This window comes from Arthrobacter sp. SPG23 (assembly GCF_000876655.1).
In the GTDB taxonomy this organism is placed as follows: domain Bacteria; phylum Actinomycetota; class Actinomycetes; order Actinomycetales; family Micrococcaceae; genus Arthrobacter.
On sequence record NZ_JYCN01000004.1, the window covers coordinates 1 to 113721 of the forward strand.

General features: G+C 65.2%; 106 protein-coding genes, 3 tRNA genes and 1 pseudogene (1 of these 110 only partly in view). 63 read left to right on the forward strand and 47 right to left on the reverse strand.

Features of this window, described 5'->3' with window-relative positions; all coding sequences use genetic code 11:
• Positions 1-970: hypothetical protein (locus tag TV39_RS01690; protein ID WP_043477474.1), on the reverse strand; the 970-nt coding region annotated here is incomplete at its 3' end.
• Positions 971-1368: 398 nt separating this feature from the next.
• Here TV39_RS01690 and TV39_RS21275 point away from each other — a divergent pair.
• Complete coding sequence (locus TV39_RS21275) at positions 1369-2931, forward strand: S-layer homology domain-containing protein (protein WP_235347255.1); 1563 nt, start codon at positions 1369-1371, stop codon at positions 2929-2931.
• A 19-nt stretch (positions 2932-2950) separates the two neighbouring features.
• On the opposite strand, the gene TV39_RS01700 is transcribed toward TV39_RS21275, so the two are convergent.
• Genes TV39_RS01700 through TV39_RS01710 form a run of 3 tightly spaced genes read right to left on the reverse strand, consistent with a single transcriptional unit; the run spans position 2951 to position 5334 of the window.
• On the reverse strand, positions 2951-3883 hold the full coding sequence (locus TV39_RS01700; RefSeq protein WP_043477477.1) for a cation diffusion facilitator family transporter: 933 nt from the start codon (positions 3881-3883) through the stop codon (positions 2951-2953).
• Positions 3884-3897: 14 nt separating this feature from the next.
• Complete coding sequence (locus TV39_RS01705; RefSeq protein ID WP_043477480.1) at positions 3898-4326, reverse strand: metallopeptidase family protein; 429 nt, start codon at positions 4324-4326, stop codon at positions 3898-3900.
• Positions 4327-4335: 9 nt separating this feature from the next.
• The gene (locus TV39_RS01710) at positions 4336-5334 is read right to left on the reverse strand and encodes a DMT family transporter (RefSeq protein WP_144406276.1); all 999 of its coding nucleotides are present in this window, start codon (positions 5332-5334) and stop codon (positions 4336-4338) included.
• A gap of 184 nt (positions 5335-5518) precedes the next feature.
• Here TV39_RS01710 and TV39_RS01715 point away from each other — a divergent pair, with 184 nt between their 5' ends.
• Positions 5519-5866: a VOC family protein gene (locus TV39_RS01715; RefSeq protein ID WP_043477483.1), complete on the forward strand. Its 348-nt coding sequence runs from the start codon at positions 5519-5521 to the stop codon at positions 5864-5866.
• Between the two features lie 40 nt (positions 5867-5906).
• On the opposite strand, the gene TV39_RS01720 is transcribed toward TV39_RS01715, so the two are convergent.
• Complete coding sequence (locus tag TV39_RS01720) at positions 5907-6788, reverse strand: ArgP/LysG family DNA-binding transcriptional regulator (protein WP_043477486.1); 882 nt, start codon at positions 6786-6788, stop codon at positions 5907-5909.
• A 69-nt stretch (positions 6789-6857) separates the two neighbouring features.
• On the opposite strand from TV39_RS01720, the gene TV39_RS01725 reads away from it, so the two are divergent.
• Both TV39_RS01725 and TV39_RS01730 read left to right on the forward strand, forming a co-directional pair.
• Complete coding sequence (locus TV39_RS01725) at positions 6858-7460, forward strand: LysE/ArgO family amino acid transporter (protein WP_043477911.1); 603 nt, start codon at positions 6858-6860, stop codon at positions 7458-7460.
• Between the two features lie 59 nt (positions 7461-7519).
• Positions 7520-8149, forward strand: coding sequence for an FMN-binding negative transcriptional regulator (locus tag TV39_RS01730; RefSeq protein ID WP_043477489.1), 630 nt, complete (start codon positions 7520-7522; stop codon positions 8147-8149).
• Positions 8150-8196: 47 nt separating this feature from the next.
• On the opposite strand, the gene TV39_RS01735 is transcribed toward TV39_RS01730, so the two are convergent.
• The gene (locus TV39_RS01735; protein WP_043477492.1) at positions 8197-9219 is read right to left on the reverse strand and encodes a PHP domain-containing protein; all 1023 of its coding nucleotides are present in this window, start codon (positions 9217-9219) and stop codon (positions 8197-8199) included.
• A 150-nt stretch (positions 9220-9369) separates the two neighbouring features.
• Here TV39_RS01735 and TV39_RS01740 point away from each other — a divergent pair.
• The 19 genes from TV39_RS01740 to TV39_RS01830 all read left to right on the forward strand — a co-directional run bounded on the left by TV39_RS01740 (position 9370) and on the right by TV39_RS01830 (position 28409).
• Positions 9370-9442 (forward strand) — tRNA-Glu (locus TV39_RS01740).
• A gap of 95 nt (positions 9443-9537) precedes the next feature.
• Positions 9538-9611, forward strand: a tRNA-Asp gene (locus TV39_RS01745).
• 48 nt (positions 9612-9659) lie between these two features.
• A tRNA-Phe gene (locus TV39_RS01750) sits at positions 9660-9735 on the forward strand.
• Between the two features lie 130 nt (positions 9736-9865).
• A complete protein-coding gene (locus TV39_RS01755; protein ID WP_043477495.1) occupies positions 9866-10333 on the forward strand; it encodes a universal stress protein in 468 nt (155 codons plus the stop codon).
• Positions 10334-10792: 459 nt separating this feature from the next.
• Complete coding sequence (locus TV39_RS01760) at positions 10793-11809, forward strand: LacI family DNA-binding transcriptional regulator (protein ID WP_144406286.1); 1017 nt, start codon at positions 10793-10795, stop codon at positions 11807-11809.
• Positions 11810-11887: 78 nt separating this feature from the next.
• A complete protein-coding gene (locus TV39_RS01765; RefSeq protein WP_043477501.1) occupies positions 11888-13567 on the forward strand; it encodes an ABC transporter substrate-binding protein in 1680 nt (559 codons plus the stop codon).
• Between the two features lie 178 nt (positions 13568-13745).
• Positions 13746-14723 (forward strand): ABC transporter permease, encoded by a 978-nt coding sequence (locus TV39_RS01770; RefSeq protein ID WP_043477504.1) that lies wholly within the window; start codon positions 13746-13748, stop codon positions 14721-14723.
• Positions 14724-14735: 12 nt separating this feature from the next.
• On the forward strand, positions 14736-15764 hold the full coding sequence (locus tag TV39_RS01775; RefSeq protein ID WP_144406277.1) for an ABC transporter permease: 1029 nt from the start codon (positions 14736-14738) through the stop codon (positions 15762-15764).
• Positions 15761-16696, forward strand: a complete 936-nt coding sequence (locus TV39_RS01780; RefSeq protein WP_043477507.1) for an ABC transporter ATP-binding protein — start codon at positions 15761-15763, stop codon at positions 16694-16696. The genes TV39_RS01775 and TV39_RS01780 overlap by 4 nt, the downstream gene beginning before the upstream one ends.
• Positions 16693-17829, forward strand: a complete 1137-nt coding sequence (locus tag TV39_RS01785) for an ATP-binding cassette domain-containing protein (protein ID WP_082049406.1) — start codon at positions 16693-16695, stop codon at positions 17827-17829. The genes TV39_RS01780 and TV39_RS01785 overlap by 4 nt, the downstream gene beginning before the upstream one ends.
• The gene (locus TV39_RS01790; protein WP_043477510.1) at positions 17826-19418 is read left to right on the forward strand and encodes a glycoside hydrolase family 32 protein; all 1593 of its coding nucleotides are present in this window, start codon (positions 17826-17828) and stop codon (positions 19416-19418) included. The genes TV39_RS01785 and TV39_RS01790 overlap by 4 nt, the downstream gene beginning before the upstream one ends.
• A gap of 109 nt (positions 19419-19527) precedes the next feature.
• The gene (locus TV39_RS01795) at positions 19528-23310 is read left to right on the forward strand and encodes a glycoside hydrolase family 32 protein (RefSeq protein WP_043477513.1); all 3783 of its coding nucleotides are present in this window, start codon (positions 19528-19530) and stop codon (positions 23308-23310) included.
• A 397-nt stretch (positions 23311-23707) separates the two neighbouring features.
• Positions 23708-25303, forward strand: a complete 1596-nt coding sequence (locus TV39_RS01800; protein ID WP_043477515.1) for a glycoside hydrolase family 68 protein — start codon at positions 23708-23710, stop codon at positions 25301-25303.
• A gap of 253 nt (positions 25304-25556) precedes the next feature.
• The gene (locus TV39_RS01805; RefSeq protein WP_043477518.1) at positions 25557-26006 is read left to right on the forward strand and encodes a hypothetical protein; all 450 of its coding nucleotides are present in this window, start codon (positions 25557-25559) and stop codon (positions 26004-26006) included.
• Between the two features lie 88 nt (positions 26007-26094).
• Entirely contained in the window at positions 26095-26556 is a 462-nt protein-coding gene (locus TV39_RS01810) for an Asp23/Gls24 family envelope stress response protein (protein WP_043477521.1), read from the forward strand.
• The gene (locus TV39_RS01815) at positions 26553-26744 is read left to right on the forward strand and encodes a DUF2273 domain-containing protein (protein WP_043477524.1); all 192 of its coding nucleotides are present in this window, start codon (positions 26553-26555) and stop codon (positions 26742-26744) included. The genes TV39_RS01810 and TV39_RS01815 overlap by 4 nt, the downstream gene beginning before the upstream one ends.
• Positions 26741-27124: a hypothetical protein gene (locus TV39_RS01820; protein ID WP_043477527.1), complete on the forward strand. Its 384-nt coding sequence runs from the start codon at positions 26741-26743 to the stop codon at positions 27122-27124. The genes TV39_RS01815 and TV39_RS01820 overlap by 4 nt, the downstream gene beginning before the upstream one ends.
• Positions 27121-27801, forward strand: a complete 681-nt coding sequence (locus TV39_RS01825) for a DUF6286 domain-containing protein (protein ID WP_043477530.1) — start codon at positions 27121-27123, stop codon at positions 27799-27801. The genes TV39_RS01820 and TV39_RS01825 overlap by 4 nt, the downstream gene beginning before the upstream one ends.
• Positions 27798-28409, forward strand: a complete 612-nt coding sequence (locus tag TV39_RS01830; RefSeq protein ID WP_043477533.1) for a hypothetical protein — start codon at positions 27798-27800, stop codon at positions 28407-28409. Before TV39_RS01825 ends, TV39_RS01830 begins: the two co-directional genes overlap by 4 nt.
• A gap of 11 nt (positions 28410-28420) precedes the next feature.
• Here TV39_RS01830 and TV39_RS01835 read toward each other — a convergent pair whose 3' ends face one another.
• A complete protein-coding gene (locus TV39_RS01835; RefSeq protein WP_043477536.1) occupies positions 28421-30301 on the reverse strand; it encodes a glycoside hydrolase family 13 protein in 1881 nt (626 codons plus the stop codon).
• A 109-nt stretch (positions 30302-30410) separates the two neighbouring features.
• Here TV39_RS01835 and TV39_RS01840 point away from each other — a divergent pair, with 109 nt between their 5' ends.
• The 5 genes from TV39_RS01840 (at position 30411) to TV39_RS01860 (ending at position 35068) form a co-directional block, all read left to right on the forward strand.
• A complete protein-coding gene (locus TV39_RS01840; RefSeq protein ID WP_043477539.1) occupies positions 30411-31697 on the forward strand; it encodes an ABC transporter substrate-binding protein in 1287 nt (428 codons plus the stop codon).
• A 6-nt stretch (positions 31698-31703) separates the two neighbouring features.
• A complete protein-coding gene (locus TV39_RS01845; RefSeq protein ID WP_043477543.1) occupies positions 31704-32744 on the forward strand; it encodes a carbohydrate ABC transporter permease in 1041 nt (346 codons plus the stop codon).
• On the forward strand, positions 32741-33637 hold the full coding sequence (locus TV39_RS01850) for a carbohydrate ABC transporter permease (RefSeq protein WP_043477545.1): 897 nt from the start codon (positions 32741-32743) through the stop codon (positions 33635-33637). The genes TV39_RS01845 and TV39_RS01850 overlap by 4 nt, the downstream gene beginning before the upstream one ends.
• Positions 33634-33903 (forward strand): hypothetical protein, encoded by a 270-nt coding sequence (locus TV39_RS01855; protein WP_043477548.1) that lies wholly within the window; start codon positions 33634-33636, stop codon positions 33901-33903. Before TV39_RS01850 ends, TV39_RS01855 begins: the two co-directional genes overlap by 4 nt.
• Before the next feature lie 100 nt (positions 33904-34003).
• Entirely contained in the window at positions 34004-35068 is a 1065-nt protein-coding gene (locus TV39_RS01860; RefSeq protein ID WP_043477552.1) for a LacI family DNA-binding transcriptional regulator, read from the forward strand.
• Positions 35069-35105: 37 nt separating this feature from the next.
• Here TV39_RS01860 and TV39_RS01865 read toward each other — a convergent pair whose 3' ends face one another.
• Positions 35106-36059: a hypothetical protein gene (locus TV39_RS01865; protein ID WP_043477554.1), complete on the reverse strand. Its 954-nt coding sequence runs from the start codon at positions 36057-36059 to the stop codon at positions 35106-35108.
• A gap of 10 nt (positions 36060-36069) precedes the next feature.
• The gene (locus TV39_RS01870) at positions 36070-36876 is read right to left on the reverse strand and encodes an exodeoxyribonuclease III (protein WP_043477558.1); all 807 of its coding nucleotides are present in this window, start codon (positions 36874-36876) and stop codon (positions 36070-36072) included.
• 282 nt (positions 36877-37158) lie between these two features.
• Between TV39_RS01870 and TV39_RS01875 the strand changes: the two genes are divergently transcribed.
• From TV39_RS01875 to TV39_RS01890, 4 genes are read left to right on the forward strand one after another with little or no spacing between them, the layout of a single operon-like run.
• Positions 37159-38658, forward strand: a complete 1500-nt coding sequence (locus TV39_RS01875) for a CoA-acylating methylmalonate-semialdehyde dehydrogenase (RefSeq protein WP_043477561.1) — start codon at positions 37159-37161, stop codon at positions 38656-38658.
• A complete protein-coding gene (locus TV39_RS01880; RefSeq protein WP_043477563.1) occupies positions 38658-39749 on the forward strand; it encodes an enoyl-CoA hydratase/isomerase family protein in 1092 nt (363 codons plus the stop codon). The genes TV39_RS01875 and TV39_RS01880 overlap by 1 nt, the downstream gene beginning before the upstream one ends.
• Positions 39742-40674 carry a 3-hydroxyisobutyrate dehydrogenase gene (mmsB, locus tag TV39_RS01885; protein ID WP_043477566.1) on the forward strand — a complete coding sequence of 311 codons (933 nt, stop codon included), beginning with the start codon at positions 39742-39744 and terminating at the stop codon, positions 40672-40674. Before TV39_RS01880 ends, mmsB begins: the two co-directional genes overlap by 8 nt.
• Positions 40675-40724: 50 nt before the next feature.
• Complete coding sequence (locus TV39_RS01890; RefSeq protein ID WP_043477569.1) at positions 40725-41504, forward strand: enoyl-CoA hydratase; 780 nt, start codon at positions 40725-40727, stop codon at positions 41502-41504.
• Here TV39_RS01890 and TV39_RS21515 read toward each other — a convergent pair.
• The 10 genes from TV39_RS21515 to TV39_RS01940 form a co-directional block, all read right to left on the reverse strand.
• Positions 41501-42049 (reverse strand): hypothetical protein, encoded by a 549-nt coding sequence (locus TV39_RS21515; protein WP_200890928.1) that lies wholly within the window; start codon positions 42047-42049, stop codon positions 41501-41503. The genes TV39_RS01890 and TV39_RS21515 overlap by 4 nt on opposite strands.
• 79 nt (positions 42050-42128) lie before the next feature.
• A complete protein-coding gene (locus tag TV39_RS01900; protein ID WP_043477570.1) occupies positions 42129-43622 on the reverse strand; it encodes a glycoside hydrolase family 32 protein in 1494 nt (497 codons plus the stop codon).
• 110 nt (positions 43623-43732) lie between these two features.
• Positions 43733-45343 carry an ABC transporter substrate-binding protein gene (locus tag TV39_RS01905; RefSeq protein ID WP_043477573.1) on the reverse strand — a complete coding sequence of 537 codons (1611 nt, stop codon included), beginning with the start codon at positions 45341-45343 and terminating at the stop codon, positions 43733-43735.
• A gap of 91 nt (positions 45344-45434) precedes the next feature.
• Positions 45435-46400 (reverse strand): carbohydrate ABC transporter permease, encoded by a 966-nt coding sequence (locus TV39_RS01910; protein ID WP_082049409.1) that lies wholly within the window; start codon positions 46398-46400, stop codon positions 45435-45437.
• A 7-nt stretch (positions 46401-46407) separates the two neighbouring features.
• A complete protein-coding gene (locus TV39_RS01915) occupies positions 46408-47217 on the reverse strand; it encodes an ABC transporter permease (RefSeq protein WP_235347241.1) in 810 nt (269 codons plus the stop codon).
• A gap of 167 nt (positions 47218-47384) precedes the next feature.
• The gene (locus TV39_RS01920) at positions 47385-48428 is read right to left on the reverse strand and encodes a LacI family DNA-binding transcriptional regulator (RefSeq protein ID WP_235347242.1); all 1044 of its coding nucleotides are present in this window, start codon (positions 48426-48428) and stop codon (positions 47385-47387) included.
• Positions 48429-48557: 129 nt separating this feature from the next.
• Positions 48558-49190: an SAM-dependent methyltransferase gene (locus TV39_RS01925; RefSeq protein ID WP_043477579.1), complete on the reverse strand. Its 633-nt coding sequence runs from the start codon at positions 49188-49190 to the stop codon at positions 48558-48560.
• 143 nt (positions 49191-49333) lie between these two features.
• On the reverse strand, positions 49334-49762 hold the full coding sequence (locus TV39_RS01930) for a DUF1761 domain-containing protein (RefSeq protein ID WP_043477582.1): 429 nt from the start codon (positions 49760-49762) through the stop codon (positions 49334-49336).
• Between the two features lie 10 nt (positions 49763-49772).
• The gene (locus TV39_RS01935; RefSeq protein ID WP_043477584.1) at positions 49773-50279 is read right to left on the reverse strand and encodes a MarR family winged helix-turn-helix transcriptional regulator; all 507 of its coding nucleotides are present in this window, start codon (positions 50277-50279) and stop codon (positions 49773-49775) included.
• A 30-nt stretch (positions 50280-50309) separates the two neighbouring features.
• Positions 50310-52058 (reverse strand): AMP-binding protein, encoded by a 1749-nt coding sequence (locus TV39_RS01940; RefSeq protein WP_043477586.1) that lies wholly within the window; start codon positions 52056-52058, stop codon positions 50310-50312.
• 160 nt (positions 52059-52218) lie between these two features.
• Between TV39_RS01940 and TV39_RS01945 the strand changes: the two genes are divergently transcribed.
• Positions 52219-53352, forward strand: coding sequence for an acyl-CoA dehydrogenase family protein (locus TV39_RS01945; protein ID WP_235347257.1), 1134 nt, complete (start codon positions 52219-52221; stop codon positions 53350-53352).
• Between the two features lie 24 nt (positions 53353-53376).
• On the opposite strand, the gene TV39_RS01950 is transcribed toward TV39_RS01945, so the two are convergent.
• Genes TV39_RS01950 through TV39_RS22775 form a run of 3 tightly spaced genes read right to left on the reverse strand, consistent with a single transcriptional unit; the run spans position 53377 to position 54563 of the window.
• Entirely contained in the window at positions 53377-53964 is a 588-nt protein-coding gene (locus TV39_RS01950) for a dihydrofolate reductase family protein (RefSeq protein WP_043477595.1), read from the reverse strand.
• 57 nt (positions 53965-54021) lie between these two features.
• Positions 54022-54342, reverse strand: a complete 321-nt coding sequence (locus TV39_RS22770) for a GNAT family N-acetyltransferase (protein ID WP_326941292.1) — start codon at positions 54340-54342, stop codon at positions 54022-54024.
• Positions 54339-54563 carry a hypothetical protein gene (locus TV39_RS22775; RefSeq protein ID WP_326941294.1) on the reverse strand — a complete coding sequence of 75 codons (225 nt, stop codon included), beginning with the start codon at positions 54561-54563 and terminating at the stop codon, positions 54339-54341. The genes TV39_RS22770 and TV39_RS22775 overlap by 4 nt, the downstream gene beginning before the upstream one ends.
• Positions 54564-54721: 158 nt before the next feature.
• On the opposite strand from TV39_RS22775, the gene TV39_RS01960 reads away from it, so the two are divergent.
• From TV39_RS01960 to TV39_RS01980, 5 genes are all read left to right on the forward strand, one after another.
• On the forward strand, positions 54722-55123 hold the full coding sequence (locus tag TV39_RS01960; RefSeq protein ID WP_043477598.1) for a cytochrome c oxidase subunit 4: 402 nt from the start codon (positions 54722-54724) through the stop codon (positions 55121-55123).
• Positions 55124-55483: 360 nt separating this feature from the next.
• Entirely contained in the window at positions 55484-55777 is a 294-nt protein-coding gene (locus TV39_RS01965; protein ID WP_144406278.1) for a hypothetical protein, read from the forward strand.
• A 155-nt stretch (positions 55778-55932) separates the two neighbouring features.
• Complete coding sequence (locus TV39_RS01970; RefSeq protein WP_043477604.1) at positions 55933-56652, forward strand: TetR/AcrR family transcriptional regulator; 720 nt, start codon at positions 55933-55935, stop codon at positions 56650-56652.
• A 24-nt stretch (positions 56653-56676) separates the two neighbouring features.
• Entirely contained in the window at positions 56677-57183 is a 507-nt protein-coding gene (locus TV39_RS01975) for a hypothetical protein (protein ID WP_043477607.1), read from the forward strand.
• A 233-nt stretch (positions 57184-57416) separates the two neighbouring features.
• Positions 57417-57707, forward strand: coding sequence for a hypothetical protein (locus TV39_RS01980; protein ID WP_082049415.1), 291 nt, complete (start codon positions 57417-57419; stop codon positions 57705-57707).
• 3 nt (positions 57708-57710) lie between these two features.
• Here the strand turns inward: TV39_RS01980 and TV39_RS01985 are convergent, their stop codons facing one another.
• A complete protein-coding gene (locus TV39_RS01985; protein WP_043477610.1) occupies positions 57711-58748 on the reverse strand; it encodes a helix-turn-helix transcriptional regulator in 1038 nt (345 codons plus the stop codon).
• A gap of 121 nt (positions 58749-58869) precedes the next feature.
• On the opposite strand from TV39_RS01985, the gene TV39_RS01990 reads away from it, so the two are divergent.
• The 4 genes from TV39_RS01990 to TV39_RS02005 all read left to right on the forward strand — a co-directional run bounded on the left by TV39_RS01990 (position 58870) and on the right by TV39_RS02005 (position 64287).
• Positions 58870-59268, forward strand: a complete 399-nt coding sequence (locus TV39_RS01990; protein WP_043477613.1) for a DUF1304 domain-containing protein — start codon at positions 58870-58872, stop codon at positions 59266-59268.
• Positions 59269-59474: 206 nt separating this feature from the next.
• Entirely contained in the window at positions 59475-61244 is a 1770-nt protein-coding gene (locus TV39_RS21285; RefSeq protein WP_052500461.1) for an alpha/beta fold hydrolase, read from the forward strand.
• A gap of 154 nt (positions 61245-61398) precedes the next feature.
• Entirely contained in the window at positions 61399-63588 is a 2190-nt protein-coding gene (gene helR, locus TV39_RS02000; protein ID WP_043477616.1) for an RNA polymerase recycling motor ATPase HelR, read from the forward strand.
• Between the two features lie 117 nt (positions 63589-63705).
• On the forward strand, positions 63706-64287 hold the full coding sequence (locus tag TV39_RS02005; protein ID WP_052500462.1) for a hypothetical protein: 582 nt from the start codon (positions 63706-63708) through the stop codon (positions 64285-64287).
• A 31-nt stretch (positions 64288-64318) separates the two neighbouring features.
• Here TV39_RS02005 and TV39_RS02010 read toward each other — a convergent pair whose 3' ends face one another.
• On the reverse strand, positions 64319-64942 hold the full coding sequence (locus tag TV39_RS02010) for a dihydrofolate reductase family protein (RefSeq protein WP_043477619.1): 624 nt from the start codon (positions 64940-64942) through the stop codon (positions 64319-64321).
• 143 nt (positions 64943-65085) lie between these two features.
• Entirely contained in the window at positions 65086-65550 is a 465-nt protein-coding gene (locus tag TV39_RS02015) for a hypothetical protein (protein ID WP_043477622.1), read from the reverse strand.
• A 113-nt stretch (positions 65551-65663) separates the two neighbouring features.
• Between TV39_RS02015 and TV39_RS02020 the strand changes: the two genes are divergently transcribed.
• Positions 65664-66737 (forward strand): DNA polymerase IV, encoded by a 1074-nt coding sequence (locus TV39_RS02020; RefSeq protein WP_442853477.1) that lies wholly within the window; start codon positions 65664-65666, stop codon positions 66735-66737.
• Positions 66738-66891: 154 nt separating this feature from the next.
• Here TV39_RS02020 and TV39_RS02025 read toward each other — a convergent pair whose 3' ends face one another.
• Entirely contained in the window at positions 66892-67614 is a 723-nt protein-coding gene (locus TV39_RS02025) for a patatin-like phospholipase family protein (RefSeq protein WP_043477628.1), read from the reverse strand.
• 68 nt (positions 67615-67682) lie between these two features.
• The gene (locus TV39_RS02030; RefSeq protein ID WP_043477631.1) at positions 67683-68021 is read right to left on the reverse strand and encodes a YciI family protein; all 339 of its coding nucleotides are present in this window, start codon (positions 68019-68021) and stop codon (positions 67683-67685) included.
• 263 nt (positions 68022-68284) lie between these two features.
• Here TV39_RS02030 and TV39_RS02035 point away from each other — a divergent pair, with 263 nt between their 5' ends.
• On the forward strand, positions 68285-68725 hold the full coding sequence (locus TV39_RS02035; RefSeq protein WP_043477937.1) for a VOC family protein: 441 nt from the start codon (positions 68285-68287) through the stop codon (positions 68723-68725).
• A gap of 335 nt (positions 68726-69060) precedes the next feature.
• Here TV39_RS02035 and TV39_RS02040 read toward each other — a convergent pair whose 3' ends face one another.
• The gene (locus TV39_RS02040) at positions 69061-69501 is read right to left on the reverse strand and encodes an SRPBCC family protein (protein WP_043477635.1); all 441 of its coding nucleotides are present in this window, start codon (positions 69499-69501) and stop codon (positions 69061-69063) included.
• Positions 69502-69871: 370 nt separating this feature from the next.
• Here TV39_RS02040 and TV39_RS02045 point away from each other — a divergent pair, with 370 nt between their 5' ends.
• Positions 69872-70435, forward strand: a complete 564-nt coding sequence (locus tag TV39_RS02045; protein ID WP_043477638.1) for a dihydrofolate reductase family protein — start codon at positions 69872-69874, stop codon at positions 70433-70435.
• A 412-nt stretch (positions 70436-70847) separates the two neighbouring features.
• Here TV39_RS02045 and TV39_RS02050 read toward each other — a convergent pair whose 3' ends face one another.
• The 3 genes from TV39_RS02050 to TV39_RS02060 form a co-directional block, all read right to left on the reverse strand.
• Entirely contained in the window at positions 70848-71633 is a 786-nt protein-coding gene (locus TV39_RS02050) for an alpha/beta fold hydrolase (RefSeq protein WP_043477641.1), read from the reverse strand.
• Between the two features lie 117 nt (positions 71634-71750).
• Entirely contained in the window at positions 71751-72209 is a 459-nt protein-coding gene (locus tag TV39_RS21910) for a hypothetical protein (RefSeq protein WP_144406279.1), read from the reverse strand.
• Positions 72210-72324: 115 nt separating this feature from the next.
• A complete protein-coding gene (locus tag TV39_RS02060; RefSeq protein WP_043477940.1) occupies positions 72325-72558 on the reverse strand; it encodes a hypothetical protein in 234 nt (77 codons plus the stop codon).
• A 2008-nt stretch (positions 72559-74566) separates the two neighbouring features.
• Between TV39_RS02060 and TV39_RS02070 the strand changes: the two genes are divergently transcribed.
• Complete coding sequence (locus TV39_RS02070; protein WP_043477650.1) at positions 74567-74824, forward strand: hypothetical protein; 258 nt, start codon at positions 74567-74569, stop codon at positions 74822-74824.
• 671 nt (positions 74825-75495) lie between these two features.
• Here the strand turns inward: TV39_RS02070 and TV39_RS02075 are convergent.
• Positions 75496-76071, reverse strand: a complete 576-nt coding sequence (locus tag TV39_RS02075; RefSeq protein ID WP_043477653.1) for a hypothetical protein — start codon at positions 76069-76071, stop codon at positions 75496-75498.
• A 491-nt stretch (positions 76072-76562) separates the two neighbouring features.
• Between TV39_RS02075 and TV39_RS02080 the strand changes: the two genes are divergently transcribed.
• Together TV39_RS02080 and TV39_RS02085 are read left to right on the forward strand one after the other, a co-directional pair.
• On the forward strand, positions 76563-76880 hold the full coding sequence (locus TV39_RS02080; protein ID WP_043477656.1) for a hypothetical protein: 318 nt from the start codon (positions 76563-76565) through the stop codon (positions 76878-76880).
• Positions 76881-77459: 579 nt separating this feature from the next.
• Entirely contained in the window at positions 77460-78221 is a 762-nt protein-coding gene (locus tag TV39_RS02085) for a hypothetical protein (RefSeq protein WP_144406280.1), read from the forward strand.
• 193 nt (positions 78222-78414) lie between these two features.
• Here TV39_RS02085 and TV39_RS02090 read toward each other — a convergent pair whose 3' ends face one another.
• Both TV39_RS02090 and TV39_RS21915 read right to left on the reverse strand, forming a co-directional pair.
• On the reverse strand, positions 78415-79026 hold the full coding sequence (locus TV39_RS02090; RefSeq protein ID WP_144406281.1) for a hypothetical protein: 612 nt from the start codon (positions 79024-79026) through the stop codon (positions 78415-78417).
• Between the two features lie 208 nt (positions 79027-79234).
• Positions 79235-79423: a hypothetical protein gene (locus TV39_RS21915; RefSeq protein ID WP_144406282.1), complete on the reverse strand. Its 189-nt coding sequence runs from the start codon at positions 79421-79423 to the stop codon at positions 79235-79237.
• Positions 79424-79876: 453 nt separating this feature from the next.
• On the opposite strand from TV39_RS21915, the gene TV39_RS02095 reads away from it, so the two are divergent.
• On the forward strand, positions 79877-80470 hold the full coding sequence (locus TV39_RS02095) for a recombinase family protein (protein ID WP_043477665.1): 594 nt from the start codon (positions 79877-79879) through the stop codon (positions 80468-80470).
• A 103-nt stretch (positions 80471-80573) separates the two neighbouring features.
• Here the strand turns inward: TV39_RS02095 and TV39_RS02100 are convergent, their stop codons facing one another.
• The 7 genes from TV39_RS02100 to TV39_RS02130 all read right to left on the reverse strand — a co-directional run bounded on the left by TV39_RS02100 (position 80574) and on the right by TV39_RS02130 (position 88139).
• Positions 80574-80777 (reverse strand): cold-shock protein, encoded by a 204-nt coding sequence (locus tag TV39_RS02100; protein WP_013599688.1) that lies wholly within the window; start codon positions 80775-80777, stop codon positions 80574-80576.
• A 144-nt stretch (positions 80778-80921) separates the two neighbouring features.
• Complete coding sequence (locus tag TV39_RS02105) at positions 80922-81845, reverse strand: alpha/beta fold hydrolase (protein WP_043477668.1); 924 nt, start codon at positions 81843-81845, stop codon at positions 80922-80924.
• Positions 81846-81890: 45 nt separating this feature from the next.
• Complete coding sequence (locus tag TV39_RS02110) at positions 81891-84650, reverse strand: PEP/pyruvate-binding domain-containing protein (protein WP_043477671.1); 2760 nt, start codon at positions 84648-84650, stop codon at positions 81891-81893.
• Positions 84651-84659: 9 nt separating this feature from the next.
• Positions 84660-84977: a hypothetical protein gene (locus TV39_RS02115; RefSeq protein WP_043477675.1), complete on the reverse strand. Its 318-nt coding sequence runs from the start codon at positions 84975-84977 to the stop codon at positions 84660-84662.
• A 107-nt stretch (positions 84978-85084) separates the two neighbouring features.
• Positions 85085-86236 carry a GGDEF domain-containing protein gene (locus tag TV39_RS02120; protein ID WP_043477678.1) on the reverse strand — a complete coding sequence of 384 codons (1152 nt, stop codon included), beginning with the start codon at positions 86234-86236 and terminating at the stop codon, positions 85085-85087.
• A gap of 168 nt (positions 86237-86404) precedes the next feature.
• Entirely contained in the window at positions 86405-87460 is a 1056-nt protein-coding gene (locus TV39_RS02125) for a zinc-dependent alcohol dehydrogenase family protein (protein WP_043477681.1), read from the reverse strand.
• A gap of 67 nt (positions 87461-87527) precedes the next feature.
• Positions 87528-88139, reverse strand: a complete 612-nt coding sequence (locus TV39_RS02130; RefSeq protein ID WP_235347244.1) for a response regulator — start codon at positions 88137-88139, stop codon at positions 87528-87530.
• A gap of 276 nt (positions 88140-88415) precedes the next feature.
• Here TV39_RS02130 and TV39_RS02135 point away from each other — a divergent pair, with 276 nt between their 5' ends.
• The 6 genes from TV39_RS02135 (at position 88416) to TV39_RS02160 (ending at position 97150) form a co-directional block, all read left to right on the forward strand.
• Complete coding sequence (locus TV39_RS02135) at positions 88416-88922, forward strand: ankyrin repeat domain-containing protein (RefSeq protein WP_082049447.1); 507 nt, start codon at positions 88416-88418, stop codon at positions 88920-88922.
• 307 nt (positions 88923-89229) lie between these two features.
• Entirely contained in the window at positions 89230-91158 is a 1929-nt protein-coding gene (locus TV39_RS02140) for a hydantoinase/oxoprolinase family protein (protein ID WP_043477684.1), read from the forward strand.
• Positions 91159-91207: 49 nt separating this feature from the next.
• A complete protein-coding gene (locus TV39_RS02145; protein ID WP_235347246.1) occupies positions 91208-91648 on the forward strand; it encodes an acetone carboxylase subunit gamma in 441 nt (146 codons plus the stop codon).
• Between the two features lie 27 nt (positions 91649-91675).
• On the forward strand, positions 91676-93802 hold the full coding sequence (locus tag TV39_RS02150) for a hydantoinase/oxoprolinase family protein (RefSeq protein WP_043477690.1): 2127 nt from the start codon (positions 91676-91678) through the stop codon (positions 93800-93802).
• 62 nt (positions 93803-93864) lie between these two features.
• Complete coding sequence (locus tag TV39_RS02155; protein ID WP_043477692.1) at positions 93865-96204, forward strand: hydantoinase B/oxoprolinase family protein; 2340 nt, start codon at positions 93865-93867, stop codon at positions 96202-96204.
• A gap of 124 nt (positions 96205-96328) precedes the next feature.
• The gene (locus TV39_RS02160; protein ID WP_043477694.1) at positions 96329-97150 is read left to right on the forward strand and encodes a hypothetical protein; all 822 of its coding nucleotides are present in this window, start codon (positions 96329-96331) and stop codon (positions 97148-97150) included.
• An 11-nt stretch (positions 97151-97161) separates the two neighbouring features.
• Here the strand turns inward: TV39_RS02160 and TV39_RS02165 are convergent, their stop codons facing one another.
• The 4 genes and pseudogenes from TV39_RS02165 to TV39_RS02180 all read right to left on the reverse strand — a co-directional run bounded on the left by TV39_RS02165 (position 97162) and on the right by TV39_RS02180 (position 102783).
• On the reverse strand, positions 97162-99966 hold the full coding sequence (locus TV39_RS02165; RefSeq protein ID WP_043477696.1) for a LuxR C-terminal-related transcriptional regulator: 2805 nt from the start codon (positions 99964-99966) through the stop codon (positions 97162-97164).
• Positions 99967-100105: 139 nt separating this feature from the next.
• Positions 100106-101292: pseudogene (locus tag TV39_RS02170) on the reverse strand (acetyl-CoA acetyltransferase).
• Positions 101289-101978: a CoA transferase subunit B gene (locus tag TV39_RS02175; RefSeq protein WP_043477698.1), complete on the reverse strand. Its 690-nt coding sequence runs from the start codon at positions 101976-101978 to the stop codon at positions 101289-101291. Before TV39_RS02175 ends, TV39_RS02170 begins: the two are co-directional and overlap by 4 nt.
• Positions 101979-102063: 85 nt before the next feature.
• Entirely contained in the window at positions 102064-102783 is a 720-nt protein-coding gene (locus tag TV39_RS02180) for a CoA transferase subunit A (protein WP_043477700.1), read from the reverse strand.
• Between the two features lie 199 nt (positions 102784-102982).
• Between TV39_RS02180 and TV39_RS02185 the strand changes: the two genes are divergently transcribed.
• Positions 102983-103768, forward strand: coding sequence for an IclR family transcriptional regulator (locus tag TV39_RS02185; protein WP_043477702.1), 786 nt, complete (start codon positions 102983-102985; stop codon positions 103766-103768).
• Between the two features lie 315 nt (positions 103769-104083).
• Entirely contained in the window at positions 104084-105040 is a 957-nt protein-coding gene (locus TV39_RS02190) for a plastocyanin/azurin family copper-binding protein (protein WP_043477704.1), read from the forward strand.
• 131 nt (positions 105041-105171) lie between these two features.
• Here the strand turns inward: TV39_RS02190 and nadE are convergent, their stop codons facing one another.
• Together nadE and TV39_RS02200 are read right to left on the reverse strand one after the other, a co-directional pair.
• A complete protein-coding gene (nadE, locus tag TV39_RS02195) occupies positions 105172-105993 on the reverse strand; it encodes an ammonia-dependent NAD(+) synthetase (protein ID WP_043477706.1) in 822 nt (273 codons plus the stop codon).
• 63 nt (positions 105994-106056) lie between these two features.
• Positions 106057-107109, reverse strand: coding sequence for a LacI family DNA-binding transcriptional regulator (locus TV39_RS02200; RefSeq protein ID WP_082049421.1), 1053 nt, complete (start codon positions 107107-107109; stop codon positions 106057-106059).
• A gap of 207 nt (positions 107110-107316) precedes the next feature.
• Between TV39_RS02200 and TV39_RS02205 the strand changes: the two genes are divergently transcribed.
• The 6 genes from TV39_RS02205 to TV39_RS02230 all read left to right on the forward strand — a co-directional run.
• Positions 107317-108165: a sugar phosphate isomerase/epimerase family protein gene (locus TV39_RS02205; RefSeq protein ID WP_043477711.1), complete on the forward strand. Its 849-nt coding sequence runs from the start codon at positions 107317-107319 to the stop codon at positions 108163-108165.
• Positions 108162-109172: a Gfo/Idh/MocA family protein gene (locus TV39_RS02210; RefSeq protein ID WP_043477714.1), complete on the forward strand. Its 1011-nt coding sequence runs from the start codon at positions 108162-108164 to the stop codon at positions 109170-109172. Before TV39_RS02205 ends, TV39_RS02210 begins: the two co-directional genes overlap by 4 nt.
• A gap of 207 nt (positions 109173-109379) precedes the next feature.
• On the forward strand, positions 109380-110906 hold the full coding sequence (locus tag TV39_RS02215; protein ID WP_043477717.1) for an ABC transporter substrate-binding protein: 1527 nt from the start codon (positions 109380-109382) through the stop codon (positions 110904-110906).
• A 6-nt stretch (positions 110907-110912) separates the two neighbouring features.
• Positions 110913-111854, forward strand: coding sequence for an ABC transporter permease (locus TV39_RS02220; protein ID WP_043477720.1), 942 nt, complete (start codon positions 110913-110915; stop codon positions 111852-111854).
• Positions 111851-113572, forward strand: a complete 1722-nt coding sequence (locus TV39_RS02225; protein WP_082049425.1) for a dipeptide/oligopeptide/nickel ABC transporter permease/ATP-binding protein — start codon at positions 111851-111853, stop codon at positions 113570-113572. The genes TV39_RS02220 and TV39_RS02225 overlap by 4 nt, the downstream gene beginning before the upstream one ends.
• Positions 113569-113721, forward strand: the start of a protein-coding gene (locus TV39_RS02230) for an ATP-binding cassette domain-containing protein (RefSeq protein ID WP_043477723.1). It continues 732 nt past the right edge of the window; the window shows 153 of its 885 coding nt (coding positions 1-153); its start codon is at positions 113569-113571; its stop codon lies off the right edge, out of view. Before TV39_RS02225 ends, TV39_RS02230 begins: the two co-directional genes overlap by 4 nt.

Sequence of the window (113721 nt, forward strand, 5' to 3'; positions counted from 1 at the left end):
CAGGCGGGGCGGGAGCGGGCGGTGCCGGACTCACAGGTGACGGGGCAGGGGCGGCTGGCGCCGGACCGGCGGGGGCTGCAGGTGCGGCCGGGGCCGGAGCAGCGGGCCTGTTCTGTGCAGCGGCGCCGCCCTGGGCCGTTCCCTGGGAAGCCGCGGCCGCGGTAACGGCCGCCAAGCGTTCCTGGGCGCGTTGGCGGTCCAACGCGTCAACCCTGGCGGATTCCAGCGCCACCGTAGTGTTCTTGAGGTTTGCCAACTGGTCCACCAGCACCGTCCGTTGGGACTTCGCCTCGGACACCGCCTTCGCCTGGGCAGCGTTGGCGCGCTCGGCCTCAGCCTTGCGGTCTTCGGCCGACCGGGCCGCGTCATCGGCGGCGCGGTTGGCGTCCTCCGCGGCGGCGGTCAGGGACTTAGCGGCAGAGGCGGCGTTCTCGGCTGCCTCAAAGGCCCGGCCGCGGCTCGCGGAAATGGCTTCGAGGGTGGCAGCCTGTTTCAGCACTTCGCCGTTTCCACTGACAAATGTGCTCAGTGCGGGGTTGAGGCCGCCATTGCGGTACAGGTCCCCGGCCAGTTGCCCTACCTGCTTGCGGGTCTTCGCTTGTTCAGCCTCGGCGGATGCGGCCTTGGCCGAGGCGAGCGTGGCCGCATCCCGCCGGATATCGAGCGTGACCAGGGCGTCGCCGTAGGCGTTGTTGGCCTGCATGGCGGCGGCAAAGCTTGCTTCCTGTGCGGCAGACGCGTCCGCCAGGATGCGGTCGATCCGGGCGACCTGGTCCGCCGTCGCGCTTTCACTGGCTTTGGCTGCTGCGATCTCTTCGGGGGAGGGGATCTCCGGTGACGCCGGAACGCTCACGGCGGGCACTGCGGCCCGCGGAAGCGGCGCGGCCCCGGCGGGCAGGGCAAGGGATCCGAGGAGTACGACGGCGGTGCTCAGCACAGCCGCTTTGCGGCCGGATCCGGTGAAACCCATCAAGTAACCTCGCAAGAGTTGGGCTGGAAAGAGCGAGGACATTCGATTTCACAGGTGATTGTCACAGGTGAATACCCCGCTGCGGAGACCCAGCACACACGAGGCTACGTGGCCAGTTGCAACTTTGGCAACACTGGTCACATCAATAACATAAACAACAATCATGTGATTTCGTCACTTTGGTATGTGGCGTGTCGGGAAAAGGAGGCCTTAACAGGTAGTCGCCACGCTAGCGGTCAGATGAAGGCCGGACCTAGCCTGAACAGGACTGGGGGCCTGGACAGTTTCGGGCAGGGGGATATCTCGTGCAACAGAGTCGTTGTGGGCATTTTGCGCGCCGGGGTAGGCGCCCGCTGCGGGGAAGGTTGTGTGCCGCGGCGCTTCTTGCCGTGACCCTGATGGTGGTGGGCGTGCCGGGCCCGCTGACAGCCTCGCCGGACGGGTACTGGGTTTCTGCAACGTTCCCGCCCGCCGGGAATAGCCGGTTCACGCCGTCCCTGGCGGTTGATTCGGCTGGCTCGAAGATCTACGTTCCCCATCTTCTATATATGAACCCGGGAAATGTCACCGTCCAAGATGCAGCCACGGGCGCTGTCGAGGCCACCATTCCGGGCGCGATGGGCACCCTCGGCGTTGTGCTCAGCGAGGACGGCACCCGGCTCTACATTGCCAACAGCGGCAATACCCAGAACCCCCGCAACCAAGGCACTGGACCCGGCATCGTTCAAGTGGTCGACACCCGGACCAACACCGTGACGGCGAGCATCGAAACCGACCGTGGCGGCGGGCGCCTGACGCTCTCACCGGACGGGCGCACGCTCTTCGGTGCCATGTACGAGGGCCGCAATGTGACGTTCATCGACACCGCCTCGAATGCGATTACCGCCAAGGTCCCGGTTCCCGGCCAGCCAGGCGGTCGGGTCGCGGTGAGCCCTGACGGCGGCACGCTCTACGTCGGTGATTCGTATGCCGGCGGAATTAACGTGGTTTCTGTCGCGGAGCGGAGGGTGGTGAAAGTAATTGAAACTGGCTGCACGGCTAATTCTGATTTGACCTTGAACCCGTCCGGATCGCGGCTTTACATCACCGGATGCGTGTACCCGGGCACTCTGGGGATTGTCGACACCGCCACCATGGCGTCGCACACGATCCCGCTCACCGGCGCACCTAGCGCCGTTGCATTTGGCCTGGACGGAAACACAGCTTACGTGGTCGACGGCAGCGAAGCGGGCCGTGTCCTGGTACTGAACGTGGCCACGGAAACTGTCACTGCCGCTTTCCCGGTGGGGCGCTCACCCCAAGGCATCGTCATTAACCGGGATGGCTCCGCCCTCTGGGTCGTCCACAAGGGTTCGGGAGTCTCCCGGGTGGACCTGGTAGAAAACGGTTGGCAGGCATTCACCGACGTACCCGTGGGCGCCCCGTTCTTCCACGAGATTAGTTGGCTCGGGAACTCCCGTATCAGCACCGGCTTCCCTGACGGCTCGTTCCGGCAGCTGGAGCCGGTTCAGCGGGACGCGGCGGCCGCCTTCTTCTATCGTCTGGCGGGATCGCCGTCCTGGTTTGTTCCACCAGCAGTCTCACCGTTCAGGGATCTGGCCCCCGGGGACCGCTTCTACAAGGAGATCACCTGGCTGGCCTCCCAACGGATCACCACGGGCTACGACGATGGCACCTTCCGCCCCGGCACGCCGGTGACACGGGAAGCCATGGCTGCTTTCCTTTACCGATACGCCACTACGCAGGCCGGAGCGCCGGCCTATGCCGCGCCGGCGACCGCCCCGTTTAGCGACGTCCGTCCCGGCGACGCCTTCCACCGGGAAATCAGCTGGGCCGCAGCCGCAGGAATAACCAACGGTTATGGCGACGGGACCTTCCGCCCAAGCACACCCGTTTTGCGCGAGGCCACGGCTGCGTTCCTGTACCGCCTCACCAACCCGGACAGGCCCATGCCGCGCTAGCCCCGGAGGCCGGAACCGCTCAGGCGTGCTGGTGGGCCTCGTGTTCGGAGTGGCTCTCGGGCTCCAGCTGGAACGTGCAGTGTTCCGTGTCGAAGTGTGAGCCCAAGCAGGTGGCGAGCTTGTCCAGTACCTGGTCTGCCCCGCGAGCGCTGAGAACGGCATCCTCCACCACCACGTGGGCCGAGAAGACCGGCACGCCGGAGGTGATAGTCCAGATGTGGATATCGTGCACGGACACCACACCCTGCACGGACAGGATGTGCTCGCGGATCATCTGCACTTCAACACCCTTGGGGGTGGCTTCCAGCAGAACATCCACCACGTCGCGGAGCAGGTGCCATGCCCGGGGCAGGATCATCAGCGCGATCACCATGGAGGCAATGGTGTCCGCCGCCTGGAAACCGGTGAACATGATCACCACTGCTGCGGCTATGACAGCGAACGATCCCAGCAGGTCGCCGAGCACCTCAAGGTAGGCGCCACGCACGTTGAGGCTTTCCTTCTGGGCGCCACGCAGGATCAGCAGGGACACCAGGTTGGCCACGGCACCCAGGACGGCGGCGTAGAGCATCACGTCGGTCTGGACCTCGGGAGCCGAACCGATCCGCCGGATGGCTTCGGTGAAAATCACCACGGAAATGACGATCAGCACCAGGGCGTTGGCCAGGGCGGCCAGGACCTCGGCGCGCTGGTACCCGTAGGTCCGCTGGTCGCTCGCCGGCCGGGCGGCAATCCAGGCGGCCAGCAGGGCGATGAAGACGCCGGCGGCGTCGGACAGCATGTGCCCGGCGTCGGCGAGCAGGGCCAGCGAACCGGAAATGACGGCGCCGACGATCTGGATCAGGACCACTGCCAGGGTGATGCCGAGAACGGCAATCAGGCGCTTGCGGTGCTTGGCAGTGCCCGTGCCAGTGGCAGAGATGCCGTGAGAGTGGCTGTGGTCGTGTCCCATGCCTACAAGGCTAGCTAGTCCCAGCCGAGTTCGTGCAGCCGTTCGTCGCTAATGCCAAAGTGGTGGGCAATCTCATGCGTCACGGTGACGGCCACCTCCTGGATGACCTCTTCGCGGGAGGAACAGATTTCCAGGATGGGCTCGCGGTAGATGGTGATGCGGTCAGGGAGTGATCCGGCGTCCCACCAGGAGTCCCGCTCGGTCAGCGGAACGCCTTCGTAGAGTCCCAGCAGCACGGTGTCGGGGTCTTCGCCGGGTTGCGGGACGTAGTCGTCCTCGATGAACACGGCAACGTTGTCCATGGCCCGCGCCACTTCCGGCGGGATGCGCTCCAGGGCGTCGCTGACGGCCGACTCGAAATCTTCCTCGGTCATGGGGAACGGCTCGTCATTCTCCGCCCCGTCCGGGACGATCGGCAGGCCGGGCGGCAGGTTGGCGGGCATATCAAGACTCTAGCGGGATTTGCGCCGCGTCAGCCCCACTCCCACCAGGCAGATCACGCCGCCCACAAGACCCCACACGGTGGGCACTTCGCCGAGCACCACCCAGGAGATGAGGATGGTGGTTCCAGGTACCAGATACGTCGTGGCGGCCAGCTTCCCGGCGTCGATGAGGGACAGCGCGTACGCCCAGGTGGTGAACGCAATCGCCGTCGGGAAGATCCCCAGGTACACCAGCCCCAGGGTGGCCGGCAACGGAGCCTGCTGCAGCTCGCCCACCAGTTGGCCGCTGAACGGCAGGCAGCAGACTGCACCCACCATGATGCCGAACCAGGTGGCCTGTGCAGCGGGGAACTTCCGCAGAACCGGCTTCTGGACAATCACACTGACGGCGGCGAGCACAGCGGCCAGGAGGCAGAGCAGCACGCCGGCCACATCCGCCGTCGAACGCTGGCCCGAACTGAGCGCGATCACCGCGACGCCGGCGAACGCAATCAGGCTCCCGATGATCAGCCAGCGGGGGAAACCTTCCTTGAGCAGAATGCCCGCCATGACCGCCACCAGGATGGGGTTGACGTTGATCAGCAGGGCAGCAGTGCCGGCGTCCAGCAGGTGCTCAGCGGCGTTGAGGGCCACGTTGTAGCCGCCGAACCACATGACGCCGTACGCCAGGATGGGCCACCACTCCCGGCCCTTGGGCAGCATCCGCAGCTTGGGCAGCACCACCAGGCCGAGTACGACGGCGGCAATCGCCAGCCGTCCCAGAGTCAGGGAACCGGGGGAGAAGCTTGGTCCCACGGCGCGGATGCCCACGAAGGCGGAGGCCCACAGGACCACGGTGACGACGACGGCGGCGACGCCCAGTTTGGTGACCGGCGCCCGGCCGGGTGAGTGCCGCGGCGCGGGCGCGTTGCCCTTCGACAGGTGCGGGGCGGGTGAAGGTGCGGCGTGCGGAGACCCTTCGTGGGGGCCTGCGGGCGGCGTGGGGCCGGATTCGGCGGTGGTAGCCATGCTGCCAATCTAGCCCTTGCGGCAGCTATGGGGCTGGCGGAAATCGGCCACGTCTAGTCGAGATCCTGCCAAAGTCTCCCGGCGCAGTGACACCGTGTACGGACTAGCGCGATCTAGACTCGAGCCACCCCGTCGAAACCCACTATCCCCTGGCTGCCGGGTCATGGGATGGGAAGGAGCCCCCATGAATCCGATTACGCCCAGAATTGGCACCGTCTTCGTCCCGGTCAGCGACGTGGAGGCGGCCAGGGACTGGTACTGCCGGCTGCTGGGGGTACCGGCCGACGGCGAGATCCTCTTTGGCCACCTCTATGTGCTGCCGGTCGAGGGCACGGGACTCGTCCTGGACAGCAGGATCTATGCGCAGGACGTCGTGTTCAAGGTGCCCGCCTTCCATCTCGACACCCAGGACGTCCAGGCAGCGCACGCCTTTGCGGTTGAGCTTGGCGCCGATCCGGCGGACATCCAGCACGGGCAATGGTTTAATTTCCGGGATCCTGACGGCAATGCGCTGATGGTTTGCCAGTGCTAGCCTCCTGCCCCGGCTTTGGGTGCTCTCCTGTTGGTATCCCTCACCTCAGCACGCGCGCAGCGTCCTGGACGGCGGCGGCAACGCCGTCCAGCACGGCCGAACCATAACGCCACTGCTGCCAGTGCAGCGGAACGTCTACGAAGGACTTGGGTGCCAGCCTCTGCAGTGTCCCCTGATCGAGGTCGTCGCCGATTTCGAGCTCGGGAAGCAGGCCCCACCCCATGCCCAGCCGGATTGCCTCGCCGAACTCGTGGGCGGCCGGCACGTAGTGGCGCGGCGGTTGCAGGGCCTTGCGCCTGAACCGCCGCAGGTAGCGGTCCTGCAGGTCGTCCTTGCGGTCGAAGATGATGACAGGGGCCCTGGACAGCGACTCCGCAGTCGCGCCGGCATCGAACCACTGCCCGGCGAAGGCCGGAGTGCAGACCGGCAGGTAACGCATGACGCCCAGCCGGCGCGAAGTGCAGCCCGGGGCCGGTTTTGCGGTGGCCGTGATGGCCGCCGCCGCTGCTCCGCTGCGGAGGAGTTCCAGCGAGTAGTCCTGGTCCTCGCGCAGGATTTCCAGCTGCACCGTCCCGGCCACCGCGGCCAGCCCGGCCAGCGCCCAGGTGTGGAGGGAGTCGCTGTTGATCACCAGTGTAAGGCGGGTGTCCGGGTGCGGGTTCCCCGGCTGCAGTTCATCGGCGAGGTCCGCCGAAAGCATTTCGAGCTGGCGGGCGAACCGCACCACGGCCTGGCCGGACTCGGTGAGCTCGATAGGCCTCGTCCTTCTCAGCACGGGACGGCCGACGGCGACTTCGAGGGCACGGATGCGCTGGCTGACGGCGGAGGCCGTGACGGAAAGGTGGCTGGCGGCGGCATCGAAACTTCCCTGCGCAACGATGGCCGCGAGTGTCCGGGCCTGGTCAGGATGGATGTCGATCATTAGCTCATCTTATCTAGTCACAGAATCTTTAACTGGTTTCATGTGAGTGCGGCTCTTACCGTTGAAAGCGTGATCATTCCCGTGCTTTCAGGCCTGGCCAGCGGCCTGTCCCTCATAGTCGCCATCGGCGCCCAGAATGCCTTCGTCCTCCGCCAGGGCCTCCAGCGCTCGCATGTGGCCCTCGTTATCGCGGTCTGCGCAGTCTCGGACCTGGTGCTGATCCTGCTTGGAGTGGCCGGCATCGGCGTCGTCATTGAGCGGGCGCCGGCGGTGCTCGAGGTGGTGCGCTGGGCGGGGGCCGCTTTCCTGGCGGGCTATGGCGCCCTTGCCGCCTGGCGGGCCATTCGCGGTCAGGCACTCGGACAGCTCGGGCCGGCGCGTGCTGTCAGCTGGGCGGCCGTCCTGGGGACGGGCCTGGCGTTTACGTGGCTGAACCCGCACGTCTACCTGGACACCGTGCTGCTGCTCGGATCCCTGGCCAGTGCGCACGGGCCCGACGGCCGGTGGTGGTTCGCCGCCGGCGCAGGCGTGGCCAGCATCGCCTGGTTCACGGCCCTGGGTGTCGGCGCACGGTTCCTCGCTCCGGTCTTCCGGCGCCGGAGCGCGTGGCGCATCCTCGATGCCGTCATCGCCGCCGTCATGTTTACGATGGCCATACTCCTGGTCAGCTGAGTTCCGCCCGCTCCACCCGCCTGCCTGCCCTCCCGGACTTTCAAACCTAAGGAACCACCATGTACGTCCCCGCGCATTTCGCAGCCGATGCAGGCTCGCTCCGTCAGCTCCTGTCCCGCCCTGGCGCCGCCAACCTGGTGACCTCCACGGCCCAGGGAATGCTGGCCACGTTGCTTCCCTTCGTGTACGACCCGTCGGTCGGTGAGCATGGCGCGCTGCTGGGGCACGTGGCCCGCAACAACCCGCAGTGGTCTGAGCCTGCCCTGGGCGAGTCATTGGTGATCGTCCAGGGCGCGGACGCCTACGTTTCCCCGTCCTGGTACGCCTCGAAGGCCGAACACGGGCGGGTTGTGCCCACCTGGAACTACTCGACGGCGCACGTGTATGGAAACCTGGTCATCCACGACGACTCCGAATGGCTCGGCGCCATGGTCCGCCGCCTGACGGAACTGCATGAAGCGCCCTTCGACCGGCCATGGTCCGTGGACGATGCCCCGGAGCGATTCATTGCCGGCCAGCTAAGGGCGATTGTCGGCGTCGAACTGCTCATCACCCGTGTGGAAGGGAAGCTCAAGCTGAGCCAGAACCGGCCTGAGGCCGATATCGACGGCGTGGTGGCGGGCCTGCACCGCCGCGGAAACGACGACGCCGCCCATGACGTTGAGCGGGCACGTCCGGCGGGCCGGTAGGCCTCCGGAACGGACGGTTGAAGGAGCCGCCAGCCACTTCCCGGCTGCTACTTTCCGCCTCCGGACCACTCCAGGAGTCGTTCCAGCGGCCAGGTGTTGACGATCCGCTCGGCCGGCACGCCGTTCGAGGCCGCACGCGCTGCGCCGTACTGCAGGAAATCCAGCTGGCCCGGCGCGTGGGCATCGCTGTCAATGCTGAAGAGGCAGCCGACGCTGAGGGCCAGCTTGATCAGTTCATCCGGCGGATCCTGCCGCTCGGGACGGGAATTGATTTCGACGGCGACACCCTGCTCGGCGCATGCCGCGAACACCCGTTCGGCATCGAAATCCGACTGGGGCCGTGTTCCCCTGGACCCCTGCAGGAGCCGGCCGGTGCAGTGGCCGAGGACGTTCATGTGCGGATCGCTGATTGCCCCGAGCATTCGGGCTGTCATGGTGCTCCGGTCGGAGCGGAGTTTCGAGTGGACGCTCGCCACCACAACGTCCAGCCGGTCCAGCAGGTCCGGTGACTGGTCCAGGGTCCCGTCTTCCAGGATGTCCACCTCAATCCCGGCGAGCAGGCGGAAGTTGCCGTCGCCGTCGTCGTTAATCCCCGCGACGATGTCGAGTTGTTCGGTGAGGCGTTCAGCGCTCAGCCCGTTGGCGATCTTGAGGCTGGGGGAGTGGTCCGTCAGGGCGAGGTACTCCCGGCCCAGGGCGCGGGCGGCGTCCGCCATCAGCTGGATCGGGGACCCGCCGTCGGACCAGTCGCTGTGGCTGTGCAGGTCCCCGCGGAGTGCGGAGTGCAGTTCCGTGCCGCCCTCCGCGAGCGGCTGCTGCCCGCGCTGGCGCAGGCCTTCGAGGTAGTCAGGGATGCCGCCGTCCACCGCCTGGCGGATCACCTCGAAGGTTCTGTCCCCGATTCCCTTCATGCTCTTCAGCCTGCCGTTGCGTGCCCGTGCCGCAACGTCGGCCGGATCCAGGCCCCCGATGATCCCGGCAGCCTTCCGAAAGGCCTGGACCTTGAACGTCGGGGCCAGTTCGCGTTCCAGCCAGAAGGCGATCTCATTGAGGGCATCAACGGCATCCATCTGTCCATCTTGCACCCGCTGAATGCCGATTTTGGATATTCCCAAGGTCTGCCCTACACTTTTATAGTCCAGTTCGGAGCAACTCGAAAGGACAAAAACGAAAGGCTTCGGCCCTTTATTTTTGCCCTGATAGAGCCGGATTGAGTTCAGGCCCCCATCGTCTAGCGGCCTAGGACACCGCCCTTTCACGGCGGCGGCACGGGTTCGAATCCCGTTGGGGGTACGCAAGGAAGTGGTCAAGCCGGATGAAAAAGTCTGGTAGGCTAAAGGCCTTGAAAAATTGCAGTAGCGATACTGCAGACAGCAAGAAAATAGCAAGGCCCTGTAGCGCAGTTGGTTAGCGCGCCGCCCTGTCACGGCGGAGGTCGCGGGTTCAAGTCCCGTCAGGGTCGCTCTGATTGCCAGAAGAAATTCCGGCCGTCAAGGTGACATGTCACCTAGGCTCTGTAGCTCAGTTGGTAGAGCGTTCGACTGAAAATCGAAAGGTCACCGGATCGACGCCGGTCGGAGCCACCACTGGGAAGCATCAGTTCTTCGGAACTGGTGCTTTTCTTCTTTAACCGCGGACGTTATTGTCTGACCGCATTTTCGAAGGTAGAGCCGTTCGGCCCGATGTCCGGTTCCCAGGATGGCGCTACCCTCAGGCATGGGCCCCTCAGAAAACCAGGAAAACCCCCGGATCGTCGTAGGCGTTGACGGTTCCGAGATGTCGGTCGCGGCGCTGCGTTGGGCTGACCGGATTGCCCCCGCGCTGGACGCCACGATTACCGCCGTTGCCGCCTGGCATTTCCCGGTGGACACGGGATTCGGCTGGTCCATGCCGCCGGCCTGGGACCCGGAAGCGGCCGCCCGGAGCGTTCTCGAGGATGCCCTCACCACCGCCTTCGGAGACAAGCCCCCTCAGGGCCTCACCCGACGGACGGTCATGGGACACGCCGCCTACGTCCTGATCGAGGAAAGCCGCAGCGCCCAGATGCTTGTTGTCGGATCCCGCGGCCATGGCGGCTTCGCGGGACTCTTACTGGGGTCGGTCAGCTCAGCCTGCGCCGAGCATGCCCATTGTCCGGTGATGGTGGTCCACGGACCTGATGCCCGGGACGGCGACGCCTCCTGAGGTGCACGGCTGCCTCCCGAGACTCCCGCCCGCCGGTTTTCCCCGTCACGTGGTCGTTTCCCCCCGTAAGCCGTGGGGGATTAGGCCATTTCGGGGGGATTTCCTGGTGGTCCCAAGAGTCGCGCTGCCTTCGGCCCGGAAACCTAACTTTGTTCGCAGATCATGGCCGTAGCCCTTCGGATTCGCGGACAAGGTTAGGGGCGCCGGTCTGTCAGCTGCCGTGACCGGACCTGCCGTCGAAAATTAGTCGTTGACAGCATCCTAGTAACGCGCGTAACCTAAATCACACGCTCGAAGTAACGCGCGTTAGTAAATAGGTTTCAGCTGGCCATGGCGGCCAGCTCGGCAGGATTTTCGGAGCATTCAATGGCGAAGAGCACACAGGCACCCGCACCGGCACCGTCCCCCGCGGCGTCCCCCGCGGCGTCCCCCGCGGCTCCCGTACACAGGGGCGTCACCATGGCGGATGTGGCCAAGGCGGCCGGGGTGTCCCGCACCGCGGTGTCCTTCGTCCTCAGCAACCGCGAGAACGCCAGCATCTCGGAAGAAACCAAGCACCGCATCCTCGAAGCCGTCCAGGCCCTCGGCTACCGTCCTAACGCCGGCGCCCGTGCCCTCGCGTCGCAGCGCAGCGACTGGTACGGCATCGTCACGGAGATCGTCACGGCACCGTTCGCCGTCGACATCATCAAGGGCGCGCAGGACCAGGCCTGGCTGTCCCGCCGGTTCCTGCTCATCGCGCCCTCAGACCAGGCCGATGCAACAGGACCAAACCGGGGCATGGAAGACGCAGCCGTTGAAAAGCTACTGGAACAAAGAGTGGAAGGACTTCTCTACGCGGCCACGTACCACCGGGCCGTGCACGTTCCGAAAAGTGCCTACGAGGTCCCCACGGTCCTCATCAACTGCTTCGACGCGGACGGGAAGCTGCCCTCGATCGTCCCGGACGAGCGCGCCGGGGGCCGCGTCGCCGTCGAGCGTTTACTGCAAGCCGGCCACACCAGAATCGGTGTCATCAACCTTGATCCGGACATTCCCGCCGCAGTCGGCCGTTTGGAGGGGTGCCGCGAAGCACTCGCCGAAGCAGGGCTGGAACTTGATCCTGAACTCGTCGTCTCGGGACACGCGACGGCGGATGGCGGCTACGAGGCCGCCTGCGAAATTCTTGATAAATATCAGGCCGGGGCAGGCAGGCCGACTGCCCTGTTCTGCCTCAACGACCGGATGGCTATGGGCGCTTACGACGCCGTCAAGGAGCGCGGGCTCGCCATCCCCCAAGACATCGCCGTGATCGGCTTCGACAACCAGGAACTCATTGCGGCCTACCTCAGGCCAAAACTGACCACGGTTGCGTTGCCCTTCGAGGAGATGGGTGCGCTGGGTGTCCAGACACTCGCAAGCCTTACAGCCGGACAGCCGATCACTGCACATCAGCAAATGGTCGACTGTCCGCTGCTAGAACGCTATTCAGTCTGACGGCAAATCAACTACTGAACAGCAACCCCAACCACACCTTCACCTTCACCAGCGAAGACGAGGAAAGAGATATCCATCATGACACAAGCACGATTCCTGAGGTCTGCCCGCATCGCAGCGGCCGGACTGGCCATGGGCGCCATGGTGCTCACCGGGTGCTCCGCCAACGCGGGCAACACCGGCTCCGCGAAGGCTGACGCCTCGGCCCAAACCGCCCTGCTGACCATTCCCCGCGAGGACATGGGCACGTTCGTCCGGAACTTCAACCCGTTCGCCCCCACCGTGGCACCCATGACCCAGCAGGCGATCTACGAATCCCTGCTCATCTACAACCCGGCCAACGGCGACACCACCCCGTGGCTGGCCAGCGAATGGAAGGCCGCGGAGGACGGCAAATCCATCATCTTCACCCTCCGCGACGGTGTGAAGTGGTCCGACGGCCAGCCCCTTGTCCCTGCCGACGTGGTCACCACGTTCGCGCTGCAGAAGAAGATCAAGGGCGGCTACGACTACCTGGACACCGTCACGGCCGAAGGCACCAACCAGGTCAAGTTCAGCTTCAAGACCGCCTGGTCCCCGGCGCTGTTCGATCTCGGCCAGCTGAGCATCCTGCCGGACCACGTCTGGTCCAAGATTGCCGACCCCGAAAAGGACGCCAACGAGAAGCCGGTGGGCACGGGCCCCTACACCGAGGTGGACGCCTTCCAGGCCCAGTCCTTCGTGCTGAAGAAGAACCCCAACTACTGGCAGCCGGAGAAGCAGAAGATCGCCGGCATCAAGATGCTCGCCTTCGCCGGGAACGACGGCGCCAACCTCGCCGCCGCGAACGGGGACGTGGACTGGGCTCCGCAGTACATGCCAAACATCGAGAAGACCTTCATTTCCAAGGACCCGGACCACCGCAAGTACTGGTTCCCGCCCACGGGTTCCATGATCAACTGGCAGCTCAACACCACCAAGGCCCCGTTCAACGACACGGACGTCCGCAAGGCCCTCAGCATGGCCGTAGACCGCGACCAGGTCACCAAGATCGGCATGAGCGGATACACCAAGCCCGCGGATTGCACAGGGCTGTCCGGAAACTACGAAACCTGGAAGAACAAAGAAGTCCAGGACAACTGCGAGTGGACCAAGCTCAACGTGGACGAGGCCAACAAGCTCCTGGACAAAGCCGGCTACCCCAAGGGCGCGGACGGCAAGCGCACCCTGAAGGACGGCAAGCCCTTCGAGTTCAAGATCTCCGTGGGCGCGGCGTCCTCCGACTGGCTCTCCGTGGCCAATGTGATCGCACAGAACCTCGCCGAGGTGGGCGTCACGGCCAAGGTCGATTCCCCGGACTGGGCTGCCGTGGTGGCAGGCTACGAGACCGGTGACTTCGATTCCGGCATCGTGTGGACTGCCAACGATCCCAGCCCGTACAAGTATTTCGCGGGAACCATGGGAACCAGCACGGTCAAGCCGGTGGGGGAAAAGGCCTTCGAGAACTACCACCGCTTCGGTGACCCCAAGGCGGACGCCCTGCTGACCGAGTTCGCAGCCGCAGCCGACGAGGACACTCAGCACGACATCGCGGACAAGCTCCAGGAGGAGTACAGCGCGGTTGCCCCCACCATCCCGCTGTTCGCCGGCCCGGAATGGGGCGCCTACAACAACACCCGGTTTACCGGCTGGCCGACGGAGGAAAACCCGTACGCCACCCTGTCGGTCCGCGCCCCCACCACGGTGCTGGTCCTGACGTCGCTGGAACCGGCCAAGTAAGGCACCGGCGGCTCCGACCCGGCTTAACGGCCTTCCGAGGCCGCCCCAGACCGCACACCCGGCGCTGTTTCCGGCGCCGGGTGTGCGCCCCTCCCCATTACCTCCCCAAACTCGCAAGCTCGCTTGGGGCCCTCGGTAACGGGGCCCCATCTCTGCAATTCCCGAATGGAGGGAAACCGTGCGCTTTATCCTGCGCCGCCTGGGTTTCTACCTGATCGCCTTCTGGGTGTCCATCACTCTGAACTTCCTGCTCCCGCGCTTTATGCCGGGGGACCCCGTATCCCGCATGTTCGCCCGCACCCAGGACCGCATGCAGCCCGAACAGATCGAGGCGCTGCGCAAGCTGCTCGGCGTCGACGACCGGCCCATCTGGGAGCAATACGTCGACTACCTGCACAACATGGTCACCGGCCAGATGGGCGTCTCCATCTCCCGGTTCCCCACCCCGGTCACGGAAGTGATCGCCTCGCAGGTGGGCTGGACCCTCCTGCTGGGCGGGACCGCGCTGGTGATTGCCGCCGTCGTGGGCAACCTGCTCGGCATCCTGGCCGCCTGGCGGCGCGGCGGAGCCATCGACTCCGCGCTCCCTCCCGTGCTGATCTTCATCGGCTCCTTCCCGTATTTCTGGCTCGCCATGGGCGCGCTGTACCTGTTCGGCGTCACGCTGGGCTGGTTCCCCATCCGCCACGCGTTCAGCGACACCATTGAGCCCAGCTTCAGCTGGGAGTTCATGTCCGACGTCGGGATGCACCTGGTGCTGCCGGCCCTCACCATCGTGCTGGTTTCGGTGGGCGGCTGGATGCTGGGCATGCGCAACACCATGATCGCCACCAACGCCGAGGACTACATCACCATGGCCGAAGCAAAGGGCCTGCGCCCCGGACGGATCATGTTCCGCTACGCGGCCCGCAACGCCATGCTGCCGTCCGTGACCAGCTTCGGCATGAGCCTGGGCTTCGTGGTGGGCGGTGCGCTGCTGACCGAGGTGGTGTTCGCCTATCCGGGCGTGGGCTACCAGCTCCTCAACGCCGTGCAGGGGCTCGACTACCCGCTCATGCAGGGCCTCTTCCTGACCATCACCGCCGCCGTGCTGCTGGCCAACTTCCTGGTGGACATCCTCTACGTCCGCCTCGACCCGCGCGTCCGCGCCAACTAGGAAGGACGGACCATGACCACTTCCATCGCAACCACCGCCTCCACTGTGGCGGGGGAGACCCTCGCCGGCGGCGCCCCTGCCGGGAACACTGCAGCAACGCCCGACGGCGGCGCCGGGCTTCCGCCGGGAGCCTCCGTCCGCCGGCCCAACCGGAGCCTGCTGCACGGGCTGCTGACCAACAAAAAAGCCATGACGGGCGCGGCCATCCTGTTCGTCTTCATCGCCCTGGCACTCCTTGCCCCGGTGCTGTACCCGGACAACCCCTCCAAGATCACCGGCATGGCCTCGCAGGAGCCCGACGCCGAGTTCTGGCTGGGCACCACGGCCAAGGGCCAGGATGTCCTGGCCCTCACCATCCACGGGGCCCGCAGTTCCCTGCTGGTGGGCCTGACGGTGGGCTTCGCGTCCACGTTCATCGGCATCCTGGTGGGCCTGGCCTCGGCCTACTTCGGCCGAGTCATCGACGAAGCCCTCTCCCTCACCACCAACGTGTTCCTGCTCCTGCCGGGGCTTCCGCTCCTGGTGATCCTGGCCGCGTTCCTGCCGCCGGGACTGGGCACAGTGATCCTGGTCCTGGTGGTGACCGGCTGGGCCGGCTCGGCCCGGGTGCTGCGCTCACAGGCACTCTCGATCCGGTCCAAGGATTTCGTGGCCGCTGCCGTGGTCACCGGCGAGCGGCCGCTGCGGATCATGTTCCGCGAAATCCTGCCCAACATGGCCTCCATCGTGATGGGGACGCTCCTGGCCTGCATCATTTACGGCATCGGTGCGCAGGCAGGCCTCGAGTTCCTGGGCCTGGGCGACGTCAGCACGGTCTCCTGGGGCAACAACCTCTACTGGGCCGGCAACGAAGGCGCCCTCCTCACGGGCAGCTGGTGGGTGTTCGTGCCCTCCGGCCTGTGCATCGCGCTGGTGGCGTTCTCGCTGTCGCTGATCAACTACGCGGTGGACGAGGTCACAAACCCTCGGCTGAGGAAAATACGGGTCAGGAAGATCCGTAAGACCAAGCCTGCAAAAACCGGAAAGCGAGCATCGGCATGACCGTCTCCCAGACTTCCTTCGGTTCCCGCGAACCGGTGCTGGAAATCACGGACCTCACCGTGAAGTACCGCGGCGACACCCGCTCCACCACCGCCGTCGACCGCGTGTCCTTCAGCATCGGCACCGGAGAAATCTTCGGCCTGGCCGGCGAATCCGGCTGCGGCAAATCCACCATCGCCAACGCCATCATGCGGCTCCTTCGCGACCCGGCGGAGATCGCCGGCGGCAGCATCCGCTTCGGCGGCCAGGACGTCCTGGCCATGGGCCCTGAGCAGCTGCGCCGGTTCCGCTGGCAGGACGTGGCCATGGTGTTCCAGTCCGCCATGAACTCGCTGAATCCGGTGATGACCATCGGCGATCAGATCGTGGATATCTTCACCACCCACGCAGGCTACACGCGGAAGGAGTCGCTGCGGCGGGCCGCCGGACTGCTGGAACTCGTCCGGATCGACCCCGCCCGGCTGAAGTCCTACCCGCACCAGCTCTCCGGCGGAATGCGGCAGCGCGCGGTGATTGCGATGGCCGTCGCCCTCAAGCCCTCGCTGCTGATCCTGGACGAGCCCACCACCGCGCTGGACGTGGTGGTGCAGCAGGAGATCATGGCCCAGATCAAGGAGCTGCAGCGTGAACTGGGCTTCTCCGTCCTGTTCATCACGCACGACATGTCCCTCATGGTGGAGCTCTCGCACCGGATGGCCGTGATGTACGGCGGCCGGATCGTGGAGACCGCCAGGGCCAAGGACATCCATGCCGCGCCGCTGCACCCCTACACCCAGGCCCTCATGGGTGCGTTCCCCCCGCTCACCGGGCCCAGGATGCCGCTGACCGGCCTGGCCGACGGCGTGAAGTTCAGCAACATCGCCGACCTTGAGGAAGCCTCACCCGGCCACTTCGTTTCGCCCCTTCCAGCCCTCCAAGGAGCACAGCCATGAGCACCCCGGTATCAGCCCGGCCGGCAACGGCGGCACTTAAGACGCAGGACCGGACCATTGACGCGGCCCCGGCCCTGGAAGTGGAGGGCCTGGTAAAGGACTTCCACAGTGGAGGGCTCTTCTCCCGGGCCGCGGTGCGCGCCCTCGGCGGCGTAGACCTCGCCATTAGGAAAGGCGAGATCGTGGCCCTGGTGGGGGAGTCCGGATCCGGCAAGAGCACCCTGGCCCGCTGCATCGCGCGGCTGGAGAAGCCCACGGCTGGCCGGATCCTGCTTAATGGCACGGACGTGCTAAAACGCGACCGCTTCCAGGCATCCAGGGAATACCGGTCGCAGCTGCAGATGGTCTTCCAGGACCCCTTCGGCTCGCTCAACCCGGTCCACCGGATCGAACATTTCCTGACCCGCTCGCTGACCCTGCACGGCAAAGCCGGGACACCTGCCCAGCTGCGCACCCGCCTGGATGAACTGATGACCACCGTGGGCCTCACCCCGGACATGCTCAACTCCTACCCGCACGAACTTTCCGGCGGCCAGCGGCAGCGCGTGGCCATCGCCCGGGCGCTCGCGGTGGAACCCGAAGTGATCCTCGCTGACGAACCCACGTCGATGTTGGACGTTTCCGTGCGGATCGGCATCCTGAACCTGATGCGCCAGCTGCGGGATGAGCAGGGCATTTCGATGCTTTACATCACCCACGACCTCGCCTCCGCACGCTACCTGGCGGACCGGATCGCCGTCATGTTCGCCGGGGAGCTGGTGGAGGAGGGCGAATCGCTGGACCTGCTGGCCAACCCCGCCCACCCGTACACCCGGCTGCTGGTCTCGGCGGTGCCGGATCCGGCCCGCACCGGATCCTACGATCCCCACGAACGGGCGGCGCTGCGCGCTGCGGTGATGGAGTCGGCGTCGTGCGCGTTCGACGGCGACCCGGAGCAGCGCTGTTCCGCCACCGAACCCGTCCGGCACCGGGTGGGTGATCCCGCGAATGAACACTGGGTGCGCTGCCACCTGTACCGGCCCCCGGCCACGGCGGCAAGCCACGCCCTCTCCGCCGAGCCTCTCGAATCCGCCGAGCGCCCGGATACGCCGCCAACGGACGAATCCCGCACAGAAAACAAGGCTTCCTCATGACCGAACTGACCCATCCCCTGGCCACCGTTCCGCAGGACGAACTCGTGGCACGTGCCGAGGCGGACCCGCTCAGGCCGCGCTTCCACTTTGTCTCGCCCGCCGGCTGGCTCAACGACCCCAACGGCGTGGGCCAGTGGAACGGGACCTACCACCTCTTTTACCAGTACAACCCGGAGGGCGCTTTCCACCACCGCATCCTGTGGGGGCATGCCACCAGCCCGGACCTGGTCAACTGGACGGACCAGCCCGTGGCACTGGAGCCCTCCGGTGGTCCGGATGCGGACGGCTGCTGGTCCGGTGTGCTGGTGAACGACGGCGGGACGCCCACCCTGGTGTACTCCGGCCGGAACGGCGAGCGGGAACTGCCCTGTGTGGCGGTGGGCTCGCCGGACCTCCTGAGCTGGACCAAAGCGCCGGAAAACCCCGTGATTCCTGCACCGCCGGCCGGTGTGGACATCACCGCCTACCGCGACCACTGCGTCTGGCGGGAAGGCTCCCGCTGGAGGCAGCTGGTGGGATCCGGAATCCGCGGGCGCGGCGGCACCGCGTTCCTCTACGAATCCGCGGACCTCCGCCGCTGGGACTACATCGGCCCGCTGTTCATCGGCGATGCGTCGTCCGGTGACCCGTCGGCCACGGACTGGCAGGGCACCATGTGGGAGTGCGTGGACCTGTTCCGCGCCGGGGCCGGGGCCCTGGGTGACCAGGAACCGGACGGCGACGGCGGTCCGGACGCCGACGTGCTCGTCTTTTCGGCCTGGCACGACGGCGATACCCGCCACCCGCTGTACTGGACCGGCCGCTACTCCGGGGATTCCTACACACCCCGGGAACTCCACCGGCTGGACTACGGCGGCCGCTACTTCTACGCCCCGCAGTCTTTCGCGGACCAGTCCGGGCGCCGGGTCATGTTCGGCTGGCTGCAGGAGGGCCGCACGGAGGCCGCCACGGTGGAAGCCGGCTGGTCCGGCGTGATGAGCCTGCCGCGGGTGGCCACCCCGGGTTCAGAGGGGGAACTGGCCTTCGCTCCGGTGCCGGAGGTGGAGCTGCTGCGCCGCGGCCATGTCCGGACCGGCCCCCGCACGGTGGGCGGCGGCGAGGTCCTGGCCGGGGTGTCCGGAAACCAGCTGGACCTGGAGCTGGACCTGGAACTGGAGCCCGGGAGCGTCTTCCGGCTGGGTGTGCTGGGCTCGGGTGCAGAGAACCCGGACGGAATCCCGAACCCTGACGGTGTGCCCGCCGGGGCGGAGGAGACGGTCATCGAGGTGGGCTGCGACGTGGGCAGCGGCGGCTTTACGCAGTCCTATGTGCTCCTGGACCGCACGCGCAGCAGCCTGGACCGGACGGTGGATGCGGAGGAAAAGTCCGGGCCGGTGCAGATGCCCGGCGGCAGGCTGCACCTCCGCGTGCTGGTGGACCGCTCGGCGCTGGAGATCTTCGCCAACGGCAAACCGCTCACAGCCCGGGCATATCCGACGCTCGGCGGGGAAACCGTTCGACTGTCCGCCACCGGCACAGTCCGGCTGCTGCAGCTGGACGCCTGGCGGATGGAAGAAGTGTTCAGCGCCCCGCGCCCGCTGTTCCCCTAGAGCACCACACGGTCGATTGCTCCGTAGCCGCCCTTTTGGAGGCTCAGAAGGGCGGTTACGGAGCAATCGATGCCCCTATCGGAGAATTCCAGGATCAAAGGCGATCTGAATGTCCAAAAGGTTAGTTGCAGGTTTTACCGCGGCCGCACTCGGCCTGGGTGCCGCGGGGTCCGGTTCGGTCCTTGTCCAGGCCATGCTGGCTCCATCCGCCCAGGCCGTCCCGGGCGGCTCTTCCCCGGCAGGACCCGTGACGCTGGGGAGCAGCACCAGCCCCATGCCGGACGTGGTGGCCGTGAGCGGACACTGGACCCGGCAGCCCGACGGCGGCCAGGCCGCCGTCGCGGAGCCGGACCACAACGCCGCCGCCATCAGCGAACAGCTGATCAGCGGCACCGCCCGGTACACGGCCGGAGTCTCAGTCGACCCCGGCAGCCCGTACGCCGTGGGCGCCCTGGTGTTCCGCAGCGCGGCCGATGCCAGCAGCGGCTATGCGGCCACCATCGATCCCAACCTGGACAGGGTCCGGCTGTTCGACCTGGCCACGGGCCAGGATGTGGCACCTCCCGCCGCGGTGGCGCTGGATACCGGCCGGAGCTACGCCGTGGACGTCCATGTGGACGGAGCCCGGATCTACGTGGCGGTGGACGGAGTGCCGCGGATCGATGCCTCCGACCAGCGCTACCAGGGCGGCCATGTGGGCCTCCACGCCTACAACGGGTCCGTGAACTTCAGCGAGCCGCGGGTGCGCCGCGTTGACGCCAACGTGAGCGGCTGGCTGGCTGACGGGCAGGGCTGGACGGCCACTGCTACCGGATTCCGGGGGACTGCCCCGGCCGGCGCCAACCTCAGGGCTGTCGCCACGGACCAGGCGCCGCAGGTCACGGATTTCAGGGCCGACGTCCACGTGACGTCCGCGTGTGCCGTGGGCGCCGTCCTGTTCCGCGCCAACTCTTCGGGAACGGCAGGCTACGCGGCGGAGGTGGACGCCAATGCCGGCCGGCTGCGGCTGTACAGGATCGAGGACAACGCCACCCTGGGCACCTTCGCGACGGACATCACCGTCAACGCGGTGTACCGGCTGCGGGTGACGGCCGACGGCGGGCAGCTCGCCGTGCACTGGCAGACGGACCTGATGGACCCGAACGGCTACGCCCCGGCCATCACGGCAACGGACACCACCCACGGCTCCGGCCATGTGGGGCTGCTGGCCTTCAATGGCAGCGCCGTCTTCCAAGGCATGGCCCTCAAAGGCCTGGACACCTCCCTGCAGGGCTGGCGTACCGCCGCAGGCAGCTGGGAACCGGACGCCCGCGGCCTTCGCGGCGCAACCGACGGCCTGGCCGCCGGCACGGACGCCGCACGCTTCGTTCCGGCGGTGGCGTCCGACGTCGTCGCGTCCCTGGACCTGGACGTCGCCGCCCCGGCCACGGCCGCCGTCGTGGTCCGGAGCGCGCCCGGCGGCACCGGCGGCACCGAACTCAGGGTGGACCCCGGCGCCGGGACGGTGGTCCTGAAGGACCGCGCCACGGGGACCGTCCTTGCCGGCGGAGTGGTCCCGCCCGACAGCTTTGCCGCCGGCCAGCTCAACCGCATCCAGCTCACCGTCCGCGGCGGGCAGGCCGCGGCGCTGATCAACGGCGTCCAGGCCGTCGCCGGGCCGGCGGGGCCGGCTGAAGGCAGCGGCTTCGGCCTGCGGGTCAGCGGCGGGGGCGCCTACTTCCAGAACGTCCGCGCGGACGACGCCGCCGGCTACATGAACGGCCTCTACCAGCCCGGGTACCACTACAGCCAGAATTCCGGGAACAGTTCGGACCCCAACGGCCTGGTGTATTTCGACGGCGAATATCACCTGTTCCACCAGGACCGCGGCCGCTGGGCCCACGCAGTCAGCACCGACCTGCTGCACTGGAAGCAACTGCCCATTGCCCTGCCGCACCTTGCCGCGGGCGAGTCCTGGTCCGGCTCCGCAGTGGTGGACGCCAACGATTCCAGCGGACTGTTCGGCGGCGGGCAGGGGCTCGTCGCGTTCTACACGAGCTTCAACCACGACGCCCCCAACGGGAACCAGTCCGTGCACGCCGCGTACAGCAAGGACCACGGCCGTACCTGGTCAACCGTGCAGGGTCCGCCTGTGGTGGAAAATCCGGGCGGCCCGGATGGCGGCTGGGATTTTCGGGACCCCAAGGTCACCTGGGACGCCGCCACCGGCACATGGATCATGGTGGTGGCCGCCGGGGACCACCTGCGCTTCCACACGTCCACGGACCTGGTCCACTGGACGTTCACGAGCTCGTTCGGCTACGGCGACTGGGTCCGCGGCGGAGTCTGGGAATGTCCGGACTTCTTCGAGCTGCCGGTGGAAGGGCAGCCCGGCGCCAAACGCTGGGTGCTCTGGTGGAGCACCGGTGCCGTCAGGCCCACCAACGGCTCCTCGGCGCAATACGTCACCGGAACATGGAACGGGACGTCCTTCACTGCGGACACGGACCCGGAGCAGGTGCTGCAGGCCGATTCCGGCCGCGACTACTACGCTGCCATGAGCTTCTTCGGCGTACCGGACGGCCGGCGGATCATGCTGGGCTGGATGAGCAACTGGGACTATGCCTTCAGCCCGCCCACCGGCCGCTGGAACGGGCAGTTGAGTGTCCCGCGGCAGCTCAGTCTCAAGGACATTCCAGGGGCCGGGCTCCGGCTGGCGCAGGAACCCGTAACCGAACTGGCCGGGCTGCGCACGTCCACGTGGCAGGCGTCCGACGTCACGGTCACGCCCACGTCAGCCAACCCGCTGGCTGCTGCCTCCGGCCGGTCGTTTGAGCTGGCGGCCGAGGTGGCCATCCCGTCCTCCGGCGGCGCCTCGGGCTTCACGTTCGGGCTCCGGAAAGGCGCGGCGGACAGCACCGCCGCCGGCACCGCCCAGGAAACCCTGATCCGCTATGCCGCCGGCACGGGAACAGACGCACCGACGGGCACCGCAGCCGGCACCATGACGGTGGACCGCGGACAATCCGGCCGGGAAGATCTCACCCGGTATTTCGCGGGCACAGCGGCGGACGACTCCAGCACGGCGTGGAGTTCCGAGACAGTGGCAGCGGCCGGAGGCGGGACCGAGCGGCGGGTGAAGCTGCGTGCGCTGGTGGATTCCTCCTCAGTGGAACTCTTCGGCGGGGACGGCACGGCCGCCATCACTTCCCTGGTCTTCCCGGATCCGTCCTCCACGGGGCTGTCCTTCAGCACCACGGGCGGGACCGCGCGGCTGGTGTCCGCCCAAGTGCACGAGCTGGCGGACACGTCCCGCCTCACCGCGGCGCCGCCGTCGGCCGTCCTGCCCGCGGCGACCGGCACCGCCCGGCACAACCTGGGTTCCTATGCCGTGGTTCCCGGCGGCCGCTGGGAAGGGACGGGAGCGGGGCTGGCCGGAACGTTCGACAAGGACTCCACCGCCTTGAGCACGGCAACCTACTCGGATGTCCGGGTGGTTGCGACCGTGCGCTTCGGCGGCGAGCCCTACGCGGGCGCCATGCTCAGGAGCGACCAGGTGCCGGGGCGGGGTTACGGCGGCGCCGGTTCGGTGCTGCTGCGGGCCTCGGCCGACGGCGCTACGGCGTACTACGTCAACCTGGACCCGAACCTGCGGCTGGCGCGGATCTTCAAGCTGCAGGACGGCGTCTTCGATCCCGCCGCGAGCGTCCTGGCCAGTGTTCCTGTGCTGCTCAGCCACGGCGTCAGTTACAGCCTGGAGGCCGCGGCGGCGGGGGAGCGGCTGACGGTGAAGCTCGACGGCGTCGAAATCCTCGCCGTCAATGATGCCTCGCTGTCCTCCGGCAGGGTGGGACTGAACGTGTTCGACGGCCGGGCAGCGTATCAGGATGTGCTGGTGACAGGCTCGGGGTGAGCCCCTTCCAATCCGTCGCGGAAGGTGAATTTCGGGTGGCTGCAGGGTGACATTTCACACTAAGTCTGATTTATACTGCAACATTTGACTCACGGAATCTGATGTGTCACGCGCGCGCAATGGGCAATGTAAGCGCTTGCACTTTTGGAGCGAAACTCGGTTTTTGGAGCCTTGAAACACGGTTTGATAAGCCTGCTTCAGCGTGCCAGCGTAGAGAGCGGCGCAGGAAAGGAGTCCTTTCCGAATCGCCTCCGGGGCCCTACCCAAGCCCCGTCCCCCTCGACACAAAGGCGTCCTCGATGACGCCTGCCGTGTCATCGGGAAAGCCGGAGTATCGGGGAATGAGGGCATATGCCCGTCTTCCACGAATGGTCTCAACTCCGCGAGAAGAGCAAAAATGCACAAGCACCCCAATACACACCGGATGCTGCGGTGGCGCCCCGCCGCCGCAGCACTGGCAGCGGCCGTGGCGGCCTCCGCCTTCCTTGCCGTTCCGTCGGCCCAGGCCAACGAACCCTCGGACCCGCCCGCCACCCAGCAGATGCCGGCGCCCACCCCCGGCTTCCCGCTGCCCACCGATCACAGCCAGGCGGCCTACGATCCGGCGGCGGACTTCACCTCCAAGTGGACCCGCGCCGATGCCAAGCAGATCATGGCGCAGAGCGACTCCACAGTGGCTCCCGGCCAGAACTCGATGAGCCCGGATGTCACCATGCCGGAAATCCCCGAGGATTTCCCCGCGATGAACGACGACGTCTGGGTCTGGGACACCTGGTCCCTGACGGACGAGAACGCCAACCAGATCAGCTACAAGGGCTGGGACGTCATCTTCTCCCTCGTTGCCGACCGCCACGCAGGCTACGGCTTCGACCAGCGCCACTGGAACGCCCGGATTGGTTACTTCTTCCGCAAGACCAACGCCGATCCGGCCAAGGACAAGTGGAACTACGGTGGCCACGTCTTCGCTGACGGCGCCTCCATCGGCAACACCGAATGGTCCGGCTCCACCCGCCTGATGCAGGGTGACCAGGTGAACGTGTTCTACACGGCCACCACGTTCTACGACGTCGCCGAGCGCAACGCAGGCGGCGGCGGCATTGCCCCGGACGCGGCCATCGCCAAGGCGCTGGGCAAGATCCACGCCGACAAGAACGGCGTGACCTTCGACGGCTTCAAGCACACCAAGCTGCTTGAGCCGGACGGCAAGATGTACCAGAACAAGGCCCAGAACCCCGGCTTCGCCTTCCGCGACCCGTACACGTTCGCTGACCCGGCCCACCCGGGCAAGACCTTCATGGTCTTCGAAGGCAACACCGGCGGAACCCGCGGCGAATACGAGTGCAAGCCCGAGGACCTCGGTTACAAGGCCGGCGACCCGAACGCGGAAAGCGTCAACGAGGTCAACAGCAGTGGCGCCTATTACCAGACCGCCAACGTGGGGCTGGCAGTGGCGGACAACAAGGACCTGACCAAGTGGTCCTTCCTGCCGCCGATCCTCTCGGCCAACTGCGTCAACGACCAGACCGAGCGTCCGCAGATCTTCATCCAGAATGAAGGCGGCAAGAACAAGTACTACCTGTTCACCATCAGCCACCAGTTCACCTACGCGGCCGGCATGCGCGGTCCCGACGGCGTCTACGGTTTCGTGGGCAACGGCGTCCGTTCGGACTACCAGCCGATGAACAACAGCGGCCTGGCCCTGGGCTCGCCCACGGACCTGAACCTTCCGTCCGAGTCCCCGGAGGCACCCACCCCGAACCAGAACGGCCGGCAGTTCCAGGCCTACTCGCACTACGTGCAGCCGGGCGGCCTGGTTCAGTCCTTCATCGACAACGTGAACGGCGTCCGCGGCGGCTCCCTGTCGCCCACCGTGAAGATCAACTTCAGTGACGGCGTGTCCCAGGTTGACCGCACCTTCGGCAAGAACGGCCTGGGTCCCTTCGGCTACCTGCCCACCAACGTCAAGGTCGGCGGCGAAGGCCTCTACAAGTAAACCCGCAGCGGGGTGGTACTCACCCGCAGCCAACCGCAGGGGCGTCCGGAAACCATCCGGGCGCCCCTGCGGTTTTCATACCTATATATACGGACACATCACCGGCCCGCTTGCCTTCAGGGGAGGGCGCCGCGCCCGCCGCTTGGGATCCCGGCAGGCATCCGGGCTAGACTCGCACGCCGGGGACAGAACGCCATTGCCGCTCGAAGCCCCCAGGGAACGGGCGGCGCAATCTCGACCAGAAAAGTGACTCTTGAACAATCTTTCACGCCCTCTGACCGCAGCAGCCCTCTTCGCCGCGCTGGCACTGACCGCCTGCTCCACGCCGGAAGCCGGCAGCGCGCCGTCGTCGTCCGCTCCGGGAACCGCCGCGGCAACCGCGACGCCGAGCCCCAGCAAGAGCTCCGGCCCGTTTGGGGACTTTCCGTCCGCGGCGGAGGCATGCACCACCATTTCCCAGCAGGCCACGGGTGCCTCATTGTTTCCACTGTCCGCCGCGCAGGGCAAAACGGCGGAACTGGAACAGCTCAAGGCGGAGCTCAGTGAAACCGCTGAACGTGTACCGGACGAGCTCAAAGCCGACTTCACCAATCTCAACGCGGTGGCCGTCGCCGGGCTGAGCGACCAGAGCGTGTACTCCAGCGGAAAGTTCGACGCCGCCATGACCCCGGTAACGGCCTGGCTCGCCGCCAACTGCAAATAGCCGATTTCGGCTTGGCGATTTTCACTGGCGTCCGGCCGCTTGTCGCGGCCAAGGGATAGGGTGGTGTTCAAGAGAAGGGGAGTGCCTGATGGAATACCAGAATTCACATCCCGCGCCGGGGGCCCACGCTGATCCAGCCGTTGCCCTGCCGGCCGGCACCGGACGCACCGTCATTTCAGAAACGGCAGTTGCCAAGGTCGCAGGCATCGCCGCCCGTGCCGTTCCGGGGGTATATTCGCTCGGCACCGGCCCGTCCCGTGCCCTCGGGGCCATCCGGGACGCCGTCGGCAGCTCGGACCACGCCGCCGGCGTCCACGCGGAGGTCGGCGAAACGCAGGTGGCGGTGGACATCAACCTCGTGGCCGTCTACGGGACGCCGCTGCATTCGCTGGCGGACCAGGTCCGTGCCGCCGTCTATGCCGCCGTGGAGGAGCTGGTTGGCCTGCAGGTCATCGAGGTCAACGTGGAGATCAATGACGTCTACGTGGCAGGGCCGGCAAAGCCAGGCGTGCCCGTGGAAGCCCGGACTGAGAGGGAGGCCATCCAGTGAACCTGACAGTGGTGGGAATAGCAGTGGGGGCCTTCGTGGCCTTTATGTCTTTCCAGTTCGGCGTCTGGGGCTTCCTGGTCTCGCTGCTGTTCATGGGGATCGGCGCCTTCCTAGGCCGTGCCGCGGAAGGGAAACTTGACCTGCGCAGCGTGTTCGATGCCATCACAGGCCGGCGCTCATCGTCATGAGCAGCCCGGCCGGAACCGTGGCCGGTGGCTCCGTGATGGCCGGGCACAACCGCATCAGCACCCAGGCGCTCACCAGCCTTGCACGGGCCGCCGCCGCTGAAGCGCTGGGTGTCCCGGCGCACGACGTCAGGGCTGACTGGTCCGACGACGACGGCCTGCTGGCGTTGTCACTCGTCCTGCCCATCAGGATCCCCCCGCTCACCGCGGTCCTGCGTGACCCCGGCCGCGTTGCCGGCTTTGGCGGGTCCATCCGGGAGCGCGCCGTCGCGGCCAGGTCCGTGATCCTGCACCGCGTGGCGGAACTTAGCGGGGCGCAGCTGAGCCGGGTGGACATCCGGATCAGCGGCGCCGCCATCAGCGAAGGGGGAAGGGTCCAGTGAATAACGCCACCGACGTCCGCTCCAAGGGCAGCCACGCAGCGGGAAACGGTGCCTCCGGCAAGAGTTCCGGCGGCGCCTCCGGCGGGGAAACGCCGGATGCCCGGGGTGCCGGGATGCGCCGGATCCTGGACCGTGAAACGCGTTCCTCGCGGGCCGGAGTCTCCGGGGTCGCCGCGGTCCTGGTGATCCTTTTGTGCGGCTACGGGCTCCTCGAGGCTGCGGTGCGCGCCGTCGGGCAGCCGCCATGGCTCATCGATCCGCAGACTGCCGCAGAACGGATCATCGCGCTCCCGCAGGGGATGCCGCCGCTGCTGCTCGCCGTCCTCGGAGCCGTGACGGCCATGGCCGGGCTGTTCTTCCTGCTCAATGCCGTCCTGCCCGGACGCCGTGCGCGGCATTTACTCCCTGACCCCCGCGCCGGAGTGGTGGTTGACGACGAAGTGATTGCCTCCGCGCTGGCCCGGCGTGCCCGGCTGGCCGCGAACGTTACGCAGGAACAGGTGATGGTGGTGGTCTCCCAACGCCAGGTGACCGTCAACGTGCGGCCCACCTCGGGAGTGCCCGTCAGCGAGAACGCCGTCCTGGCCGCCGTGCTTGAAGAACTGCGGGAAATGGCTCCGGAACCGATGCCCGAAGTGCGCGTCAACGTGGCCACGTCAGGGGTGATCGGGGCATGAACAACACCCCCCGGACCCTGAACCGGATCCTGATCGGAATCCTGGGTGTGAAGCTGCTGGTCATCGGGCTGCTGCTGGTGCTGCTGGCCACCGTTCCGGCAGTGGCCTCGTGGTGGCAGCAGTGGTCCGCCGGCGTGTGGAGCGGCATCAGCCAGCTCCTCCAGCGAACAGGCATCCCCGGCCGCGAGGAAAGCTGGGTGTGGGCGGTGATCGCGCTGCTGCTGGCAGTGGTGATTGGCTTGATGGTGGCCTGGGTGGCCCAGCAGGGCAAGGGCCGTGCCAACCTGATCGTTGCCGAGGACGACGCCGAGGATTTCCCCGGCAACGTGAGGATCGGCGGCGGTGTTGCCGAGCAAGCCCTGCGCGCGGCGTTGGCCGAGCGGCAGGACCTGGCCGGCGCCACGGTGGCCACGTACGAGATCCGCGGCGAGCCGGCGTTGAAGATCCGGTTGCAGCCCCGTCACGGCGTTGCACCGCACCTGCTTGCGGCTGATGTTTCGGCGCTCGTGGAAGCGCTCGACGCCGTCGTGGGCAAGCGCGTCCCTGTGCTCATCCACATCGGCGCCGGCGCCCGTTCACGCTTCGGCCGGGCGGAACGCGTCCGCTAGCCCGCCATAAGCTAGACCGCCACGAGATACACGGCGGAGTTCGGCGCAAGTTTCCGTGCGCCGCCCGTCACCGCCTCCTCCGCGCTGGCCACGGCTACCCGGTAGCCCGCCGGCAAAGTGGCGGGGGCCAGACCCATGTTGGCGATCACCAGCACGTCCCCGTTGTGGAAGGCGAGCACCCCGTCTTCCGGTGCGTGCACCTCGGCCCAGCGGAAGCTCCCGGCGCCCAGCCGGTGTTCCTTACGCAGCGCAAGTGCTGCACGGTACAGCTCCAGGGTGGAACCGTCGACGCCGTCCTGCCGGTCGGCGGCCAGCTCGCCGAAGGCCTCCGGCTGGGGGAGCCAGGGAGCCGCCGGTGTCCTGCCCGTGAACGCTGACGCAAAGCCGTAACCGGGCTCGGCGGCTTCCCACGGCAGCGGTACACGGCAGCCGTCGCGTCCCCGCTCGATGCCGTTCGTCCGGAAGAAGGTGGGGTCCTGGCGGGCCTCGGCGGGAACGGTGGTGTGCTCCGGAAGGCCCAGTTCCTCCCCCTGGTACAGGTACGCCGAGCCGGGGAGGGCGAGCGAAACCATGGTGGCTGCCCGGGCGCGGGCGAGGCCCAGTCCGGCGTCAGGCTGTTCGTCCTCGGCAGCAATGCCCTTCGGGAAGGTCGTGGGATCCTTCAGCCCAAAGCGGGTGGTGTGCCGGACCGTGTCGTGGTTGCTGAGGACCCAGGTGGTGGTGGCGCCCACCGTGGCGGCTGCCCGCAGCGAGTCCTCAATGGCCGCCGCCGTCCGCCCGGCATCCCAGCCGGCCAGCAGGAAGTCGAAGTTGAACGCCTGCTGCATTTCATCGGGCCGGACGTACCGGGCCAGCCGCTCGGCCGGTTCTACCCAGGCCTCGGCCACCATCATGCGGTCGCCGTCGTATTCGGCCAGCACCCGGTGCCAGTCACGGTAGATCTCGTGCACGCCGTCCTGGTCGAAGAACGGCGACGGCGGGTAGAGCGGCGAGACGGCCTGGTGGTCGTCGTCCGTGTCTGCAGTTATGACGGCGGAGTCGGCGACGGCGGCAGGCTGGGGAGCCGCGGCGGCGTGGGCGCGGTGCGGCTCCTCCGCTTCGGTATGGCCGCCATGGGCTTCACCCGGAAGTTCGGTGGCACCCTCCACCATGGCAGCGGAGCCTTCCCAGTCCGGAAGCCCCGCTTCCTTGACCATGCCGTGGGCCACGTCCACACGGAAGCCGTCCACGCCGCGGTCCAGCCAGAACCGCAGCACCGAGCGCATTTCCTCCCGGACCTCGGCGTTGTCCCAGTTCAGGTCCGGCTGCTTGGTGTCGAAGAGGTGAAGGTACCATTCGCCTGGCTTGCCGTCGGCCTCCGTGACGCGGGTCCAGGCGGGACCGCCAAAAATGGATTTCCAGTTGTTCGGCGCCAGGTCGCCCTTGCCCGAACCGGGGACCGAATCCTTGCCGGGCCGGAACATGTAGCGGTCCCGCTCGCGTGAACCCGGGGGCGCCGCGAGGGCCTCCTGGAACCAGGCGTGTTCGTCCGAGGTGTGGTTGGGCACCAGGTCAACGATGACCTTCAGCCCCAGGCCGTGAGCTTTCTGCAACATTTCGTCGAAGTCCGCCAGGGTACCGAAGAGGGGGTCAACCATGCGGTAGTCAGCCACGTCGTATCCGGCATCCGCCTGGGGTGACTTATAGAACGGGGAGAGCCAGACGGCGTCCACGCCAAGCTTGTGCAAATGGTCCAAATGCGCCGTCACTCCGCGGAGATCGCCCATCCCGTCCCCGTTGGCGTCGGCAAATGAGCGGGGGTAGACCTGGTACACGACGGCGCTGGCCCACCACGCCGGAATCGAGGAGCCGGGAGTGGGAACTGAGCTGTTTGGCACAGATATCCTTTCCATAACATCGGTGTAAACGCTTGCATTTCTCACCGCAACGTTACTAGTGTGATGGTCACCACTTCAACCGCACCGCCGATTTTGCTCGACACTCAGCGAGGAGTCTCTTCATATGAAATCCCCTAAAATCCTTTTGCCGGCAGCTGCTGCCGGCGTTTTGGCGTTAACCCTTTCCGCCTGTGGCGGCGGAGGCGGCACAACGGGCGGGGGTGGCGGCGGCGACGCTGAACAAGGCCTCGACGGCCGCGGCCCCATCACCTACGTCCAGGGCAAGGACAACAGCAACGTCGTCCGCCCCCTCATTGAAAAATGGAACGCCGCCCACCCGAACGAGAAGGTCACCTTCAAGGAACAGACCGACTCCGCCGACCAGCAGCACGACGACCTGGTCCAGAATTACCAGGCAAAGAACCCGAACTACGACGTTGCCAGCGTCGACGTTGTGTGGACGGCCGAATTCGCGGCCAAGGGCTGGCTCCAGCCGCTGAAGGACAAGATGGCGGTTGACACCAAGGGCATGCTGGAGCCCACCATTGAGGCCGGCTCCTACAAGGGCACTCTCTATGCAGCACCGGTGTCCTCCGATGGCGGCATCCTCTACTACCGTAAGGACCTCGTCCCTACTCCGCCCAAGACGTGGGACGAGATGATGCAGATGTGCTCCATCGCCAAGGCGAACAACATCGGCTGCTACGCGGGCCAGTTCAAGAAGTATGAAGGCCTCACTGTCAACGCTTCGGAAGCGATCAACTCCTTCGGCGGCTCCGTGCTGGACAAGGACGGCAAGCCGAGCCTGAACACGGCGGACGCCAAGACCGGCCTGGAGAACCTGGCGAAGGCTTACGCGGACGGCAACATTCCGAAGGAAGCCATCACCTACCAGGAAGAGGAAGGACGCCAGGCGTTCCAGGACGGCAAGCTCCTCTTCCACCGCAACTGGCCCTACGTTTACAACCTGGCCACCACCGAAGCATCGTCCAAGGTTAAGGACGTCCTGGGTATGACCGCCCTGCCCGGTAAGGACGGCCCCGGTGCCTCCTCGCTGGGTGGTCACAGCGCCGCTGTGAGCGTGTACTCCAAGAACAAGGCCACTGCCCTGGACTTCGTGAAGTTCCTCACCGACGCAGAACAGCAGAAGTTCTTTGCCACCCAGGGTTCGCTGGCGCCCGTGCTCGGTGACCTCTACGAGGACAAAGAGCTCGTGGCCAAGCTGCCGTACCTGCCGGTCCTGAAGACGTCCATCGAAAACGCGGTACCGCGGCCTGTGACGCCGTTCTACCCGGCGGTGACCAAGGCCATCCAGGAAAACGCCTACCCTGCCATCAAGGGAGAGAAGTCCGTGGAATCAGCACTGTCTGACATGCAAAAGTCCATCGAATCAGCTAGCGCGGGACAGTAGCCTCTCATGGCTACCGAATTGGGCCCGACGCCGGTAAAAAAGCCGGCGTCGGGCGGTCCCGAGATCCACCACGCACCCAAGGGGGTGGGGGAAGACAACCGGATCGCCAGCCAGGGCCGGTGGGCGTCGTGGCTGTTGGCTCCCACTATCATCGCGCTGGCGGTAGTGATTGTTTACCCGATCATCAGCGCACTCGTTATGTCCTTCCAAAAGGACGCCGGCCTGGATCCCGTCACCGGGCTTTTCACCGCCGGTGGTCCCGCAGGCGTCCAGAACTACGTAAACTGGCTGGCCCAGCAGTGCTCCGCTCCCGGCGGCGGCACGGTTGCCTGCCCGCCCGGAACGCTCGGCGCCCAGTTCTGGACCGCGACGGCCACCACCTTTTTCTTCACCGTGGTGACCGTGACCCTGGAAACCGTCCTCGGTTTCTGGATGGCCCTCATCATGGCCAGGACCTTCCGGGGACGCAGCCTGGTCCGTGCAGCGGTCCTGGTCCCGTGGGCCATTCCCACCGCCGTGACTGCCAAGCTGTGGCTGTTCATCTTCGCTTTCGAAGGCATCGCGAACAAGCTGTTCAACACCACCATCCTGTGGACCGGCAGTGAGTGGCCGGCCAAGTGGGCGGTCATCATCGCCGACGTCTGGAAGACCACGCCCTTCATGGCCCTCCTCATCCTCGCCGGCCTGCAGATGATCCCCGCAGAGGTGTATGAGGCTGCCAAGGTTGACGGTGCCAGCACCTGGCAGCGGTTCCGCATGATCACCCTGCCGCTGGTCAAGCCGGCGCTGATGGTGGCCATCCTGTTCCGTACGTTGGACGCACTTCGCATGTTCGACCTCCCGTACATCCTGACGGGCGGTGCCAACAACACCACCACGCTGTCCATCCTGGTGATCAACCAAATCAGACAAGGGTTCAACGCGGCGGCAGCATTGTCCACCATTACGTTCATCATCATCTTCCTCGTCGCATTCATCTTCGTGCGCTTCCTGGGAGCAAACGTTGTGGAACAAAGCGGAGCCACCGGTAAGAAGGGGAAGAAATGAGCGCCGGGACAGCCGCGACTGCCCTGAGGGCAGAACAGGACAGGGGCAGGAAGACCGCCCAGAACCGGGAGAAGATCGCGCAGGGGCGTACTTACATCAGCGCCGCGGTGATCCTCATCTGGTGCCTGGCGCCGGCGTATTGGATGGTGGTGACGGCGTTCCGGGATGTGGACTTCACGTACGACACCTCGATACTGCCGACCCACATCACGCTGGACAACTTCAACACGGCCTTCGATACCTCCTTTGGCAACAGGTTCGGGCAGGCACTGCTCAACAGTGTTTTCATCGGCGCCGTCGTTACGCTGGTGTCGTTGCTGATCGGTGTTTTCGCCGCCTACGCGCTGGCACGGTTGAACTTCCGGTTCAAGTACCTGGTGCTGGGCTTCATCCTGGGCGCATCCATGTTCCCGGGCGTCGCCCTCATCACCCCGCTGTTCCAGCTCTTCACCAACATCGGCTGGATGGGTACGTACCAGGCGCTGATCATCCCGAACATCTCCTTCGTGCTTCCTCTGACCGTGTACACGATGACCTCCTTCTTCCGCGAAATGCCGTGGGAGCTTGAGGAATCGGCGCGGGTGGACGGCTGCACCCAGGGGCAGGCGTTCCGAAAGGTGATCCTGCCGCTGGCGGCCCCGGCCATCTTCACCACGGCCATCCTGGCGTTCATCTCCTCCTGGAATGAATTCCTGATCGCCAGCCAGCTGTCCAGCGACGCGACCCAGCCGGTTACGGTTGCCATCGCGAGCTTCGCCGGCGCGCAACCGAACCAGATTCCGTACACGGCCATCATGGCTGCCGGAACCATCGTCACCATTCCCTTGGTAATCCTGGTACTGGTCTTCCAGCGCAAGATTGTTGCCGGCCTCACCGCCGGCGCCGTCAAGTGACTGGTTCGGCTGCGGGCGGGGAACAGAACCACGGACGGGTCCGCAGTGAACACCGGCGGACCCGGTCCGGGGAGGACTTCGACACCATCATCGGCTTCCTCGGGTTCTGGGCTGTCGTGCTGGTGGTGGTCACCGTCTGGATGGAGGTGACCGCCCAGCCGGCGGTCGGATGGGCGCTGGGACTGCTGGGCGTGCTCCTTGCCCTCTATGGCATGGTGCGGCTCCGCCGTCGCCTGCCCGCAAGGACCGCTACGCGTAAGAAATAGGAGCTAATCAAGAGCTCAAGGCTGGGCGGATTAGACTGGCTTGTTGCCGCAGGGGAAGCACAGGTAGCAAGAATCTGCGAACAGCAAGCAAGGGGAAACTGTGGCACGCACAACGGACAGGGCTCAACGGGGCGGCCATTCCGGCGTCAGCATAGAGGACGTCGCAGCCGCAGCGGGGGTTTCTACTGCCACAGTCTCGCGCGCAGTCCGCGGACTGCCCAGGGTTTCGCCGGCCACCCGGGAAAAGATTCTCGAGGTGGCCGGCGCCTTGGGCTATGTGGCTTCATCATCCGCCTCGGGCCTGGCCACGGGACGGACCAAAACCATCGGAGTGCTGGCGCCGTTCGTCAGCCGCTGGTTCTTCTCCAAGGCGATCGAAGGCGCAGACCGTGAACTGCACGCGCGCCAGTACAACCTGTCGCTGTTCAACCTGGGCGGCCATGGCAGCAACCGCGAGCGGCTCTTCAGCAAGACTATGGTGTACAAGCAGATCGATGCCCTCCTGGTGCTGTGTATGGCGCTGACCCACGAGGAAATCGAGCACCTGCAGAAGATCGACATCCCCCTGGTGGTGGTGGGCGGCCACGTGGAGGAATGCCCCTACATCGGCATCGATGATTACGCTGCGGCCTCCACCGCTGTCCGGCACCTGATCAGCCTCGGCCACAAGGACATCGCCCTTCTCCACGGCGACGACGAAACCGACCTCAACTTCGATGTTCCCCGTGTCCGCATCAAGGCGTTCCAGGACGTCATGGCCGGCTCCGGGCTTCCTGTCCGTCCGGAGTGGGATGAGTGGGGCGACTTCACGGTCCGGAGCGGGCAGGATGCGTTCACCAGGATGTGGACCCGGCCCGGCCCGAAGCCTACCGCGATCTTCTGCGCGTCTGACGAGATGGCCATGGGCGTCATTTTCGAAGCCAACAAAATGGGTGTCCGCGTGCCGGAGGACCTGTCCGTCATCGGAATCGATGACCACGATTTCTCGGATGCCATGGGACTGACCACCGTGAGGCAGCGGCCTGATGAGCAGGCCGAACTCGGCACTAAGATGCTGCTCGATGAACTGGACGGCGCCCTCGGTGCGGTCCACTCGGAAGTTGCGCCCCACCAGCTGATCGTCAGAAGGACGACGGCGCCGCCCCCGCCTCCACAGACCGCCTAGAACCGACCGCTTAGGACGGGCGGGACGGGTCCAACGGCTAGGACGCCCGGGCCAGCTGCCTGATCGGAATCCAGCGGGAGGCAAGCCGCCGGTAGGCCGCTGCAGCTCCGGTCATATCCCCCTCGGCCAGGCATTCGATGCCGAGCCTCACGTCCATGGGTGAATCGTCCGGATACACCTTGTCCGCAACGGCGCCGTAGTCCAGTTCCACCACTGAGCCGGGGTGGAAGAGTTCCAGCCACTCGGTGAGCTGGGTCATGTCGTCCAGCATGTCCAGGTCCGGGGCGGCGAGGGCCAGGTTGGCCACGGCATAGCGGACGCGTTCCAGGGCTTCACCAATCGGTGCCCACACGCGGACCGTGATGATTCGCCCGTCGGACTCCACCACATCCTGGGGATCGGATTCCTTGAAGAGGGAGAACCAGCTGAACGGGATGCCCCAGGTGGACGCGCGCGTGTGGACCCGGCTGGTGCCTTCGCGGGCCTTCACCAGGTCGATGCGTTCCTGGTGCTTGTCCCGCTGTTCTTCCGGGATCAGCAGCTCGGCCAGGGGCCCGTGGATGCCCTCCATCAGGGCGTTGGCGGCCAGACCCGCCCGCAGCACCAGCTGGCTGGGGCAGTACAGCAGTGCCTGCTCCGCGCTGTCGGCGCCGGCAGCGGCGTCACCCTGCGCGCCGGCGTCGGCCGTTCCGGACGCATCGGGTGCGCCGGAAGACTTCTGCGCACCCGGTTGCTGAGGCTCCGGGGGAGCCGGAATGACGCGGACCAGGTCGGTGCGCCCGGTGGGGAAGGGATCGCCGCCGGGGCGTGTGATCCGGCCGAGGGAGGCCTGCAGCTCGGCGTTTTCCACGGCTGCGCGGGAGGCCGTCCTGGCGCCCGCCGCCCTGAGCGCGGCGCGCTGCTCTTCCGGGAAAGCGGAGAGCGGCTCGTAGATCCGCAGCGCGGAGGAGAAAGGCAGGCCCGCCTGGCCGCGGTAAATGTTGCCCGTCATCGCGGCCCCATCAGTCGGCCAGCTCTACGATGACCGGTGCGTGGTCAGATGCGCCCTTGCCCTTGCGTTCCTCGCGGTCGATCGACGCGCCGGTCACGCGTGCGGCGAGTGCGGGGGAGGCGAGGACGAAGTCGATCCGCATGCCTTCCTTCTTGGGGAAGCGAAGCTGGGTGTAGTCCCAGTAGGTGTAGACGCCCGGGCCCGGAGTGTGCGGGCGGACAACGTCCTGGAACCCGGCGGCTTCGAAGGCATGGAAGGCGGCGCGCTCGGGTTCGCTGACGTGGGTCATGGCGTTGGCACGGAAGAAGTCGATGTCCCACACGTCGTCGTCCTGCGGGGCGATGTTCCAGTCGCCCATCAAGGCAATCTGCGCCTCAGGGTTTTCAGTGACCCAGGTCTGGGCGTGGGTCTTCAGCATGTCCAGCCAGCTGAGCTTGTAGGGCATGTGTTCGTCGTCGAGCGCCCGGCCGTTGGGAACGTAGAGGCTCCATACCCGGACGCCGCCGCACGTGGCACCGATGGCGCGGGCCTCCTGGATGGGATCCTTGCCGTTCTTGCCGAATACCGGCTGGTCCACGAAGGACCGTTCCACATCTTCGAGGCCAACGCGGGAGACGATGGCCACGCCGTTCCACTGGTTCACGCCAAAGTGGGCCACCTCGTAGCCCATGCGTTCGAAGAGTTCCCAGGGAAAGTTGTCGTCCTTGCACTTGGTTTCCTGGATGGCCAGGACATCGCAGTCGCTGCGCTCGAGCCAGGCCTCCACGCGGTCGGCGCGGGCACGGAGGGAGTTCACATTCCAGGTAGCAATCTTCACAGTTCCTAACTTACCGAACTTGGGCGCAGGGGATCTGTCCAGCGCAGCTGTTTGCCGCCGTCGTGACCCTATTTCGCCCGGAACGGGCCCCGACACGCGGGGCGGGCGGCGGGTATGCGAACAGAAGTGGGCAAAGAAGGTCACGACGGCGGCGGGACACCAACGCACGACGGCGGCGGGAGCCTTTTAGGGGCAGCCCCGGGCGCTCTGGAATTTAGTAGGAAGTCCGAGTATATTCAGCAGCAAGGATGATGTAGGTCACATGCAAAGGAGCATTCCGCCATGGTTCGCGAGCTTTCCCATTACATAGACGGACAGCGGGTGGATGGCACCTCAGGGCGCTTCGCCGACGTCTACGATCCCTGCACCGGCGAGGTCCAGGCCAAGGTGCCGTTGGCCAGCGCCGACGAAGTACGCAACGTGGTTGCCAGCGCGGAGAAGGCCCAGCTTGAGTGGGGCGCCATGAATCCGCAGCGCCGCGGCCGGATCCTGCTGAAGTTCGTGGACCTGGTGAACGAGCACCTGGACGAACTCGCCGCGCTGCTCTCCTCCGAACACGGCAAGACGCTCCTGGACGCCAAGGGGGACATCCAGCGCGGCATTGAGGTGGTGGAATTCGCCGCCGGCGCCCCGCACCTGCTCAAGGGCGAGTTTTCGGACAATGCCGGGACCGGAATCGACGTGCATTCGCTGCGCCAGCCGCTCGGCGTGGTGGCCGGAATTACGCCCTTCAACTTCCCCGCCATGATTCCGCTGTGGAAGTCCGGACCTGCCCTGGCCGCGGGCAATGCCTTCATCCTCAAGCCCTCGGAGCGGGACCCGTCCGTGCCGCTGCGCCTCGCGGAACTTTTCACCGAGGCAGGTGTCCCGGACGGCGTGTTCAACGTGGTCAACGGTGACAAGGAGGCAGTGGACGCGCTGCTCGAGGACGAGCGGGTCAAGGCCATCGGCTTCGTGGGTTCCACCCCGATTGCCCAGTACATCTACGCCACCGCCGCCGCCCACGGAAAGCGCGCACAGTGCTTCGGCGGGGCCAAGAACCACATGGTGATCATGCCGGACGCGGACCTGGACATGGCCGTCGATGCCCTGATGGGCGCGGGCTACGGCTCCGCAGGGGAACGGTGCATGGCCATCTCCGTGGCGGTTCCCGTGGGCAAGGAGACGGCCGATGCCCTGGTGTCCAAGCTGGAGGAACGGGTCAAGCACCTCAAAGTGGGGCACAGCCTGGCCAAGGACTCGGACTTCGGGCCGGTGGTGGCGGCGTCCGCCAAGGAGCGGATCGAAGGCTACATCCAGTCCGGCGTGGACCAGGGCGCCACCCTCGTGGCGGACGGCCGCGGCCTCACCGTGGACGGCTACGACGGCGGCTTCTGGGTGGGCCCCACGCTCTTCGACAACGTCACCAAGGACATGAAGATCTACAAGGAGGAAATCTTCGGACCGGTACTCAGCGTCCTCCGCGCGGCGGACTACGACGAAGCGCTCCGGCTCTGCAGTGAGCACGAGTTCGGCAACGGTGTGGCCATCTTCACCCGCGACGGCGACGCCGCCCGGGACTTCGCCAGCCGCGTGCAGGTGGGTATGGTGGGCATCAACGTGCCCATCCCGGTGCCGATCGCCTATTACACGTTCGGCGGCTGGAAGGCCTCCGGTTTCGGGGACCTGAACCAGCACGGGGCCGACGCGTTCCGTTTCTACACCAAGACCAAGACCGTGACCACCCGCTGGCCTTCCGGTATCCGCCAGGGCGCCAGCTTCGTGATGCCGGAAGGCAGCTGATGACCGAAGAAACCACAGCAGCAAGCCCCGCAGCGGGCCCCGCTGATGAAGTCCTGTTTGAGCGGCGCGGCCACCTTGGCGTCATCACACTCAATCGCCCCAAGGCCGTCAATGCGCTGACGCTGGGGATGGTGGGTGCCATGCTGGAGCAGCTCACTGCATGGGCGGACGACGACGGCGTGGCCACCGTCCTGGTGCACGGCGCCGGAGACCGCGGCCTCTGCGCCGGCGGCGACATTGTGGCGATTTACCAGGACATGCTGGCCGGAGGGAAGGAAGCGGCCGGCTTCTGGCAGAACGAATACCGGCTGAATGCCCTTATAGCCGGCTATCCCAAGCCGTATGTGGCCTTTATGGATGGCCTGGTGCTCGGCGGCGGGGTGGGGATTTCGGCGCACGGATCGGTGCGTATAGTCACCGAGCGCACCCGCTCCGGCATGCCGGAGACCACCATTGGTTTTGTGCCCGACGTCGGCGGCACCCTGCTGCTGTCCCGCTCGCCGGGGGAGGCGGGCACCCATGCTGCCCTGACAGGTGCCCACCTGAGCGGCGCGGATGCCCTCTTCCTGGGCCTGGCGGACCACTATGTGGCGTCCGGGAACCTTCCCGCGCTGGCAGCGGCACTGGAAACCGAGACGGCGGACGCCGCCGTCGAACGTTTCGCCGAAAAGCCGCCGGCATCGGTGCTGGGCGGGCAACGGGACTGGATCGACAGCTGCTACGCCAGCGATGACGCTGAGGACATCCTCCGCCGTCTCCGCAGTTTCCACGGCGAAGCCGCCAGCGAGGCGGCGGACACCATCGAGGCGAAGTCGCCCACCGCCGTGAAGGTGGCACTGGAATCGCTCCGCCGCGCGCGGACGCTGACGCTGGAGGAGGCCCTCGCGCAGGAATACCGCGTGGGTCTGCGGTTCCTGGCCGGTGCCGATTTCCGCGAAGGCATCCGTGCGCAGGTGGTGGACAAAGACCGGAACCCGCAGTGGAAGCCGGCCAGCCTGCACGAGGTCTCCGCGGCCGACGTCGAGAGGTTCTTCGAGCCGCTGGGGGACCGGGAACTCAACCTGCATTCAAAGGAGGCACGCAATGTCTGACGCATCAGGACCCGGGAAGAAGGAGCACGTCGCGTTCCTCGGGCTGGGACACATGGGCGGGCCCATGGCCGTCAACCTGGTCAAGGCCGGGTACACGGTGGCGGGATTCGACGTGGTGCCTGGGGCGCTGGACGCGGCCCGCGAGCACGGCGTACCCACGGTGGCGACGCCCGCCGAGGCCGTTGCCGGAGCCGACGTGGTGCTCACCATGTTCCCGAGCGGACAGCACGTCCTGGACGCCTACCGCGGGACGGAGGGCCGGCCCGGCCTTCTTGAAGCCGCAGCGCCGGACACCATGTTCCTGGACTGCTCCACCATCAACGTTGACGAGGCCCGCGAAGCGTCGGCACTCGCGGTTGCCGCAGGCCACAGGGCCGTGGATGCACCCGTCTCCGGCGGTGTGGTGGGCGCGGAAGCCGGCACGCTGACGTTCATGGTGGGTGCACACCCCGAGGACTTCGAATCCGTCCGGCCGCTGCTGGAAGTGATGGGCAAGCGAGTGGTCCACTGCGGCGGCCACGGGGCGGGCCAGGCCGCCAAGGTCTGCAACAACCTGATCCTGGGCATCTCCATGATCGCGGTGAGCGAAGCGTTCGTGCTCGGCGAGAAGCTGGGGCTGACCCACCAGGCCCTGTTCGATGTTGCGTCCGCGGCATCGGGGCAGTGCTGGGCGCTCACCACCAACTGCCCGGTTCCGGGGCCGGTGCCCACCAGCCCGGCCAACCGCGACTACCAGCCGGGCTTTGCCGGGGCTCTGATGGCGAAGGACCTCAAGCTGGCCCTCAACGCGCTGCAAAGCACCGGGGTGGCCGCGCGGATGGGGCCGCTGGCATCGGAGATCTACGATACGTTTGCGGCTGAGGGCGGCGCGGGCCGGGACTTCTCCGGCATCATCACGGACATCCGGGACAAGTCAGCGCACTAGTTTTGAAGGCACCAGGCAGTTTTGAAGCAGAACCACGTGAGGAGTCAGGCATGACGGAACAGTACGGGAACATTCTGGTGGAACGGCGCGGACGCGTGGGGCTGGTGACGCTGAACCGGCCGGAAGCATTGAACGCGCTGAACAAGGCCACCATGGATGAACTCGTGGCTGCGGTCACGGCCATGGACTCGGACCCCGGCGTGGGCGCTGTGGTGGTCACCGGGTCCGGCAAGGCGTTTGCCGCCGGTGCGGACATCAAGGAGATGGCAGCCCAGGGCTACATGGACATGTACGCCGCGGACTGGTTCCGCGGCTGGGAGGATTTCACCAGGCTCCGCATTCCGGTGGTGGCGGCTGTCTCGGGTTTCGCCCTGGGCGGCGGCTGCGAGCTGGCCATGATGTGCGATTTCATCATCGCCGGGGACAACGCCAAGTTCGGCCAGCCCGAGATCAACCTGGGCGTCCTGCCGGGCATGGGCGGATCGCAGCGCCTCACCCGGGCCGTGGGCAAGGCCAAGGCCATGGACCTGATCCTCACCGGGCGGTTCATGGACGCGGAGGAGGCCGAGCGCGCGGGGCTGGTGTCCAGGATTGTGCCGGCAGCCGACGTGGTGGAAGAGGCTGTGAAAGTTGCCGAGGTGATTGCTTCCAAGTCCAAGTCCGCGGCCATGCTGGCCAAGGAAGCCGTCAACGCCGCCTTTGAAACCGGCCTGGGGCAGGGCGTGCTTTTCGAACGGCGTCTCTTCCACTCACTGTTCGCCACCGAGGACCAAAAGGAAGGCATGGCAGCCTTCACGGAGAAGCGGCAGCCCGAATTCAAGCACCGCTAGGGGGCCGGTTCCTTTCCCGGCCAAGCTAGCGCGGGGCCGGCTCGGCCGGGATCGCGGCGTGTACCTTGAGCGCAGCTTCCAGTTCCTCGGCCGTCGGCGGACTCGCGCCCGCCCGGGCCGAGGGTCATGGCGACCAGTTCCGCTCCCAGCTTGAGAATCCTGGAGGCCGCGTCTTCGACACTGTGCCGCGGGTAGAGCCACAAGGCATCTTCATCGCTGAGTTTGACCACGTTTGTGAAAGGAACCAGCTCTTCGAACACCGAGCGCGCCTCAGCCTGGGTGCCCAGGAGGTCCGGCCGGATATTGGGATCGTACGTGACCATGCATTCCGGGTGTGATTGTTCCAGGAGGGCCTTGACCGCCGCGGCTCCCGGAGCCAGGAAGGTTGCTATGGAGCCCGTATGAAGAATGCGCGGGATGACGATTGGGGTGGCTGTGGGAAAGCCGGGAGCCGGGCAGGACCCGGACACCGGCGCGGGCGAGGTGATTTTCAACCACGGCGCCGCGCCGGTCCCCCCAATGGACGTCAGGAGCGTGGTGTCCACGCCCAGGCGCCCACCAGGGACTCGCCCACCACCAGGACGTCCGGCGGTGATGGGGCGGCGTGATTGTTGGGATGCACGGTCATGCCAAGTCCGTAAGCTGCAGGGAAGCCTCCGCCGTGCCCCCGTTGGAGAACACCGTAATGCCGGTGTGCAGCGGGTCCGGGAATATCAGCTCAGTGAGTGTGGCGAGTCCGCCCTGGGCGAAGACTTCGACCGAGCAGTGGTCCACGAAGATCCGCAGGGAGTAGGTCCCTTCGTCTGCCAGCAGTGGTGCCGTGCTGATGGACGGGAAGGCCTCGTGGAAGCCAGTGTCGCCGGAGTTTGTTCGGTCCAGCATGAGTTGTCCGCTGCCGGGGCGGATGCTGATCCGGGTCCCCGATGAACCGTTCCCGGAGCCGCGGACCACCAAACCGAACTCGCTCGCTGTCCCCGGCGTAAAGGTGGCCTCGATCAGCTGTACTGCCCTGCCGCCGTCGACCTTTACGCTGCCGTTCAGGGATAGGCGCTGGGTCGGGCCGGAAACAGAACCCTCGGTGCATGCCGGCACGGGCTGCTGGACGAGCCGGGGTTCGCCGTCGATCGAGGCGAGGGAAACTTCGCGCACCAGGCTCATGGGGCTGCGCCAGGGTGAAGTGGGGATGTGGTTGGCATACTGCCAGTTGTTCATCCATCCGATCATGAGCCGCCGTCCGCCCGGGACATTGCTGAAGGACACAGCCGCGTAGTAGTCCCGGCCCCAATCGAGCCATTGGTAGTCAACCACGCGCTCCGGGTCCTGCATGCCGTCCGTGACGGTGGTCTCGGAGGTGAACGTCACGCCGTCGAAGTCTCCCACGAAGTACTGCCCTGCTGATCCTCCGTTGGGTCCGCCCGGGCTCATGTTCACGGTCAGGACCCACCTGGTGTTTCCTGCATCTCCGTTCACGGGCAGCTCAAAGAGGTCCGGGCACTCCCAGATACCGCCGGTGCCGTTGGCCGGGCCGAAAGTGCTGAGGTATTCCCAGTTCTTAAGGTCGTCGGAGCGGTAGAGCAGCACGGCGTAGTCGTGGGCTTCGACGGCGGCCATCACCCAGTAGGTTCCGGCGGGTCCGTCATAACGGAAGACCTTGGGGTCACGGAATTCCGGGGAATTCCTGGTGAGGACTGGATTGCCGGCGTACTTGGCCCAAATGTAGCCGCCGTCGGTGCTCCACGCGATGGACTGGGCCTGCGTGCCCTCGTGGGCTGAGCCGGCTTTGTAGGCGCTGGTGTAGACGGCAACCAGGGGGGAGGTCCCGGACGCGCCGAAGCCGGCGGTGTTGTAGTGGTCCACCACGATGCTGCCCGAGAAGATTTCCTCAGTTTCGTCGCAGGGTATGGCCACCGGCTGCTCGTCCCAGTTCACCAGGTCGGTGGATGTGGCGTGGCCCCAGGACATGTTGCTGTGGACGTTGCCGAAGGGGTTGTTCTGGTAGTACAGGTGATAGATGCCGTCATGGAAGACCAAACCGTTGGGGTCGTTGAGCCAGGTGTCCTTGCAGGCGTAGTGCATCGCCGGCCGGTAGGCCCCAAGGGTGGGCGTGGCGGTGTTCATGGGTCAGGGTCTCGTTTCGTGGAGCTGCCGCGGGAAGTGTGGGGGCCCGGGCAGGCTGATGGAGCCGCCAGGCACGGAAGTCCGTGCCCGGCGGCTGGGATGCGGGAAGGTCAGGAGTTCTTCTGGTACCTGTCGTAGGCCTGCTGGTAGACGTCCACCATCTTGTCCAGGCCGATGTTCTTCAGCTGCGAGACGTAGCCGTCCCACTCCGCCTCGATGCCGCCGGAGACGATCCATTTCGCCGTGGTCTGCTTGACGATAGCGGCCACGTCCGTCTCGATGGTGCTGATCTGCTGCACTTCCTCGTTGGACAGTGCCACCGGGGGGTAGCCGTCGTTGGCTGCGAAAGGCTTGTAGTTCTCCTCGACGGTCTTCTGCCGCTCGGCCGCGCGCGGCTCGGGTGCCACGACCTTCTCGAAATTCTCCGCCGTGTTGGCCTTCGGGCCGCCCGGCGCAACCTTCTGGCGGCGTTCGCCTTCGCTGGTTCCCGCGGCTGCGGGGATCTGCGTCAGCAGTCCGGTGGCGGGGTCCTTCTGCAGGGTTTCACCGATGGGGCCCCAGTTGGCCTGGGCGGACTGGATGGGATCGTACAGGTTGTCTGCCCAGCGGATGGTGGCGGCAGGGTACTTGTTGGTTCGGGTCACGGCGAAGGCGCCGCGGGCAATTTCCTGGTTGTTGGACTGGCTGACGAGCCGCTTGCCGTCCACACCCTCAAGCACGGGGAGCAGTTTGTAGTCGCCGGCGCGGTCGGCGCCGACCATTTCCTTGATTTCCCACCAGACGAAGGAGCCCAGGTTTTCGGTGCCGGCCTTGCCCTTGGCCAGGTAGGCCTTGTCATCCTGGGAGAACGATTCGGGATCGATCAGGCCTTCCTGGTACCAGGTATGCAGGGTCTGGAGGGCCTTCTTGTAGCCGTCCTGGGCGGCTGTGTAGATGACCTTGCCGTCCTGGACGATCCTGTGGTCCATGTTGTCCGGGACTCCTCCCAAGGCGGCGATGAGGTCAACAATGTCCCCGCACCAGGAGCCGGGCATGAAGCTCAGCGGGATGGTCTTGCCGGTGCCTGAGGCGTCCTTGGTCTTGAAGGCGAGCAGGGCATCATGCAGTTCATCCACGGTTTTGGGCATCGGAATGCCCAGTTTGTTCAGCCACGCGGTGTTGATCGCCATCTCGTTGGGGAATTGGACGAGTCCCAGTTCTTCGATCGAGGGAAGGGAGTAGATGTGCCCGTCGGAGGAGGTGATGGCCGCTTTGATGTCCGGCCGGTCGGCGAGCAGCTTGGACAGGTTGGGGGCATTCTTCTGAATGAGGTCTTCAAGTGGAATCAGTGTTCCGCTGGCCGAGTAGGTGGCGATTTCCGCGTCGGTGAGCCCGCTGTTGAAGAAGGCATCGGGCAGGTCGCCGCTGGCCAGGATGAGGTTCTTCTTTTCCTTGAACACCGTCTCCGGGAGGTTCTCCCAGTCGATGTGGATGTTGGTGTCCTTTTCCCACTGCTGCACCAGGGACATGGTGTTGTAATCGGGGGCCAGCGCCGACTTGGTTCCGGAGAACTTGAGCGTCAGCGTGTCCTTGACAATCGGAAAGCCGGCCTCCTGGAAGCCGAACTCCCCGGAGGAGTCTTTGATGGCAGCGGAACTGTTGGAGCTGCCCGAGCAGGCGGTGAACAGCATCGTTCCTGCCATGAGGGCGCCAAGGACGGCGAGTTTGCGGCTGGTAGCCATGGGTCGTTCCTTTTCTGGGTGGGGGAGGAGGAGGTGTGGTGACGGCGAAAGGAAGTTCCGGCGTCGGGCATTGCGTTCGGTTTTAAGGCGGTCAGCTCTTCACAGCGCCGATCATGGTGCCTTTCGTGAAGTGCTTCTGCATGAACGGAAGCGCGATCATCAGCGGCAGGCTGGAGACGACGATCATGGCGTACTTGGTCAGTTCGCCGATCCTCTGCGCTGCGGCGTAGGACTCGATGTCTCCACCGGTGGTGCCTGCGGAGGAGACGTCCGACTGGATCAGGATGTTCCGGAGCACCAGCTGCAGCGGGTATTTCGTGTCATCGTTCAGGAAGATGAGGGCGTCGAAGAACGAGTTCCAGTGCGCCACCACGTGGACCATGATCATCAGCATGATCAGCGGCTTGGACAGGGGCAGGACCATCCTGAAGAAAAAGGTAAAGTCGTTGGCGCCGTCCATCTGGGCCGCTTCCCGGAGCTCTCCCGGGATGGTGTTTTCGAAGAAGGACCGGGCGATGATCAGGTTCCACACACCCACGGCGCCAGGCAGCACAACTGCCCAGACAGTGTCCAGCATGCCGAGGTCCCGGACCACCAGGTACTTGGTGATGAGGCCGCCGTCGAAGAACATGGTGACAACGAACAGGAGCATCAGGATCTTCCGCCCCGGCATGTCCTTGCGGGACAGGGCGTAAGCGCCGAACAGGATGGTGGTCACGCTGATGGCCGAGCCCAGGACGGTGTAAATCACGGTGTTGCCCAGGCCGTTCCAGATCCGGCTGTCCGCGAAGATCCGTTGGTATCCCTCAAGGGTCACTCCGGACGGGAACAGCCAGACTTTGCCTTCGTAGACGGCGTTGGGATCGCTGATGGAGGCGATGACGATGAAATAGAGCGGGTAGACCACCGCGATGATGGACAGCGACAGGATGGTGACCGCGGCGATGTTGAAGGCGGAGTCTGCCCACTTGTCGCGGAACGATTGTGTGCGCTTGGCGGCGGGATGGGGCCTGGTTTCGGGGGCCGGAACGGCCACGGGTTTGGTGTTCAGGGTCATAGCGGCATCACCACAGGGTTGCTTGGTTGGCCCGGCGCGCTACCCAGTTGAAGGTCAGCAGCAGCACGAGGTTGAGGACGGAATTGAACAGGCCGATGGCGGCGGAATAGCTGAACTGGGCCTGCTGCAGGCCGGCATGGTAAACGTACGTCTGGATGATTTCCGACGTCGGCAGGTTCAAGTTTGTCTGCATGAGCAGCGCCTTTTCGAAGCCGACGTTGAGCAGGTTGCCGATGGCCAGGATGAACAGGACAGTGATCACGGGCATGATCCCCGGCAGATCGATGTGCCGGATGCGCTGCAGTTTGGAGGCGCCGTCCACCTTGGCGGCGTCATGCAGGGCTGGGTCGATGCCGGACAAGGCCGCCAGGTAGACAATCATCGCGAAACCGGCGTTCTGCCAGACATCGGAGACCACGTAGATGGGCCGGAACCACTCGGCGGAGCCCATGAAGAAAACGGGTTCACCTCCCGCCAGCTGGATCGCATTGTTCACCAGCCCGGACCGCGGGGATAGCAGGACGAACATGATGCCCACCACCACCACCGTGGAGATGAACGCCGGCGAGTACAGCACCGTCTGGGTGAACTTCTTGAACCGCTCACTCTGGAGCTGGTTGACCAGAAGCGCCAGGATGATCGGGATCGGAAAGGCGACAAGCAGGCCCAGGATGGCGATCCAGAGCGTGTTCCCCACGACCACACCGAACTGGTAGGAGTTGACGAACCGTATGAAATGCTGCAGCCCCACCCACGGGCTCCCGGTAAAACCGTCCACGGGATTGTAGTTGCGGAATGCGATCTGCACCCCGTACATGGGCCAGTACTTGAAGACGGCGATGTAAATCAGCGCCGGTATTAGTAATACGTATAACTGCCAAGCCCTGCCAACCCTTTTCAGGCGCAGCGGAAGAGGCTTCCTGCTCGGGGGCCCGGGTGTTGGAGCCGGCGGCGATGCCGGCCTGGATCGGGCCAAGGTGCGGCTCATGGCTTCTCCTTTGGATGTGTCACTGAGTTCCGTTCAATCAGGGGGCAGGTCATGAACTCGACCCGTCCGTCCGGCTCGGCGCCCTGCAGGATGAGGTCCACCGCGCGGCGCCCCATTTCCACGAAGGGCAGCTCGAGGGTGGTGAGGCCCGGCCGCAGGTGCGGGGCCAGGGTTTCCTGGTTGTCGAAGCCGATGATGGATACATCGCGGGGAATCGACAGGTGCAGCTCGGTGGCGGCCTGGTAGGCGCCCCATGCGGTGCGGTCATTCGCGCAGAAGATGGCCGTCGGCGGGTTATTTCCCGTCATCAGGTCCATGGTGTGAGTAAATCCGTCCAGTTCGTTGCCGCTGCCGAAGCGCACCAGTTCCGGGCGGACGGGCAGTCCGGCTTCGGCCATGGCTTTCGTATAGCCGTTGTAGCGTCCGACGGCGGCAGGAAGTTCGCTCTCGAGCGTTTCGATGTTGATCATCGCCACCCGCTCATGCCCCGCGTCGAGAAGGCGTCGGGTGGCGGTGTAGCCGCCCAGTTCCTCATCCGGTGCAACGCTGGGAAGTCTCAGCTTGCGATCCTGCGAGTTCAGCACAACCGAAGGGACCGTCGAGAGGGCCTCGGGTACGTCGAGCCGCCGGTGGTACATGCCAGCGTAGACCACGCCAGCCACCTTGTAAGACAGCATGGAGTCCAGCGAGGCTGCCTCCAGGGCTTTGTCGCCGCCCGTGTTCATGGTGAGCAGGAGGAGGCCGTCCTCCCAGGCGCGCTCTTGTGCCCCTTCGATGATCTTGCCTGCGAAAGGGGCGGTGGCGACGGCGTCGCCCAGGAAACCGATGATGCCCGAGATGCCGTCCCGGAGGGTCTTGGCGTGGGCGTTGGTGCGGTAGCCAAGCTGGCGCACGGCATCCATCACGCGTTTCCGGGTCTCGTCCGAAAAGCGCGAACCGGACGCGGAGTTCAGCACCAGGGAAACTGTTGCCTGGGAAACGCCGGCGGCTGCCGCTACGTCGTGCATGGTGGGACCTGACGATGGTCGAGGCTTTGTCACGGGCACCTCCTTGGGCCTGGTTATACGAATCAGTTATTCGTATAACCGACGGAAAAAACTGTAACCTGCGTCATAGGATGCCGTCAAGTACTGGTTGTGAAGATGCGTAGGCCTGCGAGTAGGGCCGGCCTAGGGCCGGGGTGCCCGCCGGTGGGCGCGGAGCACGGAATCGGTGACGGTTACGGAGCCGCCCTCCGCGTCCGTCACGGACCTTCGGCGGGCTTCGCAGACGTCGATTTCCCACTCGTCCGCATCCAGCCCGGCCGCGATCTCCTCGGGGGTGAAAAGCAGGCCCGGCTCGCTGGGGCGGCGGATCCCCACTTCCAGGTCGGAGGGATGGTGGCCCACAACCAGCAGCGTTCCGCCGGGCGCCACTGACGCTGCCAGCCGGTGGTACAGCTCGGTACGCTCGGCCAGGGGCAGGTGCATGAACTGCGCGGAGACGAGGTCGAAGGTGCCGGACGGCGGCGGTGAACTGGTGAGGTCGTGATGGACCCAGGTGATCCGCGCGGCAGCGTCAGCATCCTGCGATGCCCGTTCGGCGGCCCGGGCCAGCGCCACCGAGGAGATGTCCACCGCCGTGACCCGCCAGCCCTGGCGTGCCAGCCAGAGCGAATCGGCGCCTTCGCCGCTGCCCACGTCCAGTGCAGAGCCCGGCCGCAGGTCGGCGGCCTCGGCCAGCAGGTGCGGGTTCGGATTGCGGCTCCAGACCGAGCCGTGCTGGCGGTAGCGTTCATCCCAGAACGACTCGTCAAACTTCATCCGTGGTCTCCTTGCTGGCCGGCGATCCCGTCCCGGCAGCGTGCCCCCAGGGACGGTCCGCGCTACGCCGTGACACTGCCACGATACGCCGTCACGGCGTCCTCCAGTTCCTTCCGCTTCCCAAGGGGCAGGGCTGCCCGAAGCTAGGCCGCGCTGATGCCGAAGAGCCCGATGATGAGCCCCATGACCACCAGCGTGACCAGTTCGTGGGCGCAGTTCAGGACGGTCAAGCCGGCGGGACGGCCGTCGAAAGCGTCGTGGGTAATGAAGCGGGAGGCCGTGAAGCCGGCCCAGAGGATGACGGCGGTGATCAGGGTGTTGGCCAGGAAGTTTCCGCCGTAGAAGTGCTGGGAAATAGCGGCCGATCCGGCAAGGACCAGGGCGCTGACGAAGCTGACCACCAGCGTGATCAGGATGGGTTTGACGGCGTCCTTTGCATCCCCGCTGGGGGTGACTTTCGCGAGCTTCATCCAGTAGTTGCCGAAGACCTTGGGCGTGTACCAGACCGAGCCAACCACCATGCTCGACAGGGTGGCCAGCACCACGGCCCAGATGTTGATTTCCGGAATCATTGCGTTCTCCTCAATCGGCGAAGTCGCCGGCGTTCCGTCGAAATTTCCCCAGGATCCGGATCAGCTGGTCCACGTCATGGCCGGCGAAACCGGACTGGCCGAACACCTCGGCGTTGAGTGCCGCCGTCGCGCTTTTGGCCAGGGTGCGGCCCTCCGCGGTGAGTTCGATCAGTGTGGTGCGGCCGTCGGTCGGGTGCGGAGAGCGGACCACCAGGCCCGCGTCCTGAAGGCGGTCGACGGCGTTGGTCACCGATGTGGGGTGGACCTGCAGGAGCGCGCTCGCCTTGTTCATGGGCAGCGCGCCGCTGCGGGCGAAACTCAGCAGCGCCAGGAGTTCGTAGCGGGCGAACGTCAGGCCGAAGGGCTTGAGCACTCCCTCGATCCGGGCCAGCAGGATCTGCTGGGTACGCATGATGGCCGTGATGGCAGCCATGGGCGCGGCAACATCGCCCCAGCCGTGCCGTTCCCAGTTGCGTTGGGCGTCGGCAATGGGATCGCGCGGGAGGGGGGTTCCCATGGCACCTCCTGACAAGTGGGTTGCTCCAGCCTAGCTTTTCAAACCCGGGAAATCCGACTCCGAGTACTCGACGCCCATGCCTTCCGGGACGGGGCCCGCTCCGTGCCGGAGCTCTTCGCTGTGCCGGAGCTCAACGCGCCGGATCTTGCCTGAGATGGTCTTGGGCAGTTCCGCGAATTCCAGCCGCCGGATGCGCTTGAACGGGGCCAGATGGTCCCGGCAGTAGCGCAGGATGTCCTCTGCAAGTGCGGGGCCGGCCTGGTGCCCGGCGGCCAGGACCACGAATGCCTTTGGCACGGACAGCTTCAGCGGATCGGGGGAGGGCACGACGGCGGCCTCCGCCACCGCGGGGTGCTCGATCAGGACGCTTTCCAGCTCGAACGGGGACAACCGGTAATCGGAGGACTTGAACACGTCGTCACCGCGGCCCACGTAAGTGATGATGCCGCGCTCGTCCTTGCTGGCCATGTCGCCCGTGTGGTAGTAGCCGTCGCGGAAGGCGTCCGCGGTCTTTTCCGGGTCGCCGTAGTAGGCCTTCATCAGTCCCACGGGGCGGGGGTCAAGGCGGAGGCACAGTTCGCCGTCGTCGGCCTCCTCTCCCGTGGCGGGGTCTACCAGAACTACGTCGTAGCCGGGCAGCGGCCTGCCCATGGCGCCGATCTTGATCGGCTGGCCGGGGGTGTTGGCGATCTGCACGGTGGATTCCGTCTGGCCGAAGCCGTCCCGGATGGTCTGCCCCCAGGCGCGGTGCACCTGGTCGATCACCTCGGCGTTGAGGGGCTCCCCGGCGGACACCACCTTGATGGGCGGGTTTTTCAGGACGGTGAGGTCGGCCTGGATCAGCATGCGCCACACGGTGGGCGGGGCACAGAAGCTGGTCACCTTTTCGCGGTCCATCTGTTCCATGAGGGCCTTGGCATCGAACCGGCTGTAGTTGTAGATGAAAACGCAGGCTTCGGCGATCCAGGGCGTGAAAACGTTGGACCAGGCGTGCTTTGCCCAGCCGGGCGAGGCGACGTTGAGGTGCACGTCGCCGGGTCCCAGCCCGATCCAGAACATGGTGGACAGGTGGCCCACGGGGTAGGACGTGTGCGTGTGTTCCACCAGTTTGGCCTTGGACGTGGTTCCGGAGGTGAAGTACAGCAGCAGGGTTTCGTCCGCCTTGGTGGGCGCGTCCGGGGTGAACTCTGTCGGTGCAGTGTGGGAATCGGCGTACTGCAGGGCAGCTGTGTTGGCGTCGGCGCTGTTTACATCGGTCCTGCTGGACTCGCCGTCGGCAATTTCGATCAGTTTGTAGTTGCCCGGAACGCCGGCGAACTTGCCGATGTTGGAACTTCCGACGGCGGCCCAGCCCGCCTCGCCGCGTTCCACCCGGTCCGCCAGGTCCGCCGGGCCCATCAGCGTGGTGGTGGGGATCATCACGATGCCCAGCTTGATGCCGGCCAGCATGAGTTCCCACAGCTCCACCTGGTTGCCCAGCATGATGATCATCCGGTCGCCGCGGCGAACGCCCTGGCTCCTTAGCCAGTTGGCCACCTGGTTGGAGCGCGCGGCAAGCTCACCGAAGCTCCGCCGGGTGGCGCTGCCGTCCTGTTCCACGATCACCAGGGCGGGCTTGGCACCCTTGGCGGGGTCGGCCGCGATCTGGTCGAACCAGTCCAGGGCGAAGTTGAACTCCTCGAAGCGCGGCCACTGGAACTCATCCCGCGCCTGGTCGTAGTCCTCGTGGAGGGCCAGAAGTCTGTCCCTCGCGGCCCGGAAGTCGTCGGTGACTGTCATGGGGGCCCTTTCGTCTAGTGATCCATGTCACTGTGCAATATACTAGGACATCCAAGGGTTTGGAAGAGCGAAGGGATGCGTGCCGGTGCAGCCACAACGACGTGACGGCGGGGAAACCACCACAGTTCCGGAGCAGCCGCCGTTCCCGGACGCGGACCTGATGTACATCGTGGATCTGCTGCCGGCGGGGGAGCGCTCGCGGTACCTGGAAGTGCGGGATTTCCTGCAATCCCGCATCCGTGCGGCATCCATCGAGTACTGGAACCGCGAGGAATTCCCGTTCGGCCTGCTGGCTGAAATGGGGAAGTACGGGCTCGGCGGGCTGCAGACGGACGGAACGTCGGCGCTCTTCAAGGGCTTGATGTATGTGGAAGTTGCCCGGGCTGACGTGTCATTGTCCGCCCTGGTGGGCATCCACAACGAACTGATCGTCGGGATGATCGACGAGCTCGGTTCGGAAGCGCAGAAGCAGCGCTGGCTTCCCGGGCTGAAAGCCTTTACGCAGCTGGGTGCCTTCGCGCTGACCGAGCCGGATCACGGTTCGGACATAGCCGGCGGCCTTGAAACGTCAGCCCGGCTGGAGCGCGGCGAATGGGTCATCAACGGCGCCAAGCGCTGGATCGGCGCCGGGACCATCGCCGACTTTGCGCTGGTATGGGCCCGGGATGAGGCGGACCGGCAGATCAAGGGTTTCATTGTGGAGACGGACCGCCCCGGCTACTCCGCCACGAAGATTTCCAACAAGATCGGCCTGCGGATCATGCAGAACGCGGACATCGTCCTCGATGAGGTCCGCATTCCGGAGTCGAATCTCCTGCCCGGAGCCACGGACTTTTCGAAAGCGAACGACCTCCTGCGGGATTCGCGGGCCTGGGTGGGCTGGCAGGCTGCCGGTATCCAGCTGGCCGCGTTCGACGTCGCCCGTTCCTATGCCCTGGAGCGGAAGCAGTTCGGCAAGGAGCTGGCGCGGTTCCAGCTCATCCAGCAGCAGCTGGCCGAAATCCTGGGCAACGCCAGTGCCTCCCTGGCGCTGATGGCGCAGCTGGCCCGGATCCAGCAGGACGGCAAGCTGGAGATGGTGCAGGCCGCGATGGCAAAATCCACCACCACCCGGCTGGCGCGCGCCTCGGTGGCGATGGGCAGGTCGCTGATGGGCGGAAACGGCATCAGCACTGACTACGAGATGGGCAAGTTGTTTGGTGACGCCGAAATTCTGTATACCTATGAGGGCAGCTACGAGATCAACTCGCTGATCGTGGCACGTGCCGTGACCGGGAAGTCGGCGTTCGTCTGACGGTTCTCCGCGGTCCTGGTCTTCTCAGTCCTGTTCTTCTTGGTCCTGGCCGCGCTCGTAGCGGAGCTGAACAACTCCGTTGCCGAAGGTCCGGGTGCCGGCCAGCTTCAGGTTCAGCCGCACGTCCGGTGACTCGAACAGTGGCCGGCCCTTGCCTTGGCCCAGAACCACGGGGTGCACGTAGATCCGGTATTCGTCGATCAGGCCGAGCCGCATGAACGTTGCCCCCAGATTGGCGCCACTGACCGCAAGGTCGCCGCCGGGCTGCGCCTTGAGGGCCGCGATCTCTTCAGGCACGACGTCGTGCATCACCGTGGTGTTCCAGCCGGCGTCGGTGAGGGTCCGGGAGTAAACGATCTTGGGTATGTCGCGCCAGATCCTGGCGAACTCGACTTCGACCGCCGTGCTGTTGGGATCCTGGTCGGCGGTTGGCCAGTAGCCGGCCATCAGCTCGTAGGTGATCCGTCCGTCCAGGAAAGCGCCCAGCGTCCTGCACTCATCGTTGAAGTGTTGGTGTAGTTCTTCGTCCACCTTGTGCCAGCTGATGTCGCGGTCCAGCCCTTCGAAGTATCCGTCCACCGACACTGACGCCATCAGAATGATCTTCCGCATGTGGATCCCTCCATGGAGTGGCGCCCGGGCGGGACCGCCGTCGTATTTCCCAGTGAATCACTCAAGGATGCGTTGGAACAGGACATGGTCCTGCCAGATTCCAGCAATCTTGAGATACGACGGTGCCAGGCCGATCTCTTCGAATCCTGCGCGGGCCAGTATCTTGCGGGAGGCCGCATTGTGTTTGAGGGTGGCCGCCTGGACCCGGTGCAGCCCCAGCTTGTTCTTCGCGGCGGCGAGGACATATCCCAGGGCGGCGGCGCCGAGGCCACGGCCGGTGAATTCCTTGTCGATCCAGTAACCCGCGTTGGCGCTGAGGAACGGGCCTCGGACGATGCCCGTCAGCGTTATCGCTCCGACGATGCGGCTGCCGTTCACGAGGACCCAAGGAACCTCCTGCCCCGAAGCAGCAGGGCGAGCTTGGATTCAATGGCAGCGCGCTGGCCCACGGCGGTAAAGAACGAGTCACTCCGGGCCGGCTCCCAGGGCGCCAGATGGTCCCGGTTCAGTCGGTAGGCGGCACTTAGCCGCCCGGCATCCGAGATCTCAAGTGCCCGCATCTGAACAGAACCCGCCAGTGCTGTGGTGTCGGCAGTCATTGTTTGACTCTATCTGCGGCGCTCTTCCCGCCTGTGCGCCGAAGTCGTACCAGGGGGGTCCTTTGTCCCTTCCCCCGGACGGAGCTGAAGGCCACAGTTGTCATAGGGGAACCGCGTGTGGGCAGCCCCGACTTGAATGCGCCGTAGAAGGAGGAGCCGTGAAGATCGAATCATGGATTTTCGGAGGCCTGGCCATGTTCTTCGTACCCGTTGGTGTGGTCTATGGCTTTGTCACAGGCTGGACCGAGCCGGTGGGCTTCCTGGCCTTATGGCTGGTGGGCGGGCTGGCAGGACTGATCGGGGGCTACCTCGGCTACACCGGGCGGAGGATCGGAATGCGTCCGGAGGATCGCCAGGACGCGGAGACCCACGAAGGGGCCGGGGAACAGGGCCACTTCAGCCCCTGGAGCTGGTGGCCCATTGCCTTGGGCATTTCCGCGGCGACTGGGTTCCTGGGCCTGGCCATCGGATTTTGGATCCTCTATCTCGGTGCAGGATTTGCGCTGGTTGCGCTGATTGGCTGGGTTTACGAATACAGCCGCGGGGACCACGCCCACTAGGCCGCCAGACCGCAAGGCGCGGTGCGCGCCGTCGTGCTGGAATGTGGGCTGATAAAAAAAGTTCGCCCATCGACTTGAAACTAAGCCTACTTATGATTAGGCTTGAAGTCATGAAGGGGTGCAGCGTTGTTGCGCACGGACGCCCTTTCGCTAGGTCTTAAAGGGACCGAGCAGCTCGGGAGTAGGACCTGTTCCATAGGCCCTCCCGGTGCCCACGGAGGCTGAGAGCTGTAAGCAACCAAAAAGAGATGCAGAGAAGCGTGGCCTGAAACCGGGCCGCAGCCACCCTGGTGGTCGCCTGACCGCACCTGGGGGCGGATTCTGCCTGCATCACAATCGAGGGAGCGAAACATGTCAGTTATGAAGAAAGCCACTACCGCCGTTGCCGGATCGCTTTTCCTGGTGGGGATGGCCGCAGCGCCTTCGCTGGCCGCGGACAACAGCACCGTTAATGACGGCCTGGTGAACGTAACCGTCGGGGACGTGACCATCCTCAAGGACGTCAACGTGGGCGTGGCCGCTGATGTGACGGCGCAGATTTGTGGCGTGGAAGTTGGGCCTGTCGCCGTTCTGGGCGAGGCTGTCGACGCCACCAGCACTGAGTCTGTGGTCTGCACTGACAGTGACGGCCCGGTCACCATCACCCAGAACTGACGTTCTGCACTAACGTGCGGAGGCGTTCGCGCCCTGCATTGTTGACTTGAAGCGAAAGGGCGGCTGGACCTCGGTCCCGCCGCCCTTTCGGCATCTCACGGCCCGGGTGTACGTAGTACACTCGATGACAATCATCAGCTAGCAAAGGGGCCAATATGACTCAGCAGGCGGAAGCCACGCGCCGGGTCCCGTTGAACCGGGACCGCGTCCTGACTGCCGCCGTCGTACTGGCCGATGAGGCGGGTATCGAGTCACTCAGCATGAGAAGGCTGGCGCAGGAGCTCGGCGTGGTGCCGATGGCGCTGTACAAGCACGTCGCCAACAAGGAGGAACTTCTCGACGGCATGGTGGACGTGCTTGTTGCCGAAATCGATCCTCCCGTCAGCGACGCCGGCTGGAAGAATGCGGTCCGGTTGCGGGTGCTGTCGGCGAGAAGGTCCTTGCTGCGGCATCCGTGGGCCCGCCAGGTGCTAGAGTCCCGAAGCGCCAGGACGCCTGCGGTTCTCGGCTACATGGATTCGTTCATCGGGATGTTCCTGGCCGGCGGTTTTTCCGTCGATCTCACCCATCATGTGATGCATGCACTGGGCAGCCGGATGTGGGGGTTCACCCAGGAGTTGTTCGACGATTCCGCCGGCGCGGCGCCAGTTGAACCGGCACCGGAGATACAGGCGGCCATGCTCCAGGAGATGGCCAAGCGGTATCCGAACATTCTGCGGGTTGCCATGGCGGCAGAACACGACGACGGGTCCGTGGTTTCGCAGGGCTGCGACGACCAGTTCGAGTTCGAGTTCGCCCTCGACCTCCTCCTGGACGGATTCGAGCGGTTCCATCAGCAGGGGTGGACATCGGAGCGGGCGAGGCTGGAGCGGTAGCTGCCCGGATGTTAGCTTGTGGGGATGGAGGCGCTCGACTGGCTGCTCGACTCTGACCCCGCAACCCGCTGGCGAGTCCTGCGTGACCTCACGGGCGCGCCGCCCGAGGAAGTCCAGGCCGAGCGTGCCCGCGTAGCCACCCACGGCTGGGGCGCGCGGCTGCTGGCGCTGCAGGATGAAGAGGGCCAATGGGACGGCGGCGCGTACTTCGGCGAAAACGTCGACGGCGTGGTGGGGCGCTTGCTGCGTGGGCAGCTCGCCGACGGCGGGTGGAACTGTGAGGCGGAACGAGGCTCGGTGCGTTCGTCGTTCGGGACCACGATCAACGTTCTGGAAGGCCTGCTGGAGTACGAGCACGCGGCCGGCGGGTCGCCGGACTCGGCGGTGGCCAGGCAGCGCGGCGAGGAATACCTGCTGGAAAACACCCACCCCGGCCGGATCCACTTTGCCCTGGAGGACGGTGACGGACGCCCGAGCCGGTGGAACACCCTCAGAGCGCTGCGGGTACTTCAGTGGTTCGAGGGACAGTAGACGACGACGCCACCGCGCGCCCTCCGCCGTCCGGTCACAATCCGGTTCCTCGGCCGGAGTTTTCCGGACGCCGGCGGCACGGCTACGCTGGCAACCACTACGTGCGCGTCACGTGACCTGAGAGCAGCAGGCAGGGTCGTAATGAGCTGGCAGCAGTTGATGCCGGCTCATCTTCAGTGGGTCGGCGCAGGCCGCCGGGGGGACTCCCCGGTTCTGATCGCAGGAGAGCACCGATGAGCAATGACCAGGACATGCCGGACACCGGCGGAGAACCCGGGAGCGGAAGCCACCCGCCTGTCCGGATGTCCCGGAAGCGGACCAAGCACCCGCGGTTCCGGACCGGTGAGCACGTCCGCTTCGCCGACGGCCACCTGATCGGCACCGGCGTTGTGGATGACTCCACTAAGGACGGATCGGTCCTCTGGGTCTGGGCTGACGGCGGCAACGGCAGGAAGATGCTCCTGCAAGGCCGCGGTACATCGGTTGAATCACTGACTTATGCGCCACCGGCCAGTCTCGGTTGAGCCTCAGGCGAGCAGCCTGGCCACCAGTTCGCCGCGGCTTCCCACTCCCACCTTCTCAAAGAGGGACTTCAGGTGGTCATGGACCGTATGCGGTGAGATGTACAGGTGGTTGGCGATTTCCGCCGTCGCCGAACCGGAGACCAGCTCGAGGCAGACGTCCCGCTCGCGGGGCGTGGCGCCGTAGGCGGCGAGCAGGAGGGTGACCATTTCGCGCGTGGTGGCGGGTTCCACCGTAACCACCATCTGGCCAGGGTCGTCCCCGGTGATGAGCCGGCTGGCCTGGAGCACCACCCAGTGGTCCCCGGCGTCGCGCATCCTCATGCGGGCCGTCCCGGAACCGGCAACCTTTGCGGCGCCCACCACGGAATACAGGGTCATGCCGAAACGCCCGGGAGCCAGGTCTTCCAGCGCCGCCAGCCAGGTGGCCGCGGCCGGCGTGGCGGCACGCAACTCGCCGCGCGGTCCCACCAGGACGATCACCGGACCGTCCGGCCCGCGCATCGCATGCCGCTCCACGCGCAGCGCAACCCGGGTGGCGGCGGCCAGGGTCCCTGCGATGGACGTCAGGAAATCCACTTCCCGGTCAGTGAAGTCCGGACCCGTCTCACGGAACAGCCCGCCCACGGCCCAGCACACGCCATCGGTCCGAAACACCGCACGCAGTTCGTGCTCCAGCCCCTGCGGACGGAGCAGGTCGTTGAGGCGCACGCTCCTGACAACGTCGCGGTGCGGTGCATCGGACAGCCGGGCAGCCGGCATCGGCCGCCGGGTGAGCTGCGCGAAGGGGTTCGGCTCCGTGCCCGCGTATTCGGTCTCGGCGAAGCGCACGCCGTACTCATCGGGCGTCGGCCAGGGCGGCCAGTTGGTGATCGACGTCATGATGAGGGTTGCAGGATCCACGCCGGCCCAGCAAGCCTGCTGAAACGGCACGGTGTCATGCACGACGGCGAGCGCTGCGGCGTGCAGGTCAGCCACGCCCATGCCGGTGGCCGCCATCGCCGCGATCTCCTGCCGGGCCCGCTCTGCGCGATCTGCCCACATGCTTCCAGTATCCGCCGCCGACGGCGGACTGCAATCCCCTCATCGGGGGATCTTCCGGTCCCTGGGCAACCCCCTCAGCCGGGGATGGGAAAGGCCTCCACCCGCGACGTACTCTTCGAGCATGAACGCAGTTGCCCAGCTGTTCGCCCTGATCGAGGCCCTGATCTATATCGCGGTGTTTCCCCTGGAGGCCTTCTTCCTGCGCCGCCCCGCAGTGCAGAAGTTCCTGAGCACCCCGGCCGGCAACGTCCGCGCCGTCATGATGTGGGCCATTCCTGTCGGCTTCCGGAACCTCCTGATAGCCCTGGGGGTGATTGCGGGACTAGTGGCCCTGAACACCGGGAGCGAGGTGGTGGGCCGGACGCTGGTCACCTACTGCTGCGCCTATATGGTCCTGGGCGGGGCCACCATGGCACTGGCGGATGCCTTGGGGCATTACCCCAGGAAGGGCGACAGCATACCCGGAACGCTGGCGGCCACTGTGCCCGCCCTGATCGCGCTCGTCGCCTCGGCCTTCTGAACCGGGCTTGCCAAGCGGTTTTCACGGACAACGAAGGCCCGCCTATGGGGGACAGACGGACCTTCGCAACTAAAACGCTACAACCCTTCTAAATAGCTATCGAGTGGACAAGCCCGGGGCCCTCGGCGGGTGCGGCATCGTCCCTTGCGATCGCCGGAAGCAGCGGCGTAGTCTCCCTGCTATCAGGCCATCCGGCGGGAGGATCCATGGACGGCTATGCCGAGTTGCGGGCGTTCCGGGCCGCCCACCCGTACCGGTCGCTGACTGTGGACGGCGTCGAATGGAAGTACGTCTCCGGACAGGCATCGCAGGAAGCCGCAGAAACCGGCCCGGCACTTCTTGTCCTGGGCGGCGGTTTCTCCTTCGGTGAGTCCGCGTTCCGCACGATCACCGCCTTCGAATCCCGCTTCCGGGTGATCGCCCCCTCGTATCCCGCGGTGCGGACAATGGCCGAAGTCCTGACCGGCATCGCAGCCGTCCTTGACGCCGAGGGCATCCAGTCCGCGAACGTTTTCGGCCACTCCCTCGGTGCCGGGGTGGCGCACGCCTTTGCCCGCCGTTATCCGCAGCGGGTGGACAAGCTCGTCCTTTCCGGGTTCGGCCTTTACCCCCGCGGCCACACGCGGTTGGTGACCGCCTTTGTCCGCCTGTTCTCAAGGCTGCCCGGGTCAGCCCTCGCAGCTTTCTACCGCCCCAGGATCGCCCGGCTGCTCGACGGGGCCGACGAGGACGAGCGGGCTTTCCTCAGCGCCTACACGGAGGATCTCTTCGCGGCACACACCAAGGAGTCAGCCCTGGCGCGGTTTGCAGTGCTCCTGGATCTGGCGGCGCATCCGGACCGTTACGCCGCTGCATCGGCCTTCGAAAGACCGGAGGACGTGCTGTTGATTGCTGCGTCCGACGACCGCGGCTTCACGGCGCGCGAACGCGAGTCCTTGCTGGCCACCTATCCCGGCGCCAAGGCCCATGTTTTCGGACGCGGCGGCCACTGGGCGGCGGTCACCCACCCGACCGAGTACGACGCCGTCGTCGGCCGTTTCCTCGAAGACCGTCCTCCACCCGCGGGGAGGAGCGAAAGCGCTCCCGCACCGCAGCGCCGCCGCGCGTCCCATGGGGGCGGGGGAGAACGGCTCCCCGATCCGGAGCTGGACGCCAAACTTGCCGCTTTCCGTGCCGGTCACCGGTACCGTACGCTCGACGTCGGCGGCGTGCGCTGGCGCTACCTCGCCGGCGGCTCGGGGGAGCAGGTGCTGCTTCTGCCCTCCGGCGGGACAAGGGTGCCGGACATGTACCTGCTGCTGATCGAAGCGCTGGAACGGGACTTCCGAGTCCTTGCGCCGGCTTACCCCGCCGGCGCCGGCATCGCCGGGCTGGCGGACGGCCTGGCCGCGATCCTCGACGCCGAGGGAGTCAAACAGGCGGATGTGCTGGGCTCCTCTTTCGGCGGGTTCGTGGCGCAGGTTTTCGCCCGCCGGCATCGCGACCGACTGCGGCGCCTCGTGCTGGCGAACACCGGCGGGCCGGCCGCGGCCCCGCTCCCGGTGCTGCCGCTCCTCATCCGCTTCCTCGCCGTCCTGCCGGAAGATGCCGTGCGGTTCCTGACCGGCTGGAATTGGCACCGCTGGTTTGTCCCCGGTTCAGGCGACGACTCGAAGTTCTGGAACGCCCTGCTCCGGGACATCCTCAGCCGGCTGGGCAAGGAGGACCTGCTGTCCGCGCTGCGGGAGATGAACGACTTCGCCCATCTGCCGGCCGTGGCAACTCCGGGGGGACAGTCCTCCGACGTGTCGCAGGGACCGGTGCTGCTGATCGAATCGGAACGGGACGAGGCATTCCCACCCCGGGCCCGTGCGGCACTTCGTGCCCTCTATCCAGCGGCAGAGGTCCGGCTTTTCGCGGGCGCGGGCCACGGGGTCATGGCAACGCGGACTGCGGACTACGTCCAGACCGTGCGGGAGTTCCTGCTCAGGCCCTGACCTTCGCTGGCAGCTACCGTTTCGTCCCTACTTTCAATCTATGGCACACCAGGGGGCTTGCCGCAAGACCCGGGACGTGCCGCAGAATTGAGAGCCAAAGTCGGGGACCTGCAGGTTGCCCCGACGCACCCCAGCCCGGAAAGGAGCTGATGACGTGCCACTGGCCCCCAGCGCGTTCAACCTTCCCCGCCACCTGGCGCCCAAGGCCGACCCGGCGCTGATCGCCGGCGATGAGCGGCACTTCGCCGCCATCGCGGAGAGCCTCGAGCACTCGATCGCCGACCTCACCGGCCGTCTCGACGCCGCGCGGAAGGCACCCGGCCGTCTGGGCCAGGAGGCAATGGAACGTGACGTGGAGGTCCGCCGCCTTAGCTCACGCCTCCGCGCCCTGCGCCGCTTCGGTCTTGACCTGTGCCTCGGACGCATCGTCAGTGCGGACAGCCGCCAGCCCGTGTACATCGGACGGCTCGGCCTCACGGACGAAGAGGGCCGCAGGCTGCTTGTCGACTGGCGTTCCCCGGCGGCTGAGCCGTTCTTCGGAGCGACCTACGCCAACCCGATGGGCCTGGCGAACCGGCGCAGATATCGGTGGACCCGGGGCCGGATCAGTGACTATTGGGACGAGGCGTTCACCACGGACGGGCTCGAAGGACAGGCCGCCCTCGAGGACCTTTCCGCCTTTATCGCCAGCCTGGGGAGCAGTCGGTCTGCCCGGATGCAAGATGTTCTCGGCACGATCCAGGCAGACCAGGATGCGATCATCCGCGCGCCGTCCCGCGGCACCCTGGTGGTCGACGGCGGTCCGGGTACGGGCAAAACCGTCGTTGCCCTGCACCGGTCCGCCTACCTCCTGTATGCCGACCCCCGCATCGGCCATCGGGGGAGTCACAGGCAGAGCAGTGTCCTGTTTATCGGTCCGCACCGGCCCTACCTGGCCTATGTCGCCGATGTCCTTCCCAGCCTCGGCGAGGAGGGCGTGCAGACGTGCACCCTGCGGGACCTCGTCCCGGAGGGTGCCGCAGCGACATTCGAAGCCGACCCGAAGGCGGCCCTCCTGAAGTCGTCGGCGGACATGGTGAAAGCGATCGAGCGTGCCGTCAGGTTCTATGAGGAGCCGCCCGCACAGGGGATGGAGGTCGGGACGCCGTGGGCCGACGTCTGGCTCAGTGCAGACGAATGGGCCGAGGCGTTCGAGTCGCCCGCCCCGGGTACGCCGCACAACGAGGCACGCGACGAAGTCTGGGAGGAGTTGCTCAGAATCCTCGTCGGCAAGCACGACGACGATGACGTGCCGGAGGACGTGCTCCGCAGGGTTCTGGCGCAGAACGCGGAGTTGGCCGGCACGTTCAGCAGGGCGTGGCCGCTGCTCCAGTACACGGACGTTGTGGGCGATCTTTGGACCGTGCCCGCCTACCTGCGCATGTGCGCACCCTGGCTGAGCCCGGACGACGCTGGGATGTTGCGGCGCCCGGACCCCACGGCCTGGACTGTGTCCGACGTGCCGCTCCTGGACGCAGCCCGGCAACGGCTTGGCGACCCCGGGGCGTCCCGGCGCAAACGCCGGCAGGACGCCGCCCTGGCAGCAGAACGGGAGCTCATGGACCGGGTGGTGGACGACCTGATCGCGGCGGACGATTCCGAACTGCTGGTGATGTCGATGCTGCGCGGGCAGGACATGCAGGACAAGCTGGCCGATGAGGACACGCTGCCAGGCGCCGACCCTGACCTGCTCGCCGGACCGTTCGCCCACATTGTGGTCGACGAAGCGCAGGAGCTGACCGATGCCGAGTGGCAGATGCTGCTGCTCCGCTGCCCGTCCCGGAGTTTCACGGTCGTCGGGGACCGCGCCCAGGCCAGGCACGGCTTCACGGAATCCTGGCAGGAACGGCTCCGCCGGGTTGGAATGGCGGACGTGAACGTGGCGACCCTCAGCATCAACTACCGAACCCCGGCGGAGGTCATGGCGGAAGCCGAGCCGGTCATCCGCGCCGTGATCCCGGACGCCAACGTGCCCACCTCCATCCGCAGCGGAGGCATCCCGGTGGTCCACGGGTCCGCGTCGGAGCGGGACTCGATCCTCGACAGCTGGCTCGCCGCGCACGCCGATGGGACTGCCTGCGTCATCGGCCCGAGCGGCGCCGCCAGTTCGTTCCGGGCGAGCGCACGCGTCCGGCCGCTGACCCCGGAGCTGTCGAAAGGACTCGAGTTCGACCTGGTGGTCCTTATCGACCCGGAGGCGTTCGGCACCGGCATCGAAGGAACCGTGGACCGCTATGTTGCGATGACCCGCGCGACCCGGCAACTCGTCATCCTCACAACCCCGGACGTCGGCCCGGGATCCTGATTGCACCCGCCCGATGGTGCCGTGGACTGTCACGCGCCCGCAGAAATGCGGCCCTTGTCCTCGGCCGCTCCATGCCCCATTCTTGGCCTAAACGGGGAGTGGCGGAAGGGGAATGGAATGTCCGGTGTGGATTTGGAAGGCGTCCGGCGGCCGGCGGTGACGGCCCTCGTTTCGGCTGGCATCTGGCTGGTCGGTGTCAGCCCGGTGCCGGGAGTTTATCTCGAGCCCGACCCCGTTCGCCGGCTCGAGATGCTCCGCCGGGGGAAGCGCTCATGGGCTGTCGGACAGCACATCGCCGCGGCAGGCACCGCCGCTGTGCCTGCCGCTTTCGCGCGAGTGGCCCTTGCCCTGCCCCCGGGAAGGACGAGGGTCTTTGCGGCCACCGCCGCTGTGGCGCTCGCCGCCGGGGCACCGTTGTTCGTGTCCCAGCTTGCCTTGCGCGCATCGGATCCTGAGCGCTTCGCGTCGGGAGGTCTTCCCGCGTGGCCCTTCCTCGCCTATTCGTGGCTGCACGTGCTCGCCCTGGGGTCACTTTCCGGCGCCCTGGCTTCCCTGCCCCACAGGGGGAAGGAAGCCGCGGCCGTAGGCATCGCCGCAGTCGGCTCCGGCGCCGTCCTGGCCAGGACCGGTGACATCCCGCCCTTTGTGTTCTACGTTTCCGAACAGCTCGCTGCCGGCAGCCTTCTGCGCCGTGTTTGACCTCTCCTTCCCGGGCCCCGTTCCGGGAAAGTTAACTCTGGTGGTCGCCGGCCGACATATCGCCGACGCCGGGTGTGCCGTCGGCGAGGGCGTAGCGCTGCATCACCGCGCCCTTCGGTGAGGCCACGACCGGCTCGATGAGTCTGAGATTCGTCGGAACCACCCCGTCGGCGAAGACCTTCTTTCCGCTGCCGAGGAGGATCGGATACACCCAGAGGGTGAGCCGATCGAAGAGCCGCTCGGCGAACAGGGTCTGCACGAAGTCGAGACTGCCGATGACGTGGATGTTCGCGTGCCGGTCGCGCAGTTCGCGCACCGCGGCGGCGACATCAGGGCCGAGCAGCGTGGAATCGGCCCACTCGAGAGTCGGCGTCTGGCGTGAGGCAACGTATTTCGGGAGGCTGTTGAACAGCCGTGCGATGCCGCCGTCCGCGTGCGGCCAGTACCCGGCGAAAATGTCGTAGGTGCGGCGTCCAAGCAGCAGCGCGTCCATCCCCGCCATCCCGGAGGTGACCTGTTCGCCGACGACTTCGTCAATGAGAGGCGCCTGCCAGCCGCCAAACGCGAAACCGTCGGCAGGGTCCTCGTCCGGACCGCCGGGCGCCTGCGCGACGCCGTCGAGCGTGGTGAACAGGTCGATATGGATGAGCCCCATGCCGTGCTCCTTTTCTGTTGCCCGTCGTCGCCCCGGCGGCGGGATCACTTCGAGGTTGCCACACGATCCGTAAGGAAACAACGGGTATCACGGGCGCGGCACGAGGACGGAACGACGGTCCTCAGCATGGTTGTGGCAGGTCCTCAGTACTTGCCTTTGATCACAAAGAAGGAGCCGCGGATTACGCCTGCCAGTTTTGATTTCTGTCGGGCGAACTTGAAACGTGATGCCAGTTCCTCTGGAATCTCCATGCCTTCAGCCAGTTTGAATCCGACCGCCCGCTTCCCGCCGTCGTCGATGCTGTACATGACGTTGATGGAAAGCCCCGACTCGTAGAACACATAAGCCATCTGCAAACCGTCCACTTCGAAGGCGGTCGCTTCGAGCGGGCGGGAGCCGATGACGATGTCACGTTCTTCCTTGAGGATGCGGCTTACCCGCTCTACCACTTCCGGGACCTCGTTGGCGGGGCTCACGGTGAAAACGTGGTCGTACTTGTTCCGGTAGTAGCGCCCCTCATTGGCGCGCAACCCGGCCAGCGCCTCGGCGACGGGAGACGATTCCAGGCCGACTGTGGAAACGTCCTTGAAGTCAACGATGTACGGCATGCGCCCTCCTGGTCAGATGTGTTGGGACCAACGATAACGTGCGGAAGCGGGAGTCCCACCAGGCTTAGTGGAGAGCCGGTGCTTGCCGGGGGTGTTTAGGGCAGACTGGTGACGTGAGCGGAATCCGGTGGGTGCTGCACGTCGATCTCGACCAGTTCATCGCGGCGGTCGAAGTGCTGCGGCGGCCGGAGCTTGCGGGCAAGCCAATCATTGTCGGCGGTCGGGGCGACCCCGCGGAACGTGCTGTGGTGTCGACCGCATCCTACGAAGCCAGGGCGTTCGGAGTGGGTTCCGGAATGCCCTTACGCATCGCGGCCCGGAAAGTGCCCGACGCCGTGATCCTGCCCGTCGATCAGGAGGCTTACCTCGCGGCGTCTGAAACGGTGATGGCTACCCTGCGCGCCCAGCCCGGCGCCACCGTGCAGGTGCTGGGCTGGGACGAAGCCTTTATAGGCACTGAAACAGAGAATCCGGAAGCCTACGCCCGGCAGGTGCAGGCCGCCGTCCTGGATCGAACGCACCTGCATTGCAGCGTGGGCATCGGCGATACCTTGGTCCGAGCGAAGGTCGCCACCGGTTTCGGCAAACCCGCCGGCGTCTTCCGTCTCACTGCCGGGAACTGGCTGGACGTCATGGGCAACCGGCCCACCAAGGACCTGTGGGGCGTCGGAGCCAAAGTGTCGGGCCGGCTGGCCAAACTCGGCATCAACACAGTCGCCGAGCTTGCCGCGACCGACCCCCAGGACCTGGTCCCGGAGTTCGGCCCCAGGATGGGTCCTTGGTACGCGGAGCTTGGACGCGGGGACGGCGCCAGCGTTGTGGATGATACCCCATGGGTTGCCCGCGGGCATAGCCGGGAGACCACCTTCCAGCAGGACCTGACCGAGCCCGCCCAGGTGGACGACGCCGTCAGGGAGCTGACAGCCCGTGTCCTGGAGGATGTTGAGGCCGAAGGACGGCCCGTGGTTGGGCTGACCCTCAAGGTTCGGTACGCGCCGTTTTTCACCAAGACCCACGCGAGGAAGATTCCCGAAACATTCGACCGGAACGAAATCTTCGCGCGGGCGTTGGACCTCGCAGCCGCAATCGAAGAGGGACGCCCGATCCGGCTCCTGGGCCTGCGGGCCGAAATGGCCATGCCCGGTGATGCCCGACAGGGACATACGCCGACGCGCGGCGGTTGGTGACGGCGTCGCTCCTTACTGGCACGGATGAACTGCTTCGCGGTAGCAACGGTCATTTTTCTTCGCAACGGTATTGGCGGACATCGCCTTGGCTCAGCCGGCGTACCGACGAGCGGAGCGCAGGGGCCAGCCACCGCTCGTTCAGGTTTCGTGGGCGTCAGCGCCAGAACTCGGTGAGTTGCTCGGCAAGGTCTCTGCCTTGGTCGTAGCCAGCTCGCGCAGCGGGCGGACGCAGCGACAGATCCATTGCATTGGCGCCGAACATGTGCTCCGAGTTGCTGTCCGGAAAGACCGTTGCGACTCTGCTGCCGCTTGCGCGCAGTTCGTCGACCTGCGCTGCAAGGTGCATGCCCCACCGCGAGGCGACGGTATAGCGCCACCGCGTTTGTCCCGAGACGTCCGGTGCCGGGTTCAGGTCGAGTGCCGCCGCACCTATTCTGCGGCGCATATCGGCCGCATCCTCAGCGGCGGCGATGATTCGGCTCGTTCTCTCCATATGGTTCGCCGCTGGTCCAGTGGGAACGCGCCCACCGCCGGATCCCGCCGGAGCAGTCCGTTGCTGGGGTGCGGCGGAAAGGATGTCGGCAAGCAGCTGGGCCGGGCTCGCGCCGGTTATCTGGGCCGCGGCCGTAGATCCGGCCGACGTCCCGATGATCAGATCGGCCTTGGTCACATCCAGCCCGGCACCAGACAGACCGGCAATGACGCCGATCAGCCACGCGTTGCCTGTCGATCCGCCACCCCCGAGGACCAACGCCCGCCCGCCCGCGGCCCGTACCTGCTCGGTGGTGTTGACCTGCGGCTGATCCTGGTCGGACCGCGGCAGGTTGGAGGCCGTCGTCGAGGTTAAATGCAGAGTTGGAAATGGTGTTTTGCGCATGGGAGTCGCCTTTCGCGAATTGCATGTGGGGCGCTCCCGGTGACGACTACTGCCGAATGCGAGTGCAGCTAGCTCGCCGGGTCGTACATGAACTCGCGGAGCTCCTGCGAGCAACGGCAGGCCACCGAGATCTTCCTCGCCCACTCGACCGCGTCTTCGCGCGTCGGCAGCTCCAGCACGGTGAACCCGCCCCTGAGTTCGGAGCCCGGATAAATCTCGTTGCTCACCGACCCGTCGGCGGTGACCAGTACGGGATCGACTTCCTCATCGATTCCACCGCCGAATACGTAGACGCCGGCGGCCTTCGCCTCCTCGATCACGGCGTGGGCTTCGGCGGAGACGATAGGGAAATCCTCGTCCGTGAGCACCATGGCTTCGCTCGGGAAGGAGATAAGGAATTTGGTCATGCCTTGATGGTGCCTCGCGGGCGGCCCGGACAGCAAGGGGTGTGGAGTTGAAGGCAACCACTCGGCCCCGCTGGGAGTATTCCGGAACGGGCCACCATTGCTGTGGCTGCGGCAATAAAGACCGTTTCGCGTCCATAAAGCCCTGGCCGCCCGTCGTCGTACACAGGCTCCTGCCACGCGCAGCAGGAGTCTTCCTCGCGTCGCGAATCCGCCGTAAACTCCGTCTTGGGCCATTCTGAAACGAGAATGTGGAGGTGTTGCTCATGACACGAGTCATGCGGTTCGACCACGTTGGCGTCACCGTTCAGGATCTCGACCTGGTGACGGCATTCTTCGTGGGACTCGGGCTCGAGGTCGAGGGCCGGACGTTTGTGGAGGGCGAGTTCATCGACACGGTGATAGCAATCCCGGACTCCCGCACAGAGATCGTCATGTTGCGAACGCCTGACGGCGGCACAGGCGTGGAGCTTTCCAGCTTTATCCGGCCAGATCCCGCTCCCGGGTCGCCTGCCGCGATGGCAAACGAACTCGGACTGCGCAGTTTGTCCTTCGAAGTTGACGATCTTCAGTCTCACATCGATCGGCTGGCCGCGGAGGGGTACGGGCTGGTCGGCGGCATCGGCCGGTATGAGGATGCCTGGCGTATGGCCTACGTGCGCGGTCCGGAGGGAATTATCGTGGCGTTGGCTGAACGGATTAGCTGACCCAAGTATCGGCCCGACAAGCGCGGTGCGGACGTAACGTTGACCGGGGCGGAATTTTGGCTTTCCGACGAGTGCACGGTTGTCTCTATCCCTGCCACGGTTCGGTGACGATCGGCAGGAGGCTCAGGACCAGCATCACAGGCGTATAAACCATCATGAAGCGGCCGAGACGACGGAATCTACGCTGCACTTCAGGGCTTGCGGGTGCAGGCTGGAATGCCGAACGCTTCTTTGGCTCCATATGAAGTGGCAAGAAATGAGCAGCCCATTGGAAAGCTACCGTCACAATGCTGTCGGGCTGTCGCCATTCCTGACCGGGTCAGGATCCCGTCGACCTAGGCCCGCTCTGCCAGCCGTTTGATCCTGACGATCGCCTCCGACCACATGCCGCGCATGTCGTCGGCCCACTCGTCGGGCACCTCAAGCTCGACGACGAGAGTCGTCACCCCGTCCGTCTCGCTGAACGAGTAGCTCTCGCGCAGCCCGACGGCGGGCCCTTCGCGGTTCTCGACGTCGTTCTCGATATCGCCGAGATAGCGGATCGACACGAACTCGTGGGGCCGGTTCTCGACGATGGTGCCGAAGAGACCGCTCGCCGTGCCGTCGTCGTTCGGGCCGAGGAAGCGGATCTCGTCGCCCTCGTTCCAGCCGCCCTCGTAGGTCGATCCCTCGTGGAAGGCGCCCGTCCATTCGCGGTAGGTGTCGAGGTCGAGCATAACGTTCCAGACGTGCTGCGCGGGGGCGTCGACATCGATGCGGAACCGAAGATTCTCCATGCGCGATTGTAGAACCGAGGCACCCTGGCGACGCAAGACCGCCTGCCTTTTTCTCCCTCGTGGTCTCGGCAATTAGATAGCGCTTGGACGTCCGCCATAGCGGGCGCAGCAGCAATAATGTCACTGGTCCTAACCGGCATCCTGAGGCGACAGAAGCGCAGCCCCCAATGGGAAGGCTGGGTAGTGTCGGTGCACTGGTTGGTGGGGTCGTGAGCCGAACCCTCAGGGGCACGGTCCGCTCGGAGATCCTTTCCGTACGGAGCATCTGCTTGGCGTGGTGGTCAAGTGGCCGTCGGTGTGGCCTGACCGATGACTTTTCCGCGCCGTGCTGGTCTGTACAACGAATACCGACTCACGGGAGACTGAGGCCATGCGCAATCTGACCTTCGGTATGAACCTGAGCGTGGACGGTTACATCGCCGCGCCCGGCGACGACCTCGGCTGGAGCGTACCGAGCGACGAGCTGTTCCAATGGTGGTCAGACCGGGTGGGGATGACGGGCCTGGCGCTGTATGGGCGCAAACTGTGGGAGACGATGAGCTCCCACTGGCCGACCGCGGACCAGCAGCCTGGCGCCACACCGGCGCAGATCGAGTTCGCCCGCCGCTGGCGGGACATGCCGAAGGTGGTGTTCTCCTCGGTGACCAGCACGGTCGACTGGAATACCCGCCTGGTCACCGGCGACGCGGTCACCGAAATCACCCGGCTCAAGGCTGACGACGGCGGCCCCATGGACATAGGCGGTGCCACACTCGCCGCGGCGGCCATGCGGGCCGGGCTGATCGACGAGTACGCGATCGTCACCCATCCGGTCCTGGTCGGCGGCGGCACGCCGTTCTTCACAGCCCTGGACAACTGGGTGAACCTGAGCCTGGTGGAAACCCGGACGTTTCCTGGCAGTGTTGTCCTTACCAGGTACGAGACCAGGCGCTGAGTGCCCGATGTCGAGTCAGCGCGCGCTTCAGGCCACCCAAGGACCTCGTGGCGCTGTGTTCGGACGCGATCGTGACGTTCCTGCCGGATCCTGTTCTTCACCACGGACGATCCGTCCGGATAGGGTTCGGCTTCCAACTCTTCTAGTGCACGACAATTCCAAAAAGGACGTATATTCGGGCCCTTTTTCAGAGTCAGTGGGAGGAACGGGGCTCTCAGCGAAGTCGGGGAACTCGTCGCTGCTGAATGTCCTTTGGTCTACTTCTTTCGTCGAAAAAATCTCACGAGGAGAACAGTTCCTATAACAACGAGCGCAATAGCGGCGACGACGATTACTAAAGCTGGATTGATCAGGCTGGTCCCATAGCTGGGCGCAAGATTCTGCATTCAGACTCCTTCTTCCTGCGGACCCCTCACAGGGCAGACGCGCTGGTCCGTATGAGCCAGTCTTTCACTAGCGCGGCAGTAAGCTCCGGGCGCTCGAGATGAGCGTTATGGCCGGCGGCGTCGAGCACCGCGTAGGTGCCCCGGACATAGTGGTTGCGGAGTTTCCACCCGTCCTCGTAGCCAGTTACATGGTCCTGACGCCCAAAAAGGTGCAACGAAGGCGCCTCGAAGGGAGCAGGGTGAGCGACCTCCGGTTCTACAGAGAGCGCGTACTCCGCTGCCACCCGATCGAGAATGGTTTGGTTCGCTGTGCGAAGACCAGGAAGTGCATATCGGGTGAATGCCTCGAGCGTGGCCTCGCTCTGGACGACGGTCAGCTCTTCGTAGTCATCCCTCACCTGTCCAGCCAAAGCCAGGACGGAGGGGTCCTCTCGGACAACCTGCCGGCGGGGAAGGCTACGCGCCTCATGGGCCGGCTCGTACACACCCGCAAGAGTAGCCAGGCCAAGGACCTGATCCCGAAGCTCGTGAGCTACGTACCGGGCAATCATGCCTCCGAAGGAGTTGCCGATCAGCGCGAAGGGCCGGTCTCCAAGACACTCTTGGATGTCGTTCAGAACCCCTTGGGCGACGTGGTCCGTGCTGGTCACGTTGATGTCAGCATTTCCCGCGGCCCACGGTAGGTCGATATAGATCCGCTGCCATCCGCACTCATCGATGGCGTCCTCCAACGGCAGCATGATCCGATGATCTACACCGAATCCGTGGATTACGACAAGCGGAAGTCCTTCTCCTAAGATTTGAGCAATCACGAACCAGAGCCTACAGGCCCAGTTGAAGCCTTCAGCGTTCGCGAGGGGCGCGCATTCGTCCCGCCCACAAGCCGTTGATCAACGCTCCTGAGAACGTGGAGTCTCAACTTGTCTTCCTCAATGGGGCATTGATCGAAGTCGGAGCAATTGGTACGCCAGCCAAATCGTTCCGACGATTGGCAGAAGAGGGAACGTGGGTCGGCCCGTAGCGACGAGGAAGGCGAAGACGACCCAGAGAATAGCGGTGATGACAGCTATGGAAATAAGTGACTTGCGGGTGACCGGATAGGACGGCAGGATGATGCCTTCGGCCCGGAGCTTGCGGGTTTCAATCATGGCCCCACGAATCAATGGACCGAAGAGTGCAGCTATCCCAGCGATGGCCAATAAAGTACGCCAAGGTTGCGGAACATTGGCAGCGTCCAAAAAACTACCCAGCAGCACGCCAAGGAAGAGGAACCACCACAGACCCCATACAACAAGTCGCCGTCGCTTCGGCGGCATACCCTCCAGCGAATCGGAAGGCCAGGATTGCCATTCATACTTTGTGCCGTTCTTACCTGCCTCCGGGTCCATTCGCTTAGCCTAGCCTCAGGACTCACGGTACGACCTCAGGCAGTCGGCGTACTGCCGCTGATTATCCCGCAGGTGGTCCCTTCGCCGAACGCTCCGCGGGACGTGGCGAAAGATTTCAGCCGGTAGTCGGCTCCTCATCATTGGCGACAGCCTCGATCCAATCCACAGCCTCGTCGGAAAGCTGGGGACCGTCTGCTGATTCGCCAGCCCACCAATTAGAATCGGTCGTTCCGCCGGTAACCGCCATGATGTCGGCGATGACATGCGGCGGCATCGGCTCGCCGTTGTGCTCAATGAGCCAGCCGCGTGTTTTCGCATCAACCAGTGGCCACCACTCGAGGATGTTCATCACCGCAGTGTTGCACCGAAAAAGTCGTGCGTACAGATTCCGCTGTGGGACGAGCTCCGGGCTAGGCGCCGGTTAACGAGCGCAGCTTCCACCTCAGCGATGCCCCAGTGGCGTCACGCTGGGGATCGCGAGCCGAACCCTGACCGGGCCGAAAATCGGCTCTCCGACGGGAGAGAGCCAAACTGACGAGAGCTGGCACGCCACGGGGAAAGCTACCTCTACCGGGCGGCCGGTTGACCGTTGAACAGACGTGGCCCGGGAGTCTTACGACGCGAAATTACTTTCTGTTCTTCTTGCGGAGAACCACTATTGCAGTGATGATAAGGCCCACCAGGCCGACTGCAACGAGTGCGAACACGAGGCCAACGTAATCCGCCCCTCCTCCAAGATCGGGACCGATCATCGGCATGGTTTCTCCTAGTATTCAAGAATTCGTTCGTTTGCACATCCTATGGACCAAACGATTCTTTCGATAGCGAAGCGCTCGTCTTAGGGATCTGCTAACTCATGAGCTCCTGTCATCCACGAGCCAAATTGGCTGGCCGATTCGCGGGCGATCAGAGCGGTTATCGGCCGGAGATCACGCCGTAAACTGCGGTGATGAGGCCGGCAAAGGCCATCCCGAGGCCTCCAATGAGATAGCCCCGGTCGGACTGGAAACTATTGAGTAGCTCACCCGGCGGCCCGGATCGCTTGTTCCAGCGGGTGCTCCAATCCATTAGCCGCTTACGCTGCCATGCTCCGAGCAAGCCCACAGCGAGAGCTACGCAACCCAAAAGTATGTACATTCCCTCTCATTTCTTCCGTGCGACTCGCTAGCCATTGCCCTAATCTAAACCCTGGGCAGCGCCGATTGCCGGCGCGCCGAAAGGCTGCCAGTCTTCAACCTTGACCTGGACGAATATTGGTCATGCGACGAGTGAGGCTAGTTATTGCCAGGAATTGGTTGCGCAGAGCGATTGCGACCTTTACCGGGCATCTACACGGGGCCGGAGGATCAGCTGGTATGGGCCCTATCGGAATGCTTTCGCTTGTGGTTCAGTACACTCATGCCAGAGCGATCCCCACGAAAGCCGACGACGGGCAAGCCTCCGGTCAGCGCAAGCCCTGAGCTGAGGCGCAGGCTCCGCCGCCTCACCTACTATGGGTCAGCCTTGGCCTTGGCAATGATTATTCTGAACTTCCTACCCATTGAGTCCGAGCCGTGGGTTTGGGGCAAGGTGGCAGTTCTTGCCGTTGGCACGATCATATTCATCATCTGGGCGACTCGGTTTTCATTGTGGCAACGCGATGAGTACTGGCGCGGACGCGGCAGAGACCCTAAGCATCCCGACCGCTTCCCTGAGCGCTCAGACGATAACTAGCCGCACACCACAAGAGGCAGGAGTACATGTGAAGAATTTTGCTCCCAGCTATGGAGGAGTGGGACTTGACCCCCTGTTCGTCGTGGTTTTTTCCGCCGTCATGTTAGTGATTCTGGGAATCAGCGCGTTCGTGATCATGAGGCGGCGTAAATAGAGGGGGGAGTTCTTGGTCGAGGTTTGTTGAAGTGGCCATGAATCCGATCCGGTGGGGTTCTCCCCAGACGCCGAGCACATGTTCTGCCCCCTGCTAATGCGTCGCTGAAGGTGTAAGTCGTTTATGTGCATCAGCATTGACCTGCTCGCGAAGGAACTTCCACCGGCCGAACCCTTACCGGGCCGAAAATCGGCTGCTGTGCATCGGCGACTGGAATTTGAAAGGAATGCGCCTCCCGTCCGAAAGCTACCCTGACCGGGCCGAAATTTGGCCGTTTCAGTCGCTGGGCCCAAATTGGCCATGGGTGGGCAGCTCATAGGGAAAGCTACCTTCACCGGGCCGGTCGTGAGAGCTACCCTCAGGGCGGCACGCGCGGTCTTAGATCCTGGAGTTCGGGGATATAGGGATCAGCCTGGCTGCGCGCGCATCTTGACTGCTTGGATAGTATGCAGAGACGGTGCGGAATCCATCCTTTATCCAAGGAATCCTGATGAACATCTTTTGGCCCGGCATGATCATCGGTCCGCTACTAGTTGCAATTTGTCTATTTGGATACATCAAGCGAGACGCGCTGGCCGACAGAGTCGGAGCGAGTATGTCCTGGTTACTTCCCAAGAAGGCTGCCGAGAGGGTCCGCGAAAGCCGCGACCAAAATGTCACAAATCTGATGCTTCCGCTTTTCGGTGGCATGGCAATGGGAGTGGCGATATTCATCCTTTCCGCAACCGGCGTCATGCGCGGCGCATGATCTGAGAGGTGCCAGTGTTTCCAGTACTTTTAGTCTTGATCCTGATCGGTTTCGGCTTCGGAGCGCTTGCGCTCATACAGATAGTCAGACGATCGAAAGACCGCCCGTCTTCCAAAGCATTGCCTCTCGTGTACGCAACGCTCGGAATGCTATGCATCATCGCCGCCGGCGTCCTGTGGACACCGGGATCTTAAAACGGCGATGGACGTCCGAACCGGGGGACCGGAAGAGCTTGGCTTCCCAGATTTCAAACTGCAGAGGAGGTACGCATGGATCCCGTGATCATTTTCGTCATCATTGGCGTGATCGGAATTATCTACGCCAGCTTCATGATCTTTAGGAACCGAGGGAAGTAGCGGCGTATATTTCCTCGGCGGAACGACTGAGGCTTTCCAGCCACAGGCCCAGTTATGAACGCCCAACGGGACGGTTCTTGGCGTCGCGGAGAGGACTCAGGGGAGCAATCGGAACGGGTGGGTGCCGATTAGGGGACTGCGGTGTTTCCTAAAAGCCCATTGAAATAGAGAATCACAAATGCGGCCACGAAAATCAGCGTGATGATGGGCAGCTGCCAATTTTTCATCGCTTGTCCTTCCACGGGCCCTTATGGATGAGACGATATCCCGCCAGCTAGCAATCGATGCTCATGCTCCCCTTTCCCTAGGTTGGACTCAAAGAATGCGTCCGCTCATACGGAGACCGCCCACGGTCTTTGTATAGATCGATGCGGGTATGACCGCTTGCTCCGTCCCGAGCCACATGAATATCCGGTCACGGTGTTCGCAGGCTATTCCAGTCGCGCCCTTCGCGAGCAGGGCCCAACCGAGGACGGGGTCGCCGTCGACGTTCACGCTGTGCGGGGTGCCTTGCGCCAAGCTGATAGATCTGAGGGTGTCGGCGAGACCTGAGAGCAACCGCATCCTGGCAAACTCGGTCAGCTCGTTGGCGAGGGCTGTCATGAGGAATGCTGCGTGATACGGCCCGGGTCGATCGGGCTTGAAGGTCGCCAGGCACTCGGGTGCGTCGGCTCCGGCGCCCGGTCCTGACGCGATGGCGAAGCGTGCACTGACCGTCTCCCCGGTTGTACCTCGCCGCCGTGCGGGTGTGGATACGCTGCCAGGCTCGATTCCCTTTGTGTCTGTGCGGACTGCGTAGGGGCCAAAGGCTTCGAGTTTCGCCCTCATGCGGTCACGGAGGGAGGAATGGTGTGGGAGGGAGTCCCTGCGCTCGTACATCGATCCGCCCATGGCGCTATTCTCCATTGAGCCGCTGCGTGATGGCCATCCCCACTAGGGATTGCTCGGCAATACAGCCCGAACTTGTCGGAATGCTACTTGGAGGTCCACCAGTACATCCACGTTGGGAGCGCGCAGAAGCCGCCAGAATCGAGGCGCAAGCCGCCATCCGTAAGGAAGTGGAAGGGCGCGGCACTGAAAGAGCTGCGGGAATCCAGGGACAACCTGCGTGGACTCCAGCAGCGGGGCATTTGAGAGCCTGGTCGCCATGCTCGACGCCGTCGAAGAGGACAGAGCGCTGCAGGACGATGTCGTGGGAAGGCTGGAAGCTGTGGGCATCCCTTCCACCGAGGTCCGCACGCCAGCGAGGGGCCACACCCGGAAGACGGTCGTGGCCGGCGAAGCCTTCCCGTTCTTCCACAAGATGGGGCTTTCAGCTGCCCAGGACTGTCAGCCGCGATGGCTAAGCTGGCCCCATCAGCATCCCGAGAAGGAGAAACCCTATGGCCGTCTGCGACGTGCTCCGGTGCCAGAACCAGCCCACCGAAAGATTCATCACCAACGAGGACGTTTTCATGGAGGCCGCTGTCTGCGGTGAGCACATGGCGAAGCTCAGCGCGGGCGAGGGCTGGGAGTATAACGGCATGGACCGTGAGCTGGTGATGGGGTCCGACCTGGCGCCGGCCCTGGTCAACTTTGAAATCACCGAATGCGTCGGAAACGGTGCCACCCTGACCATCGAGAGGGCCGGCGACGAAAAGCCGTACACCGTCTGGCTCAGCGAGAAGGACCAGCGGGAAATCGCCGCCATGTTCTACTGACCCACTGACAGCCCTTCCAGGAAGCCCCCGAGCAGCCCCCGCCGGGGGCTTCCATTTGCCCTCGAGATCGCGGCGCTGGCCCGGACCCGCACGGTAGGCCTGCCTTGTTCCGAGCGTTCCCCTGCCGAGTGTCACCGGAGGACGATGCTGGCCCCTCTGCCTTCCAGGGCGAAGACCGTGATTCACGCGCGCTGCAATGTCGCGTGTGCGGCACTAGTGCTCACGACCACATCGTCTCAGACCGATGGCTCGTTCTCGCAAGGGCCGTCAGCTGATCGTGAGCCGAACCCTGACCGGGCCGAAAAGGGGCCGTCTCATGCACCGGACCCAGTAACCGCGAAGAATGCGCGGCCCGAGGGATAGCGACCCCTTGCGGGCATTCCCACGGGAAGGCAGTGGGGTTCACGAATTATCCTGCAGCCTTGTTGGCTGAGGAAGACTCGCGGCGGCCGTCGGTGCTTTCCGGGATCTTGAGAGGTAATCGTTGACACTGGCGAAGCGCGGGCGTTCGATGATCTCACAGGGTCACACCCTGCGAGGAGGCGACCGTCGATGCGGGTGGTTAGCAAGCCTAAACGAGTGGCCGTGATCGTCGGCGGTGCTTTGGTGGTTGCCGGGTGTCTCGGCATATGGCATGCCGCCATAATTTCGAATGGGCTGGAGAGTGGCAGGAGGATCGGGCTGTCGTTTTTCTTGGCCATCTTTGCCTTGGTCCGGGGCGTCGTCATCCTGTCCTGGAATCGCCGGACTGAGCCCATGGTCCTTATGCGCGTGCAGGCAGCGGATGCCCTTCTAGGGATTCTTCCTCTGGCCTTCTTCGCTTCCAGTCTTCTGTCCATGCCCGTGCCTGAGCTCGCAGATCCTGCCCAACCGTACTTGTGGATGGCCGGCCTGGTTCTGGCGTCGGCTGCCTTTTCAGTGGTACCGGCGGAAGAGGCGGCGCTCTTGGAGATCCCGCCACTGCGTCCCGGACGTTACCTGGACTGGCTCAGATGGCAGAACTTCGGCGCTGGCACTCTGCTGTTCTCGGTTCTCGTTCCAGTCATGTACTTTTCCTATCCACTGCAGTCTTACGCCTTTGCACCACTGATCGTCGTGTTGGCCCTGGCCCAGGCGACTGTGAGCGTCTGGCGCATCATCGAACACCGCCAGCTTTCAAAAGCGGGGGTGCACCTGTCCGGGCTGCAGATTAGCTGGCTGAGAGTCATCCATATCAAGCGCGGACACGAGGCGGCCGTGAAGGAGCTGCGCACGATGTATCCCAAGATCAGCCCCCTCCAGGCCGGGACCATCATCGAAAACCTTTACCGCACGGAAGAGCAACCAACGGAGGTCGCATGACGGAAGGGGAGCCGGGATGGCCAAGCGGCGGATGCGCGATAACTGGGTGGTGTATTTAATACCACCCGTCGCCGTTGCCGCCGTCTTGGTTTGGCTCATGAGGGACGTCTGGCGCTGGTTCTGACGGCCCGGTTTCGTTATAAGGGAGCATTAAGGCCACAGGGGTCGGCCTGATGACCCTCAAGCCAGACCCTCAGTGAATGGGGTTTCCATGGGAATCTATCGGCATCTTTTCCGCCGCGAACAGCAGACCACGATATAGCTCGGCGTCGTGGACCAGATTGGGCGGCCACACCCCGGGGTTGTTGCTGTAGGTGATGTAGCTGGACGTGTACATAATCTCGGTGTGCATTTTTGCGACTCCAAGCTTGCGCCAAGTGGTTCTCCCGTCCACCATTGCCTGCACTTGGAACGGCACTGATTGGGTGAAGACTGGCATCGCATCCATTGCAAAGTGGGCATGCTTGGTAACGACCTGCCGAGCGGGTATTGCGTAGGCGTGTGCCATATCGTCCATGTCTTCTGCTCTGGGATCGATGGTCTTCCTGAACGACTGGCATTCCAAAATGACCTCTTTGCCGCGTTCATCTGTGGCAACCAGACGAAGCGCTGTCACCACTCTTGGACGGGCGCCTGAGTTGAAGAGGATCACGGGGATTCGCAGGACCATTCGGGTCTTGGTGATGTACCCGCTGAACGTGACCACTGGATATAGTTTTAGACGCCCACGACGCGCCTGCAGCCAGTAAAAAGAGCTGATAGTGAATACCAGAGCAAGAGACGCAATGAACACTGATTCAGTCATACCCAGACGGTCTCACGACTCCACAGCCTTCGTGGGCATCTCCGTACTGCGTGGTCGTGAATCAATCCCGACCGGGCCGAAAATTGGCACCGTATCGCACGATACGCAAGGTCATCGCCGACCTGGGCTTGGCATCGTAGCAACAGGCTGCGAGCGAGAGGCTCAAAACCATCGTCGCGAATTGGCAGTAGGGGCAAGTAGCGTCCAGCTACAAATTCAGTGCCGGCAGTGCGAGGCTAAGACCTACCGCCGTAGCCAAAAGGATTCCCGCAATAACCCAGTTGCGTGTTGGAATGTGTTTCTTGTCGAATTCTCTTGCACGAATCACGGGAACGAAAATTAGGGCCAGGGCGCCAAAGGCCAACGAAATTAGCAGCAGTACTGCGAAGGTAAACAAAGCATCTCCTTGCCTGTGGGCATGTCTTCGGTGCTGTGAGTATTCCCCTCGGGGCCGCACGAAACAATTCACCCCAACGATGGCTCAGCATAACCGGTTGCGGCAACAGGAGGATGTTTGTCGCCCCACAGTTCTGCAGGCTTCTCGGTCCGCTCAAGCTTCGGGACGTTCCGGGCCACAGCCGGAACGGGGATTGAGAAACGGCCGGAAACACCCGAGGTACCCTTCCGGGCACCCGGGCGGGCCCACCACCCACGAAACAGTACGAAACATTTCTCGCATACCCGCCCGTACAAGCTGTCCCGAAAGCCGGTCCTCTTCCGGACGACCCGCCTCTCACCAGCACAAACGCAGCTCCGCGAGGACACCCCCGCCGTAAGACCCGTCCGGTGAACTGCCCGGTGACGGTGGCATATCTGGTCCACCAAAAAGTCGCGTGGCACACTGTTGCGCATGACCGCTTTGCTGGTCGGCTACGCGCGGGTGTCCACGGAGCAACAGGACCTCACGGCGCAGCGCGACGCACTGTCAGCTATGGGGATCACGCCGGACCGGATCTACGTGGATCACGGGCTGACCGGCACTGACCGGAACCGTCCGGGACTCCGGGAAGCGATGGCGGCCTGCCGGGACGGTGACACCTTCGTGGTCACCAAGCTGGACCGCCTCGCCAGGTCCGTTCGGGATGCCCACGAAATCGTCGACGAGCTCGCCCAGCGGAATGTGAAACTCAGCATCGGCGGATCGGTGCACGATCCCACGGACCCCATCGGAAAGCTGCTGTTCAATGTCCTGGCCATGGTGGCCGAATTCGAGAGCGACCTGATCCGGGCGCGTACCCGCGAGGGCATGAAAATAGCCAAAGCCAAGGGCCGCCTGAAAGGCAAAAAACCGAAGCTGTCTCCGGCGCAGGAAGCTCACCTGGTCAAACTGCACGATGCCGGCGAGCACACCACAGGGGAACTCGCAGAACTCTTTTCCGTAGCCAGGTCCACGGTGTACCGGGCGGTGCAGCGCGCCCGCCACAAGACGGGAGCGGCCCGCTAGCCGGAATCTCAACGCAACAGCCCCTCCGCACCGGAATGGTTCGGAGGGGCTGTTGGTGGTGCAGGGAGGTCCGGCTAGGCGCCGGGACCATTACCCCAAGCCTTTAGAGAGGGCGGATGTTCTCTGCCTGAGGGCCCTTCGGACCCTGGGTCACATCGAATTCGACCTTCTGGTTCTCATCCAGTGAACGGTAACCGCTGCTCGCGATTGCCGAATAGTGGGCGAAAACGTCTGCTGATCCGTCATCGGGGGCAATGAAGCCAAAACCCTTTTCGGCGTTGAACCATTTAACTGTGCCTGTTGCCATGGCTGCATTCCTTTATGTGACTCTGATTCTCTCTGCAGACACGAATGGCCGCAGAGCGGAGAACGTCCCCCGCTGTCCCCAACGTACGGGTCGGACGCCCTGCTTGCAAGGGTATAAGTGCCCTTGCGACACTATATGTCCGTTTCAGCTGCCCTCGGCGTACATGGCAAGCAGGTCCCGGCCGAACTGATGCGGCGACGTTTCGGACGGGCTGTGCCCGCCGCGGTACACCGAAATCCGGGCTCCGATGGACTGCGCGAACTGGCGGTGCAGCTGCAGCGGCCACAGATCGTGCTCGCCCACGGCCACGAATTTCGGCACGGTTGCGGCGGCGAGCACCTCCCTCAGGTCCGGGACGTTCTTCATCAGCCCGTAGATGTCCCGCACCGACTGGCGCCGCGTAAACGTGAACCGGTTCCGGACAAACCGCAGCCGGTGGGGGGAGACCTTGTTGACGTTCCGCCGGATGCCCCAGATCATCAGCGCAGCGCCCACCCGTCCGTTGGCCCAATCGGTGAACCGCCCGAACCTGCTGATTCCCCGGAAGCATTGCCCTGTCAGGGGCGGGCAGCTAAGGAGGGTAAAGCTGCGGAACAGCTCCGGGCGCTTCGAATACGCAATCTGCGCCACGATCGCGGCAAAGGAATAACCCACCACATGGACAGGAACCCCACCCGACTCGAGGACGGCGATGAAATCGTTCACGAACAGCTCGTAGTCATAATGCCTGCGGGGCGGGACAAGGTTCTCCGGCCCGGCGCCTGCCGATTCGTACTGGCCCGCCAGGTCGTAACTCAGTACATAGAACCCTGCCTCGGCAAGCTCCGGCATCATCACGGCGAAATCCTCTTTGGAGCCCGTGGCGCCGGGAACCAGCACCACCCGCGGGTTCTGCGGCTTTCCCATGGACACCATCGCAAGGCTCCCGCTCGGCGCCGCAAAACGGGTGCTCACCGAGCCTTTGGGCAGTACGGCCCAGTTCCAGTCGCGGATCTCCGCGTCCTTCAGCGCCGCGTCATCCATCACCCCGTCCGTGGAAGGGTATTCCTCGTGCTCGGGGGACGCCATGGCTCAACGATAGCCCCGGCGGAACACGTTTCTTTAAGAAGGACATCACCACGTCACGGTTCCGGCCGCGCCGTCCACGGTGACAGTCTGTCCGTCGCGCAGCCGCACGGTAGCGTCAGCCACACCCACGACGGCGGGGATGCCGTACTCCCGCGCCACTACCGCGCCATGGGAAATGACGCCGCCCATCTCCATCACCAGGGCACCCGCGGTCAGGAAGAGCGGCGTCCAGCCCGGATCAGTGGAGGGGGCCACCAGAATTTCCCCTGGTTCCACATGGGCGCCCACCGGATCCATGACCACCCTGACCTTCCCGGTGGCGGTGCCGGCCGAGGCCGGCGTTCCCGCGAGGCGGTCCGCGGCAGCCGGCCGGGGCAGCGCGGCGGCCGCAGCCATCATGGCGGCCTCGACGTCGGTGCCGTCCGAGAGCAAAAGGCGCGGAACGCGCCGCCGCCGCAGTTCGACGTCGTACACCCGACGGCGGGCGGCGACCATTTCCTTCAGGTCCGCACCGCGCAGCCCCACACGCAGTTCATCAAAGTCTAGGAAGAAGACGTCGCCGGCAGCCGCGACGGTGCCGGTCTTCGCCAGTTCTTCGCCGACGGCGGTGAGCTGCCGGTGCATCTCCGCGAGCACCATCACGATGTAGAACTTGGGCAGTTCCCGCAGGCCGGACAGCTGGCGTGCCCGGCGCAGGCACAGCGCCACCAGGCGTCCCCGCAACCGGCTCCTGGCCGCCGCCCGTTCCACGAGTTCGCTGACCCGGGCCTCCGCGTGATCGGCAGCGCGGGCAAACTGGCGGTCCGGAGCCTGCTCCGGATCCTCAACCCGGAGGTAGTTCGAGATCATCCCCAGAAGGTGGTCCGGTTCTTCGGCCCACCGCGGCATCCCCAGGTCGATCTCCGCCACGGCCCGGTGGCCGTACTTGGACAGGAATGTCCGCAGCCCCGCTTGGGCCACCCCAGGCAGAGCGCCCGCCTTGTAGAGGGCCGCCAGCTCATCCGGCCGCAGCTCCGTGAACACCCTGCGTGCCTCCGGGTCCTGGCCGAGGGACACCGCCAGCTGCCACAATTCCAGGTCCATGATGGTGGTCACGTTGTGGGGAAGCCCCCGAAGGACCGCTTCAAGTTCGCGCGGTTTGGCAATCCCGCGCAGCAGCCTTCGGGCCGCAGCCAGCATCAGGTATCCCGCGGACGGAGCCGGCAAAGTGGCCTCGATCAGCCCGTTGACCGTGCTTCCCAGAAGGTCCTCCGCGTGCTGCAGCCGCCGCGCCGGAGTCGCAGGGAGGGGGAGCGCCAGCTGGGCCTGCAGGCGGTCCTGGTAGCGCCGCGCCCGGCGGAGTTCCCAATCCGGCCACAGCAGTGTCCTGATCATCGCCGGAAGGAGCCCGAGAACCAGGGCAAGGCTCTGGGTTCCCTCGGTACCCTTTGTGCGTGTTCCGGCGGGGCCCTGCGTTCGCTTCCGGCCCGGGTTCCTGCGGGCCGGGCGGACAATGCTGAACCGCGGGTCTTCCAGCAGCGCGGGGAAGACCGCGGCCGACCTCCCGTCAGCCAGCGGCAGCAGCCTCAACAGTGCCTTGCGGCCGGATTTGTTGCGGACCACCGCCGTCAGGTCGACGTACATCCTCAATCCCGGGTTCACGTACTTCCATGGCCCCTTGCTGTTCCTCATGAGGCCCAGTACGGAGAGGCCCATGGGCGTGATGGGGCGGGTAAGTCCCTGGAGCAGCGTGCCGCACAGGTAGACGCGGGTGTCCCCGCCCGCTGCTGCGCGGTCCGCGCCGCCAGGCCCGCCAGGTGATTCGTCCTCCGGCAGCGGATACAGCGTGGTGATGGGCCGCGACTGGGTCAGCCAGGCCTTGCCGCCGGCGTCGATCACCCATTCCACGTCCTGGGGAGCGTCAAACAGCCGCTGGGCGGCGTCACCGAGGGATGTCAGTTCGCGTACCTGGGCCGGGGCCAAGCTGCTCCCGGTGCCCTGCGGCCCCTGCAGGATCCGCGCAGTGGCCGTGTCCACCACGAAGTGGTCCGGATTAACGGCGCCGGACACCACCGCCTGTCCCGGCCCGGGGCTGGAATCGATGACGCTTTCGGTCCGCGTGCCCGTCACCGGGTTGGCGGTGAACAGCACGCCCGCCGTGCCGGCGTCGACCATTTGTTGAACGACGACGGCGAGGCCCGCCTCGCGGTTGCTGATCCCGTTCGCTGTGCGGTACGCCACCGCACGGTCCGTCCATAGCGACGCCCAGCAGCGCCGGACGGCCTGGACGACGGCGTCGGCGCCGACGACGTCCATGAAGGAGTCCTGCTGCCCCGCGAAGCTGGCAAAGGGCAGGTCCTCAGCGGTGGCGGAAGACCGGACCGCCACCGGAACGTTGCCCATCGCGGCATAGGCTCCGCGGACGGCGGCCTCGACCTCGGCCGGAACCGGCGCTGCGGCCATCGCCTCGCGGGCGTGCCGCGCAAGGCCGTCCCGCTGGTCGTCCGGCAGCCCGGGAACGCCGTCGAACTTTTTCGCCCCGTCCGGACTGTCCATCCCGTCCGGACTGTCCGCCCCGTCCAGACTGTCCACCCCGTCCAGGTGGGCGGCGATGGAGCCCAGTTCCGAAGGTGCGGCCATCCGGTAGCCCATTGTGGTCAGGCAGAATCCTGCCGGGACGGGGAAGCCTGAGGCGGCGAGCTTGCCGAGGTTCATGGCCTTGCCGCCCACCAGCGCCAGCGATCCTGCTGCCAGTTGGCCGAGATCGACCACCAGGCTGTTTCCGGCGCCGCTGGCCGTCTCCGGAGCGGGGCTTACGGAAGCCATGTCCGGCTCCTAGCCGTTGTCCGAACCCTCTCCGGTGTCCTCCCACAGGACATCCAGGTTGCGGAAGATCAGCGGCCCGTCGCACAGCGCCGCCATCTTCGCGGCGAACTCCGACGTCTCCGGCCGGTTGGAATTCTCCATCGCCGATTCATAGGAATCGAAGTCGACGATGGTGAAGTACGTTCCGGGGCGATCCCTGTCCGCGGTGGCCACAATGCGGCGGAACGTGGCCGGGGTGCCTCCCTCGGTCCGTGACGGGCGCCCCAGTTGTTCTATCTCCTCGATGCGGGAGGTCTGGAATTCGATGATCTGCACAAACCCGGCCATGACTGCTCCTCGACGGCGGTGGATGCTGACGCGGATCACGTTAGACCCGGCGGCGTCCGGTGCAAAGAGGAGAAATGCCCTACTTCGTGGACTGCGTCCCCTGCGGACTACGGTGTGTGGATCCCGCGGACCGTGCGGTTGCGGCCCAGCGATTTGGCCCGGTACAAGGCGGCGTCCGCGGTCGCGATCAGCTCATCAAGGCCGGACGTTCCTTTGCCGATAGGGGCGATGCCGTAACTGACCGTGGGCATCCTGGAACCGTCAGGGCCCTCCACCGCTTCAAGCTGCTTGTTGATCTCCGCCGTGATGGCCTCAGCGCGGTCCGGGCTCACACCGGGCAACAGGAAGATGAATTCCTCCCCGCCGTAGCGTCCCACGAGGTCGGTTGAGCGGACCGTCCCGCTGCAGGCGGAGGCGAACGACTGCAGCGCAGCGTCGCCGGCCGCATGGCCGTAGGTATCGTTGACGGCCTTGAAGTGGTCCAGGTCGGCCAGGACCAGGGTGCCGTGCGCCCGGGTGTGCCGCAGCCGGAGCAGCTCCTCGGAAGCGAGGTCCAGGAACGCCGCCCTGTTGAGCAGCCCCGTGAGGCCGTCCTGGGTGGCCACCGCCCGGAGCGCGCGTGTCTGCTGCTCGCTGCTCAGCGCCGCCATGCTGAAGGACACCACCACCAGAAGCACCATGGTCACCAGCGTGGTCACCGCCGACCCGAAATAGGTGACGAAGACCAGTCCGTCCGGGCCTTCGCCCAAGTACACGACCAGCCGGCAGAAATAGTAGGCGGAGAAGAACGCCGCCGCGATGGCCAGCGGAATCCGGACCCGGGAGTACCCGGGCTCCAGCCGCCAGAGTTCGCGGGACGCCAGGCCCAGCATCAAACTCATCAGGGCAAGGAAGACAGCGCCGCCGGCCCAGATGTTCACTCCCGGGTTTTCCAGGGCTGATGACACCGTCACCAGGGCGGGACCCGCCGCCAGCTGCCAGGAGCGCGGCCGTGCAGCCCGCAGGGACCGGGCTCCGGCCCAGACGCAGGCTCCGCCGGCAACCAGCAGGCAGTTCCCCAGCGGATTGGCCCACACCTGGTGCGGTGTTCCGTTGAAGAGGTAGGCCGCTGACCCGGCGAGGAAGAGCGTCAGGGCCACGCACCACCAGGCACTGTAAGGCGACCGGGTGCTCCGGTACGCGGCAAAGTAGAACAGGAGCGCCAACGTGAACGCCACAATGGCGAAGGCAACCCGGAGGGTTAAGGTGTCGAGTTGCATTCAGTTTCCCCCAGTTCGCAACCAAGCAAGACCCGGACCGTGCGCGGACCGGGTCCCCTACGCAGACTTAGTATCGCATTCCGGGCCGCCGGCCGGGCCCCGATGTCGCGCTGCCTGCTGAGCCGGCGTCGGGCTGCCTGCTGAGCCGGTGTCGCGCTGCCTGCCGGGTCAGGGTGTGAGCAGCACCTTGATGGCTCGGCGTTCATCCATGGCCTTGTAGGCCTCCGGCGCTTCCTCCAGCGGCATGACGGAGTCGAACACGCGCCCGGGGTTGATGGTTCCGGCCAGCACGTCCGCCAGCAGTTCGGGGATGTAGGTCCGCGCAGGTGCCATGCCGCCCGCGATGGACACGTTGGAGTCGAACAGGTACCGCAAGGGGACCTCGCCCCCGCCGGTGGGCACGCCCACGAAACCAAGAGCGCCGCCCGGGCGGACGCAGTGCAGGGCCTGCTCCATGGATTCCTTGGTGCCCACGCATTCCAGCACTGAGTCGGCCAGCACGCCGCCCAGCAGCGCGCGGACCTTGGCCACGCCGTCGTCGCCCCGTTCCTCCACGATGTCCGTGGCGCCGAACTCCCGGGCCAGGGCCTGCCGGTCCGCGTGGCGGGACATGGCAATGATCCGCTCTGCCCCAAGCCGTTTGGCCGCGAGAACACCGCAAAGCCCGACGGCGCCGTCGCCCACCACTACAACGGTGCGGCCGGGCCCCACCTTCGCGGCGAGGGCGGCGTGGTGGCCGGTGGCCATGACGTCGGACAGCGTCAGCAGGTTGGCTGTCAGTTCAGCGTCAGGTTCGGTGACACCCGGGACCTTGACCAGGGTGCTCTCGGCCAGTGGGACCCGGACGGCCTGGCCCTGGCCGCCGTCGATCTTGTGTCCGGTGTCGTCCCGGCCGCCCCAGCCGGCCAGGTGCTCGCAGGCAACGGTGACGCCGTTCAGGCACTGCGGACACTCGCCGCAGCTGATCACGAAGGGAGCGATGACGAAATCGCCCTCCGCAAGCCCGGTCACGGCCTCGCCGACGCTTTCCACCACGCCGACAAACTCGTGGCCGATGGCTGAGGGCCTGCGGGTCGGCCTGACGCCGCGGTACGGCCACAGGTCCGAGCCGCAGACGCAGGACGCCGTCACCTTGACCACCACGTCCGTGGGCAGCTGGATGGTGGGGTAGTCCCGGTCCTCGACCCGGATGTCTCCAGGACCGTGGATGATGGTGGCGCGCATGGGGCTCCTTCGAACGAGTGCTGGGCTAGCACCGAGTCTAGACCCGGCTCCGGGCAGCCGGAATCCGCTAGCGCATCCCCTCGCGCCGGATTGCCGTGGCGATCGCAGCGGCCCGGGTTTCCACTCCGAGCTTGGCGTAGATGTGCGCCAAGTGGGTCTTCATCGTGGCCTCGGAGATGAACAGCCGCTGGCCGAGCTCCCGGTTGCTGAGGCCCTCGGTCAGCAGGCTCAGCAGCTCCGCCTCACGCGGAGTCAGGATCTCGTCCGGGCTCCGCAGCTGCTGGAAGAGCCGCGAAGCCACCGGGGCGCTCATCACGCTCCTTCCCTGGACCGCGCCACGGATCGCGGCGAAAATCTCCTCCGGCGCGGCGTCCTTGAGCAGGTATCCCATGGCTCCCGCGTCGACGGCCCGGACAATGTCCGCGTCCGAGTCGTACGTGGTGAACACCAGCACGGCCTGCCCGGCGTTGCGCCGGCGCAGCTGCTTGATGGCCTCGATTCCGTCCATGCCCGCACCCATGGCCAGGTCCATCACCACCACGGCGGGGCTGAGCTGCGCCGCCAGGGCCAGCGCGTCCTCCCCGGATGCCGCCTCCGCCACCACCTCGATGTCGGGCTGCGTTCCCAGCAGCGCCTTGAGCCCGCTGCGGACCACCAGGTGGTCATCCACCAGCAGCACGATAGGCCATTGCTGGTGCGGCGGCCGGAACTGCGAAGTAGGCTCTGGTTCATGGTGCGGTTCGCGACAGGGCGCAAGACGTCGCGCAGGCCGGGGTTGGCAAAGCTCGTGGCCACTGGTGGCGTGGCAACTTGCCTGGCTGTTTGCCTGGCCGTTTGCCTGGCTGCGTGCCAGGCGAGTCCGGGCGGGCCGGAGCGCTTGGACTCCCCGCCGTCGACCGCTCGCGTCAGCCCCGCGACGGCAACGGCGACGCCTGCCACCAGCACCCGTCGTCCCATGTCCGCAGAGGCGCAGGCTCAGCTGGACCAGGAGCTGATCCTTGCCGCAAAGGCCAACAACGTGTCGCTTGTCGGTGACCTGATCGACCGCGGGGGCAACGTCAATGCCAAGGACGCCATCCAGGACTCCGCGTTCCTCTATGCCGGGGCCGAAGGCTTCAACGAGGTGCTTCAGCTGACCCTGGCCGCCGGGGCGGACGTGCGCAGCACCAACCGCTTCGGCGGAACGGCGCTGATCCCCGCCAGCGAACACGGACACGTTGACACCGTACGGATCCTCATTGCTGCCGGCGTGCCCGTGAACCACGTGAACAACCCGGGCTGGACCGCGCTGCAGGAAGCCATCCTGCTCAACGACGGCGGGCCAAGGCAGCAGGACGTGGTCCGCCAGCTACTCGACGCCGGTGCCGACCCCGGTATTCGGGACCCGCAGGGGAGGACCGCGCTGGAAAATGCCGAGCGGCTGGGGTTCAGCGCAATCGCGGGGCTGATCCGGGGACGCTAGGACGCCGTCAACTCCGCCGTCCTGACCCTCATTCAGCGGCCACCCGGTCCGACACGCCGGTGCATTCGCGTGTCGGACCGGGTCTGCGGACAAAAGAAGGTCAGGACGGGCGCTGGCGCCGCTAACCACTCCACCACCCACCCGGGTGGCCGTGCGGGCCTCGAATAGTCCACCCGGTCAGGTGGTTGCGGGCCACTCCGGCTGCTGGGCCACACTGAGGTCAGTCCTCAATGTGGCTTGGATCACAGTCGCATGTTGGGGAATCCGCCGCTGGTGTCACCGCGCCTCAACATACAAAGGAGTATCAATGGAACGGCTCATTAACATCGACAACGGTGGGACGCTGACCGATATCTGTGTCTGGGACGGTGAGAATTTTTCGTTCACGAAGACTCTCACCACGCCCTTTGACCTCTCCCAGTGTCTCTTCGACGGCATGGCCAAAGCTTCCAAGGAAATCTTCGGTGAAGAGGATCTCCCCGGGCTTCTGCACTCAACCCGTCACATCCGGTACTCCACCACCCAGGGAACCAACGCGCTCGTGGAGCGCAAGGGTCCCCGGATCGGCATCCTCACTGACAGCCCCACACTGGCCGGCAAACTCCGCGAGGGCCAGACGGCAGCTGAGCTCTTTGAAGACCTCGTCGGCACCCGGGTGGCAGTCATCAACGCTGAACAGGACGTGGAGGAGCTCTCCCAGGACATCGTCAAGCATGTCAACCGGCTGACCACCGACGGCGCCGCACGGCTTGTCATCGCCATGGCGGACCGCAACAAGGAGAAGGCCGTCAAAGGCGTCCTGCTCCGGAAGTTCCCCCGCCACCTGCTGGGTTCGGTTCCCATGTTGTTCTCCTGGGAGTTCACGCCCGACACCGTGCAGGCCCGCAGGGTGTGGTCCGGAATCATCAACTCTTTCCTGCATCCCACCATGGAGCGGTTCCTCTACAACACCGAGCACCGGCTGCGCGACCACAAGGTCAAGAACCCGCTCCTCATCTATCGCAATGACGGAGCTTCTTCACGGGTGGCCAAGTCCGTCGCGTTGAAGACCTACTCCTCCGGTCCCCGCGGCGGCCTGGAAGGAACCAAGGCACTCTCGGAGGCGTATGGACTCGCACACGTTCTGATGATCGACGTCGGCGGCACCACCACGGACGTCGGCTCGGTCAAGAACTCGGCCATCTCGACCGATCGCCGGGGTTCCATCCAGGGAGTTCCGGTGTCATTCGAGATGAGCAACGTCCACTCCAGCGGCGTGGGAGGCAGTTCCGTCATCGCCGTCCGCCACGGCGTCATCACCGTCGGCCCCGAGAGCGTCGGGGCTGCGCCGGGGCCTGCTTGTTTTGGTTTTGGGGGCAAGCAGGCCACCATCACGGACGTCAATCTGCTGCTGGGCGTGCTGGATCCGGACACCTACCTCGATGGAGGTTTCAGCCTGGACGCGGAACGCTCCCGCGCCGTCATCACCGAAGCCATCGCCGAACCTTTGGGGATCACCCTGAATGACGCCCTGATCCGGATGGAGGCTGCCTACTTCGAACGCATGTCGCAGTCCTTCGCTGCCGACGTCGAGGCCGCGGACGCCACAACGGTTGCCGCGTTCGGGGGTGCCGGACCGATGAGCGCCTGTGGTGCCGCACGGATCGCAGGAGTCCGCCGTGTCCTGGTGCCCAAGATGGCCGCTGTCTTCTCAGCCTTCGGAATCGGGTTTTCAGACATTGCACAGACCTACGAGGCGAACGTCGCGGGAATGGACGCGGAAAACTTCGGCGCAACCAAGGAGACGCTGCTGGCCCGGGCTACGCGGGACATGTTCCAGGAGGGCCACGACATCGGCGAATGCCGGCTGGAATGGAACGTGGTGCTGGAAGACGCCGAAGGCCAGCTGGTTTCCGAACTGCCGTACCTGGCGTCCGATCCGCAGCCGGGCACCAGCGAACACAACACCATGCTGACCCTGACCGCCCGGTACGAACTGCCGCACGCATCGATCAGGCAGTCCGAATCAGTGGCCAAGACGCCCGCCGTCGCCGCCTCAACCCGAAAGGTCCGCTCCGCCGTGGACAGGGTGGACGAGGTTCAGGTCTTCGACTTGGACAGCCAAACGGCCGGGGCTTCGGCGGCGGGTCCCGCAATCGTCGAAGGCCCCTACTTCACGGCCCGCGTGCCGCACGGCTGGGTCTTCGACGTGACGGTCTCCGGTGACCTCATGCTCACAGACATGCTCCAGAAGTGACCCCATACAACCAGCAAGAAAACAGGTGAGACACGCTATGCGAATTCCAATGACGGAATATCTGATCATCGATCTCGACACCGAGCGGTGGAACTGCAAGGTATGCGACCACGACCTCGGCGACGCCAGAGGCAACTACAAGGAGGGGACACTGGTCTACGACCGGGACCCCACCGAAATCCACCAGTCGATCCTGGACCCGGAGAAGTACGAATTCACGTTCGCTCCGGACCCCACCTTCTGCCGGATTCTCGAGTTCTACTGCCCGGGTTGCGGGACACAGCTGGAAACGGAGTACGTACCGCCGGGACACCCGCCCACAGTGGACATGCTGTGGGACATCGACTCGCTCCGCGAAACCTGGATCAAGCGGGGCACCAAGCCTGAGGTCGTCATCAACTACGGACCCGGCGAAGAGGCCGTTGCCGATTTCACCCCGGCCCTCGGCTCCTACAACACCCACAACCATTCCCCCCATTCGTTCAGCTAGTACTTGGAATAAAGGAGACCACTGGTCATGAAACGAATCTCCGTCGACATCGGCGGCACATTTACCGACTGCTTCTTTGCCTGGGAAGACCAATACGTTGAAGCAAAGGCGCTCACAACGCACCACAACCTGGCCCAAGGCTTCAATGAAGCACTCGACCTCGCCTGCTCCCGGGCCGGACTGGACCGGGACCTCGTCCTGAAGGAAGTCGATTCCGTCCGCTATGCCACCACACTCGGCACCAACGCCCTGATCGAAGGCAAAGGCCCGCGTGTGGGGGCACTGGTCACCCACGGCTTCGAGGACACCATCCCGCTTTCCCGCGGCCGTGGCTACGGAGAAGGCCTGGATCCTTCCAAGCAACAGAACATGCCTGATGCCACCCGCCCTGACCCGCTCGTGCCCCGCGCGCTGATCCGGTCGGTGAAGGAGCGGATCAACTCGGCCGGCAACGTGGTCGTTTCACTGATGGAAGACGACGTCCGCACCCAGGTGCGGGAACTCGTTGACGCCGGGGCGGAGGCGATCGTGGTCTCCCTGGTCAACTCGACCGAGAACCCGGTCCATGAGCAGCAGATCCTGGAGATCATCCTGGACGAGTACCCGGCCCACGAGCTCGGGGCGATCCCCGTCCTGCTGGGAAGCCAGGTGTCGGGCCGAAAAGGCGAGTACGTCCGTGCGACGTCGACGATCGTGGACGCGTTCCTGCACGAGATCATGTTCCACGCGCTGGGACAGCTCTCCAACAACCTGCGCACGTCCGGTTACGACAAGCCCATGCTGGTGATCCACAACTCGGGCGGCATGGCGCAGTCCAACTCGACGGATGCCCTGCAGACTATCCACTCCGGTCCCATCGCCGGCGTGGGCGCTGCCCAGCACCTGGCTGACAGCACCGGTCTGGGAAACGTGATTTCGACGGACATGGGCGGCACGTCCTTCGACATCGGGCTGGTCCCGGAAGGCGGCGTCAAGCACTACGACTTCCAGCCGACCATCGGCCGCTGGCTGGTATCCGTTCCCATGATCCACCTTCTGACGCTGGGTGCGGGTGGCGGTTCGATTGCCAGTTATGACCGCATCCACCACGCAGTCCAGATCGGGCCGGAATCAGCTGGCTCGGATCCGGGCCCCGCCTGCTACGACCGCGGCGGCCTCCGCCCCACAGTCACGGACGCCGACCTGGTCCTTGGGTACCTGGACCCGGACAACTACGCCAACGGGTACATCAAGCTGAACAAGAAACGTTCCGCCTACGCAATCGACGAGGTCCTCGCTGATGACCTGAACATGGACACCATCCAGGTCGCCAAGATCATCAAGAATGCTGTCGACGAGCAGATGGCGATCGGAATGGCCAAAGAACTGCGGGTCCGGGGATACCTTCCGGAAGACTTCACCATGCTGGCCTATGGCGGCAACGGCCCCCTGCACGCCTGCGGCATCGCAGATCACGCCGGCATCCGCAGGATCCTTGCACCGCCGTTTTCCTCGGTATTCTCGGCCTGCGGCGCCGGCAACATGAAACCCCTGCACATCCACGAACGCGGTTCCCATGTGGTGCTGTACAACCCAACAGACCGCAGCCTCTACCAAAGCTACGACGAGCTGAACAACGTCATCCAGGAGCTGGAAGCCAAGGGCAAGGAAGACCTGATCCGCCAGGGCTACGACGCCGCCGACATCCGCTACAGCCTCGAAATGGACATGCGCTACGGCAACCAGCTGGTGACCACCGCCGTCGTTTTCGACATCAACCGCGTGAACGGCGTCGCCGACGTGCTTCACCTGATCCGGACGTTCTCGGACATCTATGGCAAGCGCTATGGTGCTGGCAGCCAGGCTCCCGAGGCCGGCATTCGGGCCCAGACCGTGCGGGTGTCGTCCTACGTGGACGGGGACGTGGTCAAGTTTGACTCGATCGACTCCGGGCATGACAGGACCATGCCCAGCCCGGTGGGCACCCGGCAGGTCCACTTCGTGAAGATCGACGGGGCCGTCGACACTCCGGTGTACGACGCGGAGGCCCTCCACCACCAGCACGTCATCCACGGACCGGCCATCGTCACCACGGAAAACACCACGTACCTGGTGGAACCGGGCTGGCGCCTGGAACCGACATCGCAAGGAGCCGTGTGGTTCCTCAAAGACTGATCCCGTGCCCACGGATCCCATCCACACCTTCCAGCTACTCCCATTGAAGGAGCTCGACAGCAATGACGCTTACAGCAAATGAACCCAGCACTTCCGGCACGTCCGGCCCAGCCGGAGAAGCCTCCCAGCCGCTGACTGCCCAGGAGCAGCAGTGGGTGGACCAGTTCATGGACGAAACAACCCTGTTCCTCGGCCCGGACCCGGCCATCATGCGAAGCCACCAGATCACGTCCCGCTCCGCCTACGAGGAAGAGTGCATCTCCAAGGGCGTGGACCCCATCAAAGTGGACCGCATCCGTAAGCGCCTGGCCGGCGCCCTGGATGAGGGCTACGAAATGTGCGAGGCCATGGGTGCCGCTCCAGGTGCCAAATGGGGGGACCTGACGACGGCGATCTACACCGCCGAAGGGGACGTCACGTACCTGTCATGCCACGGCGTGATCGCGTTCTCGGCGATCTTGCACCACCCGATCCGCTACATCATGAAGTACTGGAAGGACGAGCCGACGGTGGGGATCAACCCCGGCGACGGATTCATCCACAATGACGCCTGGTACGGAAACGTCCACAACACTGACCAGTCCATGATCATGCCGATCTTCCGCGGGGGAAAGATCATCGCCTGGGTCGCCGCGACCATCCACGAAGGCGAAAACGGGGCCTGCGAGCCCGGCGGCATGCCGTCAGGCTCCGAGACCCCGTTCGACGACGGACTCCGGATGTCCCCGTTCAAGATCGTTGAGAAGGGCGAGCTGCGCCGGGACCTGCTGACGTTCCTGCAGCACTCGGTTCGCGACCCCAAGCTGCAACTGGCTGACCTCAAGGTCAAGATCGGTGCCGTCCAGCGGATCCAGGAGCGGGTTGACAGCATCATCGACGAAGTGGGAGTGGAGACCTTCGTCGCTGCCCTGCGGGTCACCGTTGAAGACGTGGAACAGGAAGTCAAGCGCCGCATCAGTGAACTGCCGGATGGGACCGTGTCCTTCAACCAGTTCATGGACTCCACGCTCAAAGAGAACATCCTCATCAAGTTCGCCTGCAAGGTGACGGTCAAGGGTGACAAAATGACCGTGGACTTGAGGGGCACAGGCCCCGAAATCCTCAACCGGGCCATCAACTCCCCGCTGTGCTCGGTCAAGTCGATGATGATGCAGGCGATCCTGGCATTCTGGTGGCCTGACCTGCCCCGCTGTACTTCGGCAATGTCGCCCATCGACATCATCTCGGATGAACACACGTGGGCCGACGCCGGTTACGACGCACCGATGGGGCAGTCGCTGCAGGCCTCGTTCCGGGGATTCTCTGCCCTCCAGACAGCCTTTGCCAAGATGCAGTTCTCCAACCCGGAGAAGTTCTCCAATGTCCTGGCTCCGTGGTTCAACCAGATCAACACCTTCCTGTGGGGAGGCCTGACCCAGCACGGCGACCAGGTAGGAAACCTGTGTGCCGACCTCAACGGCATGGGCGGCGGTGCCAAGGCATTCCGCGACGGTGAAGACGCCGTCTCACCGCTGTTCTGTGCCATGGCGGACACCGCTGAACAGGAAGTCATGGAAGAGGAAGTACCTTTCATGCAGCTGGTCAGCAAGCGGATCGTCCGGGACAACCAGGGCTTCGGCAAGAACAGCGGCGGCATGGGCTACGAGATGATTGTTGCCGCCGAGGGAACGCCGATGTGGGGCTTCATGACCGTGACCTCGGGGTCCAAGTTCTCGTCCGTCACCGGAATGTTCGGCGGCTACGGCTGCAGCACAACACCGCTGGCCATGGTCAAGGGCATCAACATCTACGACGTGATCCGCAAGGACTCCAGCAAATTCGATTTGTCCATGGAGCGGATCATGAACGAGCAGCCCTATGAGGGCGGTAAGTACACCACTTCCCATATGGGGCTGCAGTTCGACGTCGCCAAGGACGGCGAGATGTACATGATCGCCCAGGGCTCCGGCGGGGGGTACGGCGACGTTCTGGAACGCGATCCGGAAGCGGTGGCCAAGGACCTGGAACTCGGCCGCATTTCACCGAAGGTCGCCACCAGCATCTACGGCGTCGTCTGGGATCCCGAAACCTTCGTGGTGGACCAGGAGGCAACTGCACGGTTGCGCCACGACTCACGTCAGGCGCGGATCGCCCGCGGCAAGCCGTACAAGGAGTTCCTTGAGGGCTACGTGAAGACCGAGCCCCCGAAAGACCTGCTCTACTACGGGTCCTGGGGCGACGACACGGAGGAGCTCACCGCCACCCACTTCACCAACAACGGACCGGAACGGGTCAAGGCGACCATCGACAAGCTGCCGCTGATCATGCTTCCGGACCGCAGGGAAGTGAAGATCAGCGCACTGGAGGACCGGATCCGCGAGCTCGAACTCAAGCACGGGGAAGTTGTCCACCGTAAGTCCTAGCCCGTTTCGGGGCCTCCCGGCCCGGGACCGCAGCAACTCACGAAGCCTTCAGCGCCGCATCCTCCCCATCCAGGACGGTGCGGCGCTGAAGTCCTTTATCAGCCAAAGTATGGAGAAAGATGTCATGACCACTTCCACAGCCACCACCCTCGCCAGCGTTGTTGCCTCCCCTCCGTCCGGGCGGCCGAAAGCCGTGGTGTTCGACCACCACGAGTACGCAGCTTCCGTGATTCTTCGCGGGCGGCCCGTCCCGTGGGACAACGCCACTGCGTACGCGGCTTTCTTCGCCCAGGCACAGGGGCTGCTCCGGCCGGACGTGGCGCTCCTGGACCTGAACCGTTTGTACGGTCACCTGACAGCCGGCGACACCAGGCTCGAGGCCGGCATGGCGGCCAGATCCCGGACAGGGTTCGCGCTGAGGACTTTGCTGGGGGACGAGGACCTTAACCGGGCGGTGCTGGACTTCGTCACCGTGTTCGCCAAGACAGCCCGCCAACCCGTGGTGCTGCGCATCCCGTCGCCGATGATGTGGCTCAGGGGCACGCATCACCTGTCGGGTGCGGAGGACGCCAGCGACCTCGACGCCGACAACGCCGAGAATGCCTCCATGTATGTCAGTGACTGGCTGCGGGCGTTCGCGGGACTCCCCATCGCCGGCCTCCTGCTGGACAACCGGACCCCTGCCGGGGCCTCCAGCGGCGTGCACGTTCCGTTGGAGGCCTACACCCCGATTGCCAATCTGGCCGGCAACTACCGTTGGACGCTGGGGCAGCTCGACGACGACCAGGCGCGTCTGCACGGGGACGCTGCCGTTGGCGCCAATATTCCTGCAGGGTTCTGGCTGGAGCGGGACGTCGAACTCCCTGCCGGTGACTTCTACCTGGGCGAGATCCCCGGCGCCGCTTCGCCGGAGGTGGTCCTGGCCAGGCTGGAAATCCTGGGGTGACTGACCCCGGGTTACTTCGGCGGGAGCAGGTGCCGGCGTCGGGCCTCTACGACGCAGGCCCTTCTGTCGCTGACGCCGAGAGTGTTGAACAGGCTCTTGAGATACCACTTGACGGTGTTGATGCCCAGATGCAGCTCCTGGGCGATTTCGCGGTTGGACCGATCCTTCTCGACAAGGCGCAGGATCATCTGTTCGCGTTGCGACAGGCCTGGTTCCGGAACAGTGGTGCCCGCGCCGGTAGTGGGAGAGAGTGCCTCTGCAGGCCACCCGGCATCGCGGGTGGTCCTGGCCTGGGCATCCAGCCGGATGAGGATACTGAGGAAACGCGCTAGCTCGTGGCTGCTCCCTTCCGCGACGGGCTCGCGCCGGAGCCTGGCCGAGGTGGCGCGCACCAGCTCCAGGCAGCTTGCGCCGCCATCAAGCACGGGCCGGACCAGGCCCAGCCGGGAACACGTCTCCAGGGCCGGCCGGAGCGTTGATTCGGCTTCCCCGCGGTTCCCCGCCTGTTCGAGGGCGGCCGCCAGCAGGATACGGGCATTCAGCTCTGCCCTCGGCCCCAGATAGGCTGCGGCCCGCGACAGCAGTCGGCGGGCCCCGTTCACCGTGTCCAGCTTGCCGGGGGAGTCCGGGCCTTCGTGCCCCGCGTCAGCCATGGCGGACCGCAGCTGCGTGGCCAGCCGGATCTGGTGCTTGGTCTCGGCCAGCCCTTCCAACCGTGGTCCGGTGGTGTCCGCCGGGTCCCGGGCGGCGCCCACCAGGGCACCATGGGGTTCGGCGTTGACAGGCCGGGGGCTGATTCCCAACTGCACGCGTTCCAGATTCATGGCCAGTTTGAGCCGGCTGAGGCCGAGACTGTCGGCCACCAGATCGCCTTCATCGAGTATTTCCCGCGCCCGCGGCGTGTCCCCCCGGAGTGCTTTGATCCTTGCCAGCGTCCCGTACGTGGACAACATGAAGTCCACCACCCCGCCTTCGGAACCCAGCTCGCGGGTTTCCTCCAGCAACTTCTCGGCTTTGTCGAGTTCGCCGCGTTCGTACAGGAGCTGGCCCATCATCGCTCCTGCCAGCCGCGCCGCATGCGAGTACCGCCCTGCCTTGCGGCGGCCGAGTTCCACCGCGGACGTGAAGTGCTGGTCCACGCTGTCCAGATCGAGCAGGGCGTAGGCGGCAAGACCTGCGAAACAGTGTCCGTACACGCCGCTGAAGGGGCCGGAGGTGAGGCCGTGGAACTTCGCGGCCCAGCGCTGTTGTTCCAGTGCGAGAGGGTAATCGCCGTCGTGGATCTTCTTGAACGTTGAGACATTCGCGGCCACTGAGACGATCCAGGGCCGGAGCAGGTCCGCCTGGGCGAAGCACCTCTCGTCCAGTTCGTCCACGTGATTCACCCGGTCGCTGTACATGTCGATGCAGCTCTGCACCACCAGCCCTTCGACGTCCAGTTCAAAACGGTCGTGATCGGTCAGCGTCGCATCGGAGGGCATCACGGCTTCGGCCCGGTCCAGGGCACTCTGCGCCGCTGCAGATTGGTGGAGCAGCGTATGGGCCCACGATATCGCCGTCTGGAGACGGGCTTGGCCGGCCACGTGGTCAGCGGGGATCTTGCCGACAAGAGCCAACAGGGTGGACATGCTGGAGTGTTCCACCAGCCACATTGCACGGAATTCGACAATTTCCACCGCGAGCTCAACGTCCCCGGCGGCGAGCGCATGGTCCACTGCGTCGCTGGGGAACCCGTTTTCCGAATACCAGCGGGCCGCGATCAGGTTCAATTCCTTGGTCCGGCCCGGGTAATCGCGCTCCAGGCGGCGGCGCAGGTAGTCCTCAAACAGGTGGTGATAGCGGTACCACGTGCCGTCCTCGTCAAGCGGCTGCAGGAAAAGGTCCTGTGCCTGGATCTTCTCCAGCATTGCCTGGCCCAGTTCCACCCCCGAGAGGGCTGACGCCAGCCCCGCGCACAGCCGCTCCGGAACCGACGTCATCAGGAGGAAGTCCAGCGTCTCGGGGTCGAGGGTGTCGAGGACGTTTTCAGCCAGATATTCACCGATGGACGCGTGCCTGCCGGAGAGCCGTTCGATCAGCTCGGAGGCCTCGCGGTGGTCCCTCAGGGACAGGGAAACCAGCTGCAACGCAGCGATCCAGCCCTCGGTCGTCCGGTGGAGGCTGGCCACGTCTCCCGCGTCCAGATCGAGCCGGTTGATGCCTACCAGGAAGTCCTGGGATTCATTTTCATCGAACCTCAGCGCGACCGCGTCCACTTCGACCAACTGGTCCCGCACCATCAGCCGGCCCAGTGGCAGGCCCGAGCGCGTACGGCTGGTGATGATGAAGGACAGATGTGAACCGCCGGCTTCGAGCAGCCGTTCCACCACCGCCCGGGTTCGGGGCTCCGTGACCAGGTGCCAGTCATCCAGGGTGATGACGATGTCCCGGCCGGCTTCATCGATGGCGTTGATGAGTGCGGGAACCACGTATTGCTCGGCGTCGTCGGGACGCTCCTCCAGCAACTGCTGCAGTTCCTCCTCGAGTCCGGGCCAGGCTTTCCGGATTGCCTGCAGCAGATGGGAAAGGAACCAGATGGTGTTGTTGTCGTCCCGGTCCAGGGACAACCAGACGGTAACGAGGCCCTGGGAGGCCAAATTTTCCATCCATTGGGCGGCAAGGGTCGACTTGCCAAAGCCAGCGGGGGCATGGATCAACGCCAGCCGCCGTTTCCGGTCCGAGTGGAGCATCTCGGTCAGCCGGGTGCGATGAACCCACTGTCCAACCGGCTCGGGCGCGCGGAACTTGCTTGACGCACTGGGTGGTCCTGTCGGCATCCGCCACCTCCTTGTGGTCCGGCGTTTGCCGGGAATGCATTTGGCCCTCTGAAATCCTATGGGAACCGCGGCATCATAGACAGCGGTGACCCCTTCCTGCTCTTTCCTGCGGTTCCCGGACCCCCGCAGGTTGGTTCCCCTAGACCGCCTCAAGCACGCTGACGTAGTTGGCGATGCCCACTCCACCCATGTTCTGCACGGCGGCGCGGCGCGGGGTGGCCAGCTGCATGGCGCCGGCGGTTCCGGTGAGCTGCATGGCGGCGATCACGTGCTGGGAGACGCCGGTGGCACCCACGGGGTGGCCCTTGGCCTTGAGCCCGCCGGAGACGTTGATGGGCAGCTTGCCGTCCTTGAAGACCCAGCCTTCCTCAATAGCGCGGGTCCCCTGGCCGGGTTCGGTCAGTCCCATGGCCTCGTACATCAGCAGCTCGGCGATGGTGAAGCAGTCGTGCACTTCGGCGAAGTCCAGGTCTTCAAGCCCGACGCCGGCCATCCCCAGCGCGCGCTGCCAGGACGCCCGCGTCGCCGCAAACGCCGTGGGGTCGCGGCGCTCGGCGGGGAAGAAATCGTTCGCATGGCCGAAGCCGGCGAGCCGCACCGGGGCGGTGGCCCCGCCGGTGGGCGAGACGGAAAGCACGACGGCGGCGGCGCCGTCGGACACGGGGGAGCAGTCGGTGCGGCGCAGAGGGTCGGCCACCATCGGATTCTTGTCCGAAACGGTGCGGCAGAATTCCTCGCCGAGGTCCTTGCGGAGCTGGGCGTAAGGGTTGTCCACGCCGTTGCGGTGGTTCTTCGCGGCGATCGTTCCCAGGACGTCGGATACCGGTCCATAGCGCTTCTCGTAATGCTTGGCCACCTCGGCGAACAGGCCGGTGAAGCCGGTGGTGGAGGTTTTGCCGGCCATGTCGTAGTCCGCGCCGAGCAGGGCCGCCCCCCACGACGTCGGCGCCGGCCTGGGTCATCTTCTCGGCGCCGATCACGAGGACGGTCTTCGCGGTACCGGCCAGCAGGGACTTGGTGCCCTGCTGGAACGCGGCCGATCCGGAGGCGCAGGCGTTCTCCACCCGCGTGGACGGGACGTTGGCGAGCTGCTCCGAGACCTGCAGGGCCAGCGAGGACGGGAACGCCAGCGGCATCATGCCGGAGTTGAACTGGCCGAGGTAGATCTCGTCAATCTGGCCCGGCTCGATCCCGGCGTTGCCGATCGCCTCCGTGGCAACCTGGACGATCAGGGACTCCAGGGTCTCGTCCGTGAGTTTGCCGAAGCGGCTGTGGCCCCAGCCGGTGAGCAGGATATCTTTTTCCGAATTGTTCGCGCAGGCTCATGCTGTGGCTCCTTCAAGGGTGGGGGTTGAGTCGAGGGAAGGGGCGACGTCGAACGCGGCTTCGGTCTTCCCGCGGATCTCGTCGACGGTGACGCCGGGGGCGAGGCGGGTCAGCGTGAGCTGCCGGCCGCCGTCGTCCGTCTTGTCAAGGTCAAAGACCGCGAGGTCGCTGATGATCCGGTCAACGCAGCTCAGCCCGGTGAGGGGCAGGGTGCATTCGGTGACAATCTTGGCGGTGCCGTCCTTGGCGTTGTGTTCGGTGAGGACCACGACGCGCGGGGTGCCGGCCACGAGGTCCATGGCGCCGCCCATGCCCTTGACCATCTTGCCCGGGATGGTCCAGTTGGCGAGGTCGCCGCTGCCGGAGACCTGCATGGCGCCGAGGATGGCCACCTTCACGTGGCCGCCGCGGATCATTCCGAAGGAGGCGGCGGAGTCGAAAATGCTGCCGCCGGGCAGCACCGTGACCGTTTGCTTTCCGGCGTTGATCAGGTCCGCGTCCTCCTCGCCCTCGTAGGGGAAAGGTCCCATGCCGAGCAGGCCGTTCTCGCTCTGGAGGACGACGCGGACGCCGTCGGGCAGGTTGTTGGCCACCAGCGTGGGGATGCCGATGCCGAGGTTCACGTAGTCGCCGTCGTTCAGTTCTTCGGCCGCGATGGCAGCCATTTCATCCCTGGTCCAGGCCATGGGGTTCTCCTTGGGTTCTTGAAGTCTTTTAGGGCGGGGCTTAAGTGTTCGTTCGCGCTGCGGCGCCGGGCCGGAGCGCCGGCTGTCAGACGGGAACCGGCTCGGCGGCGCGGGAGCGTACCGTGCGCTGTTCGATGTCCTTGACCCTGTCGCTGGCCTGCACCAGGCGCTGGACGAAGACGCCGGGGGTGATGATGTGGTTGGGGTCCAGCTGGCCGGGCTCCACGATCACCTCCGCCTCGGCGACCGTCACCGCACCGGCCGTGGCCACCACCGGGTTGAAGTTGCGGGCGGTGTAGCGGTAGATCAAATTGCCGTCGGTATCTGCGGTGTGCGCGTGGACCAGTGCGACGTCGGCCAGGATGGCGCGCTCCTGGACGTACGTTTCGCCGTCGAACTCCGCGAGCGGCTTCCCCTCGGCGACGAGGGTGCCCACACCGGTCTTGGTGAAGAACGCCGGGATGCCGGCGCCGCCGGCGCGGAGGCGCTCGGCGAGGGTGCCCTGCGGGGTGAACTCCACTTCCAGCTTGCCGGCGAGGTACTGCTCGGCGAAGAGCTTGTTCTCGCCCACATAGGAGGCGATCACCTTGCGGACCTGTCCGGCTTCGATCAGGATGCCGAGGCCTTTGCCGTCCACGCCCATGTTGTTGGACACCACGGTGAGGTCCCTGACGCCGGAATCGCGGACGGCCTCGATCAGGTCCGCCGGGATGCCGCTGAGGCCAAAGCCTCCGACGGCGAGCGTCATGCCGTCCCGCAGTACGTCCTGGAGCGCGGCGGCCGCGCCGGATTTCACCTTTGACATTGCATCTCCTCATTGAGCTTTAAAGCAATCCACTTTGTGGACTGTTCCTCTGGTGTTGGAGCCTACGGTGCCGAAATGGGCACTGTCAATGGACGATTTTGCCCTAAACGGCAGCATTTTTACAGTGTGGACGGTAGGCTTGTGAGGGTCCATAATATGGATAGTTTGGGTGGATCTAACGCAAAGTCCGAGGAAAAAGATGTCTTCATTACCGGTCCAGGGCGCACAAGTCGTCAGCCGCGTCGCGTCCCTGCTGCGCATTGTCGGACGGAAACCGGAAGGTTCCCCGCTCGTGGAACTCGTCAGAGAATCCGGGCTCACGCGCCCCACCGTGCACAGGCTGCTTTCCTCCCTGGCTTCCGAGGGCTTGCTGGACCAGGACCCGCAGAGCGGCAACTGGGTGCTAGGTCCTGAGATCCTGCTGATGGGGTCCGTGGCCTCAGCCCGCTTTCCGCTCGAGGACATTGCCCGGCCCAGCCTCCGCCGGCTCGCTGAGGAGACCGGCGAGAGCGCCTTCTTCTCCATCCGCCGCGGAGCGGAAACCGTGTGCCTGCTCCGCGAGGAAGGCAGCTTCCCGGTGCGCTCCTTTGTGCTGCATGAAGGCGTCCGGTTCCCGCTGGGGGTGGCATCCGCCGGGACCGCGATCATGGCGTTCCTGCCCGAGGCGGAGCAGGAGGAGCTGCTGGCCGGCTGGGCCGCACATGCCGGCAGTTTTGCGGCGGCTCACACCGAGGCGCTGGTCCGGGAGAACCTGGCCAAGACCCGGCAGGCCGGCTACTCGGTCAACCCCGGGCTGGTACTGGAGGGCAGCTGGGGCATGGGTGCAGCGGTCTTCGACCAGCGCGGGCGTCCGGCCTGGGCGTTGTCCCTGACCGGAATCGAGCCGCGTTTCAAGGGGGAGCGGCAGGAGACGCTGGGCCGCCTCCTGATGGAAGAAGCGCACCGGATCTCCACGCTGCTGACGCGGTCGCCGGGCCGAGCCTGACGTTGCGCTGGAGTATCGACAAATCCCCGGGCTCGGAGCACGATAGGACTGTATCGGCAGCTCCCAGTGCGGCAGCTGCGCTAGTGGTACTTCTGAAGTTCACAGGAACCGCGTCACGCCTCATAACGGGTGGCGCGTCGGATCCTCATCACTTCTTCCCCGCCTTGAGCCTGGGTAGCCGCGGGGGAGGAGGCACGTGGCTGGCGTATGCCGGGCGGGCACCGGGCCGACGTCGTTGACGACAACCGGAACCGTCAGACCGGTCTCCCGGCCCCACACGAGAACACAGCGAAACATACAGAAGGAATGAGTCTTATGGCTCTCCAAAAAGAAAGCCGCCGAATGGTGCGCGCGCTCCTGGCGGCCTTAATCTCGCTGCTCATGCCGGTGGCACTCAGTGGCACCGCCGTCGCGGACGGCGGGAAATCACCCAGGACCTGGACTGTCCAGGTTGGTTCCGAGTCAGCGGATCAGGCGATCCAGGGGATGTCCTTCCTCCCGGAAAACATCTACATCAATGCCGGGGACAGGATTACCTGGAAAGCGAACGCGGCAGAAATCCATACCGTGACGTTCCTTGCCGAAGGCCAGTCTCTGGAGTCCACGCAGCCGTTCAACCCGGGCAACCCCCAGTACGTCGAAGCGCAGGGTGGCAAGTCCTACGACGGAAAGTCGTACTACAACTCCGGTGTGATGACGAACGTGTCAGACAGCGGCTTCAAGGAAGTGGGACGCTACTCGCTGAAATTCCCGGACCCTGGCGAGTTCACGTACTACTGCCTGGTCCACGGCATGGCCATGAAGGGGACCGTCCACGTGCGCGAGGCGGGAACTGACTACCCTTACACCCAGTCGCAGTACGACCGTCAGTCAAACAAACAGGAGAGGAAAATCCTGCGGGACGGATACGAGCAGTGGGACGCAGCACGGGCCAAAGCAGATGACCACACCGTCATCGCAGGCACCGACAACGAAACGGCCATGCTCATGCGGTTCGTCCGGGCCCACATCGTGGTCCACGTTGGCGACGAAGTGACCTTCGTGAATGACGGCATGGGAGCCCCGCACACTGTCACTTTCGGTGAAGAGCCGGCGGATGAGTTCGCCGCAGTGGGAGATCCCGCTGACTTCACCGGCGGGGACCTGAGCTCGGGCCTGATGCTGCCGAAGGGCACGTTCACCGTGAAGTTCAACAAGGCCGGCGAATTCGACTACATCTGCGCCCTCCACGACTTCATGGGGATGAAGGGGACGGTGGAAGTCCGGGACTGACCTGAACCTGCGGACCCTACTGAATGAATTCGGCGGCAGGGAGGTGGTCACGGCCGGCCGTCTCGGGTCATGCAGCTGTCTCGGGTCATGCAGCTTCGGTTCAGAGCCCCATCCGGGGCTCCCGGCTCAGGCTACTTCCACCAGGTATCGAAGATGGTGACCGGGACTGTGCGCTTGTGGCGGGTACGGAGGTATTTCTGCTCGATCGATTCGGCAACGGCGTCCGGGACGTCGCGGCCTTCGAGGTAGTCGTCGATCTGGTCGTACTTCAGGCCCAGTTCGTCCTCGTCCGTGCGGCCGGGTTTGCCATCGAGGAGGTCGGCCGTGGGGACCTTCTCCCAGATGCGGGCGGGGGCGCCAAGCTCGGCGAGGAGCGCCCGGTTCTGGCGCTTGTTCAGCCCGAACAGCGGCAGGATGTCCGCGCCGCCGTCGCCGTACTTGGTGAAGAATCCCGTGACTGATTCGGCGCCGTGGTCCGTTCCGATGACCAGGTAGTTGTGCTCGCCGGCAAGGGCGTACTGCGCGATCATCCGGGTGCGGGCCTTGGTGTTGCCTTTGTGGAAGTCGGAGATCCCGTTGCCCACCGTCTTTTCGAATTCGTCCTCGAAACCGTCCACCGCGGCAGAGATGTTGAACGTCCACTCGGTCTTGGCCTGGATGAAGTCCAGTGCTGCCTGGGCGTCGTCCTCATCGTGCTGCACGCCGTAAGGAAGGCGGACAGCCACGAAGTTGGCTTCGGTTCCTTCCGCCGCGAGCTCTTCGACGGCGAGCTGGGCCAGCCGGCCCGCGAGCGAAGAATCAAGGCCTCCGGAGATGCCCAGGACGAAGCCCTTGGTGTTCGTGGCCTTGAGGTATTCCTTCAGGAACGTGACGCGCTTGCGCACCTCCCCGGCGGGGTCGATCCGGGGCTGGACGCCCATTTCTTCAATGATCCTGGCCTGGAGTTCGCGCATGTGATCCAGACTAGCCAGCAGTGTCAACCATGCTCAACTGTGTCCGCCTGAATCAGCGGGGAATTACTGCGGCGCCGGACCGGTGGAGGCCCTGACGGTGAGGTGGGTGGGCATCACAGACCGGCTGCGGGTGCCGCCGCCGGCCAGCGGGTTCAGCTGGGCCAGCAGCATGGACACCGCCACCCGGCCGGCCTGCTCGATCGGGGACGCCATGGTGGAGAGCGGCGGATTGCAGAAGTCTGCACCGAAGATGTCGTCACAGCCCACAATGCTCATGTCCTCCGGAACCCGGATGCCGCGCTCGCGGAGCCGCTGCAGCATGCCGATGGCGATGAGGTCGTTGAACGCGATGCAGGCGGTTACTCCGCTGTGCACGGCAGCGTCCGCGGCAGCTGCACCGGACTGTGTCTTGGGGGCGAACGGCCCCAGCCGGCGCACTTCGACGCCGCGCTCCTCGGCCGCCTTGGACAGGGCGGTCCAGCGCCGTTCGCTGGATTGTGAGGTAGGAGGTCCTGACATGTAGGCGATCCGGGTGTGGCCCAGCGAAACGAGATGGTCCAGTGCCTGGCTGGTGGCGGACGGAGTGTCAATGAGGACAGCGGGGACGCCCGGGACGTCCCGGTTGATGGTGACCATGGGCATCTTCGCCGCGGCCGCGAGCAGGGCTTCGTCACTCAGGCGGGACGCGGCCACCACGATTCCGTCCGCGCTCTTGCGCAGTTGTTCCATGGTGCTGGCCTCCACCTCGTCGGATTCCTCGGTGTCCACCAGCAGCTGGGTGTACCCGGCCGCTTTGAGCTGGAGCTGGGTGCCCCTGATGAGGTCGAAGTAGAACGGGTTGGTGATGTCCGGAACCAGCACTCCCACTGCGCCCGTGCGGCCGGAGCTCAGCGCCTTGGCCTGGCTGTTGGGGATGTAGTTCAGCTGGGCCGCCGCGGCCTCGATCCGCTGCCGTGTCCTGATATTGACGCGGTCCGGGGTGGAGAGCGCCCGGGACACGGTGGAGGCCGCCACGCCGCAGAGGGCGGCAATGTCGTGGATCGTGGGCGGGCGGTCCACTGCTGCTGGTTGCGTCGTAGCCACGGCGCTCCTCTCTGAACGTGGTGGCCGGGCCATGACGGCCGGGTCGGTGGAACGGCCCTGTGACTGCGGCCACAGTTCCGTACAGCAAAGAATGCCACAGATTGTCAAAGAATGGCAACCGGTTGTCACACGTCGCCGGGCTGGCTACACTGGGCTCGACACCGTTTGTGAACTGCGTCACCGCGCTGGAGCCGGAATGCGAGCTGCCGCGCGGCGGCCGCGAAACCCAGGAGATCCCGCGTGAGCAATACGACAACCGCAGTCTGGCCGCTTTCAGGCTTCGGCGATGAAATTGATCCGGACCCCGCGGTGCAGGCCGCAGTGTTGCTGGCGCTGGGGGCGAGCCACATCGAGGTCCGCAGCGCCTGGGGCACCAACGTTTCCGAACTGGAACCGCAGCAGGTTGCCACGCTCAAGGAAATCCTTGACGAGAAGGGCCTCAAAGTCTCTGCCGTGGCCAGCCCCATCGGGAAGGTGGACGTGGGCCTGCCGGTGGAACACGAACTGGACCGGCTCCGTCAGATCATTTCCGTGGCCAGGGGCCTGGACGCCAAGTACGTCCGGATTTTCTCGTTCTACCGGGCGGAAGGCCGCAGCGCTGAAGACATCCGCGACGCCGTCATGGTCCGCATGGGTGCGCTGGCAGCGCTTGCTGAAGAGTCCGGCGTCGTACTCCTGCATGAAAACGAAAAGGGCATCTACGGGGACACCCCCGAGCGTGTCCTGGACATCATGAAAACCGTGGACTCCCCGGCGCTGCGCATCGCGTGGGACAACGCCAACTTCGTCCAGGTGGGCGTCAAGCCCTACACCGACGGCTACGCCATGCTGCGCCCCTACCTCGAGTACTTCCAGGTCAAGGACGCCCTGTCCACCACCGGCGAAGTGGTGCCCTCCGGCGAAGGCGACGGCGAACTGGACGCCACCATTGCCGCCCTGAAGGCAGACGGCTTCACCGGCTTTGCCTCGCTGGAGCCCCACCTGGCCAGCGCCCACGAGCTGGGCGGCTTCTCCGGGCCGGTGGCCTTCGGCATCGCTGCCCGCGCTTTTGCCGCGCTCGCCGCAAAGAACGGGATTGAACTCTCGTGAGTACGACGGCGGCGGTGATCGGGTGCGGGGACGTTTCTGCCGTGCACTTCGAGGCGGTGGCAAAGCTCGACGGCGCCGCGCTGGTTGCGGTCTGTGACGCGGATCCGCAGCGGCTGGCTTCCGCGGTGGCCGCCTACGGCGTCCCCGGTTTCGCCGACCACCTGAGCCTGATCGACGCCGTCCGGCCGGACGTGGTGCACATCTGCACCCCGCATGACCAGCACGCCTCGCTGGCCGCCGACTGCCTGGAACGCGGCGTCAACGTCATCGTGGAGAAGCCGCTGGCCCACACCCTGGCCGAGGGCCGGCGGCTGGTTGAAGCCGCCGCGGCGGGCACGGCGAAAATAGCGGTGTGCTTCCAGAACCGGTACAACGCGACATCGCAGGCGATGCACGCGCTGCTGCAGTCCGGCGAGCTGGGCGCGGTGGTGGGAGCATCGGCGACGGTGATGTGGCAGCGCTCCGCCGGGTACTACCAGGACCGGCCGTGGCGGGGGACCTGGGCCGGCGGTGGCGGCGGGTTGATGATGAACCAGGCCATCCACACCGTGGACCTGCTGCAATGGCTGGTGGGCGACGTGGTCGCTGTCAGTGGAAACGCCTCCACGCGGTTCCTGGGCGGCGCCATCGAGGTGGAAGACACTGCGGAATTCGTGGCGGAACACGCCAACGGCGCCCGGAGTGCCTTCTATGCCACCCTGGCCAATGCCTTCAATGCGCCGGTGACGCTCGACGTCGTCACCAAACAGGCGGTCCTGAGCCTGCGCGGCGACCTTACCGTGACCCATGCGGACGGACGCGTGGAGGTCATTCCTGAGCGCAGGAGTGACTCCGGCGGCCGGTCCTACTGGGGTGTCTCGCACGAACTGCTGATCAACGATTTCTATGGCCGTCTGGACGACGCGGAGCCGTTCTGGATCAGCCCCGCGGAAGCCGAAAAGTCGCTGGCAATCATCAAGGATGTCTACCGGCAGAGCTACCCGGAGTCCGCGGACCAAGTGTCCTAAACGGGTTCAGAAGCAGTCGATTGCAGCCGGTTGCGGCCCTTAGAACGTTTCATTTGCGGGTGTTTATCACGATTATTGCAACACTTTTGACAATCGGTTGCCAAAGCGGGCCACACTGCGTACTGTGAGTCTCACAAGGCCGGTGTGGCCCACGCCACACCCGCCTACTCCGTAAGCCCCAAGTTCCACAGATTCAAGGAGCCAACAATGAAGTTAGGTCCCAAGGCGGCAGCGACCGCCCTCACAGTCAGCGCGGCACTCGCACTGACCGCGTGTGGCGGCGCCGCGAACTCCGGTCCGGCGGCCGGTGCGGCTGCCACCGCACTGACGATCGGCACCATCCAGGACGTACGTTCCTGGGACCCGGCCCAGGCTCACGTGGGGCACGTGCTCCAGCCGTACCAGGCTGTGTACGACACACTGATCCTGCGCGAGCCGGACGGAAAGCTCAGCCCCATGCTGGCCACCGAGTGGAAGTACAACGACGCCAACACCAAGCTCACCGTCGACCTGCGCACGGACGTGACGTTCAGCGACGGCGCCAAGTTCGACGCCGAAGCGGCCAAGGCCAACATGGACCACTTCAAGAAGGCCAACGGCCCGCAGATGGCCCAGCTCGCCTCGGTCCAGGACGTGGCTGTGGTGGACGCGGACACTATTGATATCAACCTCAGCACGCCGGACCCGGCACTGGAATACTTCCTCAGCCAGGCCGCCGGCCTGATGGGCAGCCCCAAGGCACTCGGCAGCGAAGGCATCAAGACCGAACCGGTGGGCTCAGGTCCGTACGTGATGGACAAGGCGGCTTCGGTCAAGGATTCCCAGACCGTGTTCAATGCGCGCAAGGACTACTGGAACAAGGACCTGCAGAAGTACCAGAAGCTCACATTCAAGATCCTGGCGGACATCACCGCCCGCACCAACGCCCTGGTTTCCGGCCAGGTTGACGCCACAATCCTGGACCCCAAGACGGGCAAGCAGGCCGAGGGCGCCAAGATGAAGCTCGCCGCCAACGAGGTGGACTGGCAAGGACTGCTGCTGCTGGACCGTGACGGCACCAAGAACGCTCCGCTGAAGGACGTCAGGGTCCGGCAGGCCATCAACTACGCGTTCGACCGCAAGACCATCCTGGACCAGGTCATGCTGGGCCAGGGCACCCCCACGTCCCAGCCGTTCGGCAAGGCCAGCGGGGCCTGGACCGAAGAGTTGGAGAACCACTACAGCTACGATCCGGCCAAGGCCAAGCAGCTCCTCAAGGAAGCCGGCTACGAAAACGGCGTCACCCTGGAAATCCCGAGCATCCAGAACTTCGAAACCCAGATCTCCGTCGTGAAGCAGCAGTTGGCGGACGTGGGCATCACGCTCAACGTAGGCGCGGCCCTGACCAACACCTTCACGTCCGACGTCGCAGCACAGAAGTACACCACCATGTTCTTCTCCCTCTTCCAGGGCGAGCCGACGGTTGCCATCAACCAGATCATCTCCACCAAGGCGCTCTACAACCCGTTCAAGAACGCTTCCCCGGAGCTGGACGCCAAGATTGAGGCCGTGCGCACCGGTGGCGCCGAGGCCGGCAAGCTGGCCCAGGACGTGAACAAGTACGTCGTTGAGCAGGCATGGTTCGCCCCGCTGTTCCGCGTCAACCAGATGTACTACCACAACTCCAAGGTGGACGTGGAGCCGCAGATCCAGCAGGCCGTTCCTTCCATCTACAACTACTCACCGGCCAAGTAGGACACCATGATCAGGTTCATTGCGAAGAGGCTGGGCAGCGGGCTGGTGGTGCTGTTTGTTGTCTCGGCGATCACCTTCTTCCTGCTGTACATGTCCAGCGGGAGCATCGCCCGGAACATCCTGGGCGACCAGGCCACGGCTGAGCAGGTGGCGCTGAAAGAAGCGGAACTGGGGCTGGACCAGCCCCTAGTGGCCCGCTACTTCTCCTGGGTGCTCGATGCCCTGGGCGGCAACCTGGGTGCTTCGTGGTTCACCTCGGAACCGGTGGCCAACTCCCTGGCCAGCCGGATTCCGGTCACCATGACCATGGTTTTCGCCGCAATGATCCTGATCGCTATTTGCGCCGCCCTCATCGGTGTTACTGCCGCGGTGAAGCGCGGCTGGGTGGACAGGGTGGTCCAGGTTGGCGCCATCATCGGGGACTCCGTACCGGGCTTCGTGATCGGCGTCATCCTGGTCACCGTCCTGGCCATCCAGCTGGGCCTCTTCCCGGCCACCAGCACCATTTCCCCCGAATCCGGGCCCGACGCGTGGGTCTACTCCATGTCACTGCCGGTGATCGCACTGCTGGTCAACGGCGTCACCGGCGGCGCGCAGCAAATCCGCAGCGCCGTCATCAAACAGCTCGAGCGGGACTATGTCCGCACTTTGCGCAGCCGCGGCATCGGTGAGCGCGAGATCCTGTTCAAGCACGTACTGCGCAGCGCCGCTCCGGCCGGCCTCACCGTGCTGAGCCTGCAGCTGATCGGCATGCTTGGCGGCGTGGTGATCATCGAGCAGATCTTCGCCCTCCCGGGTATGGGGCCGCTGGCGGTCACCGCCACCGGCCAGTCGGATCTACCCGTGGTGATGGGCGTCGTGATGTACACGGTGGTCGTCGTCATCGTGGTGAACCTGCTGGTGGACATTCTCAATGGCTGGCTCAACCCGAAGGTACGTGTGTCATGAGCGATTCAGTAGAAACCGCGGCAGTAGCCGCCACCGTGCCGCCCGGGCAGAGCGGTACGGTGGTCCGTTCCACCGTCCTGCGGCGCCTGTTCAAGAACCCACTTGGCATCGTTGCCATGGCGATCCTGCTGGTGATTGCGCTCCTGGCCATCCTTGCTCCGGTCCTGGCGCCGTTCGAGGAGAACTACTCGAACATCGCCAAGACGCTGGCCGCGCCGGACTCCGTGAACATCCTGGGAACGGACAGCGCCGGGCGCGATGTCTGGAGCCGCCTGCTGTTCGGGGCGCAGCTGACCCTTCTGTCCGCTTTGCTCTGCGCGGGCGTTGCCATCGCCATCGGCCTGCCCGCCGGCCTGATCGCAGGCTACTACGCCGGAAAGTTTGAGGCGGTCTCCAACTGGGTAGTCAGCATCCTCATGAGCCTTCCCGGCCTGATCGTGCTGCTGACCATCCGGGCGGCATTCGGACCGTCCGTATGGATTTCCATGATCGCCTTCGGCATCCTGATCAGCCCGTCCTACTTCCGGCTGACCCGCACGGCCGTGCAGTCGGTACGCAATGAGCTGTACGTTGACGCCGCCCGGGTGTCCGGACTCTCCGACTGGAGCATCATCGCCCGCCACATCTTCTCCGTGGTCCGCGCCCCCATCATCATCCAGACCGCGGCCATCGCCGGCGTGGCCATCGCCATCCAGTCCGGCCTCGAGTTCCTTGGCCTGGGTGATCCCAGTAAGGCAACCTGGGGCGTGATGCTCTCCGAGGGTTTCAAGAACGTCTACCTCACGCCCACGCTGCTCTTTTGGCCGGCCTTTGCCATGGCGCTCACCATCGGCGCCCTGGTGCTGCTCGGCAACGCCATCCGTGACGCGCTGGAAGACGGCGAGAAGATCAAGCACCGCAGGAAGCATCTGTCCGCGGCCACCGCCACAAACAATCGCACGACGGCGGCGCCCGCCGCCGGGCGCCCGTCGCGCAAGTCCGTGGCCGTGGGTGAATCCGGTTCGGGCAAGTCCCAGACGGCGTTCTCCATCCTGGGGCTGCTCCCGGATAACGCCCGCATCGTGGCAGGTTCCATCCAGTTCGATGGGAACTACACCGTGGCCCCCGGCGACGAACGCGTCAACCAGGGGCGGCTGTCCAAGCTGCGGGGCAAGCGGATCTCCTACATTCCGCAGGAACCCATGAGCAACCTGGACCCGGCCTTCACCATCGGCTACCAACTGGTCACGCCCATGGTGCGTGTCCTCGGCATCTCCAAGGACGAAGCCCGCAAGAGGGCACTGAAACTGTTGACCGACGTCGGAATCACCAACCCGGAACGGACCTTCAGCGCCTACCCGCACGAGGTATCCGGAGGCATGGCCCAGCGTGTGCTGATTGCCGGGGCCATCAGCTGCGAACCGGACCTGGTGATCGCGGATGAGCCCACCACGGCCCTGGACGTCACGGTGCAGGCGGATGTGCTGGACCTCCTGCGCGAGCTCCAGCAGCGCCTGAACATCGGCGTGATCCTGGTGACCCACAACTTCGGTGTGGTGGCGGACCTCTGCGACCGCGTGGCCGTAATGCAGAACGGCCGCCTGGTGGAGGAAGGCTCCGTCCGCGACATCCTCCGCAACCCCAAAGAGCAGTACACCCGGACCCTCCTGGCGTCCATGCTCGAAGGCAAAACCCCCATGTCCATGCTTGTATCCAGCCAGAAGGAGCCGGTCGCGTGAGCACTGTGGAAGTTAATGAAATCGCCCCGCTCCTGACGGTGGACAACCTGGTGGTGGAATACCCCAGCAAGAAGTTCCGGGCCAAGCCGTTCCGTGCCCTGACGGACATCAACATCACCATCGGCCAGGGCGAGACGCTCGGCCTGGTG

Bases quoted from the DNA above. Each gene is read 5' to 3' on its own strand.
- TV39_RS21275 (WP_235347255.1), top strand. From the start codon at position 1,369: ATGGTGGTGGGCGTGCCGGGCCCGCTGACAGCCTCGCCGGACGGGTAC.
- TV39_RS01700 (WP_043477477.1), bottom strand. From the start codon at position 3,883: ATGGGACACGACCACAGCCACTCTCACGGCATCTCTGCCACTGGCACG.
- TV39_RS01705 (WP_043477480.1), bottom strand. From the start codon at position 4,326: ATGCCCGCCAACCTGCCGCCCGGCCTGCCGATCGTCCCGGACGGGGCG.
- TV39_RS01710 (WP_144406276.1), bottom strand. From the start codon at position 5,334: ATGGCTACCACCGCCGAATCCGGCCCCACGCCGCCCGCAGGCCCCCAC.
- TV39_RS01715 (WP_043477483.1), top strand. From the start codon at position 5,519: ATGAATCCGATTACGCCCAGAATTGGCACCGTCTTCGTCCCGGTCAGC.
- TV39_RS01720 (WP_043477486.1), bottom strand. From the start codon at position 6,788: ATGATCGACATCCATCCTGACCAGGCCCGGACACTCGCGGCCATCGTT.
- TV39_RS01730 (WP_043477489.1), top strand. From the start codon at position 7,520: ATGTACGTCCCCGCGCATTTCGCAGCCGATGCAGGCTCGCTCCGTCAG.
- TV39_RS01735 (WP_043477492.1), bottom strand. From the start codon at position 9,219: ATGGATGCCGTTGATGCCCTCAATGAGATCGCCTTCTGGCTGGAACGC.
- TV39_RS01755 (WP_043477495.1), top strand. From the start codon at position 9,866: ATGGGCCCCTCAGAAAACCAGGAAAACCCCCGGATCGTCGTAGGCGTT.
- TV39_RS01760 (WP_144406286.1), top strand. From the start codon at position 10,793: ATGGCGGATGTGGCCAAGGCGGCCGGGGTGTCCCGCACCGCGGTGTCC.
- TV39_RS01765 (WP_043477501.1), top strand. From the start codon at position 11,888: ATGACACAAGCACGATTCCTGAGGTCTGCCCGCATCGCAGCGGCCGGA.
- TV39_RS01775 (WP_144406277.1), top strand. From the start codon at position 14,736: ATGACCACTTCCATCGCAACCACCGCCTCCACTGTGGCGGGGGAGACC.
- TV39_RS01780 (WP_043477507.1), top strand. From the start codon at position 15,761: ATGACCGTCTCCCAGACTTCCTTCGGTTCCCGCGAACCGGTGCTGGAA.
- TV39_RS01785 (WP_082049406.1), top strand. From the start codon at position 16,693: ATGAGCACCCCGGTATCAGCCCGGCCGGCAACGGCGGCACTTAAGACG.
- TV39_RS01790 (WP_043477510.1), top strand. From the start codon at position 17,826: ATGACCGAACTGACCCATCCCCTGGCCACCGTTCCGCAGGACGAACTC.
- TV39_RS01795 (WP_043477513.1), top strand. From the start codon at position 19,528: ATGTCCAAAAGGTTAGTTGCAGGTTTTACCGCGGCCGCACTCGGCCTG.
- TV39_RS01800 (WP_043477515.1), top strand. From the start codon at position 23,708: ATGCACAAGCACCCCAATACACACCGGATGCTGCGGTGGCGCCCCGCC.
- TV39_RS01810 (WP_043477521.1), top strand. From the start codon at position 26,095: ATGGAATACCAGAATTCACATCCCGCGCCGGGGGCCCACGCTGATCCA.
- TV39_RS01820 (WP_043477527.1), top strand. From the start codon at position 26,741: ATGAGCAGCCCGGCCGGAACCGTGGCCGGTGGCTCCGTGATGGCCGGG.
- TV39_RS01830 (WP_043477533.1), top strand. From the start codon at position 27,798: ATGAACAACACCCCCCGGACCCTGAACCGGATCCTGATCGGAATCCTG.
- TV39_RS01835 (WP_043477536.1), bottom strand. From the start codon at position 30,301: ATGGAAAGGATATCTGTGCCAAACAGCTCAGTTCCCACTCCCGGCTCC.
- TV39_RS01840 (WP_043477539.1), top strand. From the start codon at position 30,411: ATGAAATCCCCTAAAATCCTTTTGCCGGCAGCTGCTGCCGGCGTTTTG.
- TV39_RS01845 (WP_043477543.1), top strand. From the start codon at position 31,704: ATGGCTACCGAATTGGGCCCGACGCCGGTAAAAAAGCCGGCGTCGGGC.
- TV39_RS01850 (WP_043477545.1), top strand. From the start codon at position 32,741: ATGAGCGCCGGGACAGCCGCGACTGCCCTGAGGGCAGAACAGGACAGG.
- TV39_RS01865 (WP_043477554.1), bottom strand. From the start codon at position 36,059: ATGACGGGCAACATTTACCGCGGCCAGGCGGGCCTGCCTTTCTCCTCC.
- TV39_RS01875 (WP_043477561.1), top strand. From the start codon at position 37,159: ATGGTTCGCGAGCTTTCCCATTACATAGACGGACAGCGGGTGGATGGC.
- TV39_RS01880 (WP_043477563.1), top strand. From the start codon at position 38,658: ATGACCGAAGAAACCACAGCAGCAAGCCCCGCAGCGGGCCCCGCTGAT.
- mmsB (WP_043477566.1), top strand. From the start codon at position 39,742: ATGTCTGACGCATCAGGACCCGGGAAGAAGGAGCACGTCGCGTTCCTC.
- TV39_RS01890 (WP_043477569.1), top strand. From the start codon at position 40,725: ATGACGGAACAGTACGGGAACATTCTGGTGGAACGGCGCGGACGCGTG.
- TV39_RS01900 (WP_043477570.1), bottom strand. From the start codon at position 43,622: ATGAACACCGCCACGCCCACCCTTGGGGCCTACCGGCCGGCGATGCAC.
- TV39_RS01905 (WP_043477573.1), bottom strand. From the start codon at position 45,343: ATGGCTACCAGCCGCAAACTCGCCGTCCTTGGCGCCCTCATGGCAGGA.
- TV39_RS01910 (WP_082049409.1), bottom strand. From the start codon at position 46,400: ATGACCCTGAACACCAAACCCGTGGCCGTTCCGGCCCCCGAAACCAGG.
- TV39_RS01915 (WP_235347241.1), bottom strand. From the start codon at position 47,217: ATGTACGGGGTGCAGATCGCATTCCGCAACTACAATCCCGTGGACGGT.
- TV39_RS01925 (WP_043477579.1), bottom strand. From the start codon at position 49,190: ATGAAGTTTGACGAGTCGTTCTGGGATGAACGCTACCGCCAGCACGGC.
- TV39_RS01930 (WP_043477582.1), bottom strand. From the start codon at position 49,762: ATGATTCCGGAAATCAACATCTGGGCCGTGGTGCTGGCCACCCTGTCG.
- TV39_RS01935 (WP_043477584.1), bottom strand. From the start codon at position 50,279: ATGGGAACCCCCCTCCCGCGCGATCCCATTGCCGACGCCCAACGCAAC.
- TV39_RS01940 (WP_043477586.1), bottom strand. From the start codon at position 52,058: ATGACAGTCACCGACGACTTCCGGGCCGCGAGGGACAGACTTCTGGCC.
- TV39_RS01945 (WP_235347257.1), top strand. From the start codon at position 52,219: ATGTACATCGTGGATCTGCTGCCGGCGGGGGAGCGCTCGCGGTACCTG.
- TV39_RS01950 (WP_043477595.1), bottom strand. From the start codon at position 53,964: ATGCGGAAGATCATTCTGATGGCGTCAGTGTCGGTGGACGGATACTTC.
- TV39_RS22775 (WP_326941294.1), bottom strand. From the start codon at position 54,563: ATGACTGCCGACACCACAGCACTGGCGGGTTCTGTTCAGATGCGGGCA.
- TV39_RS01965 (WP_144406278.1), top strand. From the start codon at position 55,484: ATGAAGAAAGCCACTACCGCCGTTGCCGGATCGCTTTTCCTGGTGGGG.
- TV39_RS01970 (WP_043477604.1), top strand. From the start codon at position 55,933: ATGACTCAGCAGGCGGAAGCCACGCGCCGGGTCCCGTTGAACCGGGAC.
- TV39_RS01975 (WP_043477607.1), top strand. From the start codon at position 56,677: ATGGAGGCGCTCGACTGGCTGCTCGACTCTGACCCCGCAACCCGCTGG.
- TV39_RS01980 (WP_082049415.1), top strand. From the start codon at position 57,417: ATGAGCAATGACCAGGACATGCCGGACACCGGCGGAGAACCCGGGAGC.
- TV39_RS01985 (WP_043477610.1), bottom strand. From the start codon at position 58,748: ATGTGGGCAGATCGCGCAGAGCGGGCCCGGCAGGAGATCGCGGCGATG.
- TV39_RS01990 (WP_043477613.1), top strand. From the start codon at position 58,870: ATGAACGCAGTTGCCCAGCTGTTCGCCCTGATCGAGGCCCTGATCTAT.
- TV39_RS21285 (WP_052500461.1), top strand. From the start codon at position 59,475: ATGGACGGCTATGCCGAGTTGCGGGCGTTCCGGGCCGCCCACCCGTAC.
- TV39_RS02005 (WP_052500462.1), top strand. From the start codon at position 63,706: ATGTCCGGTGTGGATTTGGAAGGCGTCCGGCGGCCGGCGGTGACGGCC.
- TV39_RS02010 (WP_043477619.1), bottom strand. From the start codon at position 64,942: ATGGGGCTCATCCATATCGACCTGTTCACCACGCTCGACGGCGTCGCG.
- TV39_RS02015 (WP_043477622.1), bottom strand. From the start codon at position 65,550: ATGCCGTACATCGTTGACTTCAAGGACGTTTCCACAGTCGGCCTGGAA.
- TV39_RS02025 (WP_043477628.1), bottom strand. From the start codon at position 67,614: ATGCGCAAAACACCATTTCCAACTCTGCATTTAACCTCGACGACGGCC.
- TV39_RS02030 (WP_043477631.1), bottom strand. From the start codon at position 68,021: ATGACCAAATTCCTTATCTCCTTCCCGAGCGAAGCCATGGTGCTCACG.
- TV39_RS02035 (WP_043477937.1), top strand. From the start codon at position 68,285: ATGACACGAGTCATGCGGTTCGACCACGTTGGCGTCACCGTTCAGGAT.
- TV39_RS02040 (WP_043477635.1), bottom strand. From the start codon at position 69,501: ATGGAGAATCTTCGGTTCCGCATCGATGTCGACGCCCCCGCGCAGCAC.
- TV39_RS02045 (WP_043477638.1), top strand. From the start codon at position 69,872: ATGCGCAATCTGACCTTCGGTATGAACCTGAGCGTGGACGGTTACATC.
- TV39_RS21910 (WP_144406279.1), bottom strand. From the start codon at position 72,209: ATGGACCCGGAGGCAGGTAAGAACGGCACAAAGTATGAATGGCAATCC.
- TV39_RS02060 (WP_043477940.1), bottom strand. From the start codon at position 72,558: ATGAACATCCTCGAGTGGTGGCCACTGGTTGATGCGAAAACACGCGGC.
- TV39_RS02070 (WP_043477650.1), top strand. From the start codon at position 74,567: ATGAACATCTTTTGGCCCGGCATGATCATCGGTCCGCTACTAGTTGCA.
- TV39_RS02075 (WP_043477653.1), bottom strand. From the start codon at position 76,071: ATGGGCGGATCGATGTACGAGCGCAGGGACTCCCTCCCACACCATTCC.
- TV39_RS02080 (WP_043477656.1), top strand. From the start codon at position 76,563: ATGGCCGTCTGCGACGTGCTCCGGTGCCAGAACCAGCCCACCGAAAGA.
- TV39_RS02090 (WP_144406281.1), bottom strand. From the start codon at position 79,026: ATGACTGAATCAGTGTTCATTGCGTCTCTTGCTCTGGTATTCACTATC.
- TV39_RS02095 (WP_043477665.1), top strand. From the start codon at position 79,877: ATGACCGCTTTGCTGGTCGGCTACGCGCGGGTGTCCACGGAGCAACAG.
- TV39_RS02100 (WP_013599688.1), bottom strand. From the start codon at position 80,777: ATGGCAACAGGCACAGTTAAATGGTTCAACGCCGAAAAGGGTTTTGGC.
- TV39_RS02105 (WP_043477668.1), bottom strand. From the start codon at position 81,845: ATGGCGTCCCCCGAGCACGAGGAATACCCTTCCACGGACGGGGTGATG.
- TV39_RS02110 (WP_043477671.1), bottom strand. From the start codon at position 84,650: ATGGCTTCCGTAAGCCCCGCTCCGGAGACGGCCAGCGGCGCCGGAAAC.
- TV39_RS02115 (WP_043477675.1), bottom strand. From the start codon at position 84,977: ATGGCCGGGTTTGTGCAGATCATCGAATTCCAGACCTCCCGCATCGAG.
- TV39_RS02120 (WP_043477678.1), bottom strand. From the start codon at position 86,236: ATGCAACTCGACACCTTAACCCTCCGGGTTGCCTTCGCCATTGTGGCG.
- TV39_RS02125 (WP_043477681.1), bottom strand. From the start codon at position 87,460: ATGCGCGCCACCATCATCCACGGTCCTGGAGACATCCGGGTCGAGGAC.
- TV39_RS02135 (WP_082049447.1), top strand. From the start codon at position 88,416: ATGTCCGCAGAGGCGCAGGCTCAGCTGGACCAGGAGCTGATCCTTGCC.
- TV39_RS02140 (WP_043477684.1), top strand. From the start codon at position 89,230: ATGGAACGGCTCATTAACATCGACAACGGTGGGACGCTGACCGATATC.
- TV39_RS02145 (WP_235347246.1), top strand. From the start codon at position 91,208: ATGACGGAATATCTGATCATCGATCTCGACACCGAGCGGTGGAACTGC.
- TV39_RS02150 (WP_043477690.1), top strand. From the start codon at position 91,676: ATGAAACGAATCTCCGTCGACATCGGCGGCACATTTACCGACTGCTTC.
- TV39_RS02155 (WP_043477692.1), top strand. From the start codon at position 93,865: ATGACGCTTACAGCAAATGAACCCAGCACTTCCGGCACGTCCGGCCCA.
- TV39_RS02160 (WP_043477694.1), top strand. From the start codon at position 96,329: ATGACCACTTCCACAGCCACCACCCTCGCCAGCGTTGTTGCCTCCCCT.
- TV39_RS02165 (WP_043477696.1), bottom strand. From the start codon at position 99,966: ATGCCGACAGGACCACCCAGTGCGTCAAGCAAGTTCCGCGCGCCCGAG.
- TV39_RS02175 (WP_043477698.1), bottom strand. From the start codon at position 101,978: ATGGCCTGGACCAGGGATGAAATGGCTGCCATCGCGGCCGAAGAACTG.
- TV39_RS02180 (WP_043477700.1), bottom strand. From the start codon at position 102,783: ATGTCAAAGGTGAAATCCGGCGCGGCCGCCGCGCTCCAGGACGTACTG.
- TV39_RS02185 (WP_043477702.1), top strand. From the start codon at position 102,983: ATGTCTTCATTACCGGTCCAGGGCGCACAAGTCGTCAGCCGCGTCGCG.
- TV39_RS02190 (WP_043477704.1), top strand. From the start codon at position 104,084: ATGGCTCTCCAAAAAGAAAGCCGCCGAATGGTGCGCGCGCTCCTGGCG.
- nadE (WP_043477706.1), bottom strand. From the start codon at position 105,993: ATGCGCGAACTCCAGGCCAGGATCATTGAAGAAATGGGCGTCCAGCCC.
- TV39_RS02200 (WP_082049421.1), bottom strand. From the start codon at position 107,109: ATGGCCCGGCCACCACGTTCAGAGAGGAGCGCCGTGGCTACGACGCAA.
- TV39_RS02215 (WP_043477717.1), top strand. From the start codon at position 109,380: ATGAAGTTAGGTCCCAAGGCGGCAGCGACCGCCCTCACAGTCAGCGCG.
- TV39_RS02220 (WP_043477720.1), top strand. From the start codon at position 110,913: ATGATCAGGTTCATTGCGAAGAGGCTGGGCAGCGGGCTGGTGGTGCTG.
- TV39_RS02225 (WP_082049425.1), top strand. From the start codon at position 111,851: ATGAGCGATTCAGTAGAAACCGCGGCAGTAGCCGCCACCGTGCCGCCC.